At 68.6% G+C, this 111,998-nt stretch carries 109 protein-coding genes (1 of these 109 running past the window's edge); 59 read left to right on the top strand and 50 right to left on the bottom strand.

What is annotated here, in order from left to right:
* Positions 1-480: the 5' portion of a pyridoxamine 5'-phosphate oxidase family protein gene (locus tag ACFQ9K_RS21355; RefSeq protein ID WP_378714445.1), read on the bottom strand. Its footprint begins 27 nt before the window's first position; the window shows 480 of its 507 coding nt (coding positions 1-480); the start codon lies at positions 478-480; its stop codon lies beyond the left edge, outside the window.
* 443 nt (positions 481-923) lie between these two features.
* On the opposite strand from ACFQ9K_RS21355, the gene ACFQ9K_RS21350 reads away from it, so the two are divergent.
* The 3 genes from ACFQ9K_RS21350 to ACFQ9K_RS21340 all read left to right on the top strand — a co-directional run bounded on the left by ACFQ9K_RS21350 (position 924) and on the right by ACFQ9K_RS21340 (position 4,730).
* Complete coding sequence (locus ACFQ9K_RS21350) at positions 924-2,306, top strand: lipase family protein (RefSeq protein WP_378714446.1); 1,383 nt, start codon at positions 924-926, stop codon at positions 2,304-2,306.
* A 71-nt stretch (positions 2,307-2,377) separates the two neighbouring features.
* Positions 2,378-3,007: a TetR/AcrR family transcriptional regulator gene (locus tag ACFQ9K_RS21345; RefSeq protein WP_378714447.1), complete on the top strand. Its 630-nt coding sequence runs from the start codon at positions 2,378-2,380 to the stop codon at positions 3,005-3,007.
* A gap of 397 nt (positions 3,008-3,404) precedes the next feature.
* A complete protein-coding gene (locus ACFQ9K_RS21340) occupies positions 3,405-4,730 on the top strand; it encodes a hypothetical protein (protein ID WP_378714448.1) in 1,326 nt (441 codons plus the stop codon).
* 18 nt (positions 4,731-4,748) lie between these two features.
* Here ACFQ9K_RS21340 and ACFQ9K_RS21335 read toward each other — a convergent pair whose 3' ends face one another.
* Positions 4,749-5,018 (bottom strand): hypothetical protein, encoded by a 270-nt coding sequence (locus tag ACFQ9K_RS21335; protein WP_378714450.1) that lies wholly within the window; start codon positions 5,016-5,018, stop codon positions 4,749-4,751.
* A gap of 321 nt (positions 5,019-5,339) precedes the next feature.
* On the opposite strand from ACFQ9K_RS21335, the gene ACFQ9K_RS21330 reads away from it, so the two are divergent.
* The 3 genes from ACFQ9K_RS21330 to ACFQ9K_RS21320 all read left to right on the top strand — a co-directional run bounded on the left by ACFQ9K_RS21330 (position 5,340) and on the right by ACFQ9K_RS21320 (position 8,287).
* The gene (locus tag ACFQ9K_RS21330) at positions 5,340-6,107 is read left to right on the top strand and encodes an SDR family NAD(P)-dependent oxidoreductase (RefSeq protein WP_378714451.1); all 768 of its coding nucleotides are present in this window, start codon (positions 5,340-5,342) and stop codon (positions 6,105-6,107) included.
* A 120-nt stretch (positions 6,108-6,227) separates the two neighbouring features.
* Positions 6,228-7,703: an NDP-hexose 2,3-dehydratase family protein gene (locus ACFQ9K_RS21325; RefSeq protein WP_378714453.1), complete on the top strand. Its 1,476-nt coding sequence runs from the start codon at positions 6,228-6,230 to the stop codon at positions 7,701-7,703.
* A complete protein-coding gene (locus tag ACFQ9K_RS21320; RefSeq protein ID WP_378714454.1) occupies positions 7,703-8,287 on the top strand; it encodes a dTDP-4-dehydrorhamnose 3,5-epimerase family protein in 585 nt (194 codons plus the stop codon). Before ACFQ9K_RS21325 ends, ACFQ9K_RS21320 begins: the two co-directional genes overlap by 1 nt.
* Here the strand turns inward: ACFQ9K_RS21320 and ACFQ9K_RS21315 are convergent.
* From ACFQ9K_RS21315 to ACFQ9K_RS21305, 3 genes are read right to left on the bottom strand one after another with little or no spacing between them, the layout of a single operon-like run.
* Positions 8,271-8,990, bottom strand: a complete 720-nt coding sequence (locus ACFQ9K_RS21315; RefSeq protein ID WP_378714456.1) for a class I SAM-dependent methyltransferase — start codon at positions 8,988-8,990, stop codon at positions 8,271-8,273. The two genes, ACFQ9K_RS21320 and ACFQ9K_RS21315, sit on opposite strands and share 17 nt — an antisense overlap.
* A 1-nt stretch (position 8,991) precedes the next feature.
* Positions 8,992-10,278, bottom strand: coding sequence for an activator-dependent family glycosyltransferase (locus ACFQ9K_RS21310; RefSeq protein WP_378714458.1), 1,287 nt, complete (start codon positions 10,276-10,278; stop codon positions 8,992-8,994).
* 40 nt (positions 10,279-10,318) lie between these two features.
* Positions 10,319-11,353, bottom strand: a complete 1,035-nt coding sequence (locus ACFQ9K_RS21305) for a hypothetical protein (RefSeq protein WP_378983466.1) — start codon at positions 11,351-11,353, stop codon at positions 10,319-10,321.
* 316 nt (positions 11,354-11,669) lie between these two features.
* On the opposite strand from ACFQ9K_RS21305, the gene ACFQ9K_RS21300 reads away from it, so the two are divergent.
* Positions 11,670-13,142 carry an MFS transporter gene (locus tag ACFQ9K_RS21300; protein ID WP_378714462.1) on the top strand — a complete coding sequence of 491 codons (1,473 nt, stop codon included), beginning with the start codon at positions 11,670-11,672 and terminating at the stop codon, positions 13,140-13,142.
* A gap of 54 nt (positions 13,143-13,196) precedes the next feature.
* On the opposite strand, the gene ACFQ9K_RS21295 is transcribed toward ACFQ9K_RS21300, so the two are convergent.
* A complete protein-coding gene (locus ACFQ9K_RS21295; RefSeq protein WP_378714464.1) occupies positions 13,197-14,306 on the bottom strand; it encodes a DegT/DnrJ/EryC1/StrS family aminotransferase in 1,110 nt (369 codons plus the stop codon).
* 145 nt (positions 14,307-14,451) lie between these two features.
* On the opposite strand from ACFQ9K_RS21295, the gene ACFQ9K_RS21290 reads away from it, so the two are divergent.
* Positions 14,452-15,378: an NAD-dependent epimerase/dehydratase family protein gene (locus tag ACFQ9K_RS21290; protein WP_378714466.1), complete on the top strand. Its 927-nt coding sequence runs from the start codon at positions 14,452-14,454 to the stop codon at positions 15,376-15,378.
* Positions 15,379-15,402: 24 nt separating this feature from the next.
* Here ACFQ9K_RS21290 and ACFQ9K_RS21285 read toward each other — a convergent pair whose 3' ends face one another.
* On the bottom strand, positions 15,403-16,623 hold the full coding sequence (locus ACFQ9K_RS21285; RefSeq protein ID WP_378714468.1) for a methyltransferase domain-containing protein: 1,221 nt from the start codon (positions 16,621-16,623) through the stop codon (positions 15,403-15,405).
* Positions 16,624-16,769: 146 nt separating this feature from the next.
* Here ACFQ9K_RS21285 and ACFQ9K_RS21280 point away from each other — a divergent pair, with 146 nt between their 5' ends.
* Entirely contained in the window at positions 16,770-19,490 is a 2,721-nt protein-coding gene (locus tag ACFQ9K_RS21280; RefSeq protein ID WP_378714469.1) for a family 78 glycoside hydrolase catalytic domain, read from the top strand.
* Between the two features lie 3 nt (positions 19,491-19,493).
* Here ACFQ9K_RS21280 and ACFQ9K_RS21275 read toward each other — a convergent pair whose 3' ends face one another.
* Entirely contained in the window at positions 19,494-19,964 is a 471-nt protein-coding gene (locus tag ACFQ9K_RS21275) for a MarR family winged helix-turn-helix transcriptional regulator (protein ID WP_378714471.1), read from the bottom strand.
* Between the two features lie 118 nt (positions 19,965-20,082).
* Between ACFQ9K_RS21275 and ACFQ9K_RS21270 the strand changes: the two genes are divergently transcribed.
* Positions 20,083-21,966, top strand: coding sequence for a DEAD/DEAH box helicase (locus tag ACFQ9K_RS21270; RefSeq protein ID WP_378714473.1), 1,884 nt, complete (start codon positions 20,083-20,085; stop codon positions 21,964-21,966).
* Complete coding sequence (locus ACFQ9K_RS21265; RefSeq protein WP_378714474.1) at positions 21,966-22,523, top strand: SWIM zinc finger family protein; 558 nt, start codon at positions 21,966-21,968, stop codon at positions 22,521-22,523. Before ACFQ9K_RS21270 ends, ACFQ9K_RS21265 begins: the two co-directional genes overlap by 1 nt.
* Before the next feature lie 43 nt (positions 22,524-22,566).
* Here ACFQ9K_RS21265 and ACFQ9K_RS21260 read toward each other — a convergent pair whose 3' ends face one another.
* The 14 genes from ACFQ9K_RS21260 to ACFQ9K_RS21195 all read right to left on the bottom strand — a co-directional run bounded on the left by ACFQ9K_RS21260 (position 22,567) and on the right by ACFQ9K_RS21195 (position 36,499).
* A complete protein-coding gene (locus tag ACFQ9K_RS21260; RefSeq protein ID WP_378983462.1) occupies positions 22,567-24,063 on the bottom strand; it encodes an FAD-binding oxidoreductase in 1,497 nt (498 codons plus the stop codon).
* Positions 24,060-25,253 (bottom strand): cytochrome P450, encoded by a 1,194-nt coding sequence (locus ACFQ9K_RS21255; protein WP_378714477.1) that lies wholly within the window; start codon positions 25,251-25,253, stop codon positions 24,060-24,062. The genes ACFQ9K_RS21260 and ACFQ9K_RS21255 overlap by 4 nt, the downstream gene beginning before the upstream one ends.
* A 3-nt stretch (positions 25,254-25,256) precedes the next feature.
* Entirely contained in the window at positions 25,257-26,411 is a 1,155-nt protein-coding gene (locus tag ACFQ9K_RS21250; RefSeq protein ID WP_378714478.1) for an aromatic ring-hydroxylating dioxygenase subunit alpha, read from the bottom strand.
* Between the two features lie 15 nt (positions 26,412-26,426).
* Positions 26,427-27,587 carry a class I SAM-dependent methyltransferase gene (locus ACFQ9K_RS21245; RefSeq protein WP_378714479.1) on the bottom strand — a complete coding sequence of 387 codons (1,161 nt, stop codon included), beginning with the start codon at positions 27,585-27,587 and terminating at the stop codon, positions 26,427-26,429.
* Positions 27,584-27,895, bottom strand: a complete 312-nt coding sequence (locus ACFQ9K_RS21240) for a muconolactone Delta-isomerase family protein (RefSeq protein ID WP_378714480.1) — start codon at positions 27,893-27,895, stop codon at positions 27,584-27,586. Before ACFQ9K_RS21240 ends, ACFQ9K_RS21245 begins: the two co-directional genes overlap by 4 nt.
* Positions 27,896-27,909: 14 nt before the next feature.
* The gene (locus tag ACFQ9K_RS21235; protein ID WP_378714482.1) at positions 27,910-29,172 is read right to left on the bottom strand and encodes an activator-dependent family glycosyltransferase; all 1,263 of its coding nucleotides are present in this window, start codon (positions 29,170-29,172) and stop codon (positions 27,910-27,912) included.
* A 16-nt stretch (positions 29,173-29,188) separates the two neighbouring features.
* A complete protein-coding gene (locus tag ACFQ9K_RS21230) occupies positions 29,189-30,196 on the bottom strand; it encodes a hypothetical protein (protein WP_378714483.1) in 1,008 nt (335 codons plus the stop codon).
* Between the two features lie 52 nt (positions 30,197-30,248).
* The gene (locus ACFQ9K_RS21225; protein ID WP_378714485.1) at positions 30,249-31,499 is read right to left on the bottom strand and encodes a ketosynthase chain-length factor; all 1,251 of its coding nucleotides are present in this window, start codon (positions 31,497-31,499) and stop codon (positions 30,249-30,251) included.
* Positions 31,496-32,752 carry a beta-ketoacyl-[acyl-carrier-protein] synthase family protein gene (locus ACFQ9K_RS21220; protein ID WP_378714487.1) on the bottom strand — a complete coding sequence of 419 codons (1,257 nt, stop codon included), beginning with the start codon at positions 32,750-32,752 and terminating at the stop codon, positions 31,496-31,498. Before ACFQ9K_RS21220 ends, ACFQ9K_RS21225 begins: the two co-directional genes overlap by 4 nt.
* Positions 32,753-32,780: 28 nt before the next feature.
* A complete protein-coding gene (locus tag ACFQ9K_RS21215; protein WP_378714489.1) occupies positions 32,781-33,134 on the bottom strand; it encodes an antibiotic biosynthesis monooxygenase family protein in 354 nt (117 codons plus the stop codon).
* A gap of 76 nt (positions 33,135-33,210) precedes the next feature.
* Positions 33,211-33,963 carry an SDR family NAD(P)-dependent oxidoreductase gene (locus tag ACFQ9K_RS21210; protein WP_378714491.1) on the bottom strand — a complete coding sequence of 251 codons (753 nt, stop codon included), beginning with the start codon at positions 33,961-33,963 and terminating at the stop codon, positions 33,211-33,213.
* Between the two features lie 51 nt (positions 33,964-34,014).
* Complete coding sequence (locus ACFQ9K_RS21205; RefSeq protein ID WP_378714493.1) at positions 34,015-34,458, bottom strand: nuclear transport factor 2 family protein; 444 nt, start codon at positions 34,456-34,458, stop codon at positions 34,015-34,017.
* Between the two features lie 142 nt (positions 34,459-34,600).
* A complete protein-coding gene (locus ACFQ9K_RS21200) occupies positions 34,601-35,500 on the bottom strand; it encodes an alpha/beta fold hydrolase (RefSeq protein ID WP_378714495.1) in 900 nt (299 codons plus the stop codon).
* A 198-nt stretch (positions 35,501-35,698) separates the two neighbouring features.
* Entirely contained in the window at positions 35,699-36,499 is an 801-nt protein-coding gene (locus ACFQ9K_RS21195; RefSeq protein WP_378714496.1) for an NAD(P)H-binding protein, read from the bottom strand.
* A 589-nt stretch (positions 36,500-37,088) separates the two neighbouring features.
* Between ACFQ9K_RS21195 and ACFQ9K_RS21190 the strand changes: the two genes are divergently transcribed.
* Positions 37,089-37,829, top strand: coding sequence for a BTAD domain-containing putative transcriptional regulator (locus tag ACFQ9K_RS21190; RefSeq protein ID WP_378714498.1), 741 nt, complete (start codon positions 37,089-37,091; stop codon positions 37,827-37,829).
* A 106-nt stretch (positions 37,830-37,935) separates the two neighbouring features.
* Here ACFQ9K_RS21190 and ACFQ9K_RS21185 read toward each other — a convergent pair whose 3' ends face one another.
* The 3 genes from ACFQ9K_RS21185 to ACFQ9K_RS21175 form a co-directional block, all read right to left on the bottom strand.
* On the bottom strand, positions 37,936-38,763 hold the full coding sequence (locus ACFQ9K_RS21185) for an NAD(P)H-binding protein (RefSeq protein WP_378714500.1): 828 nt from the start codon (positions 38,761-38,763) through the stop codon (positions 37,936-37,938).
* Between the two features lie 119 nt (positions 38,764-38,882).
* A complete protein-coding gene (locus ACFQ9K_RS21180; RefSeq protein WP_378714502.1) occupies positions 38,883-40,025 on the bottom strand; it encodes an acyltransferase family protein in 1,143 nt (380 codons plus the stop codon).
* Positions 40,022-40,801 (bottom strand): cyclase family protein, encoded by a 780-nt coding sequence (locus ACFQ9K_RS21175; RefSeq protein WP_378714504.1) that lies wholly within the window; start codon positions 40,799-40,801, stop codon positions 40,022-40,024. Before ACFQ9K_RS21175 ends, ACFQ9K_RS21180 begins: the two co-directional genes overlap by 4 nt.
* A gap of 241 nt (positions 40,802-41,042) precedes the next feature.
* Here ACFQ9K_RS21175 and ACFQ9K_RS21170 point away from each other — a divergent pair, with 241 nt between their 5' ends.
* The 13 genes from ACFQ9K_RS21170 to ACFQ9K_RS21110 all read left to right on the top strand — a co-directional run bounded on the left by ACFQ9K_RS21170 (position 41,043) and on the right by ACFQ9K_RS21110 (position 51,675).
* Positions 41,043-41,318: a hypothetical protein gene (locus ACFQ9K_RS21170; protein ID WP_378714506.1), complete on the top strand. Its 276-nt coding sequence runs from the start codon at positions 41,043-41,045 to the stop codon at positions 41,316-41,318.
* Between the two features lie 15 nt (positions 41,319-41,333).
* On the top strand, positions 41,334-42,206 hold the full coding sequence (gene rfbA, locus ACFQ9K_RS21165; protein WP_378714508.1) for a glucose-1-phosphate thymidylyltransferase RfbA: 873 nt from the start codon (positions 41,334-41,336) through the stop codon (positions 42,204-42,206).
* Positions 42,207-42,208: 2 nt separating this feature from the next.
* Entirely contained in the window at positions 42,209-42,769 is a 561-nt protein-coding gene (locus tag ACFQ9K_RS21160) for a dTDP-4-dehydrorhamnose 3,5-epimerase family protein (protein WP_378714606.1), read from the top strand.
* Positions 42,766-43,014, top strand: a complete 249-nt coding sequence (locus ACFQ9K_RS21155; RefSeq protein ID WP_378714509.1) for a hypothetical protein — start codon at positions 42,766-42,768, stop codon at positions 43,012-43,014. Before ACFQ9K_RS21160 ends, ACFQ9K_RS21155 begins: the two co-directional genes overlap by 4 nt.
* Before the next feature lie 34 nt (positions 43,015-43,048).
* On the top strand, positions 43,049-44,260 hold the full coding sequence (gene metK / locus ACFQ9K_RS21150; RefSeq protein WP_378714511.1) for a methionine adenosyltransferase: 1,212 nt from the start codon (positions 43,049-43,051) through the stop codon (positions 44,258-44,260).
* A gap of 117 nt (positions 44,261-44,377) precedes the next feature.
* The gene (locus ACFQ9K_RS21145) at positions 44,378-45,085 is read left to right on the top strand and encodes a class I SAM-dependent methyltransferase (protein WP_378714513.1); all 708 of its coding nucleotides are present in this window, start codon (positions 44,378-44,380) and stop codon (positions 45,083-45,085) included.
* A gap of 68 nt (positions 45,086-45,153) precedes the next feature.
* Positions 45,154-45,615 (top strand): hypothetical protein, encoded by a 462-nt coding sequence (locus tag ACFQ9K_RS21140; RefSeq protein ID WP_378714515.1) that lies wholly within the window; start codon positions 45,154-45,156, stop codon positions 45,613-45,615.
* A 13-nt stretch (positions 45,616-45,628) separates the two neighbouring features.
* Positions 45,629-45,892, top strand: coding sequence for an acyl carrier protein (locus ACFQ9K_RS21135; protein ID WP_378714516.1), 264 nt, complete (start codon positions 45,629-45,631; stop codon positions 45,890-45,892).
* Entirely contained in the window at positions 45,889-46,671 is a 783-nt protein-coding gene (gene fabG / locus ACFQ9K_RS21130; protein WP_378714518.1) for a 3-oxoacyl-ACP reductase FabG, read from the top strand. Before ACFQ9K_RS21135 ends, fabG begins: the two co-directional genes overlap by 4 nt.
* Before the next feature lie 23 nt (positions 46,672-46,694).
* The gene (locus ACFQ9K_RS21125; RefSeq protein ID WP_378714520.1) at positions 46,695-47,648 is read left to right on the top strand and encodes an aromatase/cyclase; all 954 of its coding nucleotides are present in this window, start codon (positions 46,695-46,697) and stop codon (positions 47,646-47,648) included.
* Positions 47,645-48,478, top strand: coding sequence for an alpha/beta hydrolase (locus tag ACFQ9K_RS21120; RefSeq protein WP_378714522.1), 834 nt, complete (start codon positions 47,645-47,647; stop codon positions 48,476-48,478). The genes ACFQ9K_RS21125 and ACFQ9K_RS21120 overlap by 4 nt, the downstream gene beginning before the upstream one ends.
* 135 nt (positions 48,479-48,613) lie before the next feature.
* A complete protein-coding gene (locus ACFQ9K_RS21115) occupies positions 48,614-50,194 on the top strand; it encodes an AMP-binding protein (RefSeq protein ID WP_378714524.1) in 1,581 nt (526 codons plus the stop codon).
* 536 nt (positions 50,195-50,730) lie between these two features.
* Positions 50,731-51,675 (top strand): GDSL-type esterase/lipase family protein, encoded by a 945-nt coding sequence (locus ACFQ9K_RS21110; protein WP_378714526.1) that lies wholly within the window; start codon positions 50,731-50,733, stop codon positions 51,673-51,675.
* 6 nt (positions 51,676-51,681) lie between these two features.
* Here the strand turns inward: ACFQ9K_RS21110 and ACFQ9K_RS21105 are convergent, their stop codons facing one another.
* The gene (locus ACFQ9K_RS21105) at positions 51,682-52,944 is read right to left on the bottom strand and encodes a wax ester/triacylglycerol synthase domain-containing protein (RefSeq protein WP_378714529.1); all 1,263 of its coding nucleotides are present in this window, start codon (positions 52,942-52,944) and stop codon (positions 51,682-51,684) included.
* Positions 52,945-53,200: 256 nt separating this feature from the next.
* Here ACFQ9K_RS21105 and ACFQ9K_RS21100 point away from each other — a divergent pair, with 256 nt between their 5' ends.
* Complete coding sequence (locus tag ACFQ9K_RS21100; protein WP_378714531.1) at positions 53,201-53,860, top strand: hypothetical protein; 660 nt, start codon at positions 53,201-53,203, stop codon at positions 53,858-53,860.
* Here ACFQ9K_RS21100 and ACFQ9K_RS21095 read toward each other — a convergent pair.
* Positions 53,857-54,522 (bottom strand): maleylpyruvate isomerase family mycothiol-dependent enzyme, encoded by a 666-nt coding sequence (locus tag ACFQ9K_RS21095; RefSeq protein WP_378714532.1) that lies wholly within the window; start codon positions 54,520-54,522, stop codon positions 53,857-53,859. The two genes, ACFQ9K_RS21100 and ACFQ9K_RS21095, sit on opposite strands and share 4 nt — an antisense overlap.
* A gap of 75 nt (positions 54,523-54,597) precedes the next feature.
* Between ACFQ9K_RS21095 and ACFQ9K_RS21090 the strand changes: the two genes are divergently transcribed.
* The 4 genes from ACFQ9K_RS21090 to ACFQ9K_RS21075 all read left to right on the top strand — a co-directional run bounded on the left by ACFQ9K_RS21090 (position 54,598) and on the right by ACFQ9K_RS21075 (position 56,964).
* Positions 54,598-55,035 (top strand): MarR family winged helix-turn-helix transcriptional regulator, encoded by a 438-nt coding sequence (locus ACFQ9K_RS21090; protein WP_378714534.1) that lies wholly within the window; start codon positions 54,598-54,600, stop codon positions 55,033-55,035.
* Between the two features lie 17 nt (positions 55,036-55,052).
* Complete coding sequence (locus ACFQ9K_RS21085; protein ID WP_378714536.1) at positions 55,053-55,439, top strand: hypothetical protein; 387 nt, start codon at positions 55,053-55,055, stop codon at positions 55,437-55,439.
* Positions 55,440-55,521: 82 nt separating this feature from the next.
* Entirely contained in the window at positions 55,522-55,827 is a 306-nt protein-coding gene (locus tag ACFQ9K_RS21080) for an ANTAR domain-containing protein (protein WP_378714538.1), read from the top strand.
* A gap of 123 nt (positions 55,828-55,950) precedes the next feature.
* The gene (locus ACFQ9K_RS21075; RefSeq protein ID WP_378714539.1) at positions 55,951-56,964 is read left to right on the top strand and encodes a YdcF family protein; all 1,014 of its coding nucleotides are present in this window, start codon (positions 55,951-55,953) and stop codon (positions 56,962-56,964) included.
* 1 nt (position 56,965) lies between these two features.
* Here ACFQ9K_RS21075 and ACFQ9K_RS21070 read toward each other — a convergent pair whose 3' ends face one another.
* Entirely contained in the window at positions 56,966-57,643 is a 678-nt protein-coding gene (locus tag ACFQ9K_RS21070; RefSeq protein WP_378714541.1) for a PAS and ANTAR domain-containing protein, read from the bottom strand.
* A gap of 206 nt (positions 57,644-57,849) precedes the next feature.
* Here ACFQ9K_RS21070 and ACFQ9K_RS21065 point away from each other — a divergent pair, with 206 nt between their 5' ends.
* Both ACFQ9K_RS21065 and ACFQ9K_RS21060 read left to right on the top strand, forming a co-directional pair.
* A complete protein-coding gene (locus ACFQ9K_RS21065; RefSeq protein ID WP_378714542.1) occupies positions 57,850-58,668 on the top strand; it encodes a M15 family metallopeptidase in 819 nt (272 codons plus the stop codon).
* Between the two features lie 179 nt (positions 58,669-58,847).
* Positions 58,848-59,387, top strand: coding sequence for a hypothetical protein (locus tag ACFQ9K_RS21060; RefSeq protein ID WP_378714544.1), 540 nt, complete (start codon positions 58,848-58,850; stop codon positions 59,385-59,387).
* Positions 59,388-59,405: 18 nt separating this feature from the next.
* Here ACFQ9K_RS21060 and ACFQ9K_RS21055 read toward each other — a convergent pair whose 3' ends face one another.
* Complete coding sequence (locus ACFQ9K_RS21055) at positions 59,406-60,647, bottom strand: helix-turn-helix domain-containing protein (protein WP_378714545.1); 1,242 nt, start codon at positions 60,645-60,647, stop codon at positions 59,406-59,408.
* A gap of 479 nt (positions 60,648-61,126) precedes the next feature.
* Between ACFQ9K_RS21055 and ACFQ9K_RS21050 the strand changes: the two genes are divergently transcribed.
* The 10 genes from ACFQ9K_RS21050 to ACFQ9K_RS21005 all read left to right on the top strand — a co-directional run bounded on the left by ACFQ9K_RS21050 (position 61,127) and on the right by ACFQ9K_RS21005 (position 71,981).
* On the top strand, positions 61,127-62,155 hold the full coding sequence (locus tag ACFQ9K_RS21050) for a polyprenyl synthetase family protein (protein WP_378714547.1): 1,029 nt from the start codon (positions 61,127-61,129) through the stop codon (positions 62,153-62,155).
* Positions 62,152-63,123 carry a mevalonate kinase gene (gene mvk, locus ACFQ9K_RS21045; protein ID WP_378714549.1) on the top strand — a complete coding sequence of 324 codons (972 nt, stop codon included), beginning with the start codon at positions 62,152-62,154 and terminating at the stop codon, positions 63,121-63,123. The genes ACFQ9K_RS21050 and mvk overlap by 4 nt, the downstream gene beginning before the upstream one ends.
* Positions 63,120-64,124, top strand: coding sequence for a diphosphomevalonate decarboxylase (gene mvaD, locus ACFQ9K_RS21040; protein ID WP_378714550.1), 1,005 nt, complete (start codon positions 63,120-63,122; stop codon positions 64,122-64,124). The genes mvk and mvaD overlap by 4 nt, the downstream gene beginning before the upstream one ends.
* Positions 64,121-65,224: a phosphomevalonate kinase gene (locus ACFQ9K_RS21035; RefSeq protein ID WP_378714551.1), complete on the top strand. Its 1,104-nt coding sequence runs from the start codon at positions 64,121-64,123 to the stop codon at positions 65,222-65,224. Before mvaD ends, ACFQ9K_RS21035 begins: the two co-directional genes overlap by 4 nt.
* Positions 65,221-66,288, top strand: a complete 1,068-nt coding sequence (gene fni / locus ACFQ9K_RS21030; RefSeq protein ID WP_378714553.1) for a type 2 isopentenyl-diphosphate Delta-isomerase — start codon at positions 65,221-65,223, stop codon at positions 66,286-66,288. The genes ACFQ9K_RS21035 and fni overlap by 4 nt, the downstream gene beginning before the upstream one ends.
* Complete coding sequence (locus ACFQ9K_RS21025; RefSeq protein WP_378714555.1) at positions 66,285-67,343, top strand: hydroxymethylglutaryl-CoA reductase; 1,059 nt, start codon at positions 66,285-66,287, stop codon at positions 67,341-67,343. The genes fni and ACFQ9K_RS21025 overlap by 4 nt, the downstream gene beginning before the upstream one ends.
* Positions 67,340-68,512, top strand: a complete 1,173-nt coding sequence (locus ACFQ9K_RS21020; protein ID WP_378714557.1) for a hydroxymethylglutaryl-CoA synthase — start codon at positions 67,340-67,342, stop codon at positions 68,510-68,512. Before ACFQ9K_RS21025 ends, ACFQ9K_RS21020 begins: the two co-directional genes overlap by 4 nt.
* An 11-nt stretch (positions 68,513-68,523) precedes the next feature.
* On the top strand, positions 68,524-69,534 hold the full coding sequence (locus ACFQ9K_RS21015) for a family 2 encapsulin nanocompartment cargo protein terpene cyclase (RefSeq protein ID WP_378714559.1): 1,011 nt from the start codon (positions 68,524-68,526) through the stop codon (positions 69,532-69,534).
* A gap of 140 nt (positions 69,535-69,674) precedes the next feature.
* Positions 69,675-70,541, top strand: a complete 867-nt coding sequence (locus tag ACFQ9K_RS21010; RefSeq protein ID WP_378714561.1) for a geranyl diphosphate 2-C-methyltransferase — start codon at positions 69,675-69,677, stop codon at positions 70,539-70,541.
* Positions 70,542-70,754: 213 nt separating this feature from the next.
* Positions 70,755-71,981, top strand: a complete 1,227-nt coding sequence (locus ACFQ9K_RS21005; RefSeq protein ID WP_378714563.1) for a helix-turn-helix domain-containing protein — start codon at positions 70,755-70,757, stop codon at positions 71,979-71,981.
* A gap of 18 nt (positions 71,982-71,999) precedes the next feature.
* Here the strand turns inward: ACFQ9K_RS21005 and ACFQ9K_RS21000 are convergent, their stop codons facing one another.
* A complete protein-coding gene (locus ACFQ9K_RS21000; RefSeq protein WP_378714565.1) occupies positions 72,000-72,806 on the bottom strand; it encodes an SAM-dependent methyltransferase in 807 nt (268 codons plus the stop codon).
* A 227-nt stretch (positions 72,807-73,033) separates the two neighbouring features.
* On the opposite strand from ACFQ9K_RS21000, the gene ACFQ9K_RS20995 reads away from it, so the two are divergent.
* Together ACFQ9K_RS20995 and ACFQ9K_RS20990 are read left to right on the top strand one after the other, a co-directional pair.
* A complete protein-coding gene (locus ACFQ9K_RS20995) occupies positions 73,034-75,055 on the top strand; it encodes a putative bifunctional diguanylate cyclase/phosphodiesterase (RefSeq protein ID WP_378714566.1) in 2,022 nt (673 codons plus the stop codon).
* A gap of 107 nt (positions 75,056-75,162) precedes the next feature.
* Positions 75,163-75,426 carry a GlsB/YeaQ/YmgE family stress response membrane protein gene (locus ACFQ9K_RS20990; RefSeq protein WP_150403242.1) on the top strand — a complete coding sequence of 88 codons (264 nt, stop codon included), beginning with the start codon at positions 75,163-75,165 and terminating at the stop codon, positions 75,424-75,426.
* On the opposite strand, the gene ACFQ9K_RS20985 is transcribed toward ACFQ9K_RS20990, so the two are convergent.
* Together ACFQ9K_RS20985 and ACFQ9K_RS20980 are read right to left on the bottom strand one after the other, a co-directional pair.
* Positions 75,399-76,850, bottom strand: a complete 1,452-nt coding sequence (locus ACFQ9K_RS20985) for a purine-cytosine permease family protein (protein WP_378714567.1) — start codon at positions 76,848-76,850, stop codon at positions 75,399-75,401. The genes ACFQ9K_RS20990 and ACFQ9K_RS20985 overlap by 28 nt on opposite strands.
* A 123-nt stretch (positions 76,851-76,973) precedes the next feature.
* A complete protein-coding gene (locus ACFQ9K_RS20980; RefSeq protein WP_378714568.1) occupies positions 76,974-77,681 on the bottom strand; it encodes a respiratory nitrate reductase subunit gamma in 708 nt (235 codons plus the stop codon).
* A gap of 205 nt (positions 77,682-77,886) precedes the next feature.
* Between ACFQ9K_RS20980 and ACFQ9K_RS20975 the strand changes: the two genes are divergently transcribed.
* Positions 77,887-79,095, top strand: a complete 1,209-nt coding sequence (locus ACFQ9K_RS20975; protein WP_378714570.1) for an MFS transporter — start codon at positions 77,887-77,889, stop codon at positions 79,093-79,095.
* A gap of 3 nt (positions 79,096-79,098) precedes the next feature.
* Here ACFQ9K_RS20975 and ACFQ9K_RS20970 read toward each other — a convergent pair whose 3' ends face one another.
* From ACFQ9K_RS20970 to ectB, 4 genes are all read right to left on the bottom strand, one after another.
* Entirely contained in the window at positions 79,099-80,118 is a 1,020-nt protein-coding gene (locus tag ACFQ9K_RS20970; RefSeq protein ID WP_378714572.1) for a hypothetical protein, read from the bottom strand.
* Complete coding sequence (locus ACFQ9K_RS20965; protein ID WP_378714574.1) at positions 80,105-81,529, bottom strand: hypothetical protein; 1,425 nt, start codon at positions 81,527-81,529, stop codon at positions 80,105-80,107. The genes ACFQ9K_RS20970 and ACFQ9K_RS20965 overlap by 14 nt, the downstream gene beginning before the upstream one ends.
* Complete coding sequence (locus tag ACFQ9K_RS20960; protein WP_378714576.1) at positions 81,526-81,849, bottom strand: hypothetical protein; 324 nt, start codon at positions 81,847-81,849, stop codon at positions 81,526-81,528. The genes ACFQ9K_RS20965 and ACFQ9K_RS20960 overlap by 4 nt, the downstream gene beginning before the upstream one ends.
* A 154-nt stretch (positions 81,850-82,003) precedes the next feature.
* On the bottom strand, positions 82,004-83,260 hold the full coding sequence (gene ectB / locus ACFQ9K_RS20955) for a diaminobutyrate--2-oxoglutarate transaminase (protein ID WP_378714577.1): 1,257 nt from the start codon (positions 83,258-83,260) through the stop codon (positions 82,004-82,006).
* Positions 83,261-83,453: 193 nt separating this feature from the next.
* Between ectB and ACFQ9K_RS20950 the strand changes: the two genes are divergently transcribed.
* The 3 genes from ACFQ9K_RS20950 to ACFQ9K_RS20940 are packed head-to-tail and all read left to right on the top strand — an operon-like array spanning position 83,454 to position 86,056.
* A complete protein-coding gene (locus tag ACFQ9K_RS20950; protein ID WP_378714579.1) occupies positions 83,454-84,245 on the top strand; it encodes an ABC transporter permease in 792 nt (263 codons plus the stop codon).
* Entirely contained in the window at positions 84,238-85,065 is an 828-nt protein-coding gene (locus tag ACFQ9K_RS20945) for an ABC transporter permease (protein WP_378714580.1), read from the top strand. Before ACFQ9K_RS20950 ends, ACFQ9K_RS20945 begins: the two co-directional genes overlap by 8 nt.
* 1 nt (position 85,066) lies before the next feature.
* Positions 85,067-86,056 (top strand): ATP-binding cassette domain-containing protein, encoded by a 990-nt coding sequence (locus ACFQ9K_RS20940; RefSeq protein ID WP_378714582.1) that lies wholly within the window; start codon positions 85,067-85,069, stop codon positions 86,054-86,056.
* A 24-nt stretch (positions 86,057-86,080) separates the two neighbouring features.
* Here the strand turns inward: ACFQ9K_RS20940 and ACFQ9K_RS20935 are convergent, their stop codons facing one another.
* Positions 86,081-86,785: a DUF4389 domain-containing protein gene (locus ACFQ9K_RS20935; protein WP_378714584.1), complete on the bottom strand. Its 705-nt coding sequence runs from the start codon at positions 86,783-86,785 to the stop codon at positions 86,081-86,083.
* Between the two features lie 213 nt (positions 86,786-86,998).
* Entirely contained in the window at positions 86,999-89,017 is a 2,019-nt protein-coding gene (locus ACFQ9K_RS20930) for a CocE/NonD family hydrolase (RefSeq protein ID WP_378714586.1), read from the bottom strand.
* 167 nt (positions 89,018-89,184) lie between these two features.
* Here ACFQ9K_RS20930 and ACFQ9K_RS20925 point away from each other — a divergent pair, with 167 nt between their 5' ends.
* A complete protein-coding gene (locus tag ACFQ9K_RS20925) occupies positions 89,185-89,847 on the top strand; it encodes a TetR/AcrR family transcriptional regulator (RefSeq protein WP_378714587.1) in 663 nt (220 codons plus the stop codon).
* Here the strand turns inward: ACFQ9K_RS20925 and ACFQ9K_RS20920 are convergent.
* Complete coding sequence (locus tag ACFQ9K_RS20920) at positions 89,844-90,122, bottom strand: hypothetical protein (RefSeq protein WP_378714588.1); 279 nt, start codon at positions 90,120-90,122, stop codon at positions 89,844-89,846. The two genes, ACFQ9K_RS20925 and ACFQ9K_RS20920, sit on opposite strands and share 4 nt — an antisense overlap.
* A gap of 437 nt (positions 90,123-90,559) precedes the next feature.
* Between ACFQ9K_RS20920 and ACFQ9K_RS20915 the strand changes: the two genes are divergently transcribed.
* Positions 90,560-91,093, top strand: coding sequence for a DUF4254 domain-containing protein (locus ACFQ9K_RS20915; protein ID WP_378714589.1), 534 nt, complete (start codon positions 90,560-90,562; stop codon positions 91,091-91,093).
* Here the strand turns inward: ACFQ9K_RS20915 and ACFQ9K_RS20910 are convergent, their stop codons facing one another.
* From ACFQ9K_RS20910 to ACFQ9K_RS20900, 3 genes are read right to left on the bottom strand one after another with little or no spacing between them, the layout of a single operon-like run.
* A complete protein-coding gene (locus tag ACFQ9K_RS20910; protein WP_378714591.1) occupies positions 91,094-91,366 on the bottom strand; it encodes a hypothetical protein in 273 nt (90 codons plus the stop codon).
* A gap of 42 nt (positions 91,367-91,408) precedes the next feature.
* Positions 91,409-92,557 carry a fatty acid desaturase family protein gene (locus ACFQ9K_RS20905; RefSeq protein ID WP_378714592.1) on the bottom strand — a complete coding sequence of 383 codons (1,149 nt, stop codon included), beginning with the start codon at positions 92,555-92,557 and terminating at the stop codon, positions 91,409-91,411.
* 20 nt (positions 92,558-92,577) lie between these two features.
* Positions 92,578-93,693 carry a ferredoxin reductase gene (locus tag ACFQ9K_RS20900; protein ID WP_378714594.1) on the bottom strand — a complete coding sequence of 372 codons (1,116 nt, stop codon included), beginning with the start codon at positions 93,691-93,693 and terminating at the stop codon, positions 92,578-92,580.
* A 205-nt stretch (positions 93,694-93,898) separates the two neighbouring features.
* On the opposite strand from ACFQ9K_RS20900, the gene ACFQ9K_RS20895 reads away from it, so the two are divergent.
* On the top strand, positions 93,899-94,519 hold the full coding sequence (locus ACFQ9K_RS20895; RefSeq protein ID WP_378714596.1) for a TetR family transcriptional regulator: 621 nt from the start codon (positions 93,899-93,901) through the stop codon (positions 94,517-94,519).
* 3 nt (positions 94,520-94,522) lie between these two features.
* On the opposite strand, the gene ACFQ9K_RS20890 is transcribed toward ACFQ9K_RS20895, so the two are convergent.
* On the bottom strand, positions 94,523-95,281 hold the full coding sequence (locus tag ACFQ9K_RS20890; RefSeq protein WP_378714598.1) for an SDR family NAD(P)-dependent oxidoreductase: 759 nt from the start codon (positions 95,279-95,281) through the stop codon (positions 94,523-94,525).
* 76 nt (positions 95,282-95,357) lie between these two features.
* Positions 95,358-95,771 carry a nuclear transport factor 2 family protein gene (locus ACFQ9K_RS20885; protein WP_378714599.1) on the bottom strand — a complete coding sequence of 138 codons (414 nt, stop codon included), beginning with the start codon at positions 95,769-95,771 and terminating at the stop codon, positions 95,358-95,360.
* A gap of 160 nt (positions 95,772-95,931) precedes the next feature.
* On the opposite strand from ACFQ9K_RS20885, the gene ACFQ9K_RS20880 reads away from it, so the two are divergent.
* From ACFQ9K_RS20880 to ACFQ9K_RS20870, 3 genes are all read left to right on the top strand, one after another.
* On the top strand, positions 95,932-96,429 hold the full coding sequence (locus ACFQ9K_RS20880) for a pyridoxamine 5'-phosphate oxidase family protein (RefSeq protein ID WP_378714601.1): 498 nt from the start codon (positions 95,932-95,934) through the stop codon (positions 96,427-96,429).
* 61 nt (positions 96,430-96,490) lie between these two features.
* Entirely contained in the window at positions 96,491-96,898 is a 408-nt protein-coding gene (locus tag ACFQ9K_RS20875; protein ID WP_378714608.1) for a YciI family protein, read from the top strand.
* Positions 96,898-98,043 carry an RNA polymerase sigma factor gene (locus tag ACFQ9K_RS20870; protein WP_378714609.1) on the top strand — a complete coding sequence of 382 codons (1,146 nt, stop codon included), beginning with the start codon at positions 96,898-96,900 and terminating at the stop codon, positions 98,041-98,043. The genes ACFQ9K_RS20875 and ACFQ9K_RS20870 overlap by 1 nt, the downstream gene beginning before the upstream one ends.
* Positions 98,044-98,049: 6 nt before the next feature.
* Here the strand turns inward: ACFQ9K_RS20870 and ACFQ9K_RS20865 are convergent, their stop codons facing one another.
* From ACFQ9K_RS20865 to ACFQ9K_RS20855, 3 genes are all read right to left on the bottom strand, one after another.
* A complete protein-coding gene (locus ACFQ9K_RS20865; RefSeq protein WP_378983515.1) occupies positions 98,050-99,066 on the bottom strand; it encodes an alpha/beta hydrolase in 1,017 nt (338 codons plus the stop codon).
* A gap of 147 nt (positions 99,067-99,213) precedes the next feature.
* Positions 99,214-100,455 carry an oxygenase MpaB family protein gene (locus ACFQ9K_RS20860; RefSeq protein ID WP_378727149.1) on the bottom strand — a complete coding sequence of 414 codons (1,242 nt, stop codon included), beginning with the start codon at positions 100,453-100,455 and terminating at the stop codon, positions 99,214-99,216.
* Positions 100,456-100,800: 345 nt separating this feature from the next.
* Entirely contained in the window at positions 100,801-101,346 is a 546-nt protein-coding gene (locus tag ACFQ9K_RS20855; RefSeq protein WP_378727151.1) for a hypothetical protein, read from the bottom strand.
* A 167-nt stretch (positions 101,347-101,513) separates the two neighbouring features.
* Here ACFQ9K_RS20855 and ACFQ9K_RS20850 point away from each other — a divergent pair, with 167 nt between their 5' ends.
* Positions 101,514-101,942 (top strand): pyridoxamine 5'-phosphate oxidase family protein, encoded by a 429-nt coding sequence (locus ACFQ9K_RS20850; protein ID WP_378983453.1) that lies wholly within the window; start codon positions 101,514-101,516, stop codon positions 101,940-101,942.
* A 54-nt stretch (positions 101,943-101,996) separates the two neighbouring features.
* Here the strand turns inward: ACFQ9K_RS20850 and ACFQ9K_RS20845 are convergent, their stop codons facing one another.
* Together ACFQ9K_RS20845 and ACFQ9K_RS20840 are read right to left on the bottom strand one after the other, a co-directional pair.
* Positions 101,997-104,027: an FAD-dependent oxidoreductase gene (locus ACFQ9K_RS20845; protein ID WP_378983450.1), complete on the bottom strand. Its 2,031-nt coding sequence runs from the start codon at positions 104,025-104,027 to the stop codon at positions 101,997-101,999.
* A 103-nt stretch (positions 104,028-104,130) separates the two neighbouring features.
* On the bottom strand, positions 104,131-104,688 hold the full coding sequence (locus ACFQ9K_RS20840) for a PadR family transcriptional regulator (RefSeq protein ID WP_378725976.1): 558 nt from the start codon (positions 104,686-104,688) through the stop codon (positions 104,131-104,133).
* Positions 104,689-104,797: 109 nt separating this feature from the next.
* Here ACFQ9K_RS20840 and ACFQ9K_RS20835 point away from each other — a divergent pair, with 109 nt between their 5' ends.
* The 4 genes from ACFQ9K_RS20835 (at position 104,798) to ACFQ9K_RS20820 (ending at position 109,895) form a co-directional block, all read left to right on the top strand.
* Positions 104,798-106,147 (top strand): MFS transporter, encoded by a 1,350-nt coding sequence (locus ACFQ9K_RS20835; RefSeq protein WP_378725974.1) that lies wholly within the window; start codon positions 104,798-104,800, stop codon positions 106,145-106,147.
* Positions 106,148-106,165: 18 nt separating this feature from the next.
* Positions 106,166-106,969, top strand: coding sequence for a mycolate reductase (cmrA, locus tag ACFQ9K_RS20830; RefSeq protein ID WP_378725972.1), 804 nt, complete (start codon positions 106,166-106,168; stop codon positions 106,967-106,969).
* 151 nt (positions 106,970-107,120) lie between these two features.
* On the top strand, positions 107,121-108,464 hold the full coding sequence (gene lysA, locus ACFQ9K_RS20825) for a diaminopimelate decarboxylase (protein WP_378725970.1): 1,344 nt from the start codon (positions 107,121-107,123) through the stop codon (positions 108,462-108,464).
* 165 nt (positions 108,465-108,629) lie between these two features.
* Entirely contained in the window at positions 108,630-109,895 is a 1,266-nt protein-coding gene (locus ACFQ9K_RS20820; protein ID WP_378725968.1) for a diaminopimelate decarboxylase family protein, read from the top strand.
* An 81-nt stretch (positions 109,896-109,976) separates the two neighbouring features.
* Here the strand turns inward: ACFQ9K_RS20820 and ACFQ9K_RS20815 are convergent, their stop codons facing one another.
* On the bottom strand, positions 109,977-111,755 hold the full coding sequence (locus ACFQ9K_RS20815; protein WP_378983447.1) for a helicase HerA-like domain-containing protein: 1,779 nt from the start codon (positions 111,753-111,755) through the stop codon (positions 109,977-109,979).
* Between the last annotated feature and the right edge of the window lie 243 nt (positions 111,756-111,998).

The raw sequence follows: 111,998 nt of genomic DNA, 5'->3' as shown, positions 1-111,998 counted from the left end.
AGTCGGGGTGACGAAAACGAGGGTGCCGTGTTTATCGCGCATAATCTGGTCGTAGGTATCCCAGTCCTGGGTGACTCCGGCGTTTCCGAAAATCTCACGGATCAGGAGCCGCTGCCGTTCGGCGTCGATACCGGGATGCGGGTCGTCGGCACCGACCAGCTGAGTTGTGCCTTCGACGGTGACCCACTGCCAGCCGCTGCGAATGGCGAGGGCGATGGCCGGATTCGCTCGCAGGTTGGCCAGTTTCACAGTCGCACTGGGTGATACGAAGGCGACGACGTCGGTACCGGTGATCGGATGGGGCAACACCGCTGCGTTGACGACTGTGGCGTGCGGTGTGCCCTCGGCGCGCAGCGTGACCGCGACGGACAGGCCGTAGTCGAGCGGCACGAGGTCGGCGAAAGACTTCAGATCCGGCACAGACTCCCCTTCAGTGGAATCGGGATGGTTGGAACCCGGCGAGTGGCCATACTGCGGCATTACCCCGGTCTTGCGGCAAGCCCCCGGGTCCGATATAAGTTGAAGAGGGGAAGATTCCAAGTTGCGGTGTTCATGGTTGACGCCGCAGTCGGCGCTTTGCGCAAGTCAATGGCCGAGCACGGGACCCTTTACGAGCGCCGACGCTACATCGCGATCACCTCGCCATCCCGCTCTCTTGTCCCCTACCCGGGATGGCCGCGCATTCGAACTTGCCGGAGGGCCGGCGCCGTCCGGCTAATCAGCGCTGCCACGCGGAAGGATGCGTCCGCGCAGCGTGTCTTGACGGCGCACCCACCCCCGCGGCGCATTCGGCAAGGTGCCGTATCAGATGGTGAGATTCTCTCCAAAGAGAGCGAACGGTCCCTCTCTTAATTGATACTGTGGCCCCGATCACGTCGTCGACGCGCACGCGCTTCGCTCCTCGCGTGCAGGAGAGGGTTCCGATGAGGCATCGAAGCCGCCCGCTGTTCGTCACTGCCGCCGCGATAGGGCTCGCGGTGTGTCTATCCGCGCCGTTCTCGGCGGTATCGGTCGCGGAGGCGGTTCCGATCGAGCCGGTTCCTTCGTTCACACTGCCGCCGGAGGTCGATGAATTCTTCCGTCCGCCAGCCGATCTCGTGGTCGCCGCGCAACCGGGGCAGGTGCTGCGGGCGCGCGCCATCGCGCCCGCGTTCTTCGGGCTGGCGCCGTTGAATGTCGATGCCTGGCAATTGCTGTATCGCACGACCGATTCCGCGGGTGCGCCCAGTGCCACCGTGACCACGGTGCTCAAACCGCGCGGGGCGGCGCCCGAGGGCGGACGAAAGTTGTTGTCGTATCAGATCGCCGAGGACAGCGCCGCGCAGTACTGCGCGGCTTCCTATGTGGTGCAACGTGGTTCGCTGCCGATCGATACGATCAACGCCACCGAGATCATGGTCCCGATCGCCGCGGGCATCGGGCAGGGCTGGACCGTGGCCATACCCGATTACGAGGGGCCTCGCTCCGCCTACGGCGCCTCGATGCAGAACGCCCAGGCCACCCTGGACGGTATCCGCGCGGTCACCGGTTTCGAACCCGCCCAGCTCTCGGGCCCGGCGACGCCGACCGCCCTGTGGGGCTATTCGGGCGGCACGATTCCGTCCTCGTTCGCCGCCGAGTACGCCCAGCAGTACGCGCCGGAGTTGAATATCGTCGGGGTCGCCGCGGGCGGCATCGCCGCCGCGGATTGGGCGACGGTGTTGCGCTTCAACAATCGGGGCATGGCAACGGGTTTGGTCTCCACGGTGCTGGCGGGGCTGGCCAACGAGTACCCGGAACTGCGCCGGCTCATTCAGCAGCGGGTCGATCCGCTGGGCCAGTTCCTCGTGGATTCGAAGTACGTACTGTGCCATTCGATCGGAGCGGCGATCATGCCCTTCTGGGACTACTACGGCTCCTTCGGCGGCGACCCGCTGGAACAACCGGTGGCGCAACGCATCATCGCGCAGAACAACCTCGGCCAGCGCACCCCGACCATGCCGGTGTTCATGTACCAGGCCCAGCTCGACGAAGTGCTACCCATCGGCCCGGTCGACCGCCTCGCCGACAAGTACTGCGCCGAAGGCGCCCCCAGCGTCACCTACGTGCGAGAGCTGCTCGCCGAGCACGGGATCGGCTTCCTGACCTCGATGCCCGCGGCGTTCACCTGGCTACGCGACCGGCTCGACGGGGTCCCGATATCCGGCTGCGATGTCTCCAGTACGACCACGCAGATCACGGATCCGGTTTTCCAGGCGGGGTTGCTCGACATCGTGCCCACGGCGGTGCGCGCGCTGGTGGGTGAGGCCATCGGCACGAACGCGTAAGGACCGGGCGTCCAGGGCCGTCCGGCCCGGCTAACTTCCCGCTGCGCCATCGCGGCGGCAGGATGGTCGGCATGAGCAAACCGATCGAGCAGGCCCCGCGCCGCACCATGCAGCAGCGCCGCGAGGCCACCGTCGCCCGATTGGTCGACGCGGCCATCGAGGCGATCTGCGAGGTCGGGGTCGACCGAACCACGGTCCGCGAGGTGTGCGCGCGGTCCGGGCTGTCCAATGGCGCGCTGTTCAAACAGTTCAGCGGGCGGATCGAGTTGCTTGCCGCGGCCTCCGAGGAAATCCTCACCCGGCTGCTGCACCAGTTCCACCAGGTGATCGAGCATCTGGGTCAAGGCGAGACCTCCCTCGAAGCGTCCCTGCAGTTCCTGCGCGCCTCGATGAGCACGCCCCTGACGCACGCCCTGCGGCAGATCTACATCGCGGCATTGCACGACCGCGACCTGCATGAACGGATCACCCCCGCGGTGAGTCGCTATTACAGCTCGCTCACCGCGCACGTCGAACGCAGCGGCGCCCTCGAACAGTTCCCCGAACACGTTCGGGAACCACTCACCTTCGTCGTCGTGCACCAATTCTCCGGTGAGGCCCTGACCCGCATCGCCTACCCGCGACCGGATATCGGAGACCGGATTCTGGAGGTCACCCAGCAGATGCTGCTGGCCTACGCGGCCTCCCTGCAACCCGAGTGATCCGCGCTCGGAGACAATGGTTGCCGATAGATCGCCATCGCGACCCGTCAGCGTGATCACCACTAACACCGACATCCTTGGCGGTGGAGTAGCCGGACTCGGTCGGCCCCGACATGCCTTCGCGGCTGCACGTGCCGCCAACAGCGCTTCTCGTGGACAACCCACTCGCACCGAAGCGTCTGCGCCTGGATCCGAACAGCCCAGCTGCGTGAACATTCCACTCGGCGCACCGATTCCCCGATTTCGTTGCCGAACACCCGAGCCGGCGCATCCTGCTAGGCCCGCGGTCGATGATCCCCAGAGCGCGCATCGGATGCTCGAGCGGGGGTCATGGCCTAATCTGACTGACACTCGGCGTCATTACCAATCGGAAGGAAGTTGGATGAGGAGGTCGCGGTTGGCGATTGGCCCGGCGGCGGTTGCGGTGGCGCTGACCACTATGGCTGTCGTCGGCGTTCCTGCGGCCGGGGGGCCGATGGATGGCAATGACGTTCGAGCGGAACGGGTTTCCGCTGCCGAGTGTATCGATTCGGCGATTCCGCTCGGGGCGGAGGAGGCTCGGTCGGCCAGGGTGGAGGCGGTCGGGCTGATCGAGGGTGGTGGGTTCACCGGCCTGGTGCGGTCTTTCGTCGCGGATCTGTGTTCGACGACGGACTACGCGGCGGCGAGGGCGCTTGTCACGGCCGATGCGCGGCGGCTGTGGCGGTACGCGGTGGATCGCGCCCAAGGCAGGCAGCCGAGCGGCGCGTTGGCCGCGAGTGACGATCGGCCGCTGTATTGGGCGCGGCTGGCCGAGGTGGTCGCGGTGCGGCAGTGGCGGCCGCCGTTCGAGTTGTCGGCTCAGCAACGCGCCGAGCTGGTCGCGGCGATCGATCGAACCGGTCGCGGCCAGGATTCGGTCGCCTACTCGACACCTCGTTCGACTACCAGGCATGTCTTGATCACCGGCTTCGACCCGTACAAACTGGACGCCGAGATCAGGAATGGAAATCCCTCCGGCGCAACGGCGTTGGCGCTGGATGGCAAGATCCTCGAAACCGACCGGGGCCCGGTCGAATTCGCTGCCGCGATGTTCCCGGTCCGCTGGCGCGACTTCGGCGACGGCGTTGTCGAGCAGACCATGCGGCCGTTCCTGAGCGACGGCGCGGACCGGGTGGACCTGTTCGCCACGCTCAGTGTCGGCAGCCCGGGTGAGTTCGACCTCGAGCAGAACAACGGGGCCTGGCGCGGCGGGAAGGCGGACAACGAATCCGTCTGCTACCTCGGCAGCGTGCCCAATACCGCCGCCGCGGGTGCACCGCCGCAGTGGACTCGGTCGACCCTGCCGCTAGCGGAAATGTCGGCCGTGCCCGGCCGATTCCGGGTCAAGCTGCGCACTTCGGTGGATACGGCGCTGCTGCCCTTCTTCCCCGCCCTGCCGGTGATCACCGATTGCCGCGTTCCCGCCATCCCCGGCGTCCCGATGCCGGACGGCCCGCCACCGGATTCGACCGCGTGGGCGGGCGGCGGTGGCAGCTACCTCTCCAACGAAAGCGCTTATCGCGCAACGCTATTGCGTGACGTCGCGGGCACCGGGCTGCCCGGCGGTCACATTCACACGCCGGTACTCGAAGGCCTGCCCGACGCCGGATTGACCGGCCCGGAGTTCGAGGACAATCGTGACGCGATCATCACCCAGCTGACCGACCTCCTCCTGACCGCCGCGGACGCGACCGGGGCCTGACTCGAGCAGACTCGCCGATCAGCACTTCTTCGACATGATCAGGTGGATCTCGGCGGCCCTGTTCGCGGCCTGAATCGCTTGGAGCGCACGGGCTTGCGCGGCGGGGCTGTCGCCGTATCCGGCGCTGTTGGCGATGTTGTCGTATTTCTCCGCGAGCATGGCGAGCTGCGGGCAGCTCAACTTCGAGTAGTCGGTCGGTTTGGCGTTGCTCACGCCGCTGCCCATCGTGATTCCGAGGGCGAGAACCGCCGCGGCGACCACCGTGACCTTGATACCGAATTCAGACATTCCTTTGCCTTTCGCCCGCAGGGTCCGCTCCCGCCCATCGAAGGTAGCCCGCGGGCGTCCGCCGCTGTATCCGTCGGACAGCCGACACCGGTAACCCTTCGAGTCGATATGACGATGCGAAATCCGCTGCGCCGCAATGCATGGATGGCGGAGTCATGTGCGGGCCGCGCGCGAGCGAGCTACTGTGGGAGCGCGCGGTAACGAGCGCGTTCTCAGATTAATGCATTGTGCGCCTTGATAATACGGATTCTCACCGTCGGCGCGACGGCATCGGTCGGCTGCGGTTTCCACGCGCCGAGGGACAGAAGGGGACGACGAACCATGAGCGACCTGACCCACAAGACCGCATTGGTGACCGGCGCGAGCCGGGGCATCGGCCGCTCCATCGCCCGGCAGCTGGCGGCCAAAGGCGCGCTGATCGCGGTGCACTACGCCAGTAATGACGCGGGCGCGCAGCAGACCGTCGAGCTGATCGAAAAAGCAGGCGGCCGTGCGTTTTCCGTGCGCGCCGAGCTGGGGGTACCGGGCGATATCGACCGGCTGTTCGGCGGGTTGGAACGGGGACTGAAAGAGCACACCGGCGAGCTATGGCTCGACATTCTGGTGAACAACGCGGCGACGACGATCCAGACGGGCCTGCTGCCCGAGGACATCACGCCGGCGGAATTCGACCGGCTGTTCGCGATCAATGCCAAGGCGCCGTTCTTCATCGTGCAACGCGCGCTGAATCTGCTGGCCGACGGCGGCCGGATCATCAATATCTCCTCCGGCCTTACCCGCTCCGCCAACTCGGCCCAGATCCCGTACTCCATGACCAAGGGCGCGCTGGAGCAGCTCTCGCTGCATTTCGCGCGCCACCTGGCCCCGCGGGGAATCACCGTCAACACCGTCGTCCCCGGCATCACCGACAACGGCAGGCCCGCGTTCGCGGTGCCCGAGGTGGTGGAGCGGATGTCGCAGCTGTCCGCCTTCAAACGCGTCGGGCAGGCGGAGGACGTCGCCGACGTGGTGGCGTTCCTGGCCACCGACGCGGCGCGCTGGATCACCGGTTCGGTGCTCGACGCCACCGGCGGTGCCCTGATGGGTTGAGCCCCAGCGAAGTTCGAGCGTCTTGCGCGCCGACCCTCTAGCCGGGTGGGTCAGGGTGGATCGGGGCCCGCCCGCACCGGGCCGGGCCGCTGACCGGGCGGACCGAGCAGGGAGTTTGATGTGGCGCACCACACGACCGCGGAACAGACCTCACCACTGTCCGTGGGGCCGGACGCCGATACGCCGCGCCGGTTCGCGGTGTCGGCCGTGGCGGGCTCCGATCCGGCGGGCCCGCTCGGGGATCTCGGCGCGTTCCGGCAGTGGTTCGAACAGTGCCAGGCGCGCGCGACGATCGCGGTGCGCCGGGTGTCGCTGGACGACCTGGACGGCTGGCACACCGACCCGGACACCGGCGACATCACCCACGACAGCGGCCGGTTCTTCACCGTCGGCGGCCTGGAGGTTCATCTGACCGGGGCGGCGGTGTCGAGCTGGAGCCAGCCGATCATCAACCAGCCCGAGGTGGGCGTGCTCGGCATTCTGGTCAAGGAGTTCGACGGCGTGCTGCACCTGCTGATGCAGGGCAAGGTCGAGCCGGGAAACGCTCTTGGACTGCAACTTTCGCCGACGGTACAGGCCACGCGATCGAACTACACGCGCGTGCACGGCGGTTCCGCCGTCCCCTACCTCGACGTCTTCCGCGACACCGCGCGACACCGGGTGCTCGCGGATGTCCGGCAGTCCGAACAGGGCGCGTGGTTCCGGCAGAAGCGCAACCGCAACATGGTCGTCGAGGTGACCGAGGATGTGCCGGTGCTGCCCGGCTTCCACTGGCTGACGCTGGGCCAGGTGCACCGGCTGCTGGCCGTCGAGGACCTGATCAACATGGACGCGCGCACCGTGCTCGCCTGCCTCTCCTTCGCCGGGCCCGCGCTGGCCGAGACGGTGCGGGCGCCGCGCGACGAGTTCCACGCGGCACTGCTGGCGTCCTGCGACCCCGACCGGGGCAGCCTGCACAGCATGGCCGAGGTGCTCAGCTGGATCACCGACGTGCGCACCCGCACCGAGGTCGCCACCCGGGAACTGCCGCTGGCCGCGGTGCCCGACTGGCACCGGGTCGATGGTGCGATCTCGCATCGGACCGGGCAGTTCTTCGACGTGATCGGGGTTCAGGTGCAGACGCGGGTGCGGGAGGTGTCCGGCTGGAGCCAGCCGATGATCGCGGCGAAAGGCACTGGGCTGGTGGCCTTCCTGGTGGCGCGGGTGCACGGCGTGCTGCACGCGCTGGTCCATGCCCGCGCCGAACCCGGCTACCTCGATGTGGTGGAGCTGGCCCCGACCGTGCAGTGCACTCCGGACAACTATCGGCACCTGCCACCCGCCGCCCGCCCGAGATTCGTGGACGAGGTGCTGGCCGCCCGCCCCGATCAGATCCGCTACCGCACGCTGCTGTCGGAGGAGGGCGGCCGGTTCTACCAGTCGCGCAACACCTACGCGGTGATCGAGGTCGAGCGCGACGGCAGGCACGAGCAGCCGAACTTCCGCTGGATGCCGGTGCACCAGCTGGTGGATCTGTTGCGGCACAGCCACTATGTGAACGTGCAGGCGCGCACGCTGGTGGCCTGCCTGCACAGCCTGACCGCACGGACGCACTGATGCGGGTGCGCGAGCTCGCGGTCGCCGGGGCGCTGGCCTTCGATGCCCCGTCCTTCGCCGACGACCGGGGCAGCTTCGCCACTCCGTTGGACGCCGAGACGCTGGCCGCCGAGCTGGGCCGCCCGCTGTTCCCGGTGGCGCAGGGCGCGATGAGCCGGTCCCGGCGGGGCGTGTTCCGCGGCGTGCACTACACGCTGCCGCCGCCGGGCCGGGCGAAATTCGTCTGGTGCGCGCACGGCCGGTGCCTCGATATCGTGCTGGACGTCCGGGTCGGCTCCCCCACCTTCGGCGCGCACGAGGTGCTGGAATTGGACGGCAGCGCCGAGCGCGGGCTGTATCTGCCGATCGGGGTCGCGCACGCGTTTCTCGCCGTGGAGGACGACACGGTGATGACGTATCTGCTGTCCGGCGGCTATATCCCGGAGAACGAGTACGCGCTCGACCCGCGCGACCCGGCCCTCGGGCTCGACCTGCGCGGCGACTGGATCCTCTCCGAACGCGACACCGCCGCCCCGACTTTGGCCGAGGCGGCGGAACGCGACCTGCTTCCGCGGTACGCGGACTGCCTCACGCTGGAGCCTTGACCCCGACGAACAAACCCCGCCCGAACGCCGCCGGTTGAAGGAACTCCGCCGGGCATCCCGCCGCCGCGAACGCCGCGAGGTACTGCTCGCGGGTGAACAGCGCCAGCCGGTGCCGGTCGGTGAGGTGGCGGATTCCGCGCTCGGGCGTCGCGACCAGGTACTGGACGCTCATCACCACGGCGTCGCCGTCCCGCACGGAGTGGGAGAAGCGGGTCACCGCACCCTGCTCGTCCCGGACCAGATCCGTGGCCAGGTAGTTGTCGGCGAACGAATCCGGGAACACCCACGGCTCGATCACCAGCACGCCGCCGGGGGCGAGATGGCGGCCGAGCGCGCCCAGCGCGCGCACCAGATCGGGATAGTCGTCGACGTAGCCGATGCTGCTGAACATCACCGTGATCACATCGAACGCGCGCCCGAGATCGAAGTCGCGCATGTCGCCCTGGTGCATGGTGATCTCCGGGATGCGCCGCTTGGCCACCGCGATCATCTCCGGTGACTGCTCCAGGCCGGCCGCGTCCGGGAAGTCCACGCGCAGGTGCCGCAGGTGACTGCCGGTTCCGGAGGCGACGTCCAGCACGGACACGGCCTCCGGGTTGCGGGCCCGGACCAGCTCGGCCACCAGCCGGGCCTCCCCCGCGTAGTCCTTGCCGCGGTGGGCGTGGACGCGGTCGTAGATGTCGGCGAACTCGCCCTCGTACATCTCAGCGTTCCTCTCGATAGGCGTCGACCAGCGCTTCCAGCCTGGGCACCAACGCGGCGGGCGTCGGCAGCGTATGGATCTCGTCGCGCAGCCGGCGCGCGCCCGCGGCGAAGGACGGATCGTCGAGCAAGGCGCGCAGACCGTCACCGAGCAACTGCCCGGTGAGTTTCTCCACCGGCACGCACAGTCCCGCGCCTGCGGCCTCGATGCCGTTGCCGCGCAGCACATCCCAGCCCTCCGCGACCATCAGCTGCGGCACGCCGTGCACCTCGGCGGTGGAGCGGGTGCCGCTGCCGCCGTGGTGGACGACGGCCGAACAGGTGGGCAGCAGGTCGTTGAGCGGGACGAACCCGACCGCGCGCACGTTGTCCGGCACCGGGACGGCCAGCCGATCGGGGTCAAGGGTGGCGATCACCTCGCAGTCGAGGCCGGCCACCGCGTCGAACAGCTCGACCGGGCTCAACTCGCCGAGTACGGCGTCGAGGTGGCCGATCTGGCCGTGCACGTTGTCGGTCACGCCCAGCGTCAGGCAGATCCGGCGGCGTTCGGGCGGCGTGCGCAGCCAGTCCGGCACCACCGTCGGGCCGTTGTACGGGACGTAGCGCAGGGATTCGTAGTGCAGCCCGGTGTCGAGGCGCATGCCGGGTGGCGTGATGTCGACGGTGAACTGACCGGTGATCACCCGCTCGTCGAACGACGATCCGTGCCGGGCGAGGGTGGCTGAAAGCCACTCGGCGGTCGGGTCCGCGCGGTGACTCGCAGGCAGGTCGGCCGACATCCGCAGCAGGGTCTGCCTGGCACGCAGGGCGCCGTCCGGACCCCAGGTGAAACGGGCGTACGCGGCGCCGGCCACGCGGGCGGCGATGCTTCCGGCGAAGGTGAAGGTCTCGGAGATGACCAGGTCGGGCCGCCAGTCCCGAACGAACGCGACCATGTCATCGACCATCCGGTCGTCGTTCATGGTGGCGAACATCGCCGAGCCGGCCATGTGCTCGAGCGCGAGCAGGCCGGTGTGCGTCCAGGTTTCGGTGCCCGCGTAGTCGAAGTCGCGCACGTGGTCGAGGCAGCCGGGGAAGATCTCGTTGAGCAGGTCCGGCGCGTGCTCGTCGCTGAACCACTCGACCGGACCCGCCGTGACGGCGGTGAGCCCGGCGCCGGTGATGGTCGGCGCCATCGACGCCTGGCTGACGACCCTGACCTCGTGCCCGGCCGCGCGCAGCGCCCAGGCCAGCGGAACCATGGAGTAGAAGTGCGTGGGTGCGGCGAAACAGGTCAGCACGACCTTCATGCGAATTACCAACTCTCTGCGGGGCGTTCGAGTAGCCGGGTCACGAACCGACGCGCTCGGTGCGCAAGGAGGCGACCGGCAGGTGGGCGAGGCCGCGGGTGGCCGGTGCGAGCGGGCGGTCCAGCGCGGCGCCCGAGGACACCAGCCGCGGGTGCCGCCCGGCGATCGCGGTGAGCACCGCGTCGGCGGTGGCGTAGACCAGCGGCAGGTCCAGCAACTGCGGCAGTGCCGCGGGGCCGGTGAGCACGGCGATCTGGCTGCCGGCCTGCACCAGCTCTCCGGCCACCGTCACGTCCGAGCCGGTAGCTGTAAGATGCAGCTGCACAGGCGAATACACGGATCGGGTGCGCTCCACCGCCCCCTCGGCCGCCGGCCACCGACCGTCGGCGAGCAGCGTGGCGGCCGTGCGCGTGACCAGGTCGGCGGCGAGCCGCGGGCCGACCACCGCGAGGAAGAACGCGGGGGTGCGGGCGCACAGCGCGGCGCGCAGGTCGTCGACGGCGGCGAGCATCCGCTCGGTGACGGCCGTCTCCTGCGGGCACAACAGGTTGTCCAGCACCGGGGTCGCGCCGAGCAGGCTGTCCGGTGCGGCACCGAGCAGGTCGGCAAAAGCCTTGGCGCACAATAGCTCCGCTGCGGGCACCAGATCGGTCAACTCGTCGGGGACCGCGCTCACCGGAGGTGGCGGCGTAGCGGCCAGCGCGGCGACGTCCGCCGGGTCCGCCGGTTCGATGTCCTCGGCGGCGACCGCCATCACCCGGGTTCCGGTCGGGCGCCAGTCGGCGAGTCCATGGCCCGCCGTGAGCAATTCGACCGCCTGCGCGCCGTCGACCAGTACCGTTCCGGTCGCGCTGCGCGAGATCGGCTCCGTGCGCACCGGCCGCGCGTCGCCCGGGTAACCGCGCAACAGCGTCGCCAGCGGATCCCCCTCCGCGGCTCGTACCCATTGCAACCCGCGCACGAGCTGCAACCGCCGCCGTAGCCCACTGTCCACTCCGACCTCACTTCCCGAGCGTCCGCTTCCGGTCTGCTCGGACGCTAACGCGGCGGCCTCCAGATCCGGTGGAAAGCACATAGAGGGACGCTCGGAGATATAGCGAATGCGCGGGCCGCAATGGCGGACTTGCCACGCCCGACCGCGGTGCGCGATGGTTCGAAGTTCGCGTACCGAAATTCTCGCGAACCGCCTCGGACCAGGCGGCAACATAATCTCGCAAAAAAATGCCTTCTACCAGGGCATTAAATGGCATACAATCGATGTAATCATATGCTTCACACTAGTTTTGGATACATCTTTCCGGAATTGTCAATTCGATTTCCTATGTGCGACCCGGGAAAAACCCTCGTACTCTCTGCAAGGTCGCTCTCCGCGCAGAAGGAATGGGGAAATAATGTCGTTAGACGCTACTCCGGTGACCCTGATGAAGGAGCCCGGCGCAGCACCACCGGCCGGGCGCACGGGCACCGCGCTGGCGATCATCGTCGTGGTGCAGCTCATGCTCACCATCGACCTGATGATCGTGACGGTGGCGCTGCCGTCGATCGGGCGGGACCTGGGGTACAGCGAAAACGGACTCGCCTGGGTGGTCAACGCCTACGGCCTGGCGCTGGGCGGCCTGATGCTGCTGGGCGGCAGGCTCGGCGACACCTTCGGCCGGCGCCGGATCTTCCTGGGCGGCATCGTGCTGTTCACCGTCGCCTCGCTGGTCGGCGGATTCGCGGTGACCGGCTGGTGGTTCCTGGCCTGCCGCGGCCTACAGGGCGTCGGCGCGGCGTTGGTCATGCCGAACTGCCTGGCGCTGATCCTGAGCCTGTTCCCCGCGGGGCCCGAGCGCACCAGGGCGATCGCCACCTCGGCGGCGGCGTCCAGCTCGGGCGCGGTGGTCGGGCTGCTCCTCGGCGGCGTGCTGTCCACCGGATTGTCCTGGCGCTGGGTCATGTTCGTCAATGTGCCGGTCGGCATCGCCGTGTTCGTCCTCGCGCCGCTCTACATCCGGGAGCAGGCTCGCATCCGCGGCAGGTTCGACCTCGCGGGCGCGCTGACCTCGGCGCTCGGGGTCGCGCTGCTGGTCTACGGGCTCTCCCACGCGGGCGAGTCGGGCTGGTCGACCGTGTCGGTATGGCTGCCGATCCTGGCGGGCGCGGCCCTGTTCGTCGCGTTCACGATGGTGGAACGGCAAGCGGCGCAACCGATCATGCCGCTGTCGCTGTTCCGCGACCGGAACCGGGTCACCGCCTACATCTCGGCCGTGCTGGTGACCGGCACCATGATCGGTCAGGCGTTCTTTCTCACCATGTATCTGCAGGGGCCGCTGGGCTTCAGCGCGCTACTGACCGGGTTCGCGTTTCTCACAACAGGTTTCGCCCTGGTGATCAGCTCGACCCTGGTGATCGGGCTGATCCGGCGGATCGGCGAGCGGTGGATGACCTTCCTCGGCGCGCTGCTGCTCATCGCGGGCAACCTGTGGCTGACCACGCTCTCGCTCGACAGTGGTTATTGGGGAACGATTTTCGGTCCGCTGGCGCTGACCGGCGTCGGCATGGCGGCCACCCTCATCCCGGCCACCGAGATGGCCGGCGCCGGCGTCGAGTCGGACAACTACGGGTCCGCGTCCAGCACCTACAACACCATGCTGCAACTGGGCGGACCGCTGGTGCTGGCCGTGCTCGTGACGGTGCTGACCAGCGCCACCAGGACGATCACGGTGCCCGCCGAGCTGCCCGCCGACCGGGCCGCGGACTACGTGCTCACCGCGAGCATGGCCCCCGGGTTCTGGACGGCGACGATCCTGGCGGCCGGGGTGGCCGTGACCAGCCTGTTCATCCGGCGGAGTGTTCCGGCCGCCGTGCCGGTTCCGGCCTGAACGCGCCCCGGCGCCACGCCCGCGGCGGGCGTGGTGCCGGGTTTGCCCGCTCGCTCAGAGGCGGGCGAGGATCTCGCGCAGCGCGCCGATCACCTTGTCCTGCACGTCCAACGGCAGCGACGGGTACATCGGCAGCGAGAAGATCTCGTCCGCCAGCGCCTCGGTGACCGGCAGCGAACCCTTGGCGTAGCCCAGTTTCGCGAAGCCGGACATGGTGTGCACCGGCCAGCGGTAGCTGACGTTCAGTTGAATGTCATAGTCCCGCAACGCCTCCAGGATCTCGTCGCGCCGCGGGTGGCGAACCACGTACAGGTAGTACACGTGGTCGTTGCCGTCGGCCAGCACGGGGAGACCGAGCTCGGTGTCGGCCAGCCCCTCGGCATAGCGGGCGGCGACGGCGCGGCGGCCCGCGATGTACTCGTCGAGCCGGCCGAGCTTGCGTCGCAGAATCTCCGCGTGCACCTCGTCGAGCCTGCTGTTGTGGCCCGGGGTCTCGACCACGTAGTACCGCTCGGCCATGCCGTAATACCGCAGCCTGCGCAACCGCTGATCGATCTCCTCGGTCGCGGTGACGACCGCGCCGCCGTCGCCGTACGCGCCGAGCACCTTGGTGGGATAGAAGGAGAACGCGCTCGCGTCGCTCATGGTGCCCGCGATCCGCCCGCGCTGCCGGGCGCCGTGCGACTGCGCGCAGTCCTCCAGGATCCGCAGACCGTGCTCGGCCGCCAGCAGGCGCAGCGGCTCCATGTCGACGCACTGCCCGTAGAGGTGCACCGGCACAATGCATCTGGTGCGATCGGTGATCGCCGCGGCCACCTGTGTGGTGTCCATGAGGTAGTCCTCGGCGCGGATGTCCACGAACACCGGGGTCGCGCCGAGGGCGTCGATGGCGACGACGGTCGGCGCCGCGGTATTGGACACCGTGATCACCTCGTCGCCGGCGCCGACGCCGAGGGCCTGCAGGCCGAGTTTGATCGCGTTGGTGCCGTTGTCCACGCCCACCGCGTGTCGAAGTCCGTGGTACGCGGCGAATTCGTGCTCGAACGAGCGGGTGCTCTCGCCGAACACGAGCTGGCCGGACCGGAAGACCTTGTCCACGGCGGCGAGAATGTCGTCGCGCTCGCGGTCGTATTCCGAGAGATAGTCCCACACCAAGGTAGCCAAGGATCAGTCCTCTGCAGTCGGGTCGATTCGCTCTCCGGTCTACCAACGCCGACTCGAACCTGACTGGAACTTTCACTGGAGCCCGATCGTGCTGCCGGACGCTTGACAGCACCCCTAGCCTGAACCTGTCGGGAGGAGAAAGCTGTTGGCGCACAACGAGATCAAGACGGCGGCGGTATTGGGCGGCACAGGCTGGGTCGGCAGGCACCTGTGCGCGGCGCTGGCCGAGGGCGGCACCCGCGTGGTCGCGGTGGCCCGCGGCCACACCCCGGGATTGCGCTGCGACCGGTTCGCCGCGCTCGACCTGGCCGGCGCGCCCGCGGCGACCATCGCGGAGCTGTTGCACGCGGAGTCGGCCGACCTGGTGATCAACGCGACCGACGCCGCGAACGCGACCGACGGATGGGACCGTACCGAACCGGAACTGGTACGGGCCAACGTTTCCCTGGTCGAGCACGTTCTGCACGCGGTGCGGGCGCAGCGGCGGCCGGTGCGGGTGGTGCACATCGGCACGATGCACGAGTACTCGCCCGTCGCGTTCGGCACGCCGGTCGACGAAGCGATGCCGTGCGAACCCGAATCCGCTTATGCCCGAACCAAACTCGCGGGATCGCGGGCGGTGCTGGCGGCGGCGCGCACCGGCGCGGTGGACGGCATCGTGCTGCGCGCGGTGAATGTGTGCGGGCCGCACCCGTCACCGGCCAGCCTGCCGGGCAAGCTGGTGGCGCTGCTGGCCGCGGGCACGGTGCGGCTGCCGATCGCCGCGGCGCACCGGGATTGGCTGGACGTGCGCGATCTGGCGCGCGCGGCGGTGGCCGCCGCACAGCGGCCGGGCGTCACCGGGGTGGTCAATATCGGCAGTGGCCGGGCGGTGCCGATGCGCGAATTCGTCGAAACCTTCGTCCAGGAAGCAGGTTTCCCGCTGTCGGTCGTGGAAGACACCTCGACCGAGGTACCGAGCTACGGCGGGTCGTGGTTGCAAGCCGACATCCGCAAGGCCGGCGACGCGCTCGGCTGGAAACCCCGCTGGTCCCTGCGGGATTCGTTGCGGGACATGTGGGCGGCCCGCTGACGGGCCGCCCGGCCGACGACCCGGTCAGCCCACCACGCGAACGTTCGGCGTGTAGAGGATCCACTTGCCGCCGGCCGCGCTGAAGGCGGTCTCCTTGGCCATGATCTCCTGCGCGTGATTCCACGCGAACAGCAGTGCGTAGTCGGGGTAGGACTCGGCGAACGCCTCGGCGGGCCGCACCGGCAGGTGCGCACCGGGGGTCAGCCTGTGCTGCTTGGCCGGAGTGGTGTCGCAGACGTAGCTCACCAGATCCGGGGTGATGCCGCAGTAGTTGGTGACCGTGGCGCTCTTGGCCGTGGCGCCGTATCCGACGACGGTGGCGCCCGCGGCCTTCAGCTCGTGCAGCAGCGCGATCAGCTCGGTGCGGATCACGCCGACCGCGGTGGCGAACTCGGCGAGGGTGGCCGGGTCGTGCAGGCGCCGCGCCGACTCCTCGGCCAGCAGGTCGGCCACGGCCGGGGTCGGCACCCGCGCACCGGCGCGGGCCAGGGTGTAGCGGACCTCGCCGCCGTGCACCGGCAGCCGTTCGACGTCGACCAGCTCGAAGCCGAACCGCTGGGCCATCGCGCGCACGGAGGTGGCGCTGAAGAAGTAGAAGTGCTCGTCGTAGATCTGGTCGAACGAGGTGCGTTCGATGATCTCGCCCAGGTACGGGTCCTCGAACACGAACACCCCGCCCGGGGTGAGCAGCGCGTCGAGTCCCGCGAAGATCGAGTCGACGTACGGGATGTGGCAGAACGTGTTGGCCGCGAAAACGACGTCGGCCGGGCCGTATTCGGCCCGCACCGCGGTCGCGGTGGCGGCCTCGAAGAACTCGGTGAGCACGGTGACGCCCTGGGTGCGGGCGTGGTCGGCGACCCCGGCCGAGGGCTCGACGCCCAGATGGCGCACCCCGGCCTTGGCGATGGTGCGGAGCATGATGCCGTCGTTGCTGCCGAGTTCGACAATGAACGGATCGGTTCCGGTGAGTTCTTTTTCCAGGAAGGTGTTCGCGGTGTTCTCGAAATGTTCACGCATTACCGAGGAACCCGAGGAGAAATACGGATAATCGGTGTGGAACATTTTCGCCCGAGGCACTTCCTCCAGCAATTGCACCATCGAGCACGACGCACAGCGACCGACCGCGAGACGGTAGAAGAACTCCGCATCCTCCTGCTCCGGGGCACGGAAGGCATCCGACAACGGCTGCCGCCCGAAGTCGATGAACTCGATAACCACATCGCCACAGACTCGACATTCGACCATGTCCCGAACTGTATCCACGCCCGCGCGAAGAACGCTCGAATCCTGCTCGAACCCGGCTGCGCGAAACAATTCAGCGCACTAGCATCGGCCATTGAGGAATTACTTTTCCGGCGCGCCTGCGCGGTCGTTCGAATTGGGGAGATTGCATGCCATCCAGCGGTTCCGCCGAAATCCTGGTCGTCGGCCTGACGACGAACTACCTGGTCGACCCGCGCGGAATCGATGACCGCACACCCGCGCTGGGCTGGCGGCTGGTCGCCACCGAGCGTTCGGTCACCCAAACGGCCTACCAGATCCGCGCCGCCTCGACGCCGCGGCACCTCGAGCTGGACCGGCCGGACCTGTGGGATACCGGCCGGACCGTTTCGGATCGCCAGGTGGATATCGGCTACGGCGGCCGGCCGCTGGCCGCCCGCGATCAGGTGTTCTGGCAGGTCCGGGTGTGGACCGACGGCGGTCGCGCGTCGGCCTGGAGTCCGGTCGGGCACTGGGAGATCGGCCTGCCCGAACCGGCCGATTGGACGGCGGACTGGATCACCGACTCGGTACCCGCGCGGCCGGACGGGCCGTTGCCGATCTTCGCCAAGCGCTTCACCGCCGCGGCGGAACGGCGGATCGTGCAGGCGCGCCTTTACGTTTCGGGCCTCGGCCTGTACGAGGCGCGGCTCAACGGACGCAAGGTCGGTGCGGATGTGCTGCTGCCGAGCGTCACCGATTACCGAAAGCGGGCGCTGTACCAGACCTATGACGTCACCGAGCAGCTGCGAGCGGGCGACAACGTGGTGGGGTTGCTGGTCGGCAACGGCTTCTTCAACGTGCCCGAACGCGCGGGCCGCTATTGGGAATCGGTGACCTGGAAGAGCGGCCTCGGCGGCAGCGGGGAGACGGTCCGGCTGGCGGGCGAGCCGAAAGTCATCGCACAGTTGGAGATTCGCTACGACGACGGGACAGCCCAGCAGGTGTCCAGCGACTCCACCTGGCGGGTCGACGACGGCCCCCTCGACTTCTCCGGCTACTACGGCGGCGAGGATTACGATGCGCGCCGCTGGCAACCCGGCTGGGACCGGCCCGAGGGCGACCATTCCGCATGGCGATCCGCCGCCGTCGCGGCCGACGCTCCGGCAACGCTCAGCGCGCAATTCGAGCCCGCGGTGGTCGAGGCCGAACGGCTGAAGGCGATCGCGCTGACCGAACCCGAACCGGGCGTCTACGTGTTCGATTTCGGCACGTCCTTCGTCGGCTGGCCGCGGATCGAGGTGGCGGCGCCCGCCGGAACACGGATCGCGCTGCTGCCCGGCTGGTACCTCGACAACGGCAGGGTCAGCCAGCGCGGCATGGTCGGGTGGGTGCCGAATGTCGTTGTCGCCGATCACTACACGGCGGCGGGCAACGGGGTGCAGACGTGGCATCCGCGCTTCACCTATCACGGTTTCCGTTACCTCGAGGTGCGCGGACTGCCGACCCCGCCGGCGCTGTCGAGCGTGACCGGGATCGCGGTGCGCGCCGGCGCCGATACCACCGCCGAATTCGACTGCTCCGAAACACTTCTCAACGACATCGACCGCATCGCCGACCGCAGCATGCGCAGCGCCATGATCGCGCCCACCATGCCCACCGATCCCAACCGGGAGAAGGCAGGCTGGCAGGCCGACCGCGGGGTCGCGCTCAGCGGGGTGCACCGCTACGACTTCGCCGCCTACAACCAGGCGATGCTGCGCGACGTCTTCGACGCGCAACGCCAGGACGGCGCGCTGCCCGGCATCGTCCCCGATCCCACCGATTTCTGGTACATCGGCGACCTCAACTGGACCGGCGCGCCGGTCGTGCAGGCCTTCGAGAACTACCGCCGCTACGGCGATACCGCGTCGCTGCGCCGCCACTATCCGGCGATGCGGCGCTACTTCGGGCTGCTGCGCTCGCGCGAACAAGACGGGCTGTATCCGGCGGGTGAGTTCGCGGAGGGCTTCTTCGGCGACTGGATGTACCCGGGTCAGCACTGGCAACGTCCGTTCGACCCGGACAACGCCTACTTCACCCCGCCCGAACTGACGGTGGCATGGGGGTATTGGCGAATCGCGACCGCCATGGCGGGCATCGCGCGGGCCTTGGACAAGACCGGCGAGTCACTCGAGTATCGGCGCAAGGCCGAGGCGATCGCCACGCGGTACCACGAGAAATTCTTCGACCCCACCACCGCCACGTACGCGCCGGGGACACCGACGGCGACCGCGCTCGCCCTGTATATCGGCGCTCCCCCACCGCATGTGCGGGAATCGGTGCTCGCGGCGCTGGTCGCACAGATCCGCGAATCCGGAAACCACCTGAACGCCGGGATGATCGGGTTGCTCGCGCTGGTCCGCGTGCTCACCAAAGCAGGCCGGCACGACGTGCTCTACGACGTCGCGGTCGAAACCAGTTATCCCAGTTACGGATACTGGCTCGCGCACGGCGCCACCGCGCTACCGGAGAGCTGGGAGTGGAACGGCCGCGAGGGCGTGGCGGACCTGAATATCCTCGGCGGACTGACCTCGTGGTTCACCGGTGGCCTGGCAGGCATTCGACCCGACCTCGACGCGGTCGCGTTCGACAAGATCCGCATCGCCCCCGCCGTCGTCGGCTCGCTCACGAGCGCCGCCGCGACCCTCCGGACCGTGCGCGGCGAGATCGTCAGCCGCTGGCAGCGCGACGGCACCGCGCTGACGCTGGAAGTCGTTGTGCCGGTGAACAGTACCGCCACCGTCGTGGTGCCGCTGCTGTGCGCGCACGCGGAAATCAAGACGGCAGAGGAGGCGCGATTGATCGATCGCGACGACCGGTTCGCCACCTATGAGACGGGGTCGGGAGCGTGGACGTTCACCCAGCACTGAACGCTACGCGCCCGCGTTCAACCGATCGGCCTCCGCGACGGCACTGGCCAGGCTGCGTTCGACGAACCGGTGCAGCACCCGCAACTCCTCGTCGGTGAAGTCGGCCAGATCGAGGTGGGTCCGGGCGGTCAGCCCCGCGTAGTAGGAGCTGACTCGCTCGAGCCCTTCGGGAGTGGGCACGACCACGACCTTGCGCCGATCCTTCGGGTCGTGCGCCCGGGTGACGCAGCCGGCCGCCTCCAGCCGGTCGACCATCCGGGTGGCCGATCCTGCGGTCAGCCCGACCCGGGCGGCCAGCGCGCCCGGCGTGGTCGGCCCGCCCTGCTGGAGCGCGTGCAGGCAGTGGAAGTCGGTCATGATCACGCCCATCTGGGTCGCGACCAGGCTGTTGATCCGGATCAACTGCTGAATCCAGTCCGGCAGTAGCTCGATCAACGCCTCGACCTGAGGTTTCTCCTGCTGACCCATAGTCATGTGACACGGCCCGATCCGTTGAAGTATCCTTGCGTCGCACAACTTTCACGCTGCACAATAATTCCAGCACACAATATCACCGCTACACAATCATGCGGCGAGCACCCGTTGCAAGGAGTTGGTCCGACTGTCTGGACGAACGCAAGTTCCCCGTCTGCAGGCCACATTCGTCCCCGCCGAGAACGCCTTCGCCTGGTGGGGGCCCGCCGAACTGGACGAGGCCGTGCGCGAACACGGCCTGCCGACCGGACGGGTCTCGACCTGTTCGCTGGCCGCGCCCGAGGGCGGCGCGGTCGTCGCGGCCGACCGGGACGTGCGGCTCATCGATCTGAACGAGGCCGTGCCCGCGCTGCTCGCGCTGGACCGGCGGGCCAAGGTGGGCAAGTCGGTCAAGAGCTGGCAGGCCGCCGCCCGGCTGCTGGACGGCGACGGCGAGGACAAGGACGCCGAGTTCGACGACCTGGCCGCCCGGATGCCGGTCGCCGCGCACGCCGTGACCAACCCGGAGGGCGCGGCGGTCGCCGCGCCGGCCGCGTTGCTGGCCCAATTCCGCAGGGCGGCAAGCACTACGGCGACCCTGGCCGGCACCGCGGTGAACGCCACGTTGCGCCCCTACCAGGTGCACGGCGTCGCCTGGCTCAACTCCCGCCCCGAACTGGGCACCGGCGGCGTGCTCGCCGACGAGATGGGTCTCGGCAAGACGCTGCAGGCCATCTGCCTGCTGGCCATCCGCCGCACCGAGCGCCCGCACCTGGTGGTCTGCCCGACCTCGCTGATCGGCAACTGGCGGCGCGAAATCGCGCGCTTCTCCCCGAGCACGCCGGTGCTGCGCTTCCACGGCAGCAACCGCGACCTGCCCGACGAGTGGGCACCGGGCACCGTGGTGATCACCAGCTATCCGGTGCTGCGCAGCGACAAGCGGCTGCTCGACAACACCTGGGACATCGTCGTGCTGGACGAGGCGCAGCAGATCAAGAACCCGGACGCGCAGGCCAGCCGGGCCGCCGCACGGCTGACCGCGACCGTGCGGATCGCCATGACCGGCACGCCCGTGGAGAACCGGCTCGACGAGCTGTGGTCGATCTTCCACGTCACCAACCCCGGCCTACTGGGCACGCGCGGCCGGTTCCGGCAGCGGTTCGTCGCGCCGATCGAACAGCGCCGCTCCACCTCGGCCGCCGCCGCGCTCAACACCCTGGTGCGCCCGCACATGCTGCGCCGCACCAAGGATCTGGTCGCCGCCGAACTGCCGCCCAAGCAGTACACCTCGATGATCTGCACGCTCACCGACGAGCAGGTGCGGCTGTACCGGGAGGCCACGGACCGGGCGTTCGACCAGGGACTGGGCAGTGGTATCGGCCGCAGCGGCCGGGTGCTGGCGCTGCTGACCGCGCTCAAGCAGATCTGCAACCATCCGGCGCACTACCTCGAGGACGGGCCTGCGGGACCGGGCCGGTCGGGCAAGTTCGACCGGGCCACCGAGATGCTGTCCGAGATCGTCGACGACGGCGACCGCGCCCTGGTGTTCACCCAGTACCGCATCATGGGCGAGCTGCTCTCGGCGGCGCTGGGCAAGACGCTGGGCACCGGCCCGGTGCCGTTTCTGCACGGCGGGCTCTCCGGCGACAAACGTGACGAGCTGGTCCGGGCGTTCCAGGAGGACGACGATTCGCCGCCGGTGCTGCTGCTGAGCCTGCGCGCGGCCGGGTTCGGGCTCAACCTGACCAGGGCCGCGCACGTGATGCACTACGACCGCTGGTGGAACCCGGCCGTCGAGGAGCAGGCCACCGACCGCGCCCACCGCATCGGCCAGCAGCGCACGCTCAACGTGTACACGCTGGTCTCCGGCGGCACGATCGAGGACCACATCGCGCAGATGCACGACGCCAAGCGCGGCATGGCCGACGTCGTCGTCGGCGGCGACACCGAGGCCGCGCTGGCCAAACTGTCCGACGACGAGCTGCACGCCGTCCTCGATCTCGACCTGGGAGCGATCTCGTGATGCCCGCCGAATTCGGCGCCACCCCCTGGGGGCGCGCCTGGACCCGCGTCGTCGAGTCCACCACCGCCGCGGTCCCGAATCCGTTGCTGCCCAAGGCCCGCAGCGTCGCGCGCAATCATGGCGCCACGCTGACCACCGAGGTCGGCCTGGTCATCGCGAAGGTCGTCGTGTCGGGGACCGAGTCCACCGTCCGGATCGAGTTGCCGCGCTGGCCGGCGGAGACCGAGCGGGACGCCGAGCGGCTGATCGCCAAGTCGCTGGCGGCCAATCCCGGCCTGGCCGGCGGTGACCTGCCGGACAGTTTGGAGGCCGAATTCGCCGCCGCGGGAATCACTTTCGCGGTCCCACTGGCCGAGCAGGCGGCGACCTGCGACTGCCGGACGCGCAAACGCCCGTGCGTGCACATCCTGGCCGGGCTGTACGCGCTGTCGATGCGGGTGGACGAGCGCCCGCGACTGGCCGTCGAACTGCGGATGGACAGCGCGGCGGTGGCCGAGGAGGCCGACCCGGACTGGATCCCGCTGGCCGAGCTGGACGCGGCGAGCTTCTACGGCTGACCGAAGGGCCCGGTCGCCCCCGGAGGGGTGGCCGGGCCCGAGCTCACGCCTTGATGCCGAGCGCGTGGGTGAAGAAGCCGGTCGGGTCGTAGGCGGCCTTGGCCCGCCGCAGCCGCGGGTAGTTGTCCTTGTAATAGAGGTCGTGCCAGGCGGATTCCGACGTGTTCCAGTGCGGATCGGCCAGGTCGGTGTCGGGGTAGTTGATGTAGGACCCGTCCGACTGACCGTTCAGATCGGGAACGCCGCCGCTGTGCGCGTACAGGTCTCGGTAGAACGATCGGATCCAGGCGATGTGCCGCTCCTCCCCGGCCGGGTCGGTCCAGTTGTTCAGGTAGAACGCCTTCAGGACCGAATCACGTTGCGCGGTGGCGGTGGCGTCGGGCGCGACCGCGGACGCCTGGCCGCCGTACGCGGCGAGGATGACGCCCGCGGTCGGATTGTCGTACGTGTCGTCGGTGAGGTAGCGGTAGATGACCTCGATCTGCTCGTCCGTGTAGCGCCGCCGCAGGTACGCCGCCTTGCACTTGGCCCGCTGGCCGTAGACGTCGCCGCGCATCCGCGGCCACAGCATCGATCGCAACCACGGTCGTCGCTGCACGTCGTGGCGGTAGGGCACGCCGACGCCCTCGTCGAGCGCATCCAGGTAGTCCGACAGCATCCGCTCGGCGCCGTCGACGGTCGCGTCCACCTGGGTGAGCAGCGCGATGGTGTTCGTCTGCGCGCGCAGCACGGTGAGGATGGAGAACAGCGCGTTCTCCGGCATGCCCGGCGCGCTGTGCCGCTCGTGCCAGCTGCCGTGATTGGCCAGCAGCCTGCGGAAGGACTCCGGGGTCAGGTCCGGCCAGGACCACGTGGTCAGGCCGTCGAGCACCTCGGCGGGCGGTTGCGGCAGCAGGCGGGCCGGGTCGTCGCCCGTGGCGTCCGGCGCCCGCATCCAATACTTGGTCACCACGCCGAAATTCCCACCGCCGCAACCGGTGTGCGCCCACCATAGGTCGTGGTGCGGATCGGCCGGGTCGCGGGTGCCGACCATGATCCGCGCCGTTCCGGACGCGTCCACGGTGACGACCTCCACCGCGTACAGATGATCGACGACGCACCCGTGCGCGCGCGTCAACGGGCCGTAACCGCCGCCGAGGATGTGCCCGCCCGCGCCGACCGTGTACTCCAGGCCGGCCGGGATCGCGACACCCCAGCCCTTGAGCAGGCTGCGATAGACCTCGCCGAGCAGCGCGCCCGGCTCGATCACGAACGCCCGCATCCCGGGGTCGTAGTCCACCCGGTTCATGCGCGAAAGATCCAGCAGCACTTCGGTTTCCGCCGAGTCGACGAAGTCCTCCAGGCAGTGCCCGCCGCTGCGGATCGCCACCCGCGCACCGGTGTCGGCGGCCGACTGCACCGCCGCCAGCACGTCCTCCGGAGTCGCAGGCACGTGCACGACGCGCGGCGTACACCGGAAGCGGCCGTTCGCGGCCGTCGTCACCTCGGCGTAGCGCGGGTCCGTGGGCGTGATGACGGTGCGATCGAGCATCCCTCTCATCGGCGCACCAGATCCATCGGCAGCTTCTTCGTGCCGTTGAAGTCCTTGGGATCGTGGAACACGATGTCCTCGTCCTCGGCCACCCGGAAGTCCTCGAACCGGTCGAACATGGCGGTCAGCGCGATCCGGACCTCCTGCCGGGCCAGCGGCGCGCCGAGACAGAAGTGAATTCCCTTGCCGAAGGCCAGATGTCGCGCCTGCCTGCGGTGGATGTCGAACACGTCCGGATCGGCGAACTCGGCCTCGTCCCGCATGGTCGACACCAGCGAGGCGCTGACCAGCGAGCCCTTCGGGATGTGCCGGCCACCCAGTTCGACGTCGGTGAGCGCGCGCCGATCGATCCACACCAGCGGCGACCGATAGCGCATGACCTCCTCGATCGCGGGCCCCAGCAGCGCGGGCTCGGCGCGCAATTGCTTGACCAGGCCGGGGTTTTCGTCCAGGCACAGCAGCGCGTTGGTGAGCACGGTGCTGGTGGTGAGGTGCCCGGCGATGAGCAGCAGCGCGAGGAATCCGAGGATCTCGAAGTCGTCCAGCTTGCGTCCGTTCAGCTCCGCGTCCAGCAGGTCGCGGATCAGCCCGTCCTTGTCCGAGCGGCGATAGCTGTCGACGTGGCTGAGCAGGTACTGGTTCATCTCCCGGATGGACGGCGCCATCGCGGCCACGCCCTCCTCGCTGAACAGCGCGTCCACCCCGTTGTCCACCAGCAGCGCGTCGGCCCACTTACGGAACAGGTGCCGGTCGGCCACCGGCAGGCCCATCACCTCGGCGATCACGATCACCGGCAGCGGAGCGGCCAGGTCGGACACGATGTCTACCCGGTCCTGGCCGCGTTCCACGGTCGCGTCGAGCAGTTCGGCCGCGACCTGCTCGACCCTGGGCACCAGGCTCTGCACGAACCTCGGCGTGAACCCCTGGGTCACCAGCCCGCGTAACTCCTTGTGCCGCGGCTCATCCATCGCCTGGAAGTTGCCCTTGCTGAAGTTGCGCAGCTCCTCGTGATCCGGAATGAACTCGCTGAGGTCGTTGGAGAAGACCTCGAAATCGGAGATCACCCGCAGCCCGTCGGTGTAGCGCAGCACCTCCCAACGACCGGTCGGCTCGTGGAACCGGACCGGCTCCTGCACCCTGGCCTGCGCGTAATCGTCCATCATGGCGCGCAGTTTCGGGGAAATGTGCGGACCGCCCATGGGTCAGACCTCCTGGGTGAGTGCGAGCGCGAGCTGGCGGTAGAACGCGAGCACGCCGGGTTCCTTGGGACTCAGGTGACCTCGCTCGATGAACCGGGAATCGAGGGTGCGCTGCACCGCCTCCATGCCCGCCTGGTCTTCGGCGTTGATCACGCTGGTGATCGACTCGATCTCCTTGCGCATCACCTCGAGCGAGACGTGCTCCAGCGCCTGCCGGGGCACCAGGGTGCCGCCGCGAACCTGGGTGCGGTCCAGCGACAGCGGGATGATGCTGATCCAGGCGATGGACTCGCCGAAGGTCGCCACCGCGCCGCACGGGAACATCCGGTAGCTGTACATGACCGACCGCTCGGCCTCGGTGAGCGGCAGGATCGGCGCCTCGAACGGGGTGCCCGCCGCACTGAGCAGCCGGGCCACCCACGGCGAGTCCAGGTGCACGGTCATGTCGATGCCGCCGGTCATCAACGGGCGCACGGTTTCCGGGTGCAGGCCGATGGCGTGGTAGTTCTCGTACCCGTTCTCGACCGCGACCTTCCAGTTGCAGGCCCACTCCTCGGTCCAGTGGCTCACCTGGACCATGTCGTCGAGCCGGTAGTTGGTCATCTCGGTCTCGACGATGGCCAGATCCGGTTCGAACGAGCGGGCCTCGGCGTCGAGGTTGACGAACACCAGGCCGTGCCATTCGCGCACCGCGAAGCCGGGCAGGCGGCAGGCGGCCGGATCGAAGTCGGGGTTGTCGCGCATGTAGGTGGCCGCGCGCAGCGAGCCGTCCAGGTTGTACCGCCACAGGTGATAGGAACAGGTGAAATCCTTCACCGTGCCCTCCCCCGGCTCGACCAGCGGCATCGCCCGGTGCCGGCACACCGGCGACATGCCGTGCAGCTGTCCGTCTGCGCCGCGGGTGATCGCCACCGGCTCGCCGGCGATGGACAGCGCCACGTAATCGCCGGGCGCGGCCAGCTGGTCGGTGTGCGCCACCATGATCCAGGAACGGTGGAAGATCTGGGTCCGCTCCAGCTCGTACACCTGCGGCGAGGTGAACATCTGCGGCGGCAGGCTCAGCGCGGGTGGCTCGGGTTCCGCGTAGGCGCGGACGTCGGCCAGCAATTCGGCCACCGACAGGTCGGGCGTGGGTCCGGTTCGGACGGTTGTGTTCACTGCGGTCTCTCCGATTCAGTCGGTGGGCGGGAGGGCGCCCAGCGCCGCCCACGCCGCGTCGTCCATCCACGGCGGGATCCCGACCTCGCCGTTGGTGCCCTTCTCGACGAAGGCGATATTGCGGTAGGCCCGCACTCCCACCACGTCGCGCTGGGTCACGGTCGGGGCGCCGCCGGGGGTGTGCTCGTGGTGGTGCAGGTCGTCGACCAGACGCTTGATCAGGCCGATGGAGGTGTCTGGGCCCGCGGACGGACCCGCGGTGCCGCCCATGCGCGGGATGTACGCGGTCTGCATGTCCTCGATGACATAGAGCCCGCCCGGTCGCACGTGCGGGAACAACGCGTCGAATGACGTTCGCACATGCGCGTTCTCGTGGCTGCCGTCGTCGATGACGATGTCGAACGGCCCGTACGCCGCGGCCAGCGCGGCCAGCGCCGCCGGGTCGCTCTGGTCGCAGACCAGCGCGGTCTGCCGCGGTTGGTTCAGCGCCGACTTGTCGAACAGGTCGATGCCGAACACCTGCCCGCGGTGGAAATACCGCTTCCACATCCGCAGCGAGCCGCCGCCGAGGTCGCCGTCGAAACCGCCGATGCCGATCTCCAGGATGCGCACCGGCTCGTCCCGGTACGGGGCGAACTCGCGCTCGTAATGCCCGGTGTACCAATGGAAGCTGGCCCACTTGTCCGAGCCCGACGCCGAGCACAGCGCGCCCAGTTCGTGCCGAGGAATGGTCAGCCCGGTCATCAGCGCGCCGGAGGCCAGGCTGGTCGAGACGACCAGGCCGGGCAGCCGGGACAGATCGTCCGGACGGCTGGGCAGGAAGACGTCGCTGAAGTCGCCGGTGCGGCGCTGGTCCGGCCTGCCGTAGACCCGGCGGACCAGGTGGGTCAGCGACATGCCCAGCTCGCGGCAGATCTCGGCCGGTGCGTCGGCGGTCGACCGGGTGATGGGTTCGCCACCGACGCAATGGAATACGACGCGACGGGTCTCGTTCTCGTGGGTGACGTCCAGCGCGATGTCCACCGGATCCGGATTGTTCGGCACCGAGGCGCGGAACAGCACCTCGTCGATCAGCGCGCCGAGCACCGCGTCCACGCCCAATTCCTTGACCAGCAAAGCGATTTCGACATCCGACGAGGTGCCTGCCCGGAGCAGGCGATCCAGCGGCCCGTTCATGACCGCTCGGCGGGCTTGTTCCAGATCGCCAACTTGTCGAAGGCGCCGGGGGTGGCCAGCGGAATCACCTCGAACTTCAGGTGCGGGCTGACCGGGTTGTCGTACAGCACGCTCAGCAGTTCCTCGTGCGAGGCCACGTCGTAGATGTTGAGCCCGCCGGACGCACCGACCCGGATCCAGCTGTGCCGGATGATGCCCTTCTCCACCAGGGCGCGCGTGTAGGCGAAGCCTTCACCGAGCCGCTCGCGGAACTCCTTCGCCTCGCCCGGGGCCGGGGCCTGCGTGGCCAGGACGGCAAACAAAGCCATGACTTCTCCTTCGGTTAGTGCGTCAGCTGGGGGCGGTAGCGGGCGGCGGCCGCGACCAGGGTGTCCACCACCTCGCCGGGGCTGGGCTCGGCCAGCATCCGGTCGCGCAGGGCCAGCGCGCCCGCGCCGAACGCGGGCTCGCCGAGCAGCCGCAGCACGCCCGCGCGCAGCCTGCTCCCGGTCAGCTCGTGCGGCGGAAGATAAAGGCCCGCACCGAGATCGCTGAGCCGTTGCGCGCGGTAGACGTTGTCCCACATGCCCGCGACCACCAGCTGCGGCACGCCGTACACGGCCGCGGTGGACCAGGTGCCCGCGCCGCCGTGGTGGATGATCGCCGCGCAGGTGGGCATCAGGGCGTGCAGCGGCACGAAGTCCACCACCCGCGTGTTCGCCGGAATCCGGCCGACCTCGGCGGCCTGGGCCTGGTTGAGCGTGGCCACGATCTCGATGTCCAGGTCCGCGACCGCGTCGAACAGCTCGGCCGGGGAGATCAGGTTCGGGTAGGCCATGTCCCGCGAGGTGATGCCCAGGGTCAGGCAGATCCGGGGCCGCGCCGGCGTCTCCCGCAACCAGTCGGGCACCTCGGACACCCCGTTGTAGGGCACGTACCGCATGGGCACGGACTCGTTCGGGCTGGGCAGCCGCACGCCCTCGGGCATCTGGTCGATGCTGAAATCCCCGGTGACGACCCGCTCGTCGTAGTCGAGGCCGTGCCGGGCGAGGGTCCAGGTCAGCCACTCCTCGAGCGCGTCGTCGCGCAGCTCCGGCGGCAACGCGGCGGTGTCGGCCAGGAACGCTGCGCGCGAGAGGGCGAAAAGGTCTGGGCCCCACAGCAACCGGGCGCCCGCGGCGGCGCAGGCGCGGGCCGCGACCCCGCCGGCGAAGGAGAACGGCTCCCAGATCACCAGGTCCGGCTGCCACCAGCGGGCGTATTCGACCAGCTCGTCCACCATGGAGTCGTTGTTGGCCTGCGCGTAGAACGTCGCGGTGAGCAGGGAATTGGCCGCCTTGCGAGCGCGCGGGCCGCCGCGTTCACCGGTGAAATCGATGTCGCGGTAGAAGCCGGTCAGCTCCTCGCCCAGGTCCCGCACGATCTCGTGATGGGTGTGGTCGGTGCCGACCGGGACGGCGGTCAGCCCGGCCCTGGTGATCGCCGTGGTGAGCGCGGGCTGGCTGGCGAACCGCACCTCGTGCCCGGCGGCGCGCAGCGCCCAGGCCAGCGGCACCGTTCCGTTGAAGTGCGCTTCTACCGCGAGGGACGTCATGAGTACTCGCATTGCGGGCGGCTCCTCGTCAGTGGGTGGTCAGGGAGTTCGAGTCGGCGACCGGCAGCCGAACCAGGGCACCGGTGACCGGTGCGCGCAGCCGGCGCACCGGCGCGCCGTCGAGCCGCAGCCCGGGGAAGCGAACCGCCGCGGCGGCCAGTACGGTCGCCGCCGCGCCGCGGGTGAACGCCGCGACTCCGGGCACGCCGCGCAGGCCGAGCCCGGCCGCGCCGACGTGCACGACCACCTCCGCACCCGCGGCGATCCGTTCCGCACCCAGTCGCAGGTCCACGCGGGCCACCCGGCGGTCCAGTCGCAGCGGTGGGTGTTCGGTGAGCACATCGTCGAGCAGCGCGCCGACCGTCACCGGGTCGGCGGCCAACGCCTGCCAGCGCGCCGGATCGGCGAGCAGCAGGTGCGCGGCCGTCGCGGCGAGCGTCACCGTCAGGTCCACGCCCCGGACGGAAAGCGGAAGAGCGTTGTCCGGCACCAGCTTTCGCAGGCCCGCGTAGGCTTCGACGACCGCTCGGACATCGGCCAGCCGTGGCGCGCAGAGCACGGCGTCCACCGCCGGGCCCGCCGCGACGGCGTATCCGGTGTACGCGGCCAGATCCGCACTCGGCACCGTCAGCACCTCGGCGGCGAGCCCCGCGACCGCCGGGCGCAGCACGTCGCGCACGAGGTCGAAGCGGGCGCCGAGCCCGTCGAACCGCACGCCACCCGCGGGCGGCGGCGCGGTCCACGTCGATTCGGGGAACGGGTCCGTCTCCGCCAGCACGTGCCCGGCGGGCAGCTCGGTGCCGAAGCTCGGATCGGTGAGCACCCGCTCGGCGAGTTCCGGATCGCTCACCACCCAGGCGCCGGGCCTGCTGCGATACACCGGACCCCGTTCCCTGATCCGGGCGGTGAGCGTCGCGGTGTCCTCGTCCTCGGCGCGCAACAGCACGGCATACGGGTCCCCGCCGTGCGCGAACAGGAAATGCATCCCGCGCTCGGTGAGCAGCCGCCGGCCCAGATCGGTATCGGTCCTGGTCATGACGCGGCCAGGGTGGTCGGTTCGCCGTGCACCGGGACGATCAGCTGCTGCTTCATGCCGCCTCCTTGTCAGTGGTGTGTCGAATGCCGCTGTGGCCCTGGGTGGTCAGCACCATCGCGGCGTTGAAACCGCCGTGACCGCGGGCCACGACCAGCGCCACCGACAACGGCAGCGCCCTGGTCTCGGTCACCAGATCGAGTTCGTATTCGGGCACCGGATCGGTGACTCCCGCCGTGCCCGGAATGCGGCCGTGCCGCATCGACAGCAGCGCGGTGGCCACGTCGAGCGCCGCGCCGCCGCTGCTGAGCCGGCCGGTCATGGTCTTGGGCGCGGTGACCGGAACCCCGTGCGGGCCGAACACCGCGCGCAGCGCGTCGGCCTCCACCCGGTCCAGTTCCGGCGTGCCCGCGGCGTCGGCGAACACGACGTCCACCTCGGCCGGTTCGAGTCCGGCGTCCGCCAGCGCGCCCTCGATGGCGCGGCGCAGCGTGGACGGCCGGTCCGAGCCGGGCGGCGGATCGAAAGTCGCCGCGTAGCCGGCTATTTCACCGTGCCAGGACAGCACGCCGCGCGCGGTCGCGGCCTCCGCGGACTCCATGACGAACAGCGCCCCGCCGTCACCGGGCACGTGGCCGGAGGCCGCGGCGTCGAACGGCAGGTACGCCCGCGCGGGGTCGGCGCAGGTGCTGATCCGGCCGCTGGTGAGCTGGGCGACCCAGGTCCATGGCGAGAGCGATCCGTCCACGCCCCCGCACATCATCGCCGGCTGCCCCGCGCGCACCCGCCGCCGCGCCAATGCCAGCGCGTCCAGCCCGCCCGCCTGCTCGGTGACCAGCACGCCGCCGGGGCCGCGCAGGCCGTGCCGGATGGAGATCTGGCCGGTGTTCACCGCGTAGAACCAGGCGAACGATTGATAGGCGCTGACGTGCTGTGGCCCCTTGCGCCAGAGCTTGTCCAGCTCGCGGTGGCCGAACTCGAAGCCGCCCGCCGAACTCGCCGTCACCACGCCGACGTCGAACCCGGCCGGGGCGGTGCCGTCCACCGCCGAGTCGGCCAGCGCGCGATCGGCGGCCACCAGGGACAGCTGCGTCATCCGGTCGGTCTGCGGCAGCAGCCGGCCGGGCAGGTGATCCGCGGCGGTGAAGCCGCTGACCTCCCCGGCCAGGGTGGCCGAGTAGCCGGTCGGATCGAAGGCCGTGATCCGCGCGATCTTCCGTTGTCCCGCAAGGGTATTCGCCCAATGTTCGGCGACATCCAGCCCGGTCGGGGCGATCACGCCCATCCCGGTGATCACGGTCCTCATGCGACTTTTTTCAAGATCATCGCGCTCTGGAAGCCGCCGAACCCGCTGCCGACGGTCAGCACCGTGTCCAGCGGCACCTCGCGGGCGGTCAGTGGCACGTAGTCCAGGTCGCACTCCGGGTCCGGCTCGTGCAGGTTCGCCGTCGGCGGCACCAGCCCGTCGCGGATCGCCAGCGCGCACGCGGCGACCTCCAGCGAACCGATCGCGCCCAGCGAGTGCCCGATCATCGACTTGATCGAACTGACCGGCACCCGGTAGGCGTGCTCGCCGAGGCTGCGCTTGAACGCGGCCGTCTCGTGCCGGTCGTTCTGCATCGTGCCGGAGCCGTGCGCGTTGACATAGCCCACGTCCTCGGCGTTCACCCGGGCCTGGCGCATCGCCGACCGGATGGCCTCGGCCATCTCCACGCCGTCGGGGCGCAGGCCGGTCATGTGATAGGCGTTGCAGCGAGTGGCGTATCCGGCGACCTCGGCGTAGATCCGCGCACCGCGCCTGCGGGCGTGCTCGTACTCCTCGAAGACGAACATCGCCGAGCCTTCGCCGAGCACGAACCCGTTGCGGGTCCGGTCGAACGGCCGTGACGCGTGCTCCGGATCGTCGTTGCGCGGCGTGGTGGCCTTGATCGCGTCGAAGCAGGCCAGCGTGATCGGCGAGATCGGCGCGTCGGTCGCGCCGCCGACCACCACGTCGGCCGAGCCCTCGGCGATCAGCTCGATGGCGTGCCCCACCGAGTCCAGCCCGGAGGTGCAGCCGGTGGAGACGGTCGCCACCGGGCCCTCGGCGCCCAGCTCCCAGGCCACCTCGGTCGCCAGCGAACTGGGCACGAAGTGGTTGTACAGATGCCCGACCGCGTAGGACTCGTCGACGTTCCAGTGCCGTCCGCCGTCGGACACCACCACGTACTCCTGCTCCAGGCCCATCGTGCAGCCGACCGCGCTGCCGACCACCACCCCGGTGCGGGCCGGGTCGAGCGCGGCCGGGTCCACCCCGCTGTCGGCCAGGCACTCCCGCGCGCTGACCACGGCCAGCTGCGCGGCCCGGTCCATCCGCCGGATCTGTTGCGGGGTAAGGCCTTCGGCCACCGGGTCGAAGTCGCACTCGGCGGCCACCTGCGAGCGGAACCGCCCGGCGTCGAAGGAGGTGATCCGCCGCGTCGCGGTGCGGCCGGACGACAGCAGATCCCAGAACGGCTTGGCACCGGTGCCACCGGGCGCGACGACCCCGATGCCGGTCATGACGACACGACGTTTCATCTTCATCCCTTACGGTTGCGGGCCGGCGTCAGGCCTTGACGAACTCCAGCCGCGGCTCGTAGAGATTGGCGACATTGGTCGCCCTGGCCCGCAGCTCCTTGGCATGGTCGGCGAAGCCGGGCGCGGCGATCGCGTCCCGCCACGACTGGACGTCGGTCCACAGCGCGATGTTCACGTACTCGTTGCTCCGCGCGGCGTCCACGTGCTTGGACAGGGTGAACTGGAGAAAGCCCGGCTGGGCGGCCATGAACTCCGAGATGTCGGCGAACACCCGCTCGAAGTCCAGCGGGTCGCTGCTCACGGTGAAGGTGTTGACGAAGGTCACCACCCCCTTGCCGGTGGCGTCGTAGCGGTCCTTGGCGTGCTGGGCCGAAGCTGTCATCGTGCTGCTCCTGTGATCGTTTTCCATGTGCCACCAACGGTGCGCCGGGCGCCTCGTGCCCGGCTCGAATCTGGACTCACAACAGGCTCAAACCTCCGTCTACGACGACTACCGAACCGGTGCCGAACTCCGCCTCCGGTGCGGTCAATTGCCTTGCCCACCAGGAAATCTCGGCAGGCTGACCGACCCGGCCCGCCGGGGTTCTGGTGGCGATATCGGCCAGGAAGTCGCGGTACTGCTCCGGCGTCGACCCCATGCGCACCCCCATGCCGGAGGCCACGACACCGGCCGCGATCGCGACAACCCGGATGCCCTGCGGCGCGAGTTCGACCGACCAGGTCCGGGTGAGGAATTCCAGCGCTACCTTGGTCGCCCCGTACCCGGAGAACCCCGGCCACGCGCGCCCGCCGGACGCACCCGAACTGCTCATGTTCAGCACGGTGCCGCGGGTCTCGGCGAGCGCGTCCAGCGCCGCCTGGGTGAGGAAGATGGGGGCCAGCAGATTGACCGCCACCTCGCTCTCGACGGCGGCCTGGTCGATGTGCGCGAGCGGGGCCGGAGCCGCGGTCGCCGCGTTGTTGATCAGCACATCGACCCGGCCCAGCGCCCGCTGCGCCGTCTTGATCACCAGTTCGGCCGAACCGTGATCGGTGATATCGGCCGCGAGCACGTGGATGTGGTCGTGCCCGGCGGCCGTCTCGCGCAGGGCGGACTCGGTCCGCCCCACCACGAGAACTTCGTGTTCCTCGGCGTAGCCATGCGCCAGCGCGCGCCCGATTCCGGTGCCGCCGCCGGTGATGATCACGCCGCGTCGTTGTTTCGAGGTCATGCCTCGAAGCTAGTTACGCCCGCTCGCAGCGCGGTCGAGATCGACTGGCGCTCAGACGGATTCGTCGTCTCGCGTGACCACCCGCGCGGCCACCAGCCACTCGCCGTCCGTGCGGACGAGCACGTCCTCGCACACGCACATGGCGTGCAGGATCGTCCCCTTGCCCCGCTCGGTCTTGACCACCTGCACGTAGGACCTGGCGAACACCGACCCGTCCGCGCGCACCTCGACCACGATCGTGCTGTAGCAGCGGCGGTATCGAATCCCGTCGGCGCGCAACTGATCCGCATTGGCCCGCAGGCCGGCCGCCAACGCCGCCCGCCCCGCGATCGGCGTGGAGATCTTGGGCGGGGAGACCATGGTGCCGTCCTCGGTGAAGGTCGCGGCCGTCTCCTCGGCGTGCCCCTCGTCCATCAGCTGGACGTGCCGGGCATAGAACCGCTGCACCTCCGCACAGATCTCCGCGTATGTCTGCTCCCGTACCTCTGCACTCACGACCTACCGCCTCTCGACTGGACTGTCCCCTAAACCTGGCGGCACCCGGTCGAAGTCCACTGGAGAAGCCCTCGGGCCGGACCTCGGCCCACCGAAAAGGACCCGCGTCCCGGTCCTGGGCGCGGGTCCTCCGGCGGGGAGATCAGCCGACGGCGACCGATTCCGCGTGCCGGACGTGCTCGGCGATCGCGGCCGCCAGCGCGGGATGGGCGGCGGACGGGAAAGCGTGGCCGAGGCCGGGGATTTCGAGCAGCCGCGCGCCCGGGATCGACTCGGCGAGGAACGCGCTGTGCGGCGGCTGGTGGACCGGGTCCAGCGGGCCCTGGATCACCAGCGTGGGCGTCCGCACGTTCGCCAATTCGGGTCCGCGGTCGGTGATGTCGGCGCGCTCGTCGATGTTCGGCGCGTTGCGTCCGGCGATGCCGGAGTGCGCGATCTCCCGCTCCTCCCAGCGCCGGAACTCCGCCGGGTCGAACGGCAGCACCGGGCCGGACATCGCCGCGGCCATCGCGACCCGCCGGTCCAGCTCGGCGTCCACGTCGTCGAGGATCGGCGACTGCATGATCAGGTCGAGCACCTCGCGCCGCGGCGCGGGCAACCCGCTCGGGGTCGGCTCGCCGCTGTAGGCGCAGTCGCAGCTGGTGAAGAAGTCCACGGTCAGCGCGGCCGCGCCGGTCATGGTCAGACTGCGCAGCCGGTCCGGGTAGTCGATGGCCATGAGCTGCCCGGTCGCCGCGCCCAGCGCGAAGCAGACCAGGTGCACCCGGTCGATGCCCCAGCCGTCCAGCACGGCGATCGCGTCGGCGGCGAGTTCGTAGAAGGTGTACGGGTTCTGCGCCTGCTCCAGCGCGACCGTCCGCCCGGTGTCGCGGTGGTCGTACCGGATGACGTGCAGGCCCTTCGCCACGAGTTCGGCGACGAACTCGTCGGGCCAGCCGCGCGAGCTGTGCGCGCCGAGCAGCAGGAGCGGGGGGTCGCCGGGGTCGCCGAAGTCTTCGGTCCACAGACGGAGATCAGCTGTGGAGACAACGCGTTCTGCCATGGAATTCACGCTTCCTTTCTGAGGGGACCCGACTCGGCCCAAGTCGTCGTGTGGCCCGGATCCACCCTCCCGCACCCGGCTAGAGGGTCGGTTCGAAGGACGCTCGAACTTCGGTGGGATCCCGCGACCGGCCGGACGCGCGGCGATCCGCGAGGCCGTCGAACCCGGCCTCGCGGTGCCGCGCGCCGACCGATCGGCTCAGCGGAACAGGTCGGCGTTCTCCACCGCCCAGGTGGCGAACGTGGTGGCGTGCCCGGTCAGGTCGGCCACCGTGGTGGTGGCGATCTGCGGGTTGTCCACCCGGTTGGCCAGCCCGTTGACGAAATACCCCGCGTAGTCGCCCATCGCAGGCTCCAGCTGCGCGATGAGTTCCTCCGGCGGCACCGTCACGAAGGTCAGCTCGCGGCCGAGCGCGTCGGCCAGGTACTGCAAACGCTGTGCCCTGGTGATGGTTTCGGGACCGGTGAGGGTGTAGGTCGCCCCGATGTGCCCGCTGCCGACCAGGATCGTCGCCGCGACCCTGGCGATGTCGTCCATCGCGATCGGGGCGTTGCCCGACGTCGGATACGGTTCGCGCACTTCGCCGGTGGTGCGGATCTGCTCGGCCCAGTCGGTGGCGTTCTCCATGAACTCGCCGGTCCACAGGTGGGTGTAGTCGACGCCCGACTTGTCCACCGCCTGCGAGATGGGATGCCAGTTGGTGTTCTCGTCGCCGGACAGCGCGACGATGTGCCGGATCCCGGCCTGCCGAGCCAGATCGACTACCTCGGTGACGGTTTCGAGCGACGGCGCCAGGTACATGCGGTCGACGCCGGCGAAGGCCGCGGGCAGCGAGTCCGGCCGCTTGAGGTAGCCCTTGACCACCTCGACCTCGGGCGGGAACGCGGTGCGTTCCGGGTGGTTCGACAGTGCGCGAATATCTTCGGCGCCCAGTTTCACAAGGTGGTCGACGACCTTTCGGCCGATATTTCCGGTAGCCCCTGTTACGAGAATCGTCATGCCCCCAAGCTAGCCCGGCGACCCGCCCGCGCGCACATAGAAAGTGCGAACGCCGAGGATACGGCCGGATCCAGGATCGACGGCGGGGCACCGAGGCACACATTCGGACGCATTGCTCCGGAAATGCCGAAACAAGCTGAGCCACAACCAATCACAGTGTCGGTGTCCGCGACACGCCTTTGCCGGGTACCATCCCCTCCCCTATTGCCCTGCACAGCAACCTGTTTCGATTTCAGACAACGGTCGGCAACCGCTTCGATGCCACCGCGCAACCCACCGATGATGCGAGTTCCACGGAGAGTCAAGACCCAGATAGCAAGGGACACAAGCCCGCTCGACATCACCGCCATCCGTTGACGGATCCGGGCAAATCGGTATAGCGTCGGAAAGTACCGACCAGGAGTTTGGTCCGGGGAACTCGAAGATCCATGGGGACCACCCAATCCCCAGTTCTCAAGGCTAGGTACCGCCAAAAGGGTGCCGCCGTTTAGGGGGAATTATGGAATTTGGCGTGCTCGGTCCACTTTCGGTAGAGCATCAAGGGAAATCACACGTCCCCAGTGCTCCGAAATTGCGGACCGTATTGGCGATGCTGCTGGTCCACTCGGACCAGGTGGTACCGGTTTCCTCTCTGATCACCGATCTGTGGGATGAACTGCCGCCGGCGAGCGGGCTCACAACGCTCCAGACGTACGTCCTCAATCTGCGCAAGTATTTCGTCGGGGTCACCGGCATGTCCGCAACGGAGGTAGCCAAGGAAATCCTGATCACCCGCCCGGGCGGGTACCTGTTGCACGTCGAGCCGAACGCGCTCGACATGCACCGCTACGAGGCCCTGGTCGACTCCGGATTGGCCGCGCTGGCCAACGGAAACGACGAGGCGGGCATCGCCGATCTCGACGCCGCGCTGCGCACCTGGCGGGGGCCCGCGCTGGTGGATATCGCCGCAGGCCGCGTACTGGAATCCAAGGCCCTGCAACTGTCCGAGTCCAGGCTCGTCACCATCGAGTACATGCTCGACGGCGAACTCCGTCTCGGTCGCTATCGCGAGGTCCTGTCCCGCCTCGCCGCACTGTGCGCCGAACACCCGCTCAACGAACGGCTGCACGCGCAGTACATGCGCGCACTGCACCTGAGCGGGCGGCGGGCGCAGGCCCTGGAGGTGTTCCACCGCCTGCGGGTCACCCTGGTCAACGAGCTGGGCCTGGACCCGGAACGCAGCCTGCAGGAACTGCACGCGGCGATCCTCGGGGTCGACGACGACGCCGACATCCTCACCCTCACCACCCGCCCCGCGATGTTGGCCGGCGCCGCCGCCCGGCTGCGCTGAACCGAGGCGGACAGCCCCGTTGCCCCGGTTCGTCACCCAAGTGGGGATGCTGGACGGCCTCGTCCACGTCCCCACTTGGACAACGATTTTCGCCATCGGCGAGCACTCAGCGGAAGTCATCGGAGTGCAGACCGGCCCACTCGGACAGCGGGCGGGCCGGCAGTCCGAGAACCTGTTCGATGTCGTGCAGCACCGGCTCCGGCTCGGCAAGCGTGCGCTCCCAGTACTCCAGCAGCCAGTCCATCAGGTGCCCGGGGAATTGCTCGCTGCCCTCCGCGCGCCACTGCTCGGGGGTGATCTCCTCGAACCGCACGTCCTTTCCGATCGCCTCGCCGATCACGGCGAACTGCTCGGTCTTGGTCAGCGCCGCCGGGCCGGACAGGGTGTAGACCCTGCCTCCGTGCGAATCGTCCAGCAACGCGGCAGCGGCGACCGCGGCCACGTCCAGTTCGTCCACCGGCGCCTGCCGCGCATTGTCGTAGGGCAGCCGCACGATGCCGGTGCGCTTGATCGGCTCGGCCCAGCTCAGCAGGTTGTTCGCGAACATGCCCGGCCGGACGTGCGTCCAGGCCAGCCCGGAATTCTCCACCACCGACTCGAACGCGCGATGGTAGTCACCGCCGGGGTCGTCGCCGATGCCCGCGCTCGACGCGGAGTGGGTGACCACCCGCCGCACGCCGGCCCGCTTGGCCGCGTCGACCACCTGCGCGGTGGTCTCACCGGCCACGATCAGGAAGAGCCGGTCGATGCCGTCGAACACCCCCGACAGACTCTCGGGCTTTTCCAGATCACCGCCAACGACCTCGACCGCGGCGGGTAAATCAGCGCTCTCCGGACGCCGGGTCAGTGCCCGGACCTCGGCACCGCCGGTCAGCAGCAACTCAACCAAGTTGCGGCCGACCCAACCGGTGGCACCGGTCACGAGAATCTTCACAGTTCTCCAATGTCCTTGAAATGAAAGCGAATACGTCCCGGAGTACTCCCGGGCTGCTCTTTCGGACACTGTAACCAAGCACGGGGGGCGTTCGCATATAGAAAGTTTCACTGGGCAGATCAGGAGGGCGCCGAGCGCGGTTCCCGCGGCGTGATTCGCCGGCGCGGACCGGAGAAACGATGTTGCATCGGAAGCTCCACCAGCCGGTGCATTCCCCACGCCAGAACCACCGTCCCGCCGAGGCTCAGCGCCCACAGCCCGATCGCCTGCGCGAGGGTCGGCTGGAATTCGTCGCCGTAGAGCCGGTACATGTTGTACAGGACCAGTTCGTGCAGCAGATAGAACGCGAACGAGACGTCGCCGAGCCAGACCATCGGCCGGCTGGCCAGCCACGAGGGCCTGCCGTCGAGGTCGGCGGCCGCGGCCGCCGGGATCAGGAACGCGAGCGGCACGATGGTCGCTGCCACGATCGCGAACGTGGTCGGCAGGAACGACGCCGCCAGGTATCCGGCGACGAACGCCAGTCCCGCCCACCGCGCGCGCACCCGCGGCCAGACGCCGACCATGACGATCCGCGCCATCACCATGCCGAGCACGAAGTCCAGCGCGCGCACCGGCGGGAACACGTAGACGAACCAGTACTCGTACTCCGGCGTGGCTTCCCACCACACCTGCGGCTGTGCGGGCAACAGTTTCGCTATCACCGGCATCAGCACCACCGCGGCCATGATCCCGATCGCCCACCACCACAGCCGGTCCGGGCGGATCCGGCGCACCAGCACGATGAGCAATGGGAAGGACAGGTAGAACAACGCCTCCACCGACAGCGACCAGCTGACGTCGTTGACGCCGAAGGCCACGTCCAGGTCCGGCCACCAGGCGTGCAGCAGCAGCACCTGCTGCACCCAGCCGACGATCTCCCGCCCGGTCAGCAGCATCAGTCCGACCGCGAGCAGGAACGCGACGAAGTGGTTCGGATAGATCTTGAAGAAGCGCCGCCGCCAGAATCGGGCCGGGGTGTCGTGCTCGCGCGCGGACCAGGTGAGCACGAATCCGCTGAGCACGAAGAAGAATCCGACGCCGATATAGCCGCCCATCTTCACCATGTGCATGAAACCCTCGGCCGCAGCGCCCGGCGGCAACAGGCCGGGCTGGTACGCGGCGTGCGTGGTGAACACCAGCAGGGCGGCGATCCAGCGCAGCCCGGTCAGTGACGGCAGCCGGGAGATCCGGCGCGCGGTGACCCGCTCCTCCACGCTCACGATTCGTCCACCAGCGCAACGGCTCTGGCCCAGCCCGCGCCCGCCCGCGCCACCTTGATCGGGAAGCACACGACGGTGAACCCGTGCGGCGGAAGGAGTTCCAGGTTCGCCAGCCGCTCCACCTGGCAGTACTCCCGGTCGCGGCCGGCGAAATGGGCGGGCCACAGCACCGAGCGGTCCCCGGTCGCGCGATAGCGGGCGATGATGTCGGTGAACGGCGCGTCGAGGCTGAACGCGTCCGTGCCGATCACCTTCACGCCCAGGTCCAGCAGGTAGTTGGTGGCGGGCCCGTCGAGCCCGGCGAAGTCGGTGAAGTACTTCGGCGAACCCTGGTGTCGCTGTGCGCCGGTGTGCAACAGCACGATGTCCATCGGCTCGGGCAGCCTGCCGATCCGGTCGAACTCCCGCTCCAGCGCCTCCCGGCCGACGGCGCCGGTCGGCGCGCCGGTCAGGTCCAGCACGAGGCCGGGGCGGTGGAACCAGTCCAGCGGCAGCTCGTCGATGTGCCGCGGATCGCCCTCCCGATAGGACGCCCTGGTGCCGTAGTGCGACGGCGCGTCCACGTGCGTGCCGGTGTGCGTGGTCAGGCTCAGCCGGTCCAGCGAGAGGAACTCGCCGTCGGGCAGGTCGTCCACGTCGAAGCCGAGCCCAAAGTGCTCGGCCATCTCCTCGCTCATGTGCCGAGCGCCGGCCGCCGGGGTGAGCACCGTGTGCTCCACCGGATCGGGTTCGTACTGCTCGCTGTCCACTGGCGAGGACAGGTCGATGATGTGCATCCGCCCTCCAATTCCTCCCTGTTCGGTGAGTTGTGCACCATCGAGAGTGGTCGCGCGGCCTAGAACTTCGCTGGAGGTTCGGGCGAGCACAGCAGCGGCGACCCACGACCGCTGACCGAGTCGCTGCGGTGACACCGGCCGGCGGCCCCGACGCTCCGGTCGGATCCGCGCCTACCGCTGCTGGAGCGATCTTCGAGCGCGCCACAGGACGCTGGGCACAGGACCTCGAAGGGAGACGACGATGCGCGTTCTGATCGCCATCTGGAACATTCCAGGTCAGCTGCGCCCGATGGTGCCGCTGGGCCGGGCGCTGCGCGCCCGCGGCGCCGGGCCGGACCACGACTGCTTCGCCGTCCTGCGCACCGAATCCGCCGCGACCTGCTCGGTGCCGATCAACGGCGGCGGTGCGGGCAGCGTGCTGACCTCGCTCGTCAACGGGGTACCGCACCTGGCCGTCTCGCACCTGCCGGACGAGGCCGTGCACGGCGAACGAGTGCCCGCCGGGCAGCCGAGCTGACGGGAAGGACCGGTCGTGAAAGGCATAATCCTGGCGGGTGGCGCCGGTTCGCGGTTGCATCCGATCACGCGCGGCGTGAGCAAGCAGCTGGTCCCGGTCTACGACAAGCCGATGATCTACTACCCGTTGTCGACCCTGATGCTGGCCGGCATCCGGGACATTCTGGTGATCACGACGCCGGAGGACGCCGGCGCGTTCCGGCGGCTGCTGGGCGACGGTGCGCAGTTCGGATTGGCCATCGACTATGTGGTGCAACCGAAACCGGACGGACTGGCCAGGGCGTTCGTGCTGGGGTCCGCGCACATCGGGGCCGACTCGGCCGCACTGGTGCTGGGCGACAACATCTTTCACGGTCCGGAACTCGGTACCCGGCTGCGCCGCTTCCACGGACTGGACGGCGCCGCGGTGTTCGCCTACCGGGTGTCGGATCCGACCGCCTACGGCGTCATCGAATTCGCCGCCGGCCGAGCGGTGTCCATCGAGGAGAAGCCCAAGGTGCCGCGCTCCAACTACGCCATCCCCGGGCTGTACTTCTACGACAACGACGTGGTCGAGATCGCCCGCGGCCTACGGCCTTCCGCGCGGGGCGAATACGAGATCACCGATATCAACCGGACCTACCTGGAACAGGACCGGCTCCAGGTGGACGTGCTCGCCCGCGGCACCGCGTGGCTGGACACCGGCACCTTCGACTCGCTGCTGGACGCGGCCAACTACGTCCGCACCGTCGAGCAGCGCCAGGGCCTGAAGATCAGCGTGCCCGAGGAGGTGGCCTGGCGGATGGGCTTCATCGACGACGAACAGCTCAGCCGGCTGGCCGCCCCGCTGGTGCGCTCCGGCTACGGCCGCTACCTGCTCGAACTACTGGAACACGGACGGGATTGGTGACCATGCGAATTCGGGAGCTGGCGGTACCGGGGGCCTGGGAATTCACCCCCGCCATGCACGGCGACGAGCGCGGCGTCTTCGCCGAGATGTTCAAGGCCTCGGAGTTCGAGAAGGCGGTCGGGCGGCCGTTCGAGCTGTTGCAGATCAACACCTCGGTCTCGGCCGCGGGTGTGCTGCGCGGCATCCACTACACCGAGGACCCGCCCGGGCAGGCGAAATACGTGACCTGCACGAGCGGCGCGTTCGTGGACGTGGTCGTGGATCTGCGCCCTGGGTCGCCGACCTTCGGCGCGTGGGACAGCGTGCTCATCGACGACGTGGACCGGCGCTGGGTCTTCCTGTCCGAGGGGCTCGGCCACGCGCTGCTCTCGCTGGCCGACGGCTCGACCGTCACCTACCTGTGCTCGCTGGAGTACACCCCCGAATTCGACCGTGAGGTGGACGCTTTGGATCCGGATCTCGGCATCGCGTGGCCGGACATCGGCCGCGACGGGCAGCCGCTGCGCCTGCTCCGCTCGCCCAAGGACGCCGCGGCGCCCCGGCTGCGCGACCTCGCGTCATGAGCGCCCGCTCGCGGCGGGCCGCGCGGCGCCGCCGCGCCTGGCGCAGGTTCGTCCGGTTCGCGATTCATCTGACGCCCGGCTGCTACGCGATCGGCTGGGGCTATCACATCGACGCGTCCATGGTCGAGGTGAGCCGCAGGCGCCGCGACCTCGCCGAAGCACGCCGACGCAATGGCCGCCGCTTGTCCGCGACCGAGCGCGAATCCTGGCTGGCACTGGAGAAGTCGCTCAGAAACGCACGGTAACCGAGTTTTCGGTTCTGACCAACAGAGGAATCCCATGAAAATCGCCGCACGACTGTTCACCAGCGAATCCGTGACCGAGGGCCATCCGGACAAGATCTGCGATTCGATCAGCGACACCATCCTCGACGCGATCCTGACCGCGGATCCGGCCGCCCGGGTCGCGGTGGAAACGCTGGTCACCACGGGGCAGGTGCACGTCGCCGGCGAGGTCACCACCACCGCCGCCATCGACTACCCGGCCTTGATCCGGGCGCGCGTCCTCGAGGTCGGCTACGACTCCTCGACCAAGGGTTTCGACGGCGCCACCTGCGGTGTCAATATCGCGATCGGCGCCCAGTCGCCGGATATCGCGCAGGGCGTGGACAGTTCGCACGAAAACCGGATCGGCGATATCGACGACGAGATCGGCAGGCAGGGCGCCGGCGATCAAGGCCTGATGTTCGGTTACGCGACGACCGAGACCCCGGAAATGATGCCGGTGCCCATCGCCGTGGCGCACCGCCTCGCGCGCCGCCTCACCGAGGTGCGCAAGTCCGGCCTGCTGCCGTATCTGCGCCCGGACGGCAAGACCCAGGTCACCGTCGAGTACCGGGACAACCGGCCGGTGCGCTTGGACACGGTGGTGATCTCCACCCAGCACGCCGCCGACATCGATCTCGACACACTGCTCACCCCCGACATCCGCGAGCACGTGCTCGATCAGGTGCTCGCCGAGCTGGCGTTGCCCGCCTTCGACACGTCGGCGGTTCGCCTACTGGTCAATCCCACCGGCAAGTTCGTGCTGGGCGGGCCGATGGGCGATGCCGGGCTGACCGGTCGCAAGATCATCGTCGACACCTACGGCGGTTTCGCCCGGCACGGCGGCGGCGCGTTCTCCGGGAAGGATCCGTCGAAGGTGGATCGCTCGGCCGCGTACGCCATGCGCTGGGTGGCCAAGAACGTGGTCGCCGCAGGCCTGGCCGAGCGGATCGAGGTGCAGGTCGCCTACGCCATCGGAAAGGCCGCTCCGGTAGGCCTTTTCATCGAGACGTTCGGCACCGAGCGGGTGGACCCGCAGCGCATTTCGGCGGCCGTCGCCGAGGTGTTCGACCTGCGACCCGGCGCGATCATCCGGGATCTGGACCTGCTGCGCCCGATCTACACCCCCACCGCGGCCTACGGGCACTTCGGCCGCACCGACATCGATCTGCCGTGGGAACGCACCGATCGCGCCGAAAAGCTGCGGGCGGCAGCCGGAATCCTCTGACGAGCGCGCCGCGGCACGGACGGCACCTCGCGCCCGAGTCGGGCGATCCGGCGGCACCGACTTTCACCCGCCTAGCAGCGGAACATCGCTATTACCAACTACATTCAAGGAGTTCAGATGGCTGACGCAATTCCGGCGAACGATTCGTCGATGGTCGATTTCGAACAGAGCTACCAGGATCACACCCTCATGCCGGGCGACGACGTGCTGGACCGGCTGCCCTGGGAGATCGATCGGCCCCAGCCCGAACTGGTCGGATTCGAGAACGCCGGGCGCGTCCGCGGTGAGGTGCTCGATATCGGTTGCGGGCCGGGCGATTCCGCCATATACCTGGCCGGGCGTGGCTATCGGGTGACCGGGCTGGACTTCTCGCCGACGGTGATCGAGAAGGCCCGCGCGCGGGCCGCGGCCCAGGGGGTCGAGGCGTCGTTCGCCGTCGCCGACGCCACCGAACTGTCCGCATACACCGACCGGTTCGACACGGTCGTCAGCAGCGCGCTGTTCCACTGCCTCGAACCGGAGCAGCGGCGCCCGCATGTCGCCGCGCTGTTGCGCGCCACCAGGCCGGGCGCGCGACTCATTCAATTCACCTTCGCCACAAGCGAGTTCAGCAGCGCCTTCGCGCCGTACGCGATCGATGAGGAGGAACTGCGCGCCATCTTCGGTGCGCCATGGTCGATCAACACCCTGCGCCTGGGCAACCTGGCGGCGGTGGCGTCCCCGCCGATGCTGGAGTCCTTCGCGGAGAGCGGTTTCCGGCCCGAACTGGACGCCGACGGGGCGATGCTGCTGCCGATCTGGGTGCTCGAAGCCGACCGCGACTGACCCGGACCCCAGACAGTCTTCAGAGGACTTCAAGTGCGACGCGAGCAGCTGCGCTCAGGATCGGCCCTATGACCAAAACACTTCTGCTGCTCCTCGGCGTACTGGCCGCGAGCACGGTCCCCGCGCAGACCGCACAGGCGACGCCCATCGAGTTCCTGCCGATCGGCACCTGGACCGGCCTGGTGAAGGTGAGCGAGGACCCGCCGCACGAGGCCATCTTCCAGTTCACCGAGTCCGGCAAGATCTGCCTGACCTTCGGTCACCCCGGTGATGCCTCCGGCAGCGGCACCGGCACCTGGCAGGAGGCCGGGCACAACCGGTTCGCCTTCGAGCTCACCCACGATGTGATCCTGCCGGACGGCACGCTGGCCGCCTATGTGTCGGTGCAGCACACGGCCAAGCAGAACCGGGACAAGTTCTCCAGCTCCGGTGACACCCAGGTCACCGATCCGGCCGGCAACCCGGTGCGGTCCGGGCCGTCCTCGATCGAGGCGACCAGGACCAGTCAGCACACTCCGACCTGCAAGTAGGAAGGCTTTACCCATGGCCAACAGGCAGCTCACCATGGAGGAATTCCAGAGCATCATGTTCGCCGCCGTCGGCGGCGACGGCGCCAATTTCGTCGCCGACACCGGGCAGCAGTTCGAGGATCTCGGCTACGACTCGCTCGCGCTGCTGGAGGCGGGCGGCCGGATCGAACGCGAATACGGCATCTCCCTTGATGATTCGGTGTTGACCGGGTCGACGACGCCGCAGTCGTTCGTGGACGCCGTCAACCAGGTCATCGCCACCGGGACGGCGGCATGAGCGCCCCGGCCGGCCGGGTCGCGCTGATCACCGGGGCGACCAGCGGCATCGGCCTCGCGGTGGCGAATCAGCTTGCCGGTCAAGGGCATCCGGTCTTCATCGGGGCGCGCACGGCGGAGGCCGTCGCGCAGACGGTGAAGGATCTGCGGGAACGGGATCTGACCGTCGACGGCACCGAGCTCGACGTCCGCTCGGCCGATTCGGTGCGCGAATTCGTCGCCGCCGCGGTCGGTCGCTTCGGCGGCGTCGACATCCTGGTGAACAACGCGGGCCGCAGCGGCGGCGGGGTCACCGCCGACGTCACCGACGAGGTGTGGTTCGACGTCATCGACACCAACCTGCACAGCGTCTTCCGGATGACCAGGGAGGTGCTCAACGCCGGCCTGCGGGACAAGCCGTGGGGGCGGATCATCAATATCGCCTCCACCGCGGGCAAGCAGGGCGTGGTCCTCGGCGCACCCTATTCGGCGTCCAAACACGGCGTGGTCGGCTTCACCAAGGCGCTCGGCAACGAGCTGGCCCCGACCGGCATCACGGTCAACGCGGTATGCCCCGGCTACGTGGAAACGCCGATGGCACAACGTGTCCGGCAGGGCTACGCGGCGGCCTACGACACCACCGAGGAGCAGATCCTGACCCGGTTCCAGTCGAAGATCCCGCTCGGCCGGTATTCCACGCCGGACGAGGTCGCCGGCCTGGTCGGTTACCTGACCTCGGATGTGGCCGCCTCCATCACCGCCCAGGCGCTCAACGTCTGCGGCGGTCTCGGCAACTTCTGATACCAAACCCCTTGGAGGCGATCATGTCCACACGCGAATGCGAACACGAGATCACCATCGCGGCGCCCGCCGCCGTCGTCTACCGATTGATCGCGGAGGTCGAGAACTGGCCGCGCATCTTCCCGCCGACCATCCACGTCGAGCAGCAGCGCACCGGCGAGCGGGAGGAACGCATTCAGATCTGGGCCACCGCCAACGGTGAGCCGAAGAGCTGGGTGTCGCGGCGCACCCTGGATCCCGACCGGTTCCGGATCCGCTTCCAGCAGGAGGTTTCGACGCCGCCGGTGGCCTCCATGTACGGCGAGTGGATCATCGAGGCGGACCGGGCCGGCCATTCGCGCGTGCGTTTGCTGCACGGGTATCGGGCGATCGACGACGATCCGGCGGGCCTGGATTGGATCGAGGCCGCGGTCGACCGCAACTCCCGCGCGGAGCTGGCCGCACTGCGCGGCAATATCGAATCGGCCGTCGCCGCGACGGAATCCACCTTCTCCTTCGAGGATTCGGTGCTGGTTCGCGGCAATGCCGCTGACGTGTACGACTTCGTGAACCAGGCGGATCGGTGGGTCGAACGGCTCCCGCATGTGGCCTCGGTCCGGTTCGAGCAGACCGAACAGGGGGTGCAGACGCTCGAGATGGATACCAAGGCCAAGGACGGATCCACCCACCGCACGATGTCGTACCGCGTGGTGTTCCCCGGCGAGCGGATCGTCTACAAGCAGGTCACCCTGCCGAAACTGCTTGCGCTGCATACCGGTGTGTGGACCTTCACCCCGATCGACGACGGGGTGCGCGCGTCGTCACAGCACACCGTGGTGTTGAACACCGACAACATCGCCGCGATCCTCGGCGACGGCGCGACCACGGCCGACGCGCGGGACTACGTACGAAATGCCCTGAGCACCAACAGCAGCGCCACCCTGGAACTCGCCAAGGCCTATGCCGAGGACCGGGTGGGTGTCGCTGCCGTCGAATGAACCCCGAGGTCCGCCGGATCGACCTGGTGGCAGGCGAACTCACCCTGTCGGCGCTGCTGTGCGCGGCGGAGAATCCGCGCGCGGTGGTCGTCGCACTGCATGGCGCAGGCACCAGCGCGCACTATTTCGACGGCCGCGCGCACCCCGACGTGTCCCTGCTGACGCTCGGGGCGCGGCTCGGCTACACGATGCTCGCGATCGACCGTCCCGGATACCCGGCGGCGGCCGACCCCGATCCGGCGGCCGGGCAATCGATCGCGCAGCAGGCCGACACCATCGCGGCCGCTCTGCGTACCTTCCGCGCGAATCACCCAGTGGGGCAGGGGCTCTTCCTGGTCGGTCACTCCTTCGGCAGCGCCGTGGCCATGACCATGGCCGCCGAACCGGACACCACCGAACTGCTCGGCCTCGACCTCTCCGGGTGGGGCGCGGACTTCGCCGACGGCCTGAACCTGGACACCGTGCGCCTGCACTGGGGCCCACTGCGGCTCTACCCACCCGGCACATTCCGCTCCGGCGCGGCCGAACTCGGCCCGGTACCGCCCCGCGAACGCGCCGAAGTCTTCACCTGGACCACACGTTTCGCCGACATCGCGGCGAAGATCCCCATCCCCGTCCGCTTCACCTTCGCCGAACACGAGGCCATCTGGCGCCACGACCCCGCCGCCCTGCACACCCTGACCTCCGCCTTCCACGCCTCGCCACGGGTCCTCGTGGACCACCACCCCAACGCCGGCCACAACATCAGCCTCGGCTGGACCGCCCGCCCCCACCACCTCCGCTCCCTCGCCTTCGTCGAAGAATGCCTCCCCCACCCGATCCCGACCTGACAATTCGACAGTGGCGGCCCGCGACCCGACGCCCTACGTGTCGCGTTCCAGATCGGATTACGCTGCGGCACAGGCCGTATCGCTCAGGCATACGCACACTCACAAGTGATCGTCGAGGTGGCAGACTTCTCGAACATGAGCGACACCGGGTCAAATGTCCCCACTCTCGTCTGCGGCACTCGCACGCGCACCCAACCCGAAGCCCTGCTTCGCGCCGGCCGGCTCGGGGCGGCGATAGTGGCCACCGGGATCGAGCGCGGTGACAAATGCGTCATCATGGCGCGCAACGACATCGAGTTCCTCGAGGTCTCGGTCGGTATCGCCTCGACGGGTGGCAATCCGCTGCCGATCAATACGCGCTGGACCGCAAGCGAAGTCGCCCATGTGCTCACCGACGCGCAGGTTCGCCTGATCTTCGCCCACACCGAATTCGTGCCCGTCCTCGAAGCCGCGCGTGACCTCGCGGGCAGCGACGCGCGCATCGTCGAAATCGCCATGCCCCTTGAACTTCTCACCGAAGGCGGATGGGAGCTCACCCTGGCCGAGCCCACCGGCCGCCACGAGACCGTGGAAGACTGGATCGCCGCACACCCCGAACCGGTCGGGCACATCGAAGGCGCGATCGCCCAGTCGATGGGTGTCATCTACACCTCCGGCACCACCGGCAAGCCCAAAGGCGTTGCCCGCGCGCAGATGACGCCGCACCAGCTGCTCAGCATCGCCGGCGCGACCGCCCAGCGGATGGGCCTGGCCCCCGGTGTGCCGATGCTGGTCGCCGGACCGCTCTACCACACCTCGCCCAACGCGGTCGCCGTGCTCGGGCTGCGCATGGGCGCCGACATCGTGATCATGCCCAAGTGGGACGCGCGCAAGTTCCTGGAGCTGGTCGACCACCATCGCATCCAGCAGGTCAAGATCGTGCCCACGATGGTCTCGCGCATTCTGAGCGTGCCCGCCGATATCCGTGCGAATTACGACCTTTCGAGCCTGACCCATGTCATTCATTCCGCCGCGCCGTGCCCGCCCGCGCTGAAGCTGGCCGCCATCGACCTGTTCGGCGACGCGCTCTGGGAGTTCTACGGATGCAGCGAGGCAGGCACGATCACCTGGATCAGCGCCGCGGAATGGCTCGCCCACCCCGGCAGCGTCGGTCGCGCCACGGACGGCTCCGCCGTGCACATCGGTGACGAGCAGGGCAACCCGCTACCCGTCGGCGAGATCGGGCGCGTCTGGGTGCGTGGGGCCGACTACTGGCCGAGCTTCGAGTACCTCAACCAGGGCGCGCCGGACTCTCCGGTCGAGGGCATGTTGTGGGTCGGCGATCTCGGCTATCTCGATGCGGCCGGCTTCCTGTATCTGACCGGCCGCGACGCCGAGGTCGTCATCCGGGGTGGGGTGAACATCTATCCCGCGGAGATCGAGAACGCCATCGCCGCACTGGACGGCGTCGAGGACGTGGCCGTGTTCGGCCTCCCCGACCCCGGCGACCTGGGCGAGCTCGTGGCCGCACACATCCTCCCCCGGCCCGGCACGAACCTCACCCCGGACGCGGTCCGCGCGGCGCTGTCTCCCCAACTCGCGAACTACAAGCTGCCCACCCGCATCGAGATCGTGCACTCGCTGCCCCGCGACGACAGCGGCAAGGTCTACAAGCAGCAGATCCGAAACCGCTATGCCGCGGACGTATCCGTCGAATCCGGTGCCGGGGCGCAGTAACGGTCAACGTCAGCGCGGCGGGCCAGGGCATACTTCCCGGAATCTGGAGCGGCCATCTCGTCATCTGCATGCGTGGCGAAGACCCGACCAGCAGGAGCGGCGGCGGGATTCGGACCGATCCGTGGCTGCGGTCGCGTCGAATACTTTTCTGTGCGGCGAATGGTTCGCTTGCCGAGGCCGCTGGACGCGCTGCTCGGGGCATTGGGCTGGAGTGATCAAGGAGAGTGCTCGTGGGGTTCGGACGGCGGTCGCGGTGGGGAGTTCTGGTTGCGGTGTCGGTGGTGTTGAGTGGTGGGGCCGGGATTTCGGGGCAGGCGGTTGCCGGGATGGGGCTCGGGTGGGCCCGGGCCGAAGCGGAGGGTGGGGGTCGGGGTGCCGCGGTCTTGCTCGGCGACTCCTACGCGTCGGGTGAGGGTGGGCGATGGGAGGGGAACGGACCGAACGCGGTTGATCGGGGGGTTTTCCAAACGTACGGCGGGACTTGGGATTATCCGGCGATTCTGCCCGGGAACGCGGGGGGATGCCATCGGTCCGACGTGGCGGTGATCTATCCGTACGAGACCTTCGAGGCTTTGGATCTGGCCAGGAACAAGGCGAATGTCGCCTGCGGCGGGGCCGAGATCAAGCACGTGCTGACCGATTCGTTCAAAGGGGAGAAGCCTCAGCTCGAACAGTTGAAAGAGCGGCTGACGCAGAATCCGGGGATCAAATATGTCGTGCTCTCCATCGGCGGGAACGACGCGGGCGTGAGCGGGGTCGCGCAGGAATGCGTCAAGAAGTTCGTGCTGAAGCAGTCCGCCGGCCTGAAGCAGGTGAGTGCGGCCGAGAACGAGAAGTACCAGGCTTATGTGCAGGGGGTGAAAGAGTCGGACAAGAACGTGGTGTGCGAGGCGAGTCCGAAATTGTCCGGACTGGAGGACAAGCTCGAGCACGCATACGAGACGTTGTTCGCGGAGGCGATCTCGCCCCTGGCACCGGATGCCCAACTGGTGGTGCTCAACTATCCGAATCCGCTGCCCGCCGCCGATTCGGCGCTGCGCGGGCCGCTCGAGGCGAACCTGGTCAGTAGGTTGCAGGACGGTGGGTGCCCGTTCTTCGACAAGGACTTCGCGAAGTTCGCCGGTATCGGCAAGGACATCAACGGCAAGATCCAGCGTGCGGTCGCCGCGGCGGCGAAGAACAAGGTCCCGGTTCATCTGCTCGACGTGTCCGCGATGTATCAGGGGCACGAGGTGTGTGCCGCTGGCACCACACCGGACCGGGAATGGATCCGGCAGGTGCCCGCGGATCTGCTGAGCGATCCGGGGCTGATCCATGAGGCGTTGCACCCCAACGCTTTCGGGCAGCGCATGGAGGGAAGGTGCGTCGCGAACTTTCTCGAACTGCTCGGCAGTCGACCCGCGACATCGGCGAACGAGCACGGCGTGTGTCAGGACAACGCGGAGGTACAGGTGAAAGCAGCGGGCAATACCACCCGGTGACCGCCGTTACCTCAGCTCGGCGACCGCATCGAGCCACATCTCCGGGAGCGCCTCCGCTCCGGGCAATCGCGCGTCGGTGAGGAAGGAAACGACCGCGCGATCCCGATAGCTGGTCATCGCGATGCCGAGCCGGTGCCGGGCGGGCAGAAAACCGATCGGCACGGTGCCGACGATCGGCCGGCCGAGCACACTCGCCGCATCGGTGCAGCCGGGGACATTGGTGGCGGTCAGGTGCGCGTACCGGTCACTGAAATGGTGATAGGCCCACGGCAGGAACAATCGGTAGGGCATTCCGGCGATCATCGACTGCGCCGTACTGCGTTGCGCCCCTATGATTTTCCGCGACAATCTCGCATCCAGCGCGGCGAGGCGGGCGAGCGGGTCCTGGTCGTCGCACGGCAGCGGAAGCCGGAACCCGACCGCGCGCTGACTGAGCTTGCCCTTGTCGCTGCCGATGCTGAGCGGCATGATCGCCCAGACCGGGCTACCGGTGCCGCGCAGCGCGTGCCACGGCGACTCGGGCCACTCCCGGAGCACGTGCGTCACGGCGGCGAGATACACGGTGTTCGCGGTGGTGTCGTGCCGATGGGCGACCTCACGCAGTTGATCCAGGTCGATGTGCCCCCAGTGAATGGTGCGCTCGCCGAAGACCTTCGACCGCGGCAGTGGCCGAGCGAGCGGAAAACAGCCACGGACGGTGTGCGCGACCGTTCGCATCACAGTGGATCGCGCACCCTGCTGAGCGGGCGTCGACGGTATCCGCGGCTGATAGTCGTGGCCGTTGGCGTCGGCGAAGGTGGACATGATCGTCGTGGCCACCGACATGCCGTCGTGCAGCGCATGGTGACCGGCGTAGATCAGCGCGAACTCTCCCGGCGCGTAGCCGTGCACCAGCAGCACTCGCCACAGCGGCTGAGAATGGTCGAACGGGCGGCGAATCAACTCGTCGACGGCACCCTGCAAACCACCCGGGCCCGTTCGCCGTTCGGTCACCAGGACGGTGAGGTCGACCGAGTCCTGCGGCACCCATACCGCCTGCCCCAGCGGGCCCTCGCTGAGCCGGCAACCCAACTGCGGCAGCAGCGGTAGTTTCCGCAGGCACAGCTCGCGCACTTCGTCCACGGTCGGCGGCGAGCCGTCCAGGAGCAGCACGCCGCCGATGGCGAAGGACATCGGCGGATGCGTCGCCTCATAGGCGAGAAAGGCGCGTTGCAAGGGGGCAAGCGGGAGACTTCGATCGGATTTCTGATCGGCAACCACTGAACTCATCGTGCTCTCCTCGACCGTTGGCGAGTGAATCGGAGCAAAACGACGATCTTCCGTGCGGAAGTAACGATAGCCCGAACTTCGCCATCGCGTGGGCGCGACCGTTTCAGATCAGCTGCCGCGACGCGCGGTTCGGCCCGGCGGTGGCGGGTATCACCCGCGAGAGCGCGTGACAACCGTAGGCTCAGGCGGGTCGACTTCGTAGTCGGCAATCGAGCGTTGTCGTGTGGGTAATGACCGACCGAAAGGGCTGTTGGCAATGCTGCGGAAGTTCCTCGACCAGGGTGTCGTCTCGTTGATCGACAGGTCGGCGCGGGTGCAGGCGCCGCTGGTCGGCAAGTACACGGGATTCGTGCGCCATCGGCATCCGAGCGAATCCCCGGAACAGCTCGTCGAGCGGCTCGGCAGGCATTACTCGCTCGCGGTGACCGCGAGCGGCGTGGTGGTCGGGTTGAGCGCGGCGGTTCCCGGCGTCGGCACGCTGGTGGGGTTGGCCGCGGCGGGCGCGGACACGCTGTTCTTCTTGGAGGCGTCGACGGTGTACGCCGTTGGCGCGACCGAGGTTTCGGGGAGCAAGGCGGCGGCGCCGCGACCGCCGCTCGTGTCGGCGGTGGTGCTCGGCCAGGCGGGAACCGCGTCCCTGGGCGCGGCCGGACGCTCGGCCAAGCAGTGGGATACCAAGCTGGCCAACAAGTTGCCGGTCATCCGGCGGATGAACGACACCCCGGTCAAGCGGTTCGTCGTGCAGTTCATCGTCAAGCGCGGCGCGCTCGCGTTCGGCAAGGTGATTCCGGCCGGCGTCGGCGCGGTGGTCGGCGGCGTGGGCAACTACGCGCTCGCCCGCGGCGTGATCAAGAACCTGCACGACGCGCTGGAGAGTCCGGCGCCGAGTCAGGCGAGCACCACCGTCGACGCCTAACCGGCCAACAGTCGGGCGGCCAACACCGGAACCCCCTCGCCCGTAACGCTTTCGAGCGCGGCCGCCCGCCCGGTGACCAACAGCAGCAGCGCCGTGATCGGGCCGCGGATCTCGGCGCCCGCACCGTGGCACCAGTCGATATCGGTGGCGCGCAGGGCGAGTCCGTCCAGCCGCCGCTTATCCCATACCGGCCAGCCGATTTCGGCCGCGGTCGCGGCACCGGTCGCGGCTGCGTCGGCCGGGATGTCGATGGTGCGGCCCAGCGGAATGGCGATGTCCTGACCGTGCACCATCGTGTCGAACAGGATGTTGCGATAGTTGGTGGGGCCCGGCAGTTTTCGGGACGCCGCGTGCGTGCGGATCGCCGAGACCAGCTCGGCGACCGGACGATTCGCGGCGCGCACGGTGAGATCGTGGATGAGCCGGTTGTAGTTCCCGTTGGCGCGCAGCCCGGCGACGAACAGCGCGCCGAGCGACGGCGGCTGCGGTGTCAGGGCGATGTGCGCGGCGACGTCGCGAATCCGCCAGTGTGCGCACAACGACGGCGCCTCCCATTGCGCGGGCGTCAGCTCCGCGAGCACGTCGGCGATGGCGCGGCGTTGCTGTTCGATGACCCGCCAGCTGGCTTCGCGGTCGAGCGGCTGCCGAAGTTGCGCCGTCATCGGACACCTCCGATACGATTGGTCAGTATCACTGACTAAAATAGTCAGTGGATCGTACTAATGTCAAGGAGTGGAATGGCCGACGGCGAGCTGAACGCGGGTCTGCTGATGTACATCGCGCACCGGTCGATGGAGGACCGGATCTTCGCCGAACTCGGTGCCGCGGGCTTCGACGACATCACGGTGGCCCAGGGCCGGGTCGCCCAGCGCGTCGGCGCACAGGGCACCCGCCTCACCGAGCTGGCCGAGCAGGCGCAGATCACCAAGCAGACCGCCGGATTCCTGGTGGACCAGCTCGAACGCGCAGGCTACGTGGAACGCGTCCCCGACCCGAGCGACGGCCGCGCCCGCCTGGTGCGCCTGTCCGCCCGGGGCAAACAGGTGGCCGAATTCTCCAACTCGATCGCCGACCGGATCGAGGCCGAGTGGGCCGCGCACCTCGGCGCGCGGCGCATGCGCGATCTGCGCGCGGCGCTCGGCGCACTGCGCGAGATCACCGACCCCTACGCCTGAGGGCGCAGACTGGACCGGTGACGGATGACGAGGTTCAGCTGATCGTGGTCGATGCCGCGAATGTCGTCGGGTCGCGACCCGATGGCTGGTGGCGCGATCGCGCGGGCGCCGCCCGGAGATTGCTCGAGCGGCTGACCACCCTGGCCGACCGGCTGGACCGGCCCGCGGAGGTGGCCGTCGTGCTCGAAGGCAAGGCGAAGGCGGCGGATCCGAAGGTCGACGGCGTGCGCGTGGTCCTGGCCGACGGCTCGGGCGACGACGCGATCGTCGATCTGGTCGCCGCGGCGAACCACGCGCGACCGATCACCGTCGTCACCGCCGACCGCGGACTCCGCGACCGAGTCGAAGCACTCGGCGCGCACACCGTCGGCCCCGGCTGGCTACTCGACCGCATCGACCCGTAGCGGACCGACCAGTCCCGAGATCCGATCATGAAGGTTCGGCAACTGCCTCATAACAATCGACGCTCTGGGTAGTACCCAGGGTATGAGCGATGGTTTCGAGGAACGCGGCCAACCGTCCCTCGGGCGCGCCTCTCCCGATCTGCTGGCGGCTCGCGCGGTGATCGAGCAGGCCAAGGGCGCGTTGATGCTGGTCTACGGCGTCGACGCCGAGCAGGCGTTCACCATGCTGCGCCGCCGCTCGCAGGCGACCAATGTCAAGCTGCGCGCGCTGGCCGCGCAATTGATCGCCGAGCTCCCCTCGCTGGACCTCGCTCCCCCCGAGCTCCGGGCCAAGGTCGATTACCTGCTGCACATCGCGCACCACCCCAAACCCAAGCCCGAGCTCTGACCAGCGCATATCGCCATCGGCCCGATCGAAAACCGTTGGCACGTACCGGACAATCCGCCATCGAGCGCTACCCAGACCCGGCCCGGATGCAATCGGACACCCACTGCCCGTTACCGTGCGCTGGTGATCCTGCTCACTGTCGGCTTGGTTCTGTTGGGTGTCTTCGCACTGCGGTTCCATCTGGACCGGCGACGGCTGAGCAATGGCGTCTATCTGCTTCTGGCCGTCGCGGTGCTCGCGGTGTGGGCGGTCGGCTCGGGCGACAACGCGGATCTGACGCTCGCCCTCGTCGGGCTGCTGGTGGTGCTGTCACCGCTGGTGGTGCTGGTCCTGGCCGGGTTGCTGATCGCCAACGGCATGCAGATGCTGCGCCGCGAAGGGGCGCGGATCGCGAATCTGCTCTCGATCGGGCCGGGAATCGTCCTGCTGGTGCCCTACGTCCTGCTCGGCGTCGCCATCGCGACCGGCAGCCTGAGTTCGGTGCTGTTCGCGTCGCTGGTGATGGCGGTGGCCTATTTCGGTTTCGTGTTCACCAGCTTCGTCCTGTACTCGCTGCTCTACGGCTGGCTGCCGTACCGGCCGGGGATGGACGCGATCGTCGTGCACGGCTCGGGCCTGGTCGGCGCGCGGGTCTCGCCGCTGCTGGCCAGCCGGCTGGACCGGGCGGCCCAGATCTACTGGGCGGAGCTGGCGCAGGGGCGCCGGCCGGTGATCATCACCAGCGGCGGCAAGGGCTCCGACGAGGCGGTGTCGGAGGCCGCCGCGATGGCGGACTATCTCCAGGCGCGCGGCATCCCGGAGGCCACCGTGGCGCGCGAAGAGCATTCGACCACGACGCGGGAGAACCTGCTCTTCATCAAGCGGCTGCTCGGCGAGCGCGGGCAGTCGACGCGAATGGTGTTGGTCACCAGCAATTTTCACATCCTGCGCACCGCGATCCTGGCCCGCAGGCTGAAGCTGGACGCGGAGGTGACCGGCGCGCGCACGGCGTTCTACTACCTGCCGAGCGCGATCCTGCGCGAGTTCGTCGCGATCGTGGTCGCCTACAAGTGGACCAACGCGGTCACCTGCCTGACCCTGGTCTCGCTGCCGCTGCTGCTCGCATTGGCCACCGGCGGGATGCCGACGAACCGGTGATTCAGGACACGCGCTCGTGCACGGTCAGCAGCAGGTGGTCGAAGCGGGTCCGGAACCCGGCGGTCTCCTTGTTCAGCATCCTGAGCTCGTCGACGAACTGGGCGGCGAGGTCGCGCAGCTTGGTATTGGTCTCCTGGGAGCGCCAGCGCAACACCCGGAACGCCTGCTCCGCGTTCACCCCGTAGGCGAGGATCAGCGCGCCCTTGGCCTGCTCGATCACGGCGCGCGCCTCGATCACCTCGGGCAGGATCTCCTCGAGCACCTCCTGCCGCTGCTCCTCTAGCCGCTCGCTCACGTCGACGTAGTAGCCGGAGGTGCCGATCACCTTGTCGTCCTCGTCGGTCATGAGGTCGCCGACGACGACCACCTCACGCACCTCGCCGTGGGTGTCGACGATCCGGTGCCTGCCGCAGAACGGCTGGCCGGTCTCAGCCGCGGCGGCGATGCAACTGGCCACATGCTCCCGGTCATCGGGGTGTTTATGGGACAGCAGCAGGTCGGTGGTCGGTTCCACCTCACCCGGTTCGTACCCGTACATCGCGGCAAGCTCATCGGACCATTCCCACCGCTGGTCGGCAAACCAGAATCGAAACCATCCGGGCTCCGCGCAAGCGTCGATGCCGATGGTCTCCTCCATCGCGCTCACCGCCTCCGGTGCAACTTCTTCGCCCAGCGTCACCGCCCCAGTATCCGCCGAAACGGTCCCGGTTCGGAACCCGACCCCAAGAATTGGGCGCTGCAAGATCGATCACGACCTGGGATTTTCCGGGTCGGCCGGCACCGGCCGATCGCGGCCATAACCGCGCGGGGTGTGCGATGCTCGTATCCGTCGGCCTCGACGCTGGCGAAAGTGGTTGAACCCCAGCCTGATGCGAGGAGAAGCGCATGAGTTCTGTCCGGTCGGCCCGCCGCGCCGGCGCGCTGGCGATGGCCGGTGTGGTGGCGGCCGCCCTCGCGGCATGCGGCGGCGCGGGTTCCGATACCCCGGCGACGAGTACGCCCGCGCCGAGTACGCCGGTGGCGGACGAGTCGGCGTTCGTCTCGATCACCGATGTCGATCCGACGATCCTCGTCGACGCGCGGTACTTCGGCGAGCACAACTTCCTCGGCGCCCGCATCGCCGGCTACGAGGCGCCGCGCTGCCTGCTGACCAAGCAGGCGGCGGACGCGCTGGCGCAGGTGCAGGCGGAATTGCGCCCGATGAACCTCACGCTGAAGACCTACGACTGCTACCGCCCGCAGCGTGCCGTCGACCAGTTCGTCAGGTGGGCAAAGGATCTCGGCGACGTGAAGATGAAGCAGGAGTTCTACCCCACCGTCGACAAGGCGAATCTGTTCCGCGACGGCTACATCGCGGAGAAGTCCGGGCACAGCCGCGGCAGCACGCTCGACCTCGCCATCGTCGCACTGCCCGCCGCCGACCCCGAGCCGTATCGCCCGGGCGACCCGCTGCGCGAATGCTTCCTCCCGGCCGAGCAGCGCTTCCACGACAACATCCTCGACTTCGGCACCGGCTACGACTGCTTCGACCCGGCCGCGCACACCGCCAACCCGGCCATCGGCGGCACCCAGCGCGCCGTACGCACCCTCCTCGCGGAGCTGATGGAGGAACACGGCTTCACCAACCTCCCCGAGGAGTGGTGGCACTTCACCCTGACGAACGAACCGTTCCCGAAGACCTTCTTCGACTTCCCCGTGCGCTGACCCCGGTCCCACCGAAACCGACCCGCTGCCGTCTATACGCAGGTCGGCCTGGCTCCTACACTGGGTAACTGCGGCACGGTCGACCGTCGGAGCGCCACGGCACCTCAGCGATCGGCAATTCTCGAAGTCCCGATCCGCCCAGGGCCGGAGGATTCGGCCCGTTTCTTGGAGGAGGCGGCATGCCCGATCCAGCACACCGCAAGATCTGCCTGCTCGGCCACGGTTGCGACTGCCCCACCGTCACCCTGTTCCTCGCACCCGAGCCGTTGATCCCCGGCGGCAGCATCCTGCACCTGCTCGAACAAGCGCCGCTCGCCGCGGACACCGCCGCGCCGACTCCGGACGCCGACCTCGTCGACCTGGTGCAAACCGACTCGGCCACCGTCCAGGGCCCGTTGGTGCATACCGAATTCCGCGCATTTCTCGCCGGCCCACCCGACCCGGCCCGCAGCCGGACCATCCTGCACGACCGCCACATCACCGACACCGCCCCCGTCGGCCTGGACCTCGACGACCCCGCCGAAATGACCCGCCTCGCCCTACTACCCGAACGCCCCATCGGTTTCCGCCGCACCGAGGATTTCCAGGAGGAGGCGATGCGCCGAGCCATGCTCGCCGTCTACCGCCACTTCCAGGTAGACCAGCGAATCCGGCTGACCTACCACGGCTTCGCCGACCCGGTCACCGGCTGGTTCGCCCTGCGCACCGCGATCGCCTGAGCCGCGCGTCGCCTCGGGTCAGGTGAGTTCGGCCAGTTCGGCCAGCCGAGCGACATCCCGCCGGACCAGGCGATTGCCATGTAACAGCAGATGCTGAAGGGTGCGTTGCGCGTGCCGGTCGTGCCGGAGATCCTCCGGACAGGCGTCGGCCGCCTTGGCCAGCGCGAACGCCGCGGCGACATCGTCACCGTGGCGGACGAAGGCATAGGCCAGCGCGATGAAATAGCGCGAACGACCGCCGATGGGATAGTTGTCGCCGATGGCGACATCGGCCGCGATGCGGATCGCCGCATCGAAATCGCCGTGATCCAGGGCCATCTCGATCTGGGCGAGGGCGATCTCGGTCGGTCCGAACCTGAGCCCGAGCACCTCGTGATCGCCGGTGAGTTCGCCGGCCAGCTGCCGCGCCGCGGCCGTCAGCCGATCGGCCTCCGCGAGGTGGAGCATTCCCGCCGCGCCCTTCGCCGCGAGCAGATGCAGGGCGCCGAGCAATGCCACCCGACTGGTGCGGTCGATGGCGTCCGGCGCCGTTTCGACGAGGTAGGCGGCGGTCGCCTCGACGTAGTCGTGGCACTCCTCGTTTCGGGAAAGATGCAGCAGCGCGCTGCCGATATGCCAGGCGCTCACCGCGAACAGCATCGGCTGATCGAGTTGCCCGGCGATGGCGAGCGACCGGTCGGCGCAGGTCCACGCCAGCTCGTGCGCACCGGTCCGGCCGAGCAGCTGCGCGGCGAGCTGATAGGCCTGCACCAGCAGCATCCCGGTCTCCGCGTCCCGATGCCGCCAGCGCAGATCCCGGCTGGCCGCGAGGACCCAGGCCAGGCGTTCGGTCAGCACGGTGTACCGGTGCGCCGACGTCGCCCAAATCTCTTGGCACCGGTCCAGTTCGGCAGCCACCTCCGGTATCGATCGGCCGCGCCGCGCCAACTCGGTGTGCACGTGAATCGCGGGATGATCGACGATGATCGGGCGGAACACCCGCAATACCTCGCCGGCCAGGCCGACCGCGACCGGCGACTGCCGCAACGGCCAGTCGATCAGCACGCTCAGGTCATCGATCCGGAGCACCTCGGCGAGCCGGGTGATCACCCGCACGCTGTCGAGCCGCTGTCGTCCCGATTCGACCAGCCGCAACCACTCCTCGCTTCGGCCGACCAGATTGGCGACCACCCGGCGGGACAATCCACGGTTCAAACGACGCAGCTTGATCCGTTCCCCGGCGGTTAACTCGCCCGATTCCGATATACCGTTGGCGCACACTGTGTCTCCCCTGTGGCCAGCCGACCCGAAACTGGCTGCTCCATCGATCTCTCGCGGTCCAACGGCGGTTCGGTCCGCGGCATCCGCGACCTGGTCACCTTGGAGCCGTTGCGGCACAAGCGATCACATCCGACAAGTCCGTCGACGAACCCTTCGATCGATCAATGTTTCCCCGCCCGAGCACAATTCGCCGGACTTTCACGGATCTCATTCCTGCAAATCTTCCAAATAGATTTGGATCGAGAACCGTACGGGGCTGGGTGCGCGGACTCCGGCCTTATTTTGATCGTCCCGCGACGCACCGGTTCGCCCAGGTCCACCGGCCGCGAAGGGCGCAAACGGATTTGCGAGCGACCGCGGTGCCTGGAGCTAACGTCGAGGCACGACGATAGTTCATTCGGACCGCCGCCCGGCAGCATACGGATCGGTCGGTCCCTCCGCTTCGGAGACCCAATGACCAGTTGCCCCTGGCGGTTTCGATGACGACCGGTATCGATACGGTGAATCATCCCGCAGCTCGTATTCTGCTCGCCCAGACCCGTGCGGTCTGCGCCCCGGTGTTGCACGAGTCGGTCGAATCGCTGCCCGAACCGATGCGCCGCATGGCCGGTTATCACTTCGGCTGGTGGGACGCCGTCGGTGCCCCGGTCAACGCCGACCGGGGAAAATCGCTGCGCCCGGCCCTGACCGTCGGCACCGCGATCGCCTACGGGAGCACGCCAGCCGAGGCGGCTCCGGTCGCCGCCGCCATCGAGCTCGCGCACAACTCCACCCTGATCCACGACGACGTGATCGACGGTGACCAGACGCGCCGGGGCCGGACCACCGTGTGGCGGGTCTGGGGCACCGCCGATGCCATCCAGCTGGGCGATGCCCTGCACGCGTTGGCCATTCGAGTGCTGACCCGCAGGCCCACCCGCTGGACGAGCGAGGCGGTCGACCGGCTGGAAACAGCGCTGATCGAGGTGTGCCGCGGCCAATCCGAGGATTGCGCCTTCGAGACCCGCGCACAGATCGCCGTGGACGAATACGTGCGGATGGCGATGGGCAAGACCGGTGCGCTGACCGGCTGCGCGTGCGCGCTCGGCGCGTTGTCGGCCGGCGCGAGCCCGACCGCGGTCGCCGCGCTGGACCGGTTCGGTCACCAAGTCGGGCTAGGGTTCCAGTTCGTCGATGATCTGCTCGGTATCTGGGGCGAGGAGGCAACGACCGGCAAGCCCGCGGGCAACGATCTCGCCCGGCGCAAGCAATCGCTGCCGGTGGTCGCCGCGCTCGCCTCGGATACGGCGGCCGCGGTCGAACTCGCCGGGCTGTATCGCTCGAAGCTGCCCATGACCGCGGCGGACGTGCACCGCGCGGCGACGCTGATCGAGGCCGCGGGCGCGCGGGAATCGACCGCGCGGCACGCCGAGCAACACCTCGCGGCGGCCATCGCGGCGCTGCCCGGCACACCGCGGTGGGACGACCTGATTGCCCTGGGACACACCATGATCCGCCGGAATCGGTGACCGCCGTGCGGTCCGCCCCACCGTCGGTGACCGGCACCGGCAGCGCGCACGGCAAGCTCATCCTGCTCGGCGAGCACACCGTCGTGTACGGCGCACCGGCCATCGCGTTTCCGATCCCCGGGTTCCGGGTCGACGCCCTGGCCCGGTTGCGCCAGGGTGTCTCGAATCTCGACGGACCGCAGGCCTATCGATTCTCCTGCGGTGATCCGGCGGACGACCAGGCCGCGGAATCCGGGCCGCGGGTCGCGGTCGAGGAGGCGCTGCGCCGCTGGCGGTGCTCCGGTGACGTCATCGATGTCGTGGTCAGCTGCGATATTCCCCCGGCTCGCGGGCTCGGATCGAGCGCCGCGTGCGCGTGCGCCGCGGTCCGGTCCGTAGCGGCTCTCTACGGACAGCAGGTCGACCAGCAGTCCCTGTACGACATCGTGCAGTGCGGTGAGCACTACGCGCACGGCAGGGCGAGCGGCGTCGATACCAGCGCCGCACTGTCGGCCGAGCCGATCTGGTTCCAGGCGCGCCGCGCGCGCCCGATCGTCGTCGGCATCGATGCCGCCGTGGTGGTCGCGGACACCGGGATCGCGGCGGCAACCAAGCGTGCCGTGGTCGACGTACGGGAGAAACTGCACCGGGACCCGGTATACGCACAACGGCTACTCGACCGGGCGGCGGCGATCACCACCGCCGCGGCCGAGGATCTGGCGCTCGGCCGGGCAACGGCGCTCGGCCGGCGACTGGTCGAATTCCAGGTGCTGCTCGATGAGCTCGGCGTCAGCACCCCCGAGCTCGACCGACTGATCGGCGCCGCGCACGACGCCGGTGCGCTCGGCGCGAAACTCACCGGCGGCGGGGGCGGCGGCTGCGTCATCGCCCTCACCGACAACCGCTGCGACCCAGTGTCGTTGAGCGAACATCTGATCGAGGCCGGGGCCGCCGAGACCTGGATCGTACCGATACGGACATCCCGATGAGCGACGACATCGCCTGCGCTATCGCCTATCCGAACATCGCGCTGATCAAGTACTGGGGCAAGCGCGACGAAGCACTGGTACTGCCGGTCACCGGCAGCCTCTCCATGACACTCGACATCTATCCCACCACGACCCGCGTGCAACTCGTCGACAGCGCCGGCGCCGATATCGTCTTCCTCGACGGTCAGCGCGCCGAGGCACCGGCCCATCGTCGCGTCGAACGGTTCCTCGACGTGGTACGCGAGTGGTCGGGCCGAACCGAGCGCGCGGTGGTGCACACCACCAACACGGTGCCGACCGGGGCCGGATTGGCCTCGTCGGCAAGCGGTTTCGCCGCCTTGGCGACGGCGGCCGCGGCCGCGTTCGGACTTCGCCTCGACGACAGGGCCCGGTCGCGGCTGGCCCGACGTGGTTCCGGGTCGGCCTGCCGGTCCATCTTCGGCGGATTCGTGCAGTGGCACGCCGGGCACGGGGACGGCCGGGCCGGCGATCGCAGCTCCTATGCCGAACCGATCGCCGATTGCGCGCTGGACCCCGCCCTGGTGGTGGCGGTGGTCGATGCCGGTGCGAAGGCCGTGTCGAGCAGGCAGGCGATGCGGCAGACCATGGCCACCTCGGCGCTGTACCTACCCTGGGCCTGCGCCAATGCCTGGCAGATCGACCAGATGCGCGCCGCGATGGCACGCGGCGATCTCGCCGCGGTCGGGGAGATCGCCGAGCACAACGCCCTCGGCATGCACGCCACCATGCTCGCGGCCCGGCCCGGGATCCGGTATCTGGCACCGGGTTCGGTGGCGGTGCTCGATCGAATCCTGTTGCTGCGCAACGCGGGCATCCCCGCGTACGGCACCGTGGACGCGGGACCGAACGTCAAGGTGCTCTGCGCGCGGGCCGATGCGACCGCCGTCGCCGAGGCCATCGAGGACGTCGGCGACTACGTCACCACCCGGGTAGCGCATCCCGGGCGCGGCGCCGTCCTGGTCCCCGGGGAGCCGTCGTGATCGTCCGCAGAGCACCGGGCAAGTTGTTCGTCGCCGGCGAATACGCCGTCATCGAGCCGGGCCATCCGGCGGTGATCGTCGCGGTCGACCGGTATTCGACGGCCACCGTGACCGAGACCAGCACGCCAGGGGAAACGACGCTGTCCTCGGACCTGTCCGGCGGCGTCATCCTGCGGTGCCTGCGGGTCGGTGGCCGGCTGATTCCGCTGAGTTCCGATGCGGTGGTGCGTGGTTCGTTCACCTACGTGCTGTCGGCGGTCGGGGTGGTCGAGCGATTGCTCGCCGAGCGCGGCCTGCCCACGCGCTCGTTCCGCCTGGCCGTCACCAGCGATCTCATCGATGCCGACGGGCGCAAGCTCGGCCTCGGTTCCAGCGCGGCGGTCACGGTCGCGACCATCGCCGCCCTCGGCGCCTTCTACCGGCTCGACCTGCGGCCGATGGATCGGTATCGGCTGGCCATGCTGGCGACCCTCGAGGTGGCGCCACGGGCGTCCGGCGGTGACGTCGCGGCGAGCACGTGGGGCGGCTGGATCGCCTACAGCGCGCCGGACCGGCAGTGGCTGGCCGAACTGGTACCGGATCGCGGGATCGCGACCGCGCTCGATGTGCGCTGGCCGGGACTCACCCTGCGCGCGCTGCCCGCGCCGCACTGCCTGCGGTTGCGGGTCGGCTGGACCGGACAACCCGCCTCCACCACCGCGCTGGTGGCCGGGCTGCGCCGCGGCGGCCGCGAAAACCGTTACTACCCCGACTTTCTCGCCGACAGCACCGACTGCGTCCGACGTCTGATCACCGCCTTCGAGCACCGTGATCCGGCGGGCGTGCAACGGGAGATCCGCCGGGCACGCTGGGTGCTCACCGATTTCGACAGCAGCGCCCGGCTCGGCATCATGACGCCCCGGCTGGAGGCGCTGTGCGCGGCGGCCGAAGCGGTCGGCGCGGCCGCCAAACCCTCCGGTGCGGGCGGCGGCGACTGCGGTATCGCGTTGATCCACCGCCAGGCACACACCGAGACGACCGCACTCGTCCAACGCTGGGCGCAGGCCGGAATCCGGCCGCTCCCGCTGCGCATCCACCCGACCGAAGCGGAGAAACCATGATCGGCAACCGCAAAGACGATCACGTGCGCTACGCCGTGGACCAGCAACGCCACGGCTCCGGCCGCAACGACTTCGACTCGGTGACCTTCCTGCACCACGCGCTGGCCGGAATCGACAGCCGGGATGTCTGCCTGAGCACCGAGGTAGCCGGAAAGCACTGGAGCGCGCCGATATTCGTCAACGGAATGACCGGTGGCAGCAACGGCACCGGCGCGATCAACCGGGAGCTCGGCATCGCGGCCCGCGAGACCGGGATCGCGATCGGCTCCGGATCCATGAGCGCCTACTTCGCCGACCCGTCGATGGCGGGCAGCTACCGGGTGCTCCGGCAGGAGAATCCGCAGGGCTTCGTGCTGGCGAATGTCAACGCCAACGCGACGATCGACCAGGTCCAGCGGGCCATCGATCTGCTCGAAGCCGACGCGCTCCAGATCCATCTCAATGCGGTCCAGGAGATCGTCATGCCGGAGGGGGATCGTTCGTTCGGCTCCTGGCGCGGCCGCATCGAGCAGATCACCGCCGCCGTCTCGGTTCCGGTGGTGGTCAAGGAGGTCGGTTTCGGGCTCAGCCGCCAGACCGTGCGCTGGTTGCGCGACGCCGGGGTCGCCGCCGCCGACGTGGGCGGCCGGGGCGGCACGAACTTCGCCCGGATCGAGAACAATCGCCGCACCGGCGCGGACTTCTCGTTCGTCGACGGGTGGGGGCAATCCACGGTCTGCTGCCTGCTCGACGTCTCCGGCATCACCGACATCAGCATCCTCGGTTCCGGCGGCGTCCGATCGCCGCTCGACGTGGCGCGCGCGCTCGCCCTCGGCGCCAGCGCCAGCGGGGTGGCCGGGCGGTTCCTCGAAACGCTGGTCGACCAGGGCACCGCCGCACTGATCACCATGATCCAGGACTGGCTGGAACAGCTCGGCCAGCTGATGACCGTGCTCGGCGCGGCCACGCCCGCCGCACTGACCGGCTGTGAGCTGCTGCTCACCGGCGAGGTCGAAACGTTCGCCCGGCTGCGCGGCATCGATGTCGGCAGCTACGCCGGCCGCCGCCCGAAGGAGTCGCTATGACCGAATTATGTTATGCCGCAATGCCGTTGCAGTGGGTGGGGCCGCTCCGAATCAGCGGGAACGTGCTGACCGACGAGGTAGCGGTCCCGCTGGCGACCTACGAGTCACCGCTGTGGCCCTCGGTGGGGCGCGGCGCACGAATATCCATGGCCGTCGACCGGGGCATCGTCGCGACCCTCGTCGATGAGCGGATGACCCGCTCGATCCTGCTCGAGGCCGACGACGCACTGGTCGCCCACACCGCCGTCGCGGAACTCACGAACCGGTTCGCCGGGCTCCAGGCCAGGGTGGCCACGGTGAGCCGGTTCACCGAGCTCATCCGGATGCACCAGCAGTTCGTCGGCAACCTGCTGTTCCTGCGATTCGAGTTCAGCACCGGTGACGCCGCCGGGCACAACATGGTGACCCTGGCCGCCGATCGGCTGATGGACCACATCGTCGGCAGCATCCCGGGGCTGCGCTACGGATCCATTTCCGGAAACTACTGCACGGACAAGAAGGCCAGTGCGGTCAACGGGATCCTCGGCCGCGGTAAGAATGTGGTCACCGAACTGCTGGTACCGCGCGAACTGGTCGAGCGGCGGCTGCACACGACAGCCGCGAAAATCGTCGAGCTCAATATTCGCAAGAACCTGATCGGCACCATTGTGGCCGGCGGAATCCGCACGGCCAACGCCCATTACGCCAACATGCTGCTCGCCTTCTACCTGGCCACCGGCCAGGACGGCGCGAACATCGTGGAGGGTTCGCAGGGCATCACGCACGCCGAGGACCGCGGCGGCGATCTCTATTTCTCCTGCACCCTGCCCAATCTCGTGGTCGGAACGGTGGGCAACGGAAAGGACCAGGCGTTCGCCGAGGACAACCTGGTCAGGCTCGGCTGCCGCGCGCAGCGCGGGCCCGGCGACAACGCCCGGCGTCTGGCCGGCATCGCCGCGGCCACCGTGCTCTGCGGCGAACTGTCGCTGCTGGCGGCGCAAACGAACAGCGGCGAATTGATGCGCGCCCACACCCAACTAGAACGGTCGAATACCAGCACAGGAGTAGTCCGATGAAAACCACACCCGTAGGAATTCACGACCTTTCCTTCGCGACCACCAGCTACGTACTGGACCACGCGGTGCTTGCCCAGCAGCTCGGCATCGACGTGGACAAGTTCTACCTCGGCATCGGGCAGGAGGCGATGAGCGTCCCGGCCGCCGACGAAGACATCGTCACGATGGCCGCCGCGGCGGCGGCGCCGATCATCGAACGCCATGGCGCCGAGCACATCCGCACGGTACTGCTGGCCACCGAAACCGGTGTGGATCAAGCCAAAGCGGCCGGACTCTATCTGCACCCGCTGATCGGCCTGACGCCCGCGACGCGCGTGGTCGAGCTCAAGCAGGCCTGCTATTCCGCTACCGCGGCACTGCAATTCGCCGCCGCGCTGGTCGCCCGCGATCCCGCGCAGCAGGTGCTGGTGATAGCCACCGACATAGCCAGATACGACCTGGACACCGCCGCGGAGGCCACCCAGGGCGCCGCCGCGGTCGCGCTGCTGGTGACCGCCGATCCGGCGATTCTGCGACTCGAGCCGCGCACCGGGCTCTATTCGGCGGACGTCATGGACTTCTGGCGGCCCAACTACCGGACCACCGCCGTGGTGGACGGAAAGACCTCCATCTCAGCGTATTTGACGGCGGCCGAGAACGCGTGGACCGACTATCGGCGACAGGGCGGCCGCGAGCTCGACGAGTTCGCCGCGTTCTGCTACCACCAGCCGTTCACCAAGATGGCCCGCAAGGCGCACCGCCACCTGCTGGAGAGCCAAGGGGCGAGCGCGAGCGCGCGGGAGATCGACGCGGCGACCCAGCACACCACGATCTACAACCGGGCGATCGGCAACAGCTACACCGCTTCCCTCTATCTGGGCCTGGCCGCGCTGCTCGACCACGCCGGCGACCTCACCGACCGGCCCATCGCCTTGATCAGCTATGGATCGGGCTGCGTCGCCGAATTCTTCGGCGCGACGGTGACACCCGGATATCGGGACCATCTGCGCACCGCGGCGAACAGCGAAGCCCTCTCCGGCCGGAAGCCGATCGAGTACGCCCGCTATCGGGCGCTGCACGAAGCTCGGACGCCGTCCGACGGTGCTGATCACCCCATCGAGGCGGAGACCAGCGGTCCGTTCCGGCTGGCCGCCGTCACCGGCCACATCCGTGTCTACGAAACCCGATAGCGAGGTCGACCATGTCCGCCGAACTCACCGATCGATCAGCGATCACCGTGCCGACGCTGTATTGCCCCGACCCCGTCCGCGACGATCCAGCTCTCGGCGAGGCGGTCGACCGGCGATTGCTCGACTGGGCCGAACAGATCGGCGCCTATCCCGGCCAGCTGGACCGGCTGCGCGCCTGCGGGTTCGGGCGACTGGCCATGCTGGCCCACCCCGATTGCGACGATCCCGACCGGCTGCTGGCGGCGGCCTGCTGCGCGGCGGCCGAATGGTCCATCGATGACTTCTATCTCGATGGCGACGCCGCCGTCTCCGAGCCCGAGCGGCTCGGCCCGCGCCTCGCGCTCGCCTACGCGGCGATGGCGCCGGCCCGGGTTCCGTGCCCGCCGTACCTCGCCGAATACGAGCGCCAGGTACCCGACGATCCGGTCCTGCGGACGGTTCGGTCCGCCCTCGGCCGACTCGCCGAGTACGGCAGCCCGCTGCAGGTCTTCCGGCTCCGGCACGAACTGTGCGTGATGTTCGTCGCGTACAACCAGGAGGCGCAATGGCGGATCTCCGAACGCGTCCCACCGGTCTGGGAGTTCCTGCTGCACCGATTCGAGAACGCGTTCTGCCCGTGCATGGTGGTGACCGACGCCATCGGCGACTACGAGGTGCCGGCCGCGGAGTACTTCGACCCGCGCGTGCGCCGCGCGTTCACCACCGCGGGGGTGGCCAGCGTCTTGGTCAACGACCTGTATTCCATGGGCAAGGAGGACCGCACCAATGGGCAGGACGGCTTCGACTTCAGCCTGCCCCGGATCCTCGTCGCCGAGGAACGCTGCACCCTGCAGCAGGCGGTGGACCGCACCGCCGAGATCCATGACGAACTGACGCACTCGCTCGAGACCGAGTTCCGCGCGCTGGGTCGAACGGGATCCCCAGAGCTACAACGCTTTCTGACCGGCGTGTGGGCCTGGATGGGCGGCGGCAAACACTGGCACGCGACCAGCGGGCGCTACCACCCGGCACCGCGGCAGTAGAACTGCCCGCCAGGAGCTCGTCCATGTCCGCCGCACGCGACCGAGCCGGCGTGATCGCGGGGCACGCTCGTGCCCCGCCCGCCCGCCGGCGCAACTCCGTTCACCCCCAGCTCATCCCCTTCGCAAGGAGCGCGACCCCCATGACCATCACCAACCCACCGGCCGGCGCACAGCCGGTGTTACGCAGCGCATTTCAGGAATCGATCGCCAATTACTGGAACAACGAGAAGGACCCGGTCAATATCCGCCTCGGCGAGGTGGACGGCTACTACCACCATCACTACGGCCTCGGCGCCTACGATCCCGCCGTGCTCGAAGTCTCGGGCGAGGGACGAGACGCGGCGATCATCGCCGAGATGCACCGTCTGGAGACCGCACAGGCGGTGACCCTGCTCGATCATCTCGGCGACCGCACCGCGGACGACCGGCTGCTCGACGGCGGATCAGGGCGTGGCGGAACGAGTTTCATGGCCAACGAGCGATTCGGCTGCCGCGTCGACGGCGTGACCATTTCCGAGACCCAGGCCGAGTTCGCCAACCGTCAGGCCGTCGAACGCGGCGTCGCCGATCGGGTCCGGTTCCACTTCCGCAATATGCTCGACACCGGGTTCGAGTCCGGATCGATCAACGGAATCTGGACCAACGAGACGACCATGTACGTCGATCTGCATCAGCTCTTCGGTGAGTTCGCCAGACTGCTGCCGCGCGGCGGCCGATACGTCGTCATCACCGGCTGTTACAACGACCTCACCGGCGGCCGCTCACGCGCGGTCAGCCAGATCGACCAGCACTACATCTGCAATATCCATGCCCGCAGCGAATACTTCAAAGCGTTGGCCGCCAACGGTTTCGCGCCGATCGCGGTCACCGATCTGACCGCGGCGACCATCCCGTACTGGGAGCTGCGCGAGCAGTCGTCGGTCGCCACCGGTATCGAGGACGCGTTTCTCACCTCGTACCGGGAGGGCAGCTTCCAGTATCTGCTCATCGCGGCCGACCGCGTCTGACCCGGCACGGCACAGAGCCGGTCGCACCCGCATCGGGGGCGATCGGCTCTGTGCCGTGCGAGGTTTGGTCGAGGCCGCGCGGGGCATCTCTCTATCACCGACGACGGCCCAGCCCTTCCGCATCGTCGAGCACTCGAACAAAGCGCAGCCACTGCTTGCCGCCGAAGACGTCGACTGTGGTGTGGCCGTGCGCCGCAGCCAGGAGAACACGCGATGCACTCGACAGCTGACCCGTGCCCACCCGCGTTACCGGTCGGCGCCCGGATCGAACTCCGCCGGATCCAACGTCGTATGTCCCGCCGCGCGGTAGCCCATCGGGTAGGCCGCAGCGAGGAATGGTTGCGACTGATCGAATCCGGCCGCCGGCGACTCGACAGCGTGCAGATCATCGTCCAACTGGCCGAGGTGCTGCTGATCGACGACGTGACCGAATTGATCGACGTGCCCGCTCGGGCGGTCCCGCACAGCACCGATGCGGTCGAGCGGGTACTCGCCCCGCTCACCCGCGTATTGCTGGACTATCCCGCGCTGGAGATCTACGCGGTGGCCGACCAGCGCGCCACGGTGTCCGCGGTCCGCGCGGAACTGCGCCGCTGCCAAGAGATCTGGGCCTGTTCGCCGCAACGGTATTCGGCACTCGGCGAACGACTGCCCGCCGTCGTCTGGAGCTGCCGGGTCCTGCGGTGGCAATCCGCGCAGGCCGATTCGGCCGAGTTGCTCGTGCACGCCTACCACTTGGCCGTCCAGTTACTCATGAAGATCGGCGCGCACCGGCTGGCCGCCGTCGTCGCGGACCGCGCGATGGGTGTCGCGGGCGATCTCGGCATACCGCTGCTGCTCGCGGCCTCGTCCCGGCAGCTCGCCGACGCGCTGTTGCAGCTGGAGAAATACGACGAATGCCGCGACCACGCGGTCGCCGCCGTGGCCAGGCTGGCCAAGCAGCTGCCGGGTTCGGTGGACGGCGCCGCGGTGACCTGTGCGCTGTACCTGCTTGCGGCGAAGGCCGCGCACGCCCAGGACGACCTCGCGGACGCGGACCGTTTCCTGGCACTCGCCCAGCAGGCGCGCGCGCTACCGCAGCCGCGGGCCGGCGCCGGTCAGCCGAGCGGAGCCACCGAACTCGGCCTCGCCCGGATGGAAAACGCCTTGCGACACAATGATTTCGACGAGATCATCCGGATCGGCGCGGCGCACGAGCCGACCGAGCGGGAGCCGGTCGGCGATCGCGCGCGCTACCACATCGTCCTCGCCTATTCGTTTGTTCGCCGCGGCCAGGACGTGGCCGCCGCCTTCGCCCTCGACAAGGCCGCGGCCGCCTGCCCGGAGGACCTGAGGTACGACCCGGAGGCGCGCCAGGCGCTGCAATACCTGCTCCGCAACGACAACCAGTTGATCCGGCCGGACGTGGCGCGCCTGGCCGGCTTGGCGGCGTTCGACTGACCGTCGGGCGCCCTGCGGTCAGTCCTTGCGCGCGACGCCACCGTAGGCGCCCGAGCGTTCGGGGTGCTCGCCGACGTCGGCGGTGTTGTCGGGGCGCCAGAGGGGCAGGTGGACGAGGCCCGGTTCGAGGAGCGTCCAGCCGTGGAAGAACTCGGCGATCCGGGGCTTGGCGCGCAGCACGATCTCGGTGGAGGTGCGACCGGACAGCTTCTGCGCCTCGAGCACCTCGTCGGGTTGCCCGTCCGCGGTGGCGTGGGTGATGGCGAGGTAACTGCCGGGGGCGACGGCGTCGCGCAGCCGCGCGACACAGCCAGCGGGGTCGGCGTCGTCGGCCACGAAATGCAACACGCCGAGCAGCAACACGGCCACCGGCCGGTCGAAGTCGAGCAATTGGGCGACCTGCGGGTCGGACAGAATGGTTTCGGGTCGGCCGATGTCGGCCTGCACGACGGTGGCGGCCGGATTTCCGTCCAGGATGGCGCGGCTGTGCGCGACCGCGACCGGGTCGATATCGACGTAAACCACACGGGCCGAAGGATTTACCGCCTGCGCCACCTCGTGCACATTGCCGACGGTCGGGATGCCGGAGCCGATATCGAGGAACTGGGTGATGCCCTCGTCGACCAGGAATCGCACGCATCGGCGCAGCAAATCCCGGTTGGCCCGCATGGTTTCGCCGACGCCGGGGGTGAACTCCTCGATCTGGCGCGCCAGCATCCGATCGATCTCGAAATTGTGCATGCCGCCGACGAAGTAGTCGTACACGCGCGAGGCGCTGGGCCGATCCAGATCGATCCCTTCGGGGGCCCAACTCGGTCTGGTCATCCGGCGCCAACCCTTCTCACAGCGTCGCGTGCCTGCGACGAAAGCATGGTCATCGTAGCGGGGTTCGCGTGCACGTGCAGTTGGGCGGAAGCCCGCAAATCGGACTACCATCAGAGCTTATGGCGTGGGATGCCGGGAGCGGTTCAGATCCTGGCGGGCCGCACGCGGAACTGGCCGGGCAATGGGCGGCCGCACTCGGTGGCGGGCCGCGAAACCATGTCGTGCCCATGAGCTCTGCCGAAACCCGTCGTTTGCTCGCCACCCTGGCGCAGGAATTCGTCCACGCCGCCGCCGGCCCGGATCCCGCCGATCGCGTCGCCGAAATCGGCGCCGAACTCGCCCGCGCGCACTTCGTCGGCGACGAGGTCCTCGGCCGCAGCCTGGCCGTGCTGAACGCGCACCTGCTCGGCCCCTGCGCGGTCCCGGCCGACCGAGCTGCCGAGTTGCTGGCCGCCTTTGCCACCGGTTATCTGCGTGCCTTCCGGGCCTGGCTGCTCGCCGAGCAGGAGAGCGTCCGGGCCGCCGACATCGCCGCCCGCCGCGTGGTCGAGCAGCAGCTGCGCTCCAGCGAGGCCCGGCTGCGCGCGGTGTTCTCCCAGGCCGGGATCGGCACCGGACTCTCGGACATGACCGGGCGGATCATCGAGGTCAACAACGCCTTCGCGGCGATGCTCGGGTATCGGCCCGAGGAGATGTGCACCATGGCGGTCACCGATCTGACCCACCCCGACGACGGCCCGGACATGTGGCAGAAGTACGCCGGGGTGCTCGCGGGCAAGTACGACAACGTGCAGTTGGAGAAGGCCTACCGGCACCGCGACGGCGGCACCGTGTGGACCCACATCAACGTCTCGCTGATCCGCGACGAGCACGGGCAGCCGCAGTACACCCTGGTGCTGGTGGAGGACGTCTCCGAACGCCGCGCGCTGCGCGAGCGGTTGCAGTACCGCGCCCACCACGACCAGCTGACCGGCCTGCCGAACCGCTCCCGCTTCTTCGACGCGCTCACCGCCGCGTTCGCCGACTGCGTCCGGGTCGGGGTCTGCTACATCGATCTGGACCATTTCAAGACGGTCAACGACACGTTCGGGCACGCGGTCGGCGACGAACTGCTCGCGCAGGTCGCGGCGCGGCTGAACGCCTGTGTCTCCCGGACCGACCAGCTGGTCGCGCGGATGGGCGGCGACGAATTCGTCGTGCTGATACCGCATTCCACCGGGGTGGAGGAGATGGCGCATGTGGCCGAGACCGTGCTGCACGCGCTGGCCCAGCCGTTCTATGTGCACGAGCACCAGCTGACCGTCACCGCGAGCATCGGCGTGATGGAGGAACGCGCCGACCGCCTGTCCACCGGCGAGTTCCTTCAGGCGGCCGACACCAGCATGTACTGGGCGAAGGCCGCGGGGCGCGGGCGCTACGCCGTCTTCGACGCCGACCGCGGCCGGCGTGAGCACACCAGCGCCGAGCTGTCGGCGGCGATGCCGTCCGCCCTGCGGCACGGCGAGTTCTACCTCGACTACCAGCCGATCGTCTCGCTCACCAGCGGGCAGACCGTGGCGGTGGAGGCGCTGGTGCGCTGGCGGCACCCGGATCTCGGCGTCCTCAGCCCGGCCCGGTTCGTCGATATCGCCGAGGACAACGGGCACATCGGCGCGCTCGGCGCGGTGGTCCTGGAGACCGCGTGCCGGGCCAGCCGCGAGTGGCACGACCGTTATCCGCACACCCCGACGGTGAGCGTCAACGTGTCCGCCGCCGAGGTGGCTGATCCGGCCTGGCTGGACCATGTGCAGCAGGTGATCGCCGAGACCGGCATGGATGCGAGCCTGCTGCAGCTGGAGTTGACCGAGCGCGCGTTCATGCAGACCACCGGCAGGCCGCTGCGCGCGCTGCACACCCTCGCCGACGCCGGGGTCCGCATCGCCATCGACGACTTCGGCACCGGTTACTCCAATCTTGCGTACCTCGGCCAACTTCCGTTGCACGTGGTCAAACTCGCCGGCCCGTTCATCCAGCGCATCCGCACCCCGGACACCGCGAGTCCCACCGATCTGCTGCTACTGGAGACGATCATCGATCTCACCCACGCACTCGGCTTCACCGTCACCGCCGAATGCGTCGAAACCCGGCACCAGGCCGACCAACTGCGCGATCTCGGCTGCGATACCGCACAGGGCTGGCACTTCCACTACCCGATGCCGGCCGACCAGGTGACCACCCTGCTCGGCGTCTCCGACCTGCGCCTGAGCTGAAACATCAACTCCGGCGTGCGATTACCGCGCGCGCGACCCGGGTATCCCGCACACTGATCGCGGCGTCTCCCGTGCGTCACACCCTGTGAATTTCAAGGAGCGAATCCATGGGCATCATCTCGATGATCATCATCGGCCTCATCGCCGGAGCCATCGCGCGCCTGCTGGTCCCCGGCAAGGAGAATTTCGGCTGGATCGGCACGATCGTGCTCGGCATCGTCGGCGGCTACGTCGGCGGCACGCTGGGCAGCTTGGTGTTCGCACCGCACAAGTTCACCCTCCAGCCACCGGTCAATCACGCCTTCCTCGGCGCGATCGTCGGCGCGGTGATCCTGCTGGTCATCTACAAGTTCGTGCGCGCGCGAGTCTGATCCGCTGATTCCACGGTGCCCGCCGGATAGATCATTCGATCCGGCGGGTTACTCGTGCGCCGGGCCGCCGGGTAGTAGATCGCGGCGGTGAACACGATGCCGACGATCCAGGAAAGGTCGGCGCCGCCCAGCTTTTCGGTGATCGGGCCGGTGTAGAGCTGCTGGGCCAGGAACGGGATCTGCGCGAGCACACCCACCACGTAGCAGCCAAGCGCGGTGCCGTTCCAGCGGCCGTACCGGCCGTCCGGGTCGTAGAGCGCCGGGATGTCGATGCGTTCGCGGGAGATCAGGTAGTAGTCGATCAGGTTGATCGCGCTCCACGGCGTGAACACCATCAGCAGGGTGAGCACGAAATTCTTGAAGTTGCCGAGGAAGTCGGCGCTGGCCCCGATCGCGACCAGCATCGACACCGCGGTGAAACCGACGATGTAGGCGGCGCGCGCGAACGGCGTGGTGTGCGACTGCCGGTTGAACGCGGTCACCGAGGTCAGGATGGACATGAACCCGCCGTAGGCGTTGAGACAGTTCACCGTCAGCTTGCCGACCACGATCACCAGGTAGATCAGCAGCGCCAGCGCGGATGGGCCGGCGAGCTCGCCGATGAAGCCGACCTGGTTGCCCAGGAACGCCTTTCCCGCCACCGCGGCCACCAGCGCACCGAACGTCATCGACCACTGCGAACCGAGCACGCTGCCGGCGAAGGTCGCAAGGAAGGTGGTGCGATCGCTGGTCGAGCGGGGCAGATAGCGCGAGTAGTCGGCGACATAGGGGCCGAAGGTGAGCTGCCAGCCCGCGCCGAGCGAGATCGCCAGCACGAATGTCACCGGGTCGAACGACTTCACCCCGAGATAGGCGCTGACGTCGTACTCGGTGAACAGCCGGATGCCGAGGTAGGTGAAGCCGAGAACGCCGACGACCGTCGCGATCCGCCCGACCACATGGATCAGCCGGTACCCGGTCACCGCCACCACCGCGGTGAGCGCGCCGAAGACCAGCATGCCGACCGTCGCGTTGTCGATGTGCAGGATCTTGTTCACCGCCTGCCCCGCCAGCACCGTGCCGGTCGCGGCGAAGCCGAGATACATCACGACCACGAGCAACAGCGGTAACACCGCGCCGAAGACGCCGAATTGCGCTCTGCTGGAGATCATCTGGGGCAGACCGAGGCGCGGGCCCTGCGCCGAGTGCAGGGCCATCACGATCCCGCCGAGGACGTTGCCGACCAGCAGCCCGATGATCGCCCACAGCGCGTCGGCACCGAACACCACCGCGAGCGCGCCGTCCACCACCGCGGTGATCTGCATGTTGGCGCCGAACCACAGGGTGAACTGGCTGATCGGAGTGCCGTGGCGCTCCGCGTCGGGAATCACCTCGATGGTGCGGCGTTCGATCGAAACGCCCGCGTCGAGTCGCTCATCCGCCATGGGCCCGCCTTCCGACCTGTCACCGTGTCCGATCATGCAGTATGGCGCACACTGGTCGGTCTTGTACTTCTTTGCGTGGCACCGGAAATGGGGGCAGCGGGTCGCCGCGACCGCGGGTTTCGCTCAGCCCCGCCGCGGGGCGGACAACTCCCGCTCCGGCCGCGCCGGGGAGGCGGACCGCCGGCGCCGGACCAGGCGGTAGAGCGGCTCGGCGAGGAAGCTCGCCAGGCGGGTGTACGGCCAGATCGCGATGAACAGCATCAGGACCAGGCCACGCGCCTGGTAGATGATCGGGGCGTGCTCGATCGGCTCGGAATTCGGGTGCAGGCTGAACAGCGAGCGGAACCAGGCGAACAACGTTTCGGCGGTGCGGTACCCGTCGCCGGAGGAGTTCGGGTCGAACTTGATCGCGACCCAGGTCAGCAGGCCGGCCACCAGGATCGGGAAGGTGATGCGGTCCAGCGGGCTCACCACGGCGCGGGCCGGGCTGCCGATCATATCGGGCACGAACAGCAGCACCGCGCCGATCGTCGCGGTCGCCAGTGCGCAGATCTCGGCGACCGTGATCGTGCCGTAGATCCAGCCCTCGGGATGCGAATGCGGGCCGGAGGTGAAGAAATCGGTGATTCGGGCGACGAATACGCCGCTCAATCCGATGCGAAACGCGTTCGCCCCGATCCGCTGCGCCCGATCGGTTTCCGGGACGGCGGTATACCAGCCGAATCGATCGTGCCGATAACGCCACACATGACCGACGAGGAATGAGAGAAACGCGCTGTAAGGCAGGATAATCCACAGCACCGACATCATCTGCCGACCCGCCTTCTCCATCGAACTGATAAAAATCGAAACTATCCGAGGTACGCACCACGATCGCAGACGTCCGGCGTTCAAACAAGTGCCGAATTGCCCTGGACCGGATCCGGATTATCGGCGGTGCGGCGGCGCCGACGCCCCCCGCATGGGCGGCTTGCCCCTGGCGGCGGCGCGGTGTTGGATCGCTGCGATGGTCACCAATCGGTTGTCGGCTCGGGCCGTGATCGGCCCCAGACTCGGGCGCGACTTCGAGCGGCTCTGGCGTGGGTTCGCGATCAGCTCGGTGGGTACTTTTCTCGCGCTGGACGCGTTCACGCTGATCGCGGTGCTGGTGCTGCATGTCGGCGCGTTGCAGGTGTCGCTGATGGCCGCGGCCGGCGGCGCGGTGGGCGCCGTGCTGGCGGTTCCGCTGGGCGCCTGGATCGAGTTCCGGCCCAAGCGGCAGTTGATGATTCGCGCCGATCTGCTGCGGTTCCTGGTGCTGCTGACCGTGCCGGTCGCGTACTTCGCCGGCGCGCTGAACTATCCGCAGTTGCTCGTGGTCGCGATGGTGGTCGCGGTCGCCGACATCGTCTTCCTCGGCGCGAGCAGCGCGCACCTGAAAGGTCTTGTCGCCCAGGACCATCTGCTCGCGGCCAACGGGCGCTTCGAGACCGCCACCTGGGTCTCCACCGCGGTCGGGCCGCCGCTGGGCGGGGTGCTCATCGGGGTGCTCGGTCCGGTCGTCACGGTGGTGCTCAACGCGGTGAGTTTCCTGTTGTCCGCCCTGTGCGTTCGCTCGATCGAGGTGCCCGAGCCCGCCCCGCCGGTCCGGCCCGCCGCGCCGTCCCGGCTGGTCGAGATCACCCAGGGCTGGCGCACGATCGCCGCGAATCCGGTGCTGCGCGTGCTGATGTGCAACACCGTGCTGGTGAATTCGCTGATCATGGCGACGGCCCCGGTGCTGGCCTACCTGATGCTGAACGATCTCGGTTTCGCGCCGTGGCAGTACGGGCTCGGCTTCGGCGTACCGTGCCTCGGCGGGGTCATCGGCGCCCGGCTGGCCCGGCCGCTGGTGCGCCGCTACGGACAGCGGCGGATTCTGCTCGGGTTCGGCGTCGCGCGGGTGCCGTGGCTGCTCGGGCTGCCCCTCGTGCAGCCGGGTGCGAAGGGACTGCTGCTGGTGATGGTGGTCGAGATCGGGATGATCACCTGCATCAGCGTGTTCAACCCGGCGTTCAGCACCTACCGGCTGTTGTACACCGCGGACGACAAGGTCGCGCGCGTGCTCACCGCCTGGACCATCACCGCCCGCGTGGTCACCGCGGCGGCCACCGTCGCCTGGGGCGTGCTGGCCGCTCAGACCAGCGCGCGCACCGCGATCGCGGCCGGCGCGGCCGTGCTGCTGGTCTCGGTGGTCCTGCTGCCCTGGCGCTCGGCCCGCGAATAGCCCTCAGGCGGAGGCGATCGCGGTGATCAGCGTGCGCGATGCCAGGGTGCGGGTGGTGATGAGCTGGGTGAACGTCTTGGGCTGCTCGCCCGGATACTGCTGGGTGAGTTGGACTTCCCAGTGCGCGAGCCCGTCGTCGCCGTCGCGCGACCGGGTGATCTGCACGCAGTAGCGGGTGCCGACCGGGATCTGGTTGATGCCGCGCTGGATCTGCTCGGCGGGCGAGACGATCGCGTTGTCGGCGACCACCGCGCGCGCCCGATAGCCCGAACGTTCCACGTAGTAGGCGTATTCGAAGGCGAGGATGGCGTCGGGGCCGTTGGCGGTGCCGCCGGGGTCGGTGCCGGAGACCGTGTCCGGGGTGCGCTTCTGCTCGCAGCCCTGAGTCGCGATCGCCGACGCGGGCGCGGGCGCCACCGTCGTGGTCGCGGCGGAGGTTCCGGCCGAATTCCGGGCCGGAGCGGTCGCGGGCGTGAGGCCGGTCGCGGTCGCCGCGGTGGAGGAGCTGTCCTTGCCGAATCCGTGCACGGCGGCGAGCAGGATCGAGACCACCGCGATCCCGATGCCGAGCACGATCAGGACCGCGAGCACCTTGTTGCCGCGCTGCGGATCACGCCGCTTGGTCGGATGACGCAGCGGGACGCCGGGGTGGATGCCGGACCGGTTGATGATCGCGGGGGCGGGGGCGACGTTCTCCGTGTAGCCCTCTGCGTCGAATTCCGTGGCGCGCATCCGGCGCCGATCGTGCTCGATCTGCGGTTCCAGCGGCGGCTCGGACATCCGCTGCGGTTTGAGCCATTCTTCCCAGTCCCCGGTGCGCCGCGGTCGATCCGGATCGGCGGGGATGAGCGGGTCGGACACGGCGACCTCCGGTTCTCGGCGACGCACCGGTCCGCGGCGGCCGGACGACCGTCGCCGCTTCTTCGCCTTGCCGACGGGTGTGCGCAGCATGGGCAGCCCGGTGTCGAACGGATTGCGCTGCCCCTCTGGCCGACTCGCAGAGTTCGGATCAGAGGGTGTCATCGTCGTAGTCGCCGAGCACTGGGGTCACCGCGACGGCGGCGGTCGGCACGGTGACACCGAGCTGACCCTCCTTGGGCTTGTGCTCCTGGTCCTCGGCGCGCGGCGGCGGTGGCATCGCCACTCCCCCATTGGTTCCCGGATGGGACTGCTGGTCCGGGACGGCCGGTCGCGACGGGGCGTCCGCCGGGGCCTGCGCCTCGGCAGCGGGCGCCGGGGCGGGCCTCGACTCGGGCGGCGGCGCGGTGACCTGTGCCGACGGGGCGGGCCCTCCGGTGGATCCGGGCTGCGACGGCGGGATCACCGTGCCGGGACCGGTCGGCTGCGCGGGCGTGGACGGCCGTGCGCCCGCGCCGAAGTCGAACAGCTTCGGCGAGCCGCCGGAGTTGGCCGAGTTGGCCGAGCCGTTCGACTGGTCGCCGGTGGTGCTGCCCGGCCGGATCGCCTCGGTCACCGCCTTGTCCGCGCCGGCCGCCACCGTGTCGATGGCGTGCGTGCCGACCTCGGCCACCTTGTCGATGATGTGCGTGCCGACACCGGCGATCTTGTCGATGATGTTCGTGCCGATGTCGACGCCCGCGTTGATGGCGGCGGTGCCGACCTGCACGCCCGCGGAGATCAGCTGCTGCTGCAACTGGAGCTGGGCGGCCAGGGCCGGATCGATCGGCTGCCCGTTCGCACCGACACCGGGAACCGTGGTGCCGGGGACGTATTGGCTCGGGGTCGTGGCACCGGGATTGAATTGCGCTGTGCCGCCGGGGACGAACTGGCCGCTGCCCGGCTGCGCGGCGGTGACGCCGGACGGCTGGGTGACCGTCAGCGGCCCCATCTGATCCAGTCGCCTGCTGTGGTCGTCCATCTCGGTCTGCGCGGTGTTCACCGTGGTGAGGGCATCACGCAGGGCCTGGGTCGCGCGCGCGATCACCGCGTCGGTGTCCGGGGCCGCGGTGGCGTTGCCGAGGATCTCGCGCGCGTCGCGGCGGAAGTCGGCGATGATCTGGTCCACGGTCCGCGCGGCCCTGGCGCTGGTGGCGTGCGCGTCGCCGAGCACGCTGAGGTAAGCCGGTCCGCGATCGGAGATCTCGCCGATCTCGGTCTGCGTGGTGCGCAGCGCGGGCACCGCGGCATCGGCGCCGCGCGAGGTCCAGGTCGATTCCAGCGCGTGCAGGCCGTCGCGGTGCGGGCCCTCCACGTCGGCGGCCTGGGTGGACGCGGCGGACAGCGCGCTGGTCGCGGTCTGGTTCGGCACGCCGACACCGGTGCCGAGGGTGGAGCGCAGTTGCAGCAGCGGGCGCACCAGGGCGGCGACAATCGGCGGGTCCACGTTCGGATCGAGATAGGTCGTGGCGGGGGCGGCGGTCTCGGTGCGGGCCGGGGACGCCGATCGCCTGCGTAGTCCGGAAAGGGTTCTCATGTCAGGGCCTCTCCGGTCTTGGTGATCACACCTGCGGTCTCGGTATCGATACCCTGCATGTCCGTGCTGTAGCCGCGCAGGATTTCGCCGTAGGTGCCGACGAGTTGTCCCGCGGTGGACAGCGCTTGGGCGTGTTCGGACACCGCCGTGGTGAATCGCGCCGCGAAATCCGCGCCGATCAAGCCGAGATCGGCGGTCAGTCGGTCCTGATCCACCGCCCCGGAGGCGACCGCCGCGGCCGAGGCCAACTGTTGGGAGACCGCGTCCGCGATCGCGGTGTAAGCGGCCACCGCCGCCGGATCCAGCTTCAGCGTGTCCACCGTTCCCCTCCCGGGTTCCGAGTCTTTCGCTACCGCGACATGATTCGAGACAAGCCTACTGCGCGACCTGGACACCCTGCGTCCGATCGTCGCGAGTCCGTTCCGCCTGAGTATGGCAACCATCGCGCGCAATGTCATGCGCTGGCGAGGCGCCTCAGTGGCAGACCTCGGTGACGGCGTCGGCCAACAGGCCGAGGCCGTGGCCGATTTCGGCGTCGGTGATGGTCAGCGGCGGCATCAGTTTCACCACCTCGCCGACCGCGCCGGAGGTTTCCACCAGCAGGCCGCGGTCGAACGCGGACTGGCAGACCTTGCCTGCCAGCGAGGCCTCGTCGAAGGCCAGGCCGTAGATCAGCCCGCGGCCACGGACCCTGGCGCCGGGCACGGTCGCGGCCAACTCGGTCAGATCCCGCTCGATCCGTGCGCCGTTCGCGCGCGTGCCGTGCTCGAGCCGCCGATCGGACCAGTAGTGCTCCAACGCGACCCGCGCGGTGACGAAGGCCGCGTTGTTGCCGCGGAAGGTGCCGTTGTGCTCGCCGGGCGTCCACTGGTCCAGCTCGGGTTTGACCAGGACCAGCGCCATGGGCAAGCCGTAGCCGCCGATGGACTTGGACAGGGTGACGATGTCCGGGCGGATGTCCGCGGCCTCGAAGGAGAAGAACGGACCGGTCCGGCCGCAACCCATCTGCACGTCGTCGACGATCAGCAGAATGCCGCGCGCCGCGCAGAGTTCGGCGAGTTGCCGCAGCCACTCCGCGCGCGCCACGTTGACCCCGCCCTCGCCCTGCACCGTCTCCACGATCACCGCGGCCGGCCGGTCCAGACCGGAGGAGGGGTCGTCCAGCGCGCGCCGCATCCAGCCCAGCGCGTCGGGCGTGTCGAGGTATCCGTCGTAGGGCATCGGCGTGGTGTGCGGCAGCGGCACGCCCGCGCCCGCGCGCTTGGCGGCGTTGCCGGTGACCGACAGCGCGCCGAGCGACATTCCGTGGAAGGCGTTGGTGAAGTTCAGGATCTGTGCGCGCCCGGTCACCTTGCGCGCGAGTTTGAGCGCGGCCTCCACCGCGTTGGCGCCGGTCGGCCCGGGGAACTGCACCTTGTAGTCCAGCCCGCGCGGGCCGAACACGATGTCGCGCAGCGCTTCCAGCAGCCCGCGCTTGGCCACCGTCGACATGTCCAGCCCGTGCGTGATGCCGTCGCCGGCGATGTAGTCCAGCAGCGCCCGTTTCAGCACCGGATTGTTGTGCCCGTAGTTCAGCGCGCCCGCGCCGGCGAAGAAGTCCAGGTACTCCCTGCCGTGCTCGTCGCGCAGCCAGGCGCCGCTCGCGGTGTCGAACACCGTGGGCCAGCACCGGCAGTAGCCGCGCACAGTGGATTCGAGTGCCTCGAAAATGGTCATCCCGGCGGCGGTCATCGGCGATCCTTCTCACACAATCTGAAGTGACTGTGTTTCTAACACTGACGCGGGGGCTACGAGGCACTTTTCCAAAAAACGCGACGAGGGGTTCCGCATGCCCGCCGGCGGGGATTAGGCTTGACTCTTTGTGCGCGGGAGAGCAAACGGGGAGGCGAGGCTCGTCGCGACCAGGCATTCGTGGCGCACTTCGATGGTGTACGCGCACCTCGTGCGCGCGGGTTTCCGCCGGCAGTCGCAGTACAAGCTGGCCATGTTCGCCGGCCTGTTCACCAACTGCGTGTTCGGCTTCGTGCGGGCGGCGGTGATGCTCGCCGCGGTCCGGGCGACCGGCGATTTCGGCGGCTACACCGAGGGGTCCATCGGCGCGTACGTGTGGCTGTCGCAGGGCCTGCTCGGCGCGATGCAATTCATGGGACCGCCGCTGGACCTGGCCGATCGGGTGAAGAACGGCGACATCGCGATCGATTTCCTGCGCCCGGTCGACGTCCAATTCGGTTATCTGGCCGGCGATCTCGGCCGGGCCGCGTGCACGATACTGCCGCGCGGGGTACCGAGCGTGCTGATCGGCGTGTGCACCTTCGGGCTGGTCCTGCCCGGCACTCCCCTGCCCTACCTGCTCGGCGCGGTGAGCGTGCTGCTCGCCGTGGCCATTTCGTTCCTCTGCCTGTTCGCCGTCGCGCTGATCGGCTTCTGGGTGGTGGAGACCCGCGGGCTACGGGTGCTGTACCAAGTCACCGGCACCTTCCTCGCCGGACTTTTTGTGCCAGTGCACATGTTTCCCGGTTGGCTGCGCACCATCGCGCAGGCGACGCCGTTCCCCTCGATCCTGCAATCCCCGATCGATGTGCTGTCCGGGCGGATCACCGGAACGGCGGCGGTGGGCGTGGTTGCCGTGCAGGTGTTCTGGGTGCTGGTGGTCGGCGGGCTCGGCCGGATCCTGCTCGCGGCAGGCCGGCGCAAGCTGGAGGTGCAGGGTGGTTGAGCCTGGTGTTTCGCCGGCCGGGACCTGGTTCACCCCGTACGCCGCGGTGCTGCGCTCGCGCATCCGCGCCCAGCAGACCTACCGATTGTCCTTCGTCAGCGAGGTTTTCAGCGCGTTCCTGATCGGGCTGGTCGAGTTCGCCGAGGTGTGGGTGATCTTCCACAACGTCCGGGTGCTCGGCGGCCTTGACCTGAACGCCGCGCTGCTGCTGTTCGGGTTCGGGCAGTCGACCTTCGCGCTGGCGCAGGTGCTGTTCGGCCATCTGGACACGTTGCCGACGCTGATCCGGATGGGCCAGCTCGACGCGTATCACCTACGGCCGCAACCCCTGTTGCTCCAGCTGATCACCAGCGACATCTCGCTGCGCCGGTTCGCCCGCGCGGCCGTCGCGCTGGTCGTGCTCGGTTTCGGGTTCCTGCGCAACGACATCGAGTGGAACGCGGCCGCGTTCGGGCTGGTGCTGCTCACCCTGATCGGCGGGATCGCCTTGTTCGGCGGCGTTTTCGTCTGCGCGGCCGGATTGCAGTTCTACCTGATCGACGGCGCGGAACTCACCAACAGCTTCACCTACGGTGGGTCGTTCGCCGCGGTGCAACCGGCCACGGTGTTTCCGACGCCGCTGAAGTTGTTGTTCGGCTTCGCCATTCCGGTCTGCTTCACCGCGTACCTGCCGACCATCGCGCTGCTGCGGCTGCCCGGCCCGGCGCTGTTGCCCGCGTGGCTGGCCTGGCTGACCCCGTTGGCGGCGCTCTGGGTGTGGCTGCTCGCGCTGAGCTTCTGGCGATTCGGTACTCGGCACTATCAGGGAGGGGGCGGATAACGTGGCGGAATCCGGCTCGGCGGACACGATCATCGACATCGAGGACCTGACCAGGCAATTCACCCTGTCGCGCAAGATCGGCAAGCACTGGCGGCGACGTCGCGAGACGCTGACCGCGGTGGACCGGATGTCCTTCCGGATCGAACGCGGCGCGGCGGTCGGCTACATCGGCGCGAACGGCGCGGGCAAGTCGACCACGATCAAGATGCTCACCGGCATCCTGGTGCCGACCTCGGGCCGCGTGCGCACCTGCGGGCTGGAACCGGTCCGGCAGCGGCGCGAGCTGGCCGCGCGGATCGGCGTGGTGTTCGGGCAGCGTTCCCAGCTGTGGTGGGATCTGCCGCTGCGCGAATCGTTTTCCATCCTCGCGGCCATTCACCGGCTGGATCCGGATGTCGCACGGAAACGCAAGCACGAGCTGATCGAGCAGCTGGAGATGGCCGAGACCTTGGACACCCCGGTGCGCCAGCTCTCGCTCGGGCAGCGCATGCGCGCGGAAGTGGCTGCGGCGCTGCTGCATTCACCCGAGCTGGTGATCCTGGACGAACCGACCATCGGCCTGGACGTGCTGTCGAAGCAACGGTTGCGGGAGTTCCTGCGCGCCGAACGCGCGGACCGCGGCACCACCCTGCTGCTCACCACACACGACATGGGGGACATCGAAAGGCTGTGCGGCCGTGTGCTCGTGGTAGATCACGGCAGGCTGGTCTACGACGGGTCGCTGACCGGCCTCGCGGCCACGGTGGGCGCGCGGCGGGTGCTGGTGGTCGACCTGGCCGAACCGGCCGCGGATATCGACGATCTGCCCTGCGCGCGGCTGCTGAGCTCCGAGGCGGGCGGGATGCGGCAGCGGCTGGCCTTCGATCCGGAACGGACCACGGCCGCACAGCTGCTGGCGCTGGTCTCCGATCGGGCCGAGGTGCGCGATCTGTCCATCGAGGAGCCCGAGATCGAGGACGTGGTGCGCCGGATATACGAGTCCGCCCGCTGAGTCAGCGGGCGGACTCGCTGTGACTCACCGAGTTTCGGGCTCGCGGGCGCCCTGATCGAGCCGGAACGGCGGGTACTCGTCGCGCATCAGCGTGGCGTAGGCCTGCACCCGGATGCTCCACCGGTTGATGCCGACGACGAAGTCGTACAGCCCCTGCGGATAGCGCGCGGTGAACAACAGGGCGATCAGCGCGACCAGCAGCAGGAAGAAGATCAGCGGCACCGTTCCCCAGCTGGCCCAATCGTCGTCACTGTGCATGACGACCGTCGTGCCGCCGCCGAACAGCGCGCCGAGGATCAGGCCGTGCGGGATGACCAGCAGCCACCACTTGATCAGCACCAGGCCGCGATGCAGTCGTTCGGGATAGTCGACCTCGAGATCGGCCGGGTAGTCCGCGCTGGGTTGCAGGCTGAACGGCGGATACTTGTCGGTGCCGAGCACGGACAGCGCGTAGAACTCGACCCGCCAGGTCCAGCGCATCACCCCGACATTGAAGTCGAACATCGCCCGCGGGTATTTACCGGTGAACAGAATCACGAAGAACGCGACCACCGTGAGGACGAAATAGGCGATGTGCAGAAAGAACAGCACAATGTAATGCGGAATCGCCAGCAGCCACTTGACCAGCCACATCCATCGCGACAACCCGGGATCCAGATCGCCTCGGACACGAACGGGATTGACCGGAGAAGCCGGTTTCGCGGTGCTGACCGGGTTTTCGGGTTCCATGATCGACGCTCCTTTCCGGTGCCTTTCGATCCACGCCACAAGCCAGGTGCGGAATATGGGTGATTCTCGCGTATTCGGCGGTCGGGAACGCCACGATCGGGTACCGACACGCCAACGAATAGGAACGCACCGGCGGGTCGGGTCACAAACTCCGCCGTAATCGCGCGATCGGCGCGGCCACGGCCCGCACCTGTCCCGGGCCGTGGCGCGCGGTCAGCCCAGCGGCCGGCTCAGCGGCAGGTTGACGAAGCTCGGCGCCGCCGGGTCGAGCAGGAGGTGCTGCGGCGCAACCGAGTTCGGGATGCCGCCGTCGAACAGCAGTGGCGGCGGCAGGAAGCCGCGCGGGAAGTTGCTCGCAAAGACGTTGACCCGCAACCGATGTCCCGGCTGGAGCACGGCATCGACCGGGTTGACCCCGAGGTCGAGCACGGTCGGCTGCCCCGGCACCAGGGTCTGCCGGTCGGCCAGGGTCAGCTTGTACACGGTGTGGGTGTAGTCGCCGTCGGCGTCCCTGGTGCTCTTCTCCTCGTCTACCGCGCGCAGCGAGGCGGCGAGCTGACCGCTGGACAGCACGGTCGACTGCCCGTTCGGCGCGACATCGTTCACGGTCACGGCCCAGTAGCCCTCGATGTTGTCGTACATCGTGTTGAGGTGCACGTTGATCGGGCCGGACAGCACGGTGGGTTCGGTGACCGGCGCACCGGTGAAGGTCAGGCCGCCGAGTTCGTGGAGGCGATCGTCGCGGCCGCAGAAATTCAGCAGGCCGATGACGCCGGCGGATTCGACCGCCGCGTCGCGAGAGCACAGCGAGGTGAGCCCGGCGACCGGCGAGACCGTCAATTGCGCTGCGGCGTCGGGGTTTTCCGCGCTGAGCGACCCGTCGTAGACGCTGGTCGCGGTGCCACTGACGGTGGGCGACAGGTACATCCGCTGATATTCCAGGCCCGGACGCTGGAACGACGACGCGGTGGTCCAGCCGCCGCCCTGCTGCCACAGCACCACCGGGCCGTACCCATCGATGCCGTTGTCGATGCCCTTGAGCCACTTGTCGTACCAGGCCTTCTGGAGCACGTCCAGGCGCGGCGGCTTGCCGGGATCGCCGAGACCGGAACCGGGATTGAAGTGGTAGGTGTCGCCCATGATGAGCTTCTTGCGCTCCGGCGGCAGCGGAATATCGGAGAACGAGCGCGCACTCGACGCGGCGAAGATGTCTTGCCAGCCGCCGTAGGCGAAGGTCGGCACCTGGATCCGTTCCGGATGGCCGTCGGTGAATGCCGAGCGCAGCGAGCTACCGGGCAGCAACTGGTCCTTCAGCGGCTGCGGCACCGAATCCACGTTGAGCGACAACGCCATCAGGATGTAGTCGAAGAATTCCAGCGGCGTGGCCACCCGGTCCAGCAGCCATTGGTAATCCAGGTGGCCGAGCGCGATGCCGACCGGGTCCGGGAAATTCGAGATCAGGTCGACCCCGGCGATATACAGCGGGCCGAACAATCCGAGTCCACCGCCGGGGAAGGCGACATCGGTGAGCGTGTCGGTGCTGCCTTCGATGGGAAAGATCGCCTTGAGCGCGGGCGGATTCTGCTCCGCCGCCTTGAATTGATTGATCCCGGAGTAGGAAATGCCGGACATGCCGATATTGCCGTCCGACCACGGCTGCTTGCTCGCCCAGTCGATCAGCTCCAGGGTGTCCTGGTTCTCCCGGCTCTGGAAGAACTGCCAGGCGCCCTGCGAATATCCGGTGCCGCGCACGTCGGCCACGATGTAGGTGTAGCCGTGCTGCACCAGCTTGCGGTCCGCGCCGAACGCGCGCGGCGCGCCGCCGGCCAGCGCCTTGGTCAGATCGGTGATCGAGTCGAACGGCGTTCCGCCGAAGTCGAACCGGTTGACCAGCTGGATCAGCGCGTCCGACAGGACCGGGATGTTCAGCGCGAGGTCCGCGATCAGCGACGCGAACTTCGTGTACGGGGTCAGGTTGACGATGGTGGGCAGCGGCTCGTCCACGATCCGGCCCGCGGCGTCGACCGGCCGATAGACGTTGGCCTTGAGCACCGTTCCGTCGCTCATGGTGATCGGCACGTCGAAGTCGATGTGCACCGGCCCCGGGTACTTCGCCGGGCCGTCATAGGCGGCGGTCCACTGCCTGCCCAGGTCGCCGCCGTCCGGTGGCGACTCGGCGGTCGCCGGACCCGGCACCACCCCCATTGCGGTCATGGCGGTCGCGATCGCCATGATCCCGACCCTGCTCCACGCGCGGCGAACTGTCCTCATCGACCTCGGCCCCTTGCTACCTACTTAGAAACACTGGCGTACCCATGCTCGATGTGAGAGTAACGGGGACCACATCGGATGGACAAGTATGACCGCGATCACGCTCGGCGAGCGACTATTGTCAGAAGATGGGATTAGAAGCCGGCGTCGACCGCGGCCGTCTGCCACGCGGCACCCACGGCATGACGCCGGAGGCGGTGGCCCATTCGCAGCGCATGCGGATGTTCCTGGGGGTGCTGGAGGCCGTCGCCGAAAGGGGTTACGGCGAAACAACTGTCGGCGACATCGTGGCCCGCGCGAACGTCTCGCGGCGCACCTTCTACCAGTTGTTCCGCGGCCGGGACGACTGCTTCGCCGAGGCCTTCGAGGCCGCCGTCGAACTGGTGCTCGGCGAACTCGACACCAGCGTGCGAGCCACCCCGCGCACCGAATGGCGCGCGCTCATCCGCACCACGCTGGAGACCTATCTCCAGGTGCTGTCGGAGAACGGGATCTACGCCCGGGCGCTGCACATCGAATGCCTGGTCGCCGGGCCGATCGTCGCCGAGCAACGCCGCCGGATGAAAACGCTGCTCGCGCACCGGATGCACGCGGCCTTCCGGATCGGGCGCAGCGAGGGCGATATCCCGGTCGACATTCCGGCCGACATCTTCGACGCACTCATCGGCGCGGTGGACGACCGCATTCGCGATTGCCTGGACGGCCCCGGTGCACAGGCACTGCCGACGCTCGGTGCACATCTGTACCAGATCACCATGGCGCTGTTCGGCGTGCCGGAATGGGACGCCTAGCCGGGACCGGTCCCCTGCGACGAATACAGGCTCACTTCGCCATCCTCACTAAGGAACGCGTTGACCAGCATGATGCCCTGCGCCTGGAGTTCATCGGTCTCCGGCGCCTCGGTGGTGATCGAAATCTGCGGTATGACGGCCCAATTCACCACATAACGTTCCGGTGGTCCGTCGTCGTCGGACAGCCGGGCGAGGCGGAAGACCGATACGGTCTTGCGAACGATGAGCGTGCGCACGACCTCTCCGATTCGCTCGGGGTCTTCCAGCGCGAACATGAACCCGAAGGTGAGTTCGGGCGATGACACGTAGGCGGGCACGAACACCGAGGCTAGCCGATCGAACGACCCCGCGCAGCCGCCGCGCCGATCGGGTAGCTGCCCGTGCGCCGGAACCGGACTGCCGGTAATGCCGACGGTGCACGCACGTGACCTCGCCGTAACGATGCATAACGATTTACCAGCGGCTTTCAGATTTGTACACCATACTATTGCGCCGGTTCGGTGGCCGCGCTTTCCTGAAAGAGTCCCGATTTCTCGGGGCGTCTTCCTCATCGCATCGTCGCGGATTTCCCGGTAACTTTGCCGTGCTGGTGGACTATGGGGGGTGGCGTCCGAGTGCGGGTCTGCGCCGGAGCCGAGGGGTGCCCCTCCCCGAAATCCCCCTCGGCCCTGGCGCATCCAGAATTGAATCGTTACCGCAGGGGTGTACGCACATGCCGACCGAATACGCACGCGTCCGTAACGGAACCGAAGAGTTACCCCCGCCTGCCGAGCTTTTGCGCGCCTTCCGCGAACCCGACGACCCGAATCGCGACCGGCACAGTGTGCTCAGTGCCGCACGGCAGCTGGTCGAATGCCACGAGCGAAGGAGCACGGCGATCGAGGCCGCGCACGCGCCGGACGCGCCGGACGGCCGGGTCGCGGCGTGCAGCGTGCTGGTCGAGGACATCGACGGCGATCGGGCCGCGCTGGTCGGACGGATCGACGCCTGGGTGGCCGACCATGTCGAACACCGCGGCGGCGCCTCGTTGCATACCGAGACGCTCGGCGCGGTGATCGATCGACTGGCGGCGAAATGGATTGCGGCACAACGCGCTCTGCGCAGAACACCGCAGCAGCGAACGCACCCGGTGCAGGTGGACGGGGAAGCCCACCTGCAGTGGTGCAGGCTCGCCGAACTGACCGACGGCTATCGGGATCTGATCACCGATGTCACCGAGCACCGGCGCCGGCTGCCGGTGTGGTGATCAGCGGGTCTCGTCCACCCCCGGCTCGACCACCTCGGCGTCGACGAACGACGCCGAGGGGCCTGCCGTCGGCTTCGGGGCCGGCTCGAGATCATCGTCGAGATCCAGATCCAGATCGCGCCCGGCCTCGGCATCGCGCCGGGCGGCCTCGGCGGCCTCCTTCATCTCGATCGCGTCGGTGAACCACTCACCGATCTCCTTGGTGACCTCCGCGACGGTGCCCGCGATGATGCCGGCGATATTGCCGACGTGCTTGGCGCCCGAGGATGTCAATTCTTGAATGAGGTCTTTGTTGCTTTCGAATTTCCCGATCATTCACACGCCCACTTCGCTTGCCTTTCGCTGACGCATCACGATAACACCGGGAGTCGGATCGCTCTTGACCAAGCTCGGCGGCAGCGCGAGCTTGCAAATCTTCAACCACACCGAGCCGATCTGCTTGCTGAACGAGCCCGTGTTGTACGGCAATCCGTACTTTTCACACAATGCGCGGACCTCCGGCGCGATCTCCGGATAACGCGCGGCCGGGATGTCCGGGAACAGGTGGTGTTCGATCTGGTGCGACAAATTGCCGGACATGATGTGGAACAGCTTGCCGCCGGTGATGTTGGCCGAGCCGAGCATCTGCCGGATGTACCACTCGCCGCGGGTCTCGTTCTCGGTCTCCGCTTCGGTGAACGTCTGTACGCCGGTGGGGAAGTGACCGCAGAAGATGATCGAGTAGGCCCACACGTTGCGGACCAGGTTCGCGGTCGCGTTGCCCGCGAGCGTGCTGAGGAACAGCGGGCCGGTCAGCGCGGGGAACACCACGTAGTCCTTGAGCGCCTGCTTGCCCGCCTTCTTCACCTGGCCGAGCACGGTGCGCTTGATATCGGCCCAGGATCGCTTGCCGCGCACGACATTCTCGACCTCCAGGTCGTGTGCCATCACGCCCCACTCGAACAGCATCATCAGCGCGAAGGCGTACAGCGGCTGGCCGAGCCGCAAGACGTTCCAGGACTGGCTCTCGTCCATCCGCAGGATGGAGTAGCCGATGTCGCGGTCCTTGTTGTGGATGTTGGTGAAGGTGTGGTGGATGTAGTTGTGCGAGTGCTTCCACTGATCCGCCGGGCAGACCGTATCCCATTCGAAGACCCGGGAATTCAGGCCGGGCTCGCGCATCCAGTCGTACTGGCCGTGCATGACGTTGTGGCCGATCTCCATGTTGTCCAGGATCTTCGACACACTCAGCGCGGCGACCGCGGCCAGCCAGACCGGCGGCAGGAAGCCGAGGTACATCAGGCCGCGGCCGGCGATCTCGAAACCGCGCTGCGCCTTGATGATCGAGTAGAGGTATTCGCGATCGCGATCGCCGAGGTCGGCGACCGTCCTGGCGCGGAGCTCGTCGAGCGCCTTGCCGAGTTCTTCGATCTGATCCGGGCTCAGTACCAGCGGACCGTCTTCGGTTTCGGTGAGGATTGTCATGTCGAGGAATCCTTTGTTCGTCAGATGTCGATGTCGACGTCGCCCACGGGGGCGTTGATGCAGAGCTGGATGGGCTGGTCCGGATCGCTGTCGGTCTCGCCGGTGCGCAGGTTGCGGGTGCAACCGGTGCGGCGAACCGCGGTGCAGGAGAAGCAGATTCCCATCCGGCAGCCGAACTCCGGGCTCAGCCCCGCAGCCTCGGCCTGCTCCAACAGGGGCGCGCCGTTGTTGTCCGCGGCGATGCCGCTGGCCGAGAAGTTCACCGTGCCGAAGACGTCGTCGGCGTCGACCGGCGTGAGCGAGAGGGTGAATTCCTCGGTGTGCAGCCGATCCTCCAGCTGCTCGGCCTCGAAGACCTTGCGCACCGCGTCCATCAGCGGCTGCGGGCCGCAGACGTAGGTGTGCGCGTCGGCGAACCACGGCGCCACCCGCTCCAGCTCGTCGTAGTCGAAATAGCCGCTGGACTGCGCGGGCGTCACGTCCACCCACGGGGCGGTCGCGTCGATCCGGGCGGTGTCCGGCCGCCACGGATGCCGCAGTTCGATGCGGAAGTTCTTGTGCCGCTCGGCGATCGCGTCGAGTTCCGCTCGGTGCGGAACCACCTCGGGCGACTTCGCGTAGTGCAGGAAGACGACCTCACCCGGGTAGCCCTCGTCGGCCAGCGTGCGCAGCATCGACAGCACCGGCGTGATGCCGCTGCCGCCGCTGATCAGCAGCACCCGGTTCGGGCGCGGGTCGGGCAGCGTGAACCCGCCCGCGGCCGGTTCCAGATCGACCACCAGGCCCGGCGCGGCGTGGCGCGCGAGGTGCTGCGAGACCAGACCGTCGGGATGCGCCTTGACGGTGAGCTGGATGTGCCTGCTCCGCCGGGACGACGGGTTGACCGGCGAATAGCAGCGGGCGTGCCGGACGCCGTTGATCACGACGCCGATCTGGACGTACTGCCCGGCGGCGTGGCCTTTCCATTGCCGGGTCGGGCGCAGGGTGAGCGTCACCGAACCGGGGACCGAGCGATCCACGTGGATGACCTCCGCGCGCATCTCTCGCGCGGTGAGCGTGGGACGCACCAGTTCCAGGTACCGGTCCAGCGGGTGCGGCGAGGTCAGGGTCTGCACCAGGTTGATGAGATCCACCATTCGTTCTCCGTGCCTCGTGTCGGGTGCCTCTGGTCGAGGGCTGGTCGACTTGTCAGGGCCGCGACGTTGCGTTCCAATTTCAGTGTACGTATGTACACTCAACTAGTGTGACGGATGACCGGGGTCCGGTGTCAACCGGCAAAACATGTGACACGAACTACATCTTGGGATTAATGGAATGGTGAACGGATGTATGCTCACCGTGATGAGCGAGCAGGCAGCAACTCGAGGCGAGCGCAAGGAGCGCACGCGACAGGCCCTACTGGACGGCACCCTGGCGCTGGCCGCCGACCGTGGGTTCGCCGCGCTGAGCCTGCGTGAGATCGCGCGCAGCGCGGGCATCGTGCCGACCGCGTTCTACCGGCACTTCGCGTCGCTGGACGACCTCGGCGCGCAACTGGTCGACGACGGCATCACCGCGCTGCGGCTGGCGCTGCGCGAGGTGCGCCGCAAGCCCGACGCGAGCCTGTCCGACACCGTGCGCTTCGTGTTCGCTCAGGTCGAGCCGAAACGCGAACTCTTCGGCTTCCTCACCCGCGAACGCCACGGCGGTTCGGCCGCGCTGCGCAAGTCCATCGCGCTGGAATTGCAGTTGATCGTCCGCGAACTCGTCGCCGACCTGTCCCGCATCTCCGCGCTCGACTCCTGGTCCCCCGCGGACCTGGAGATCGCCGCCGACCTCCTGGTCTCGACCGTCACCGACGGCATCGTCGCCTACATCTCCGCACTCCCCCGCGAACAAGACCACATCATCGACCGCACCGTCCAGCAAATGCGCCTGATCGCACTCGGCATGGGCGCCTGGTGGCCGCCGAAGGAACGCTGATCCTCAGCGGCCCTCGGGATCGAGCGCAAGCACCGAACGGCCACCGTCCACCGGCAACACCGCGCCGTTGACGAAACTCGAGTCCGCGGAAAGCAGATAGGCAACGGCCGCGGCCACTTCGCCGGTGGTGGCTACGCGGCCGATGGGATGCAGATCCGCCATCTGCCGCTCGACCCGTGCGGCCGCGGAAGGGTCCAAACCGGCGCGGAATTCGGTATAGCGCTCGGTGGCGACAGAGCCGGGGGCTACCGCATTGACTCGAATTCCCTTGGGGCCGTATTCGACCGCGAGCGCGCGGGTGAGTCCTTCGATGGCGGACTTAGCGGTGCTGTAAGGCAGCGCGCCGGATACCGCTCGTTGTGCTTGGTGTGAGGTGATATTCACGATCGCACCCGGGGTGCCGGCGCGCAGGAATCGGCGGACAGCGGTAGTGCAGCCGACGACGGCGGGCGCGAGGTTAGCGGTGATCAACTCGACGACGCGTTCGGCGGAGTCGGAATGCACTGAGGCGTCACGGAATACGGCCGCGTTGTTCACCCAGCCGGTCAGCGTTCCCGCCTGCTGTGCGAGATCCGCTGCCGCCTCGGCGATGTCGGTCGAGGACGCGTCGCCGGTCAGCGGAATCACCCGCTCCCCCGCCCAGGTCAACGCCGCCGGATCGAGCTCGACCGCCACCACGACGCTGTCCACCCCGAGCAGCCGTTCGACAATTCCGCGTCCGATCCCCCGCCCGCCGCCGGTCACCACATACGAAAGTGCCATAGGCCCGATGCTAGACAACCGCATTCGAGGCAACCGCCGATCGCAGGCGGGGCGATCGGCGCTGCCTCGTCGGCGACTAACCGAAGATCATTCGGTGGCCGCGGGCGGTGTCCATGTATTCGCGGACGCGGTGGATCAGGCCGTCCCGGAGTTCGAAGACGAAGCAGTAGTCGTTCTCGTAGTGGTTGCCGTTGACCAGGGTGGCGCTCATCGTCTCCTCGACGATGACCCGGTCGCCTTCGGCGTAGAAGCCGCGGAACGTCAGCGCGACGTTCTCGGCGAACAGCTTCTGGAAGCCGTACGCGAGGAAGTCCGCGATGACCGCTCGGCCGACCATGTGGCTGGGGCCGTCGAAGAAGGCGGCGGTGGCGTTCTGCGGCGGCGCGAGCCACTCGGCGTCTTCGGTGAAACACGCCGCGATTTCGTCGAAGTCGTGTCCGGCGAAGGCTTTCCACGCGTTCTGCACGATGGTCTTGTTGTCCTGAGTCACCCGCTCGACGCTACAAAGATTCGACCGCGACGCTGGCGGGATTCGGACGAGGTCACCCGGTCATCCGAAAAGTTTCGCCTCGCGTGTCGAGAAAGCGTCTCCGGCTCCGTCCCAGGTGTATCAGCGGCCACGAGGGCCGCGCGGACGAAGGAGAATCGCCATGGACCGCAACGAGATCGCCGAGGTGCTGGACCGGCCGCTCAGCCAGGAGATGCTGGCCCGCGACCTGACCCGGCTGGCCTACGTCGCCAAGGATGGCACGCCCCGCAACGTCCCGATCGGGTTCAGCTGGAACGGGTCGCAGATCGTCATGTGCACGTCCACGAACGCCCCGAAACTGCACGCGCTGCGGGTGCACCCGATGGTCGCGCTGACCATCGACACCGAGGTGCACCCGCCCAAGATCCTGCTCATCCGCGGCCGGGCCGAGCTGGACGTCGTCGACGGCATCCCGGACGAGTACCTCGAAATGAACACCACCTACGAGATGACGGCCGAGCAGCGCGTGCACTGGGAGGCGGAGGTGCGCTCGCTCTACGACGGAATGGTCCGGATCGTCGTGACCCCGACGTGGGCCAAGCTGATCGACTTCGAGTCGACGCTGCCGAGCGCGGTCGAGGAGCTGATCCAGCGGCGCGAAGCGCGACAGCACGCCTGAACCTTCGTTCCCGCAGTAGACCCGGCCAGAATAGGCCGAACACCCCACCGAGGAGAACATGATGGCCAAGTACCTGATGCTCAAGCACTACCGCGGCGCGCCCGCCTCGGTCAACGACGTGCCGATGGATCAGTGGACGCCGGAAGAGGTGACGGCGCACATCCAGTACATGCGCGATTTCGCCGCCCGGCTCGAGCAGACCGGCGAGTTCGTCGGCGAACAGGCGCTCTCCGCCGAGGGCACGTTCGTCCGCTACGACGGCGAGGGGCGCCCGCCGGTCACCGACGGCCCGTTCGCCGAAACCAAGGATCTGATCGCCGGCTGGATGGTGATCGACGTCGACTCCTACGAACGGGCGCTGGAGCTGGCGGCGGAGTTGTCCGCGGCGCCGGGCGCGGGCGGGAAGCCGATCCACGAGTGGCTCGAGCTGCGCCCGGCCTACGGTGCGGCGCCGACGGTCACCGAGTGATCGGCGAACTGCTGCTGCGGGAGCTCACCCCCGCGGTGATCGGCGTCCTCGTGCATCGCGGAGTCGACTTCGCGACCGCCGAGGACGCCGTGCAGGAGGCGCTGATCCAGGCCACGCTGAGCTGGCCGGACCAGCAGCCGGCCGACCCGAAGGGCTGGTTGGTCACGGTCGCCTGGCGCAAGTTCCTCGACGCGCACCGGTCCGAGGCGGCGCGCCGGGATCGGGAGCAGCGGATCGAGGCCGAGCCACCGCCCGGGCCGACCGAGCACGCCGACGACACGTTGCAGCTCTATTTCCTGTGCGCGCATCCGTCCCTGACCCCCGCGTCGGCGGTCGCGCTGACCCTGCGTGCGGTCGGCGGGCTCACCACTAAACAGATCGCGCAGGCCTACCTGGTGCCCGAGGCGACCATGGCGCAGCGGATCAGCCGGGCCAAGAAGACCGTGTCCAGCGTCCGGTTCGACAAGGCCGGTGATGTCGCCACCGTGCTGCGCGTGCTCTACCTGGTGTTCAACGAGGGCTACTCCGGCGACGTCGATCTCTCCGCCGAGGCGATCCGGCTCACCCGTCAGGTCGCGGCCATGACCGAGCACGAGGAGGTGGCCGGCCTGCTCGCGCTGATGCTGCTGCACCACGCCCGGCGCCCGGCCCGGACCCGCGCGGACGGCAGCCTGGTTCCGCTGGCCGAGCAAGACCGCACGCTGTGGGACACCCGCCTGATCGCCGAGGGCGTCGCCATACTCCAGGCCGCGCTCGCCCGCGACCGGCTCGGCGAATTCCAGGCGCAGGCCGCCATCGCCGCGCTGCACGCCGACGCGCAGCGGGCCGAGGAGACCGACTGGGTGCAGATCGTCGAGTGGTACGACGAACTCGTGCGGATCACCGAAAGCCCGGTGGCCCAGCTCAATCGGGCCGTAGCGGTCGGCGAGGCGGACGGCGCGCGAGCCGGCCTGGCCGCCCTGGCCGGGCTCGACCCCGCGCTGCCCCGCTATGCCGCCGTCGAGGCCTACCTGCACGAGCGCGCGGGCGACCCGGCGCTAGCCGCCCAGCGCTACGCCGAGGCCGCGCGGGCGGCGACCAGCCTGCCCGAACGCGATCACCTCACCCGGCAGGCCGCCCGGCTCAACGCACAGCTGCGTGGTTGAGCGGTCTCAGCTGATGCCGACCGACTGAGCGAGGAACGGCCAGGAGGTGCGCAGGTCGTCCTCCCAGTAGCCCCACGAGTGGGTGCCGACCGGACGATCGTCGAAGGTGACCGGAATGTTCAACTCGCGCAACCGATTCGTCAGGTTCACCGTGCAGTAGTGGATGGCCGCCTCGATCGGCCCGCCGAAGGCGATCTGCACCGGCAGCGGAATCCGGCCCTCCAGCACTCGCCGGTCGAAGGGGGTGTCGTGCGGGATGCCCGCGATGCCGCTGCCCGAACTCAGATAGATCGCGGTCCCACGCAACCGCTCCGCGTTGACCAGCGGATCGTTCTCCCGCCACAGCGGATTGCTGGCCGGGCCCCACATGTTCTCCACGCTTTGCCCGCCGCCCCAGTTCTCCACGGTGAGCCGGACGAATTCGTGTCCGATGGGGTCGGAGGTCTGCGCGCAACCGCTGTAGGACGCGACGCTGCGCCAGAAACCGGGCTTGGCGATGGCCAGGTTCAGCACCGAGGTGCCGCTCATGGAAACACCCGCCAGCGCGCGAGTTCCGTTGGCGCCCAGGAACTCCTCGATCACCGGTGGCAACTCGTCGTTGAGAAAGGTCTGCCACTTGTTGAAGCCCAGGACGGCGTCGGCCCGGATCCAGTCGGTGTAGTAGGAGTTGGCGCCCCCGAACGGGGTGACGACGTTGACATCTTTGCCGCTCAAGAAGCTCACGGCGTCGGTCTGCACATCCCAGCCGCTCTCGTTCGGGCCACCGCCGGAGCCGTTGAGCAGATACAGCGTCGGCCGGGGCGTCCCCCGGTCGGCGGGGCGAATGATCTGTAACGGGATCGGCCGGTTCATCGCGGGTGAGAAGACCGTGACCACCTGCTGGCGGTCGTTCACATCCTGTACCGAAACGACGGCGGGCGCCGCGGCCGCGGTGCCCGCCGTCGCAATCAGGCCTGCCGCGGCGACTACCCCGGCCAGAACCCAGCTCAGCGTTATTGTGCGTGTCGATCGCCGTTGTCTCAAAGTCACCAGAACCTCTCCTCGCAGTCGGCCACTATCCCCGATGGCAGCCAGGACACGCCGCACCAGCGGCCGACGCCCTGACTTGGCATCGGAGAGAAATTCGCGTTGCTACGATCACCGGTTTGGTCCGACTCCGATCTTTTTCGATCAGCGCGGTGGTTGGCTCATGTCCCGATTCATCTGCGGGATCTCGATGCTGATCGGCAGCCGCAGTTCGGCCAGGTAGATCAGCGCGGCCTGGCGGAGGAACTCGTCGAAGAGCCAGTACGCGTCCGGCGCCAGCGGGACGACCGGGAGCAGGCCCTCTCGGACCGCGATGAACGGTCCCCAGCTCACCCGGAGCAGCGGATCCCAGACCGGTTCGCGCGGGATCGCCAGACCGTCGGCGATCTTGTCGCCGAGCAGGAAGCGGGTGAACGCGCCGAGGACCGGCTTGCTCAGCACCGCGAGATCGAGGTTCACGCCGAGCCGCAGCAACCGGTCGGCCAGGGCCACCCCCTCGGGGGTCGGTGCCAGGATCGGGTCGAGGACCTGAGCGGCCTGGGCGTTGGCCTCGGACCACGAGTTAGGGATGTATTCGTCGCGGACGCCGAGCATGTGCGCGCACACCTGCCAGGAGTGCAGGAAGGCCTCGGATTCGGCGACCGGGATCGGCACCTGCCAGGCGGTCAGCTGCTTCATCACCGTCGTGGGCAGGCTGTGCCAGGTGACCATGATGTCGTTCTGGCTAATCGGGATGTCCTCGGCGGCGGAGTTCACCCAGTGCGGGGACTGCGGCAGCAGGTGGCGCACGGCAGCGTGTACCAGCCGGGTCTTCACACAGGTCACCACCATTTCGCCGTCCGGCGCATAGGCGTTCGCGGTGCCGATGTCGTAGCCGAGCTTCGCGGTCTTGGAGATGCGGTCCTTGAGGTCCTGGCCGCCCTTGGAGTAGTAGACGGCGCGCGCCTCCTTCGGAATGACGGTGCTCATCATGCCGCTGGCCAAGCCGTACAGGACGCCGAGGTACAGGCCGCGCTTCTTGTTGAACTCGACGGCGGTGCGGAGCTTGCCCTGGTCGGTCCACTGCGGGAGCTGACGGGCGTATTCCATGAAATCCCGCAGCTCCGTGGGCAATCCGGCCGGGAGGGGCTGGCCGTTTCTGGTCCACGTGCGGAGCAGGTCGTTCACCCTGGGCACTTCGCCGCGGTCGATCAGGCCGGCGACCAGCGGATCCGCCTCCGCGTCCCACACGGTCAGCGGGTCGGCCCCGGACCCGTCGCCGGCCACCGAGCCCTCCGGTGACCAGCTCCACGGCTCCGCCCGAACCGGCGCGGCCATCGCCAGCGCACCGAACGCGCCCAATGCTCCGCCGGCCTTCAACGCGTTGCGTCTGCTGAATCCGTCCATGTCGCTACTCCTCGCTGAGCCAGACACCACCGGATCGGCGCTAGGTCGGCGAGTAGCGCCGGATCGCGCCTTTCAGTGGAGGAATAGTCATTAACTTAACTCGGCGGTGCATACGCCGTACCGGCTTTGAGAAATTGAGGCCGATACTCTCTCAACACATTGCTTCGACCTGCGCACACACTAAAAGTCCGTCTATTCAGGGGTATTGACGGACTTATCGAGCGAGAGCATGCCAAGACTGGACACCAGCGCCGACTTCCACGCCAGCTCACACAGATGGATAACCATCAGTTACTTAATGGACACAGCCGAGCACATCCCAAGCGGGATGTGCTCGGCCTGAGGTCACGGCGTGGGGAGCTGGTCCCATTGCATCCGCGGGTCTTCATTGGCGAAGCCATCGCGGATGGTGACGTAGGACGTCCCCGCGGCCGACGGGACGCTGAGCCGGCGGGTGTCCAGCGCCGCCTTATAGACCGTGCTGGCCTTCCCGTCCGGGAAGAAGACGTACTCGAGGGTGAAGTTCTGCTTGTAGTTGCCGGAGTCGCAGTCCCCGAGGAAGGCCAAACCCCAGCCGCCCGCGGCGTTTTCGATGCACTGATGCTTGCCCCGGGTCAGGTCGTGGGTGCTGAACGCGATGGTGTCCGGCCCAGTGGTCGCACGCAGCCACCACTGGCGTCGATCGTTCGCGTTGCACGGCGCGAACCGGGCGGTGCCGCCGATCGCGTTGTGCGGGTCGTTCTCGATGGTCATGCACTGACCGTTGCCGCGGTTGTACATGAGCCAGTAGGCGAACTCGGCCTGCGCGGGTGCCGCGCCGACCACGGTGGTGGCGACGGCCGAGACGATCAGCGCGGATGCGGCGGTGAGGGTGGTGATCAAGGACCTCATGTGGGTACTCCCAGTTCGAACCGATGGATGAATACGCACCGAGTGTCGAAGGCCGGGGTCTCACCCGGGTTTCACCACGCTCTCAGCGGAACCCGCTGGCGGCCTGTGGAAAACGCGTCGATTCGCACGGGGGAATAACACTCCCGTCGGAAGGTGTTGGTTTCCGCATGCCGAGACCGTTCACGGAGATCGAACGTCAGGAATTTCTCGCCGGCAAGCACGTCGCGGTGCTGTCGGTCGCAGCGACCGATGGGCGGCCGCCCGCGGCCGTCCCGATCTGGTACGACTACTCGCCGGGCGGCGACATCAGGATCAATACCGGTGCCGGGCGGCGCAAGGCCAGGCTCGTGCAGGAGGCCGGTGCGGTGACCATCACCGTCCAGCGCGAAGAGTTGCCGTACCAGTACGTCATCGTCGAGGGCACGGTCATCGACGCCGCCACTCCCTCGCCGCGGGACGCGCGCGAGGCGATCGCGGTGCGCTACCTCGGACCCGAGGAGGGTCGCGCCTTCGCCGATCGCATGGACGGCACCGCGTCGGTGCTGTTCACCGTGCGTCCCGACCGCTGGATCAGCCAGGACTACAGCCAGATGTAACCACCTGTGCGGATTGCTCGGTGTCGTTGCCCCGCAACGACACCGAGCCTATTTTCAGAGGCGCGCGGCCAGGCGGGTGCCCTGATCGATGGCGCGCTTGGCGTCCAGTTCGGCGGCGAGTTCGGCGCCGCCGATGAGGTACAGGTTGACGCCCGCGGCGCGCAGTTCGTCCTCCAGGTCGCGGACCGATTCCTGGCCCGCGCAGATGATCACGTTGTCGACCGGGATCAATTGCGGGCGTTGGCGTTTCTCGCCGAAGCTGATGTGCAGGCCATGGTCGTCGATGCGCTCATAGTTGACCCCGCCGATGTGATCGACCCCCTTGGCCTTCAGCGCCGCGCGGTGCACCCAACCGGTGGTCTTGCCCAGGTCCTTGCCGAACGGGGTCGACTTGCGTTGCAGCAGCACCACTTCGCGGGCGGCCGGGGACGGCTTCGGCTTGGTCAGCTGGCCGCGCACCTGTTCGTCGTCGGCGTCGACGCCCCACTCTTCCTTCCACTCGTCGAGCTTCAGCGTGGGATGCCCTTCGACGGTGAGGAATTCGCTCACGTCGTAGCCGATGCCGCCCGCGCCGATGACCGCGACGCGCTTGCCCACCGGGCGCTCCTCGCGGACCAGCTCGGCGTAGGACAGCACCATCGGGTGGTCGATGCCGGGGATGTTCGGGATGCGCGGCTTGACGCCGGTGGCCAGCACCACCTCGTCGTAGCGGCCGGCGATGAGCTCGGCCGCGCTCACCCGCTTGTTCAAATGCACCGTGACGCCGGTGATTTCGAGCTTGCGCCGGTAGTAGCGGATCGACTCGTTGAACTCTTCCTTGCCCGGGATGCGGCGGGCGATGTCGAACTGGCCGCCGATCTTGTCGTCGGCCTCGAACAGATCGACCCGATGCCCGCGCTCGGCCAGGTTCACCGCGGCCGACAAACCGGCGGGCCCGGCACCGACGACCGCGACGCGCTTGGTCCGCCGGGTGGGCAGCAGCTTCAGCTCGGTCTCGTGTCCGGCACGCGGGTTCAGCAGGCAGGACACGGTCTTGTGCACGAAGGCGTGGTCCAGGCAGGCCTGGTTGCAGGCGATGCAGGTGTTGATCTCGTCGACCCGGTCCTGCTTGGCCTTGTTGACCCACTCGGGGTCGGTGAGGAACGGGCGGGCCAGCGAAACCAGTTGCGCGTCACCGCGAGTCAGGATTTCTTCGGCGATCTCCGGCATGTTGATCCGGTTGGACGCGCACACCGGGATGCCCACCCGCTGGGTGATCTTCGCGGTGAACTCGACGAACGCCGCGCGCGGCACCGAGGTCACGATGGTCGGGACGCGCGCCTCGTGCCAGCCGATATCGGTGTTCAGGATGTTCGCGCCCGCGGCCTCGAGTTCCTGGGCCAGCGCGACGATCTCGTCGAACGTCTGCCCCTTCTCCACCAGCTCGGCCATGGACAGCCGGAACACGATGATGAAGTCCGGGCCGACCGCGGCGCGGGTGCGGCGCACGATCTCCACCGCGAGGCGGCGGCGGTTCTCCGGCGAGCCGCCCCACTTGTCGGTGCGCTTGTTGGTGCGCGGCGCGAGGAACTGGTTGATGAAATAGCCCTCCCCGCCCATGATCTCGCACCCGTCGTAGCCGGCGAACTGGGCGAGCTTCGCGCAGCGCGCGTAGTCGTCGATGGTCTGCTCGACGCCCTTGGCCGAGAGCTTGCGCGGCCGGAACGGGTTGATCGGCGCCTTGATCGAGGACGCGGACACGCTGCCGGGCATGTAGGAGTAGCGGCCGGCGTGCAGGATCTGGATGGCGATCTTGCCGCCCTCCTTGTGCACCGCCTTGGTGATCGCCCGGTGCCGGTAGGCCTCGGACTTGTTGGTCAGCTTGGCGCCGAAGGGCAGCAGCCAGCCGGTGCGATTGGGCGCGTAACCGCCGGTGATGATGAGACCGACACCGCCGCGGGCCCGTTCGGCGAAGTAGGCGGCCAGCTTGTTGGTGTCCCAGGCGCGGTCTTCCAGGCCGGTATGCATCGACCCCATCACCACACGATTGCGCAGGGTGGTGAAGCCGAGATCAAGAGGCTCGAATAAATGAGGGAAGGAACTCATGCCTGCGCCTCGCTGACGCTCGGCTCCGGCATGCGTTCCGCACGCTGGCACATGATTCGCTCGCTGCGCTCACTCATGGGCGAGTCTCACCTTTCTCCGTTGGTCAATCCGCGCGCGGGGCTGTCGCGGGCGGATGCAGGGCGTGCAGAACTTCGTCGCACCATTCGACGAACCCCGCCTCCACGCGGACGCCCGCGCGCAGGACGAGGTACTGGTGCAGGGCCGTACCGGAAAGCTGGTCCGGCGCCGGAAAGTCGCGCTTCTCGATGAGGCGATAGACCTCGAGCCGCTGGGCGTGTTCGTCGCGATGCCGCGCGACCTCGGTGCGCAGCGCGGTGATGTCGCCGTACGCGGCGGCGCGGATCTTGACCGCGAGCTCGTTGCGCGGGGTGCCGGTGTCGGACGGTTCGGCGATCCAGCGGGCCAGCTCGGCGCGGCCCGCCGCGCTGACCGCGTACACCTTCTTGTCCGGCCTGCCCGCCTGCGTGACCGACTCGCTGATCAGCCAGCCGGACTCCTCCATCCGCTTCAGCACGCGATAGATCTGCTGGTGGGTCGCGCTCCAGAAGTACCCGATGGACTTGTCGAAGCGGCGGGCCAGCTCATACCCCGAGCCGGCCCGCTCGGTCAGCGAAACCAGCAACGCGTGCTCGAGGGCCATGCGGCAAGAGTAGCCGTGACACCCAGTACTATGCAACTGAGTGCATACCCTGGTTTCGGTGTCGGCGTTGGAGCCGTTCCAGGCGGGAAATCACACTAGGCTGCGCGACATGGGCGAGGTAGACGCGCGGGCGACGGTCGGCCAGGCCGCCGGGCGCGGGCAAGTGGCGGCATGGGGGTTCTGGGACTGGGGCTCGTCGGCGTTCAACGCGGTGATCCTGACCTTCGTGTTCTCGGTGTACCTGACCGACAAGGTCGGCGACGACCTACCGGGGGGCGTTTCGCCGAGCGCCTGGCTCGGCTGGGCGCTCGGGCTCGCCGGACTGGCGGTCGCGGTGACCGCGCCGGTGAGCGGACAGCGGTTCGACGCGTCCGCGAAACGTAAACGCTCCCTTGCGGTTCTGACCGGGCTCTGCATCGCGTCGATGACGCTGATGTTCTTCGTGCACGACGACTACCACTATCTGTGGCTCGGCCTGCTGCTGCTCGGATTCGGCTCCGCCTTCTTCGAACTGGCCAGCGTGCCCTACAACGCGATGCTGCGTCAGGTGTCGACGCCGGCGACCGTCGGGCGGGTGTCCGGATTCGGTTGGGCGATGGGCTATTTCGGCGGCATCCTGCTGCTGCTGATCTGCTACTTCGGCTTCATCTCCGGCAGCGGCGACAGCCGCGGGCTGCTCGGCATACCGACCGACGACGGGCTCAACATCCGCCTCGTCGCCATCGTGGCGGCGGTCTGGTTCGCCGCGTTCGCGCTGCCGGTGCTGTTCGCGGTGCCCGAATTGCCCCGCACCGACGCCGATCCCGGCGCGGCGAGCGCGGGATTCTTCGCCTCCTACCGGGTGCTGTTCCGCGATCTGCGCGCGCTGTGGGTGGCCGACCGGCGCACCGCCGCGTTCCTGATCGCCAGCGCGGTCTTCCGGGACGGACTCGCCGGGGTGTTCACTTTCGGTGCGGTGCTTGCGGTCCGGGTGTACGACATCGCCGACTCCGACGTCCTGCTGTTCGGCATCGCCGCCAATGTGGTTGCGGCACTGGGCGCGATCGTCGCCGGCCGGTTCGACGACCGGGGCGGCCCGAAGATCGTCATCGTGGTCTCGCTGGTCGCGATGATCATCTGCGGCTTCGCCCTGCTGGCGGTCTCCGGCCCGCTGATGTTCTGGATCTTCGGCCTGCTGCTGACCGTCTTCGTCGGCCCCGCCCAATCCGCCGCCCGCTCGTTCCTCGCCCGTCTCGCCCCGCCCGGACGCGAAGGCCAGCTCTTCGGCCTCTACACCACCACCGGCCGCGCCGTCTCCTTCCTCGCCCCCACCTTCTTCGGCCTGTTCGTCTGGTTCTTCGACAACGACCGCGCGGGCATCGTCGGCATCATCCTGGTCTTGGCCATCGGCCTGCTCGCGCTGCTCCCCGTCCGCTCCCCCGACCCCACCGAGATCGCCGCCATCGACCGCCTCGACTGACCCGCTAGGCTCCCTGGCGTGAGCCTGCCCTCCCCCACTTCCGAGAACCGCGCGGTCGTCACCGGCGCCTCCTCCGGCATCGGCACCGCGCTGGCCGCCGAACTGGCCGCGCGCGGCTATTCGCTGATCCTGGTCGCGCGACGCGGTGAGGTGCTCACCGAATTGGCGCAGCGGCTGACGCTGGCACACGGGATCACCGCGGAGGTGCGGGCGGTGGATCTGTCCGATCGGACGCAGCGGGCGGCGCTGGTCGAGGAGCTGTCGGCGCGCGATATCTCGATTCTGTGCAACAACGCCGGGATCGCGACGTTCGGGGCGGTCGCCGAGCTGGATTTCGACTACGAGCGCGCGCAGATGGAGCTCAATGCCGTTGCGGTGCACGATCTCACGCTCGCCGTGCTGCCGGGGATGATCGCCAGGCACGCAGGCGGCATCCTGATCAGCGGGTCGGCCGCGGGGAACATGCCGATCCCGAACAACGCGACGTACGCGGCCAGCAAGGCGTTCGCCAATACCTTCTCCGAGTCGCTGCGCGGCGAGCTGAAGGGGTCGGGCGTCAACGTCACGCTGCTCGCGCCGGGCCCGGTGCGCACCGACGTGCCCGATCCGGCCGACGCCTCGATCGTCGACCGGCTGGTGCCCGACTTCATGTGGGTGTCCTCGGAGTACACCGCGAAGGTGTCCATCGACGCGCTGGCCCGCAACAAGATGCGCGTGGTTCCCGGCCTGATCAGCAAGGGAATGAGCGTGGCAGGCCAGTACGGCCCGCGCGCCGTCACCGCGCCGATCGCGGGCAGGTTCTACAAGAAGCTCGGCAGCTAGAGACGCCCGTCACCGCCGGGTCAGGGATCCGTCAAGATCGGGCTCCCGGTCGTCAAGCAGTCGTAAGCTGGACGTTTGCCCAAGAGGAAAGCGGCGTAGTCCTGACAGCGGCCCCGCCTACGGAATAGCGGGGGCGCACACAGGAGACACCGTGACGCTGCTGGAAATCTTCCCGTCGCTGAAGTCGGGGATGCCCGCGCGCCTGGACCCGGCCGTGTGGCCGCGGGACACGCATTACGACGACGCGGGCCGGATCACGATCGACGGGGTTGCCCTGGCCGATATCGCGGATCAGTACGGCACTCCGACCTACGTCCTGGACGAGCGCGAGGTCAGGGAGCGCTGCCGGGCCTATCGCAAGGCCTTCCCCGAGGCCGAGATCATCTACGCGGGCAAGGCTTTGATGATCCGCGCGGTCGCCAACTGGGTTTCCCAGGAGGGGCTTTCGGTGGACGTGTGCTCCTCCGGCGAACTGGCCATCGCGCTGGCCGCCGGCGTGGCGCCGCACCGAATCATCATGCACGGCAACGGCAAATCGTTCGATGAGCTGACCGCCGCGATCAAGGCCGGGGTCGGCCGGATCGTGGTCGACTCGCTGGCCGAGATCACGCTGCTCTCGGCCTTGGTCACCGGCACGCAAAAGGTGCTGCTGCGCCTGTCTCCCGGCATCGACGTGCACGGACACCCCGCGGTGCGCACCGGCGTCACCGATCAGAAGTTCGGCTTCCCGCTCGGCGGCGACACCGCCGCGGAGGCGGTCGCGCGGATTCTGCGCCAGCCGAAGCTGAACCTGGTCGGCTTCCACTGCCACCTCGGCTCGCAGATCAGCGACCCGGACTACTACGGCGAGGCCGTGCGCCGGGTGGTCGCGGAGATGGCGCGGGTCCGGCAGGACCACGGGCACGTGCTCACCGAGCTGGACCTCGGCGGCGGGCACGCGGTCGCCTACCGCACCGGCGACGGCGAGATGAACCTCGGCGACCTGGCCGCCATCATCGAGGACGCCCTCGACGCGGCGTGCGCGCGCCAGCACTTCCCGCGCCCGCAGATCGCGCTGGAGCCGGGCCGGGCGATCGTCGCGCACGCGGGGGTGACGCTGTACCGGGTGCTGTCGGTCAAGCACATCGAGGGCGGCCACACGTATGTCACCGTGGACGGCGGGATGAGCGACAACCCGCGGGTCGCGCTGTACGGCGCGCGCTACAGCGTTGTCGTGGCGAACCGGCACCCGACCTGCGCCAGCATGACCGCCACCGTAGCCGGACGGTTCTGCGAGGCCGGCGACATCCTGGCCACCGACGTGCAACTGCCGGTGGACTTGCGCCCCGGCGAGGTGCTCGCGGTGCCGTGCACCGGCGCGTACCACCACAGCCTGGCCTCGTCGTACAACAGCGTGGGCCGGCCGCCGATCGTGGCGGTGCGGCACGGGCAGTGCCGGGAGCTGGTGCGCCGGGAGACGGTGGCGGATCTGATGTGCCGCGACATCGGCTGGTGAGCGGAACGCCGGGGCCGCGCGGCCCCGGCGTGTCAGTGATCCGTCAAGATCAGCTCGGCGGCGGTCAACGTTGCGCTAAGCGGCCTATCGGCGCCCGCCCGGCCGGCGTAGTCCTTGGTAGGCCCCGCAGATGGAGAAAGCGGGGAGCGGATCAGGAGAGCACCCGTGACGCTTGTGGACTTCTTCTCGCCGACCCGGCCGGGAACGGCCGCGCAGCTGGATTCCGCGGTATGGCCCTCCGCGGCCCGGTACGACGCCGAGGGCCGGATCGTCGTCGGTGGCGTCGCGCTCACCGATATCGCCGAGACCTACGGCACCGCCGCGCGGGTGCTCGACGAACGCGAGGTCAGGCAGCGCTGCCGCGCTTATCGCAAGACCTTCCCCGAAGCCGAGATCGCTTACACGGCAACGGCGTTGCTGGTCGGCGCGGTGGCGGACTGGGTTACCCGAGAGGGGCTCTCGGTCGCGGTGTGCTCGTTCGGCGAGCTGACCGCCGCGCTCGACGCCGGGGTCGAACCGCGGCGAATCATCCTGCACGCCAATGGCGTATCGCGCGAGACCATGGCGACGGCGGTGGCCAGGCGGGTCGGCCGGATCGTAGTCGGCTCGCTCGATGAGATCGGGCTGCTCGCGTCCGTTGCCACTCGTCCGCAGCGGGTGCTGCTGCGGGTGTGCCCCGGTATCGACTGCGACTCGACGGCCGAGCCGATCGGGTTCCCGCTCGGCGAGCCCACCCTCGCGGCCGTGGCGCGGGTGCTGGACACGCCGATGCTCGAGCTGACCGGGTTGCACTGCCACCTCGGGTCGCAGATCTACAACCCCGATCACTACGGTGAGGCGATCCGGCGGATGATCGCCGAGTTGGCACAGGTCCGGCACGACCACGGTCGGATGCTCACCGATCTGGATCTCGGCGGCGGGCATGCCATCGCCTACCGCAACGGGGACGCCGAGATGAACCTCGCCGAGCTGTCCGCGATCATCGAGGACGCGCTGGACGCGGCGTGCGCCCGGCAGCATTTCCCCCGGCCGAACATCGCGCTGGAGCCCGGGCGCGGGATCGTGGCGCGAGCCGGGGTGACGCTGTATCGGGTGTTGTCGGTCAAGCACAGCGACGGCGGGCAGGTGTCCGTGGTCATCGACAGCGAGACCCGTACCAGGACAGGGAGTTTCGCGGGCGCGATGGTGGCGAACCGGCGAGCGACCGGTTCGCTGGTGAGTGCCACCGTCGCGGGACGGGCCGGCGACGTCATCCTCGCCACCGACGCGCGGCTGCCCGCCGACCTGCGCCCCGGCGAACTGCTCGCCGTGCCGTGCACCGGCGCCTACCAGCACGGATCCCCGCGCACCCGGGTCATCGCGGTCCGCGAGGGCCACTACGCGCAACTCGTCCGCCGCGAGCCCACCCTGCTCGACCGCGACGCGAGCTGACCCCCGCCGCACACCTTCTGACTCCCCGCACAGGGAATCGCAGGCCATTGCCTGTGCGGGGAATCGAGAGGTGTGCGGCGGTCAGCGCTTGCGCGTGCCGAAGATGCTGCGGCTGATCTCGCGGCCCGCGGCGGTGGCGGCGGAGCGCAGGAAGCTTTTGACCGCGGGGTTCTTCATGATGCGCTCGGCGGTGGTGTCCTCTTCCTTCGGCGCGCGGCCGGGTGCCGGAGCCGACTGCGGAGCCTGTTCCGCGGCAGCGACTTTCGCGGCCAGGATCTCGTAAGCCGATTCGCGGTCGACGGTCTGGCCGTACTTGCTGTGCAGTGAACTCGACAGCGCGCGCGACTTGATCGCGTCGTCGCCGATCGTGTCCATCAGCGACCGCGGCGGCTGAATCCTGGTCCACGCCACCGGAGTCGGCGCGCCCTTCTCCGACAGCACCGTCACCACCGCCTCACCCGTGCCGAGCGAGGTCAGCGCCTTCTCCAGGTCGTAGGTGCTGGTCTTCGGGTAGGTGCGCACCGTCTTGGACAGCGCCTTCTGATCGTCCGGGGTGAAGGCGCGCAGCGCGTGCTGGATGCGCGCACCCAGTTGGGACAGCACCTGATTCGGGATATCGGTGGGCAGCTGGGTGCAGAAGAACACGCCGACGCCCTTGGAGCGGATCAGCTTGACCGTCTGCTCCACCTGGTCCAGGAACGCCTTCGACGCGTCCGCGAACAGCAGGTGCGCCTCGTCGAAGATGAAGACCAGCTTGGGCTTGTCCACGTCGCCCACCTCGGGCAGCGTCTGGAACAGATCCGCGAGCACCCACATCAGGAAGGTGGAGAACATCACCGGCCGCGCCGCCTGCGCGCCCAGCTCGAACAGCGTGATCACGCCCTGCCCGCCCGCGACCCGCACCAGATCGCTCGGATCCAGTTCCGGCTCACCGAAGAACGTGTCGCCGCCGTCGGCCTCCAGATTCACCAGCGACCGCAGGATGACGCCCGCGGTGGCCGCCGAGACGCCGCCGATGCCCTTCAGGTCCTCCTTGCCCTCGGGGCTGGTGAGGTGCGTGATCACCGCGCGCAGGTCCTTGAGGTCGAGCAGCGCGAGGCCGTTCTTGTCCGACCAGTGGAAGATCAGGCCGAGGGTGGATTCCTGAGTCTCGTTGAGCCCGAGCACCTTACTGAGCAGCACCGGGCCGAACGAGGTGATGGTCGCGCGGATCGGGACGCCGATGCCGTTGGTGCCGAGCGAGACGAACTCGGTCGGGAAGCCGGTCGGCTTCCAGTCCTCGGCGCCGGTCTCCGCGGCGCGCGCGCTCAGCTTGTCGTTGGCCGCGCCCGGCTGCGACAGGCCGGACAGGTCGCCCTTGATGTCGGCGAGCACCACGGGAACGCCTGCGGCGGAAAGCTGTTCGGCGATGCCCTGCAACGTCTTCGTCTTACCCGTGCCGGTCGCGCCGGCCACCAGGCCGTGCCGGTTCATCGTGCGCATCGGAATGCGCACGCGCGCAGCGGGATCCACCTCGCCGTCGACCACGACGGTGCCCAGCTCCAGCGCCACCCCGTCGAACGCGTACCCGGCGGCGATCTCCTGCGCCGCCGCCGACCCGGCGCCCGCCTGCGCGCCCTCGCCGGCGTCGGCCGTCTTCTGCTCCGCCTTGCTCGCGGCTTCGGCGGCGGCAGCGGCGGTCTCGTCGGCCTTGGCGGCGGCGCTCTCGGCCTTCTGCTTCGCCTTCCCGCTGTCGCCCGCCTCCTGCTCGGCAAGCTCACGCTCGGCGGCTTCCGCGGCAGCCGCCGCCTCCGCAGCGACCTTCGCCGCCTCCTCTGCGGCCTTACGCGCCGCAGCCGCTTTCTCCTGGGGGGTGGTCATCGCACGATCCTCCGTCTGATCAGACTCGAACTGCTTTACGCAGTGTTTGCTGTCGTACCGAAAACGCCTGTGCCGATCTGCAGAAACTGTATCCCCGCACGGCTCACCGATGGGCGTGCCTCCCCTGCGCAACAGCGGACTTATCGCAAATCAATTACGCCCCTCATGCCTGCAACCTGCCCTCCTACGCGAACGGCCCCACCCCAACCCCCGGTTTCGAGCGAAGCGAGACAGAGCATTGCC

Source organism: Nocardia sp. NPDC056564 (assembly GCF_042793755.1).
Taxonomy (GTDB): Bacteria; Actinomycetota; Actinomycetes; order Mycobacteriales; family Mycobacteriaceae; genus Nocardia.
This window is presented reverse-complemented; position numbering and strand designations above follow the sequence as displayed.

Coding starts and splice junctions, on each gene's coding strand:
- ACFQ9K_RS21350 (WP_378714446.1), top strand. CDS start 924: ATGAGGCATCGAAGCCGCCCGCTGTTCGTCACTGCCGCCGCGATAGGG.
- ACFQ9K_RS21345 (WP_378714447.1), top strand. CDS start 2,378: ATGAGCAAACCGATCGAGCAGGCCCCGCGCCGCACCATGCAGCAGCGC.
- ACFQ9K_RS21335 (WP_378714450.1), bottom strand. CDS start 5,018: ATGTCTGAATTCGGTATCAAGGTCACGGTGGTCGCCGCGGCGGTTCTC.
- ACFQ9K_RS21330 (WP_378714451.1), top strand. CDS start 5,340: ATGAGCGACCTGACCCACAAGACCGCATTGGTGACCGGCGCGAGCCGG.
- ACFQ9K_RS21320 (WP_378714454.1), top strand. CDS start 7,703: ATGCGGGTGCGCGAGCTCGCGGTCGCCGGGGCGCTGGCCTTCGATGCC.
- ACFQ9K_RS21315 (WP_378714456.1), bottom strand. CDS start 8,990: ATGTACGAGGGCGAGTTCGCCGACATCTACGACCGCGTCCACGCCCAC.
- ACFQ9K_RS21310 (WP_378714458.1), bottom strand. CDS start 10,278: ATGAAGGTCGTGCTGACCTGTTTCGCCGCACCCACGCACTTCTACTCC.
- ACFQ9K_RS21305 (WP_378983466.1), bottom strand. CDS start 11,353: ATGTGCTTTCCACCGGATCTGGAGGCCGCCGCGTTAGCGTCCGAGCAG.
- ACFQ9K_RS21300 (WP_378714462.1), top strand. CDS start 11,670: ATGTCGTTAGACGCTACTCCGGTGACCCTGATGAAGGAGCCCGGCGCA.
- ACFQ9K_RS21285 (WP_378714468.1), bottom strand. CDS start 16,623: ATGGTCGAATGTCGAGTCTGTGGCGATGTGGTTATCGAGTTCATCGAC.
- ACFQ9K_RS21280 (WP_378714469.1), top strand. CDS start 16,770: ATGCCATCCAGCGGTTCCGCCGAAATCCTGGTCGTCGGCCTGACGACG.
- ACFQ9K_RS21275 (WP_378714471.1), bottom strand. CDS start 19,964: ATGACTATGGGTCAGCAGGAGAAACCTCAGGTCGAGGCGTTGATCGAG.
- ACFQ9K_RS21265 (WP_378714474.1), top strand. CDS start 21,966: ATGCCCGCCGAATTCGGCGCCACCCCCTGGGGGCGCGCCTGGACCCGC.
- ACFQ9K_RS21260 (WP_378983462.1), bottom strand. CDS start 24,063: ATGAGAGGGATGCTCGATCGCACCGTCATCACGCCCACGGACCCGCGC.
- ACFQ9K_RS21255 (WP_378714477.1), bottom strand. CDS start 25,253: ATGGGCGGTCCGCACATTTCCCCGAAACTGCGCGCCATGATGGACGAT.
- ACFQ9K_RS21245 (WP_378714479.1), bottom strand. CDS start 27,587: ATGAACGGGCCGCTGGATCGCCTGCTCCGGGCAGGCACCTCGTCGGAT.
- ACFQ9K_RS21240 (WP_378714480.1), bottom strand. CDS start 27,895: ATGGCTTTGTTTGCCGTCCTGGCCACGCAGGCCCCGGCCCCGGGCGAG.
- ACFQ9K_RS21235 (WP_378714482.1), bottom strand. CDS start 29,172: ATGCGAGTACTCATGACGTCCCTCGCGGTAGAAGCGCACTTCAACGGA.
- ACFQ9K_RS21230 (WP_378714483.1), bottom strand. CDS start 30,196: ATGACCAGGACCGATACCGATCTGGGCCGGCGGCTGCTCACCGAGCGC.
- ACFQ9K_RS21225 (WP_378714485.1), bottom strand. CDS start 31,499: ATGAGGACCGTGATCACCGGGATGGGCGTGATCGCCCCGACCGGGCTG.
- ACFQ9K_RS21220 (WP_378714487.1), bottom strand. CDS start 32,752: ATGAAACGTCGTGTCGTCATGACCGGCATCGGGGTCGTCGCGCCCGGT.
- ACFQ9K_RS21215 (WP_378714489.1), bottom strand. CDS start 33,134: ATGACAGCTTCGGCCCAGCACGCCAAGGACCGCTACGACGCCACCGGC.
- ACFQ9K_RS21210 (WP_378714491.1), bottom strand. CDS start 33,963: ATGACCTCGAAACAACGACGCGGCGTGATCATCACCGGCGGCGGCACC.
- ACFQ9K_RS21200 (WP_378714495.1), bottom strand. CDS start 35,500: ATGGCAGAACGCGTTGTCTCCACAGCTGATCTCCGTCTGTGGACCGAA.
- ACFQ9K_RS21195 (WP_378714496.1), bottom strand. CDS start 36,499: ATGACGATTCTCGTAACAGGGGCTACCGGAAATATCGGCCGAAAGGTC.
- ACFQ9K_RS21190 (WP_378714498.1), top strand. CDS start 37,089: ATGCTGCTGGTCCACTCGGACCAGGTGGTACCGGTTTCCTCTCTGATC.
- ACFQ9K_RS21175 (WP_378714504.1), bottom strand. CDS start 40,801: ATGCACATCATCGACCTGTCCTCGCCAGTGGACAGCGAGCAGTACGAA.
- ACFQ9K_RS21170 (WP_378714506.1), top strand. CDS start 41,043: ATGCGCGTTCTGATCGCCATCTGGAACATTCCAGGTCAGCTGCGCCCG.
- ACFQ9K_RS21160 (WP_378714606.1), top strand. CDS start 42,209: ATGCGAATTCGGGAGCTGGCGGTACCGGGGGCCTGGGAATTCACCCCC.
- ACFQ9K_RS21155 (WP_378714509.1), top strand. CDS start 42,766: ATGAGCGCCCGCTCGCGGCGGGCCGCGCGGCGCCGCCGCGCCTGGCGC.
- metK (WP_378714511.1), top strand. CDS start 43,049: ATGAAAATCGCCGCACGACTGTTCACCAGCGAATCCGTGACCGAGGGC.
- ACFQ9K_RS21145 (WP_378714513.1), top strand. CDS start 44,378: ATGGCTGACGCAATTCCGGCGAACGATTCGTCGATGGTCGATTTCGAA.
- ACFQ9K_RS21140 (WP_378714515.1), top strand. CDS start 45,154: ATGACCAAAACACTTCTGCTGCTCCTCGGCGTACTGGCCGCGAGCACG.
- ACFQ9K_RS21135 (WP_378714516.1), top strand. CDS start 45,629: ATGGCCAACAGGCAGCTCACCATGGAGGAATTCCAGAGCATCATGTTC.
- fabG (WP_378714518.1), top strand. CDS start 45,889: ATGAGCGCCCCGGCCGGCCGGGTCGCGCTGATCACCGGGGCGACCAGC.
- ACFQ9K_RS21125 (WP_378714520.1), top strand. CDS start 46,695: ATGTCCACACGCGAATGCGAACACGAGATCACCATCGCGGCGCCCGCC.
- ACFQ9K_RS21120 (WP_378714522.1), top strand. CDS start 47,645: ATGAACCCCGAGGTCCGCCGGATCGACCTGGTGGCAGGCGAACTCACC.
- ACFQ9K_RS21115 (WP_378714524.1), top strand. CDS start 48,614: ATGAGCGACACCGGGTCAAATGTCCCCACTCTCGTCTGCGGCACTCGC.
- ACFQ9K_RS21105 (WP_378714529.1), bottom strand. CDS start 52,944: ATGAGTTCAGTGGTTGCCGATCAGAAATCCGATCGAAGTCTCCCGCTT.
- ACFQ9K_RS21100 (WP_378714531.1), top strand. CDS start 53,201: ATGCTGCGGAAGTTCCTCGACCAGGGTGTCGTCTCGTTGATCGACAGG.
- ACFQ9K_RS21095 (WP_378714532.1), bottom strand. CDS start 54,522: ATGACGGCGCAACTTCGGCAGCCGCTCGACCGCGAAGCCAGCTGGCGG.
- ACFQ9K_RS21090 (WP_378714534.1), top strand. CDS start 54,598: ATGGCCGACGGCGAGCTGAACGCGGGTCTGCTGATGTACATCGCGCAC.
- ACFQ9K_RS21080 (WP_378714538.1), top strand. CDS start 55,522: ATGAGCGATGGTTTCGAGGAACGCGGCCAACCGTCCCTCGGGCGCGCC.
- ACFQ9K_RS21065 (WP_378714542.1), top strand. CDS start 57,850: ATGAGTTCTGTCCGGTCGGCCCGCCGCGCCGGCGCGCTGGCGATGGCC.
- ACFQ9K_RS21060 (WP_378714544.1), top strand. CDS start 58,848: ATGCCCGATCCAGCACACCGCAAGATCTGCCTGCTCGGCCACGGTTGC.
- ACFQ9K_RS21050 (WP_378714547.1), top strand. CDS start 61,127: ATGACGACCGGTATCGATACGGTGAATCATCCCGCAGCTCGTATTCTG.
- mvaD (WP_378714550.1), top strand. CDS start 63,120: ATGAGCGACGACATCGCCTGCGCTATCGCCTATCCGAACATCGCGCTG.
- fni (WP_378714553.1), top strand. CDS start 65,221: ATGATCGGCAACCGCAAAGACGATCACGTGCGCTACGCCGTGGACCAG.
- ACFQ9K_RS21025 (WP_378714555.1), top strand. CDS start 66,285: ATGACCGAATTATGTTATGCCGCAATGCCGTTGCAGTGGGTGGGGCCG.
- ACFQ9K_RS21020 (WP_378714557.1), top strand. CDS start 67,340: ATGAAAACCACACCCGTAGGAATTCACGACCTTTCCTTCGCGACCACC.
- ACFQ9K_RS21015 (WP_378714559.1), top strand. CDS start 68,524: ATGTCCGCCGAACTCACCGATCGATCAGCGATCACCGTGCCGACGCTG.
- ACFQ9K_RS21010 (WP_378714561.1), top strand. CDS start 69,675: ATGACCATCACCAACCCACCGGCCGGCGCACAGCCGGTGTTACGCAGC.
- ACFQ9K_RS21005 (WP_378714563.1), top strand. CDS start 70,755: ATGCACTCGACAGCTGACCCGTGCCCACCCGCGTTACCGGTCGGCGCC.
- ACFQ9K_RS21000 (WP_378714565.1), bottom strand. CDS start 72,806: ATGACCAGACCGAGTTGGGCCCCCGAAGGGATCGATCTGGATCGGCCC.
- ACFQ9K_RS20995 (WP_378714566.1), top strand. CDS start 73,034: ATGAGCTCTGCCGAAACCCGTCGTTTGCTCGCCACCCTGGCGCAGGAA.
- ACFQ9K_RS20990 (WP_150403242.1), top strand. CDS start 75,163: ATGGGCATCATCTCGATGATCATCATCGGCCTCATCGCCGGAGCCATC.
- ACFQ9K_RS20985 (WP_378714567.1), bottom strand. CDS start 76,850: ATGGCGGATGAGCGACTCGACGCGGGCGTTTCGATCGAACGCCGCACC.
- ACFQ9K_RS20980 (WP_378714568.1), bottom strand. CDS start 77,681: ATGGAGAAGGCGGGTCGGCAGATGATGTCGGTGCTGTGGATTATCCTG.
- ACFQ9K_RS20970 (WP_378714572.1), bottom strand. CDS start 80,118: ATGACACCCTCTGATCCGAACTCTGCGAGTCGGCCAGAGGGGCAGCGC.
- ACFQ9K_RS20965 (WP_378714574.1), bottom strand. CDS start 81,529: ATGAGAACCCTTTCCGGACTACGCAGGCGATCGGCGTCCCCGGCCCGC.
- ectB (WP_378714577.1), bottom strand. CDS start 83,260: ATGACCGCCGCCGGGATGACCATTTTCGAGGCACTCGAATCCACTGTG.
- ACFQ9K_RS20950 (WP_378714579.1), top strand. CDS start 83,454: ATGGTGTACGCGCACCTCGTGCGCGCGGGTTTCCGCCGGCAGTCGCAG.
- ACFQ9K_RS20935 (WP_378714584.1), bottom strand. CDS start 86,785: ATGGAACCCGAAAACCCGGTCAGCACCGCGAAACCGGCTTCTCCGGTC.
- ACFQ9K_RS20930 (WP_378714586.1), bottom strand. CDS start 89,017: ATGGCGATCGCGACCGCCATGACCGCAATGGGGGTGGTGCCGGGTCCG.
- ACFQ9K_RS20925 (WP_378714587.1), top strand. CDS start 89,185: ATGGGATTAGAAGCCGGCGTCGACCGCGGCCGTCTGCCACGCGGCACC.
- ACFQ9K_RS20920 (WP_378714588.1), bottom strand. CDS start 90,122: ATGTTCGCGCTGGAAGACCCCGAGCGAATCGGAGAGGTCGTGCGCACG.
- ACFQ9K_RS20915 (WP_378714589.1), top strand. CDS start 90,560: ATGCCGACCGAATACGCACGCGTCCGTAACGGAACCGAAGAGTTACCC.
- ACFQ9K_RS20905 (WP_378714592.1), bottom strand. CDS start 92,557: ATGACAATCCTCACCGAAACCGAAGACGGTCCGCTGGTACTGAGCCCG.
- ACFQ9K_RS20900 (WP_378714594.1), bottom strand. CDS start 93,693: ATGGTGGATCTCATCAACCTGGTGCAGACCCTGACCTCGCCGCACCCG.
- ACFQ9K_RS20895 (WP_378714596.1), top strand. CDS start 93,899: ATGAGCGAGCAGGCAGCAACTCGAGGCGAGCGCAAGGAGCGCACGCGA.
- ACFQ9K_RS20890 (WP_378714598.1), bottom strand. CDS start 95,281: ATGGCACTTTCGTATGTGGTGACCGGCGGCGGGCGGGGGATCGGACGC.
- ACFQ9K_RS20880 (WP_378714601.1), top strand. CDS start 95,932: ATGGACCGCAACGAGATCGCCGAGGTGCTGGACCGGCCGCTCAGCCAG.
- ACFQ9K_RS20875 (WP_378714608.1), top strand. CDS start 96,491: ATGGCCAAGTACCTGATGCTCAAGCACTACCGCGGCGCGCCCGCCTCG.
- ACFQ9K_RS20860 (WP_378727149.1), bottom strand. CDS start 100,455: ATGGACGGATTCAGCAGACGCAACGCGTTGAAGGCCGGCGGAGCATTG.
- ACFQ9K_RS20855 (WP_378727151.1), bottom strand. CDS start 101,346: ATGAGGTCCTTGATCACCACCCTCACCGCCGCATCCGCGCTGATCGTC.
- ACFQ9K_RS20850 (WP_378983453.1), top strand. CDS start 101,514: ATGCCGAGACCGTTCACGGAGATCGAACGTCAGGAATTTCTCGCCGGC.
- ACFQ9K_RS20845 (WP_378983450.1), bottom strand. CDS start 104,027: ATGAGTTCCTTCCCTCATTTATTCGAGCCTCTTGATCTCGGCTTCACC.
- ACFQ9K_RS20840 (WP_378725976.1), bottom strand. CDS start 104,688: ATGGCCCTCGAGCACGCGTTGCTGGTTTCGCTGACCGAGCGGGCCGGC.
- ACFQ9K_RS20835 (WP_378725974.1), top strand. CDS start 104,798: ATGGGCGAGGTAGACGCGCGGGCGACGGTCGGCCAGGCCGCCGGGCGC.
- ACFQ9K_RS20815 (WP_378983447.1), bottom strand. CDS start 111,755: ATGACCACCCCCCAGGAGAAAGCGGCTGCGGCGCGTAAGGCCGCAGAG.